A 115343-nucleotide genomic window follows, 5' to 3' on the forward strand; every position below is an offset into this window, starting at 1 on the left:
GGCGCCTACGTGGACAGCGACACCATGGTGGACACCTGGGCCACGGTGGGCAGCTGCGCGCAGATCGGCAAGGGCGTGCACCTGAGCGGCGGCGTGGGCATCGGAGGCGTGCTGGAGCCCGTACAGGCCGCCCCGGTGATCATCGAGGACGGCTGCTTCATCGGCTCGCGCGCCATCGTGGTGGAAGGGGTGCGCGTGGGGCGCGAGGCCGTGCTCGGCGCCAACGTGGTGCTCACCGCCAGCACCCGCATCATCGACATCACCGGTCCGGAGCCCAGGGAGGTGCGCGGGGTCGTACCGCCCCGCTCCGTGGTGATCCCCGGCACCGTGCCGAAGCGCTTCCCCGCCGGTGAATACGGCGTGCCCTGCGCGCTCATCATCGGCCAGCGCAAGGAGAGCACCGACAGGAAGACCAGCTTGAACGAGGCCCTGCGGGAGCACAACGTGGCCGTGTAGCCCATGGAGCTCCTGGTCATCCTGCTGCTCACCCTGCTCAACGGCTTCTTCTCGCTGAGCGAGATCGCGCTCGTGAGCCTGAAGCCCGCGCGCATCCAGGCGATGGTGGACCAGGGCGACCGGCGCGGGCGCACCATCCAGCGGCTGCTGGCCGACCCCGAGGGCTTCCTCAGCTCCGTGCAGGTGGGCATCACCCTCATCGGCATCATCGCCGGCGCCTACGGCGGGGCGGCCCTCACCGACGACCTGGAGGCCGTGCTGAAGGGCTGGCCCTCCCTGGCGCCCTACGCGCACAACACCGCCTTCGCCGTGGTCATCGGCGGCATCACCTACTTCACCATCGTGGTGGGCGAGCTGGTGCCCAAGTCCATCGCCCTCAGCGCCCCCGAGCCCATCGCCCGCTTCGCCGCGCCCATCATCCGCGTGTTCACCCTGGCCACCTACCCCATCGTGAAGCTGCTTTCGTGGTCCACCACCCTGCTGATGAAGCTGGTGCCCGTGCGCGAGGACCGCTCGGACCAGCTGAGCGAGGAGGAGCTGCGCGCCATCATCCGCACCGCCAACGTGCAGGGCGTGCTGGACCAGGCCGAGAGCGAGGCCCACCAGAACCTCTTCCGCTTCAGTGCCCACCGCGCCCGCACCCTGATGACGCACCGCGGCCAGGTGGAATGGATCGACAGCACACGGCCGCTGCGCGACATCGTGGAACAGGTGCGCCACAGCCTGCGCTCCAAGTTCCCCGTGTGCCGCGGCACGGTGGACGAGATCGAAGGCACCCTCAGCGCCCGCGACCTGCTCGAGCACGAGGACAGCCCCGGCTTCACCCTGCGCCAGGTGGTGGTGCCCCCCATCATCGTGCCCGAGAGCGCCGAGGCCTTCGACATCCTCAAGCGCTTCAAGAAGAGCAAGCAGTACATCGCGCTGGTGGTGGACGAGCACGGCCAGTTCGAGGGCGTGGTGACGCTGCACGACCTCACCGAGGCCATCGTGGGCGACCTGCCCGACGAGGACGAGGAGCACCCCGGACACATGGTGCAGCGCGCCGATGGCAGCTGGCTGGTGGACGGGCAGGTGCTCATCGGCGACCTCAACCAGCGCGTGGGCCGCACCCTGATGGACGAGGAGGAGACCAGCTACGCCACCGTCGCGGGCTTCTTCCTGGGCCGGCTGGAGCGCATCCCCGTGGCCGGCGACCGCATCGAGGCCGGCGAGTTCACCGGCGAGGTGGTGGACATGGACGGCAACCGCATCGACAAGGTGCTCATCCATCCCAAGGCCCGGTGAAGCGCTTCCTCGTCATCCAGACCGCCTTCCTCGGCGATGCCGTGCTGGTGACGAGCCTCCTGGAGAAGCTGCATGCCCACCACCCCGACGCCGCCATCGACCTGGTGGTGCGCTCCGGCAACGAAGGGCTGTTCGACGGGCACCCCTTCCTGCACCGGCTCCACGTGTGGGACAAGCGCACCCACAAGACCAGGAACCTCCTCGCCCTCATCCGCGCGCTGCGGCGGACCAGCTACGACCACATCATCAACGCCCAGCGCTTCCTCAGCACCGGCCTCATCACCGTGCTGGCGCGGGGCAGGGAGACGGTGGGCTACGACAAGAACCCCTTGAGCCGCTTCTTCACCCGCACGGTGAAGCACGTGATCGGCGACGGGCGGCATGAAGTGGACCGCCTGAACGCGCTGATCGAACACCTCACCGACGGCACACGCCCCTTGCCCCGCCTCTACCCCACGCCGAATGCGCGGGAGGAAGCCCGTGCTCACCTGTCCACATGGGCACGACCTGTCCCGCTCCAGCGGGATGGGCACACGAGCACACGGTCACATGAGCACATGAGCACATGGCCACATGAGCACATGAGCACATGGCCACATGAGCACATGGCCTACGTCTGCATCGCGCCCGCCTCGGTGTGGTCCACCAAGCAATGGCCCGAGCACAAGTGGATCGAGCTGGTGCAGGCGATCCCCATGGACCGTCAGGTGTTCATCATCGGAGCGCCGGGTGATACGGCCTTGGCCCAGCGCATCATCGCCGCCAGTGGCCGAGGCGTGGACCTCACCAGGGAACTGGGCCTGCTGCAGAGCGCGGCGCTGATGGAGGGTGCCACCATGAACTACGTGAACGACAGCGCACCGCTGCACATCGCCAGCGCCATGAACGCCCCGGTTACGGCCGTCTTCTGCAGCACGGTACCCGCCTTCGGCTTCGGGCCGCTGCGCGCCAACGGCCGCGCGGTGGAGACGACGGAGGAACTGGATTGCCGTCCCTGCGGCCTGCACGGCCACAGCGCCTGCCCGAAGGGGCATTTCCGGTGCGCGGAGGGGATCGGGGTGGAACGGGTACTGGCCCCGTGAACGAGCGATCCCGTGCGGCGCGTCTGCGCCACCTGGAGACCGACAGCTGCGTCGCTCTCATTTGTTTTACTCAGTTCATTGAGTAATTTTACTCAGCACATTGAGTAAAATGAACTACCAACGTCCCCAGCTCCGCCACCTGACCAAGCGCCTGAGCGGCCCCCGCCGTCACATCCAGGTGGTGAGCGGACCGCGCCAGGTGGGCAAGAGCACCCTGGTGGCCCAGGCCCTGGCCCTGCTGGGCACACCCGCCATCAGCGTGAGCGCGGACGACCCCGAGGCGCAGCACCCCGCCTGGCTGGCGCGGCAGTGGGACCGTGCGCGGGCGCTGACGACGGGCACCCGGCGGCGCGGGGCGCTGCTGGTGCTGGACGAGGTGCAGAAGATCCCACGCTGGAGCGAGCTGGTGAAGGCCCGATGGGACGAGGACACCCGATCGGGCACCCCTGTGAAGGTGGTCCTTTTGGGCTCCTCGCCCCTGTTGATGCAGCAAGGCCTCACCGAGAGCCTCGCCGGCCGTTTCGAGGTGCTGCGGATGCAACAATGGTCCTACTCCGAAATGCGCGAAGCCTTCGGCTGGGACCTCGACCGCTATCTGGTGCACGGCGGGTATCCGGGTGCGGCCACCTTGGTGCGGCAACCCGGGCGATGGCGGATGTACGTGCGCGACGCGCTGATCGAAACCAGCATCGCCCGGGATGTGCTGCAGATGACCCGGGTGGACAAGCCGGCGCTGCTGAGGCGTGTGTTCGAGCTGGGCTCGGCGTACAGCGGCCAGGAGCTGAGCTGGACGAAAATGCTCGGGCAGTTGCAGGACGCCGGTAACACCACCACCCTGGCCTGGTATGGCGAGCTCCTCAGCCAGGCCGGGCTGCTCACTCCGCTGCAGAAGGTGGCCGGCCAGCGCGCGCGGCAACGCGCCAGCAGCCCCAAATGGCTGGTGCACGACACCGCCTTCCTCACCGCCCCGGCCGGCCTCACGCCCGCGCAATACCGCAGCGACCCCGCACGCTGGGGACGCCTGGTGGAGAGCGCCGTGGGTGCGCACGTGCTGCATGGGGCCCTGGACGAAGGCTACGAGGTCCATTATTGGCGGGAGGGTGATCGGGAAGTGGACCTCGTGGTGCGGCGAGGTGGCAGGCTCACGGCCATCGAGGTCAAGAGCGGCCGCCCGCGGGAACGACGCTCCGGACTGAACGCCTTCCACGATGCGTTCCACCCGGCCCGGACCCTCCTCATCGGCCCGGGCGAGCTTGAACTGGAGACCTTCCTCGCCCACCCCGCTTCGGCCGTGCTGGCCTGAGCACATCCACCGGCCACCGGGCCTGCCCGAAGGGGCATTTCCGCTGCGCGGAGGGGACCGGGGTGGAGCAGGTGCTGGACCCGTGACCGGGCCACTGGCCTTCGCCACCCACGGTTTGGAGAAGCGCACCGAACAGCGCTACCTTCAGGCCCTGTTGGGGCCTAGCTCCAGCACAGACGAAGATCCCGGAGCACAAGAGGCGCAACGCCATGAGCATGATCCGCAGCATCTCGATGAACTGGAGGAGGCACCATGACATTGCGCACTATCACCCGCATCGGAACGATATACGCAATAGCACCCTCCTTTCAAGTCCAGAAATTGACGCAATGCGGCAATGATCAGTTGAACGCCATCGCGCCCAAAGCGGCGCGCCAGCGTCCAACGCCGAATGACCACCGCGGATAGGCCGCACGCGCCGTGCACCCGTAGTTTCGCGGTCCGCCGCCGTGCCTGCCCTGCTCACCGTCCACGACCTGCACTTCGCCCACGACGGGCGGGCCATCCTGCATGGGGTGGGGCTGGAGCTGGCCGCGGGCGAGGTGCTGGTGGTGGTGGGGCCCAGCGGTTGCGGCAAGACCACCTTGCTGCGGCTCATCGCCGGGCTGGAGCGTCCCGCCGCCGGCCGCATCACCGTGCAGGGGCGCGTCCTGAGCGGCGGCGTTGCGTGGGTGCCGCCGGAGGAACGGCCGGTGGGTTTCGTCTTCCAGGGGCTGGCCCTCTTCCCCCACCTCACCGTGCGCGGCAATGTGGGCTTCGGCCTGGCCGACCGTCCCCGCGCCGAGCGCGAGCGCCGCGTGCAGGAGGAGCTGGCGGCCGTGGGGCTGGAGGGCCTGGGCGACCGCTACCCGCACCAGCTGAGCGGCGGGCAGCAGCAGCGCGTGGCCATCGCCCGCAGCCTGGTGCGGCGCCCCGCCCTGATGCTGATGGATGAGCCCTTCAGCGACCTGGACCCCGGCACCCGGGCGGCGGTTCGGCAGGAGGTGCTGCGCATCCTGCGCGACCACGGCACCGGCGCGGTGGTGGTGACGCACGACCGCGAGGACGCCTTCCACCTGGCCGACCGCATCGCCGAAATGGACCAGGGCCGCATCGTGCGCATCGGGGCGGCGGCCGAGCTGCGCGCCGCATGGAGCGCCCATCCCTTCGCGCCATGAGCACCGACCGGCTGACGCAGCTGCGCGCCCTGCTGGCCGAGGAGCCGGGCGACCTCTTCCTGCGCTACGCCATCGCCCTGGAGCTGAAGCGGCTGGGCGACACCGGCGGGGCCATCGACGACCTGGAGCAGCTCGTGCGCGATGCGCCGCACCACATCGCCACCTACTACCAGCTGGCCCTGCTGCTGGCCGAGGTGGGCCGTGCGCACGACGCCCTGCACGTGTGCGATGTGGGCCTGCTGCAGTGCACCGTGGCCGGCGACCGCAAGGCCCGCGCCGAGCTGCAGGAGCTGCGCCACGCCATCGCCGACGAGGCATGAGGCGCCGCGCCACCCTTATCCTGCTCACCGCGACCGCGCTGCTGGGCGTGCTGCTCACCGTGGCGCCGTGGCTGGCCCTCACCGCGCCGGTGGGCGCGCCGGCCCTGGTGGTGGAAGGCTGGATCCCGAACGACCGCCTGTCCGATGTGCTCCGGCTGGCGCAGGCCCGCGGGGCGCGCCAGGTCTTCGTCACCGGCGGCGAGCGGCCCCTGGCGCGTTACCTCCACCGCGGTGACACCCTGGTGATCGACGGCGAGCCGCTGGCCGGGCCCTGGCGGATGCAACTTGCCGGGCTGCCCGGCGTGCGCTGGCAGCTGCTGGGCGACACCCTTCCGCTGCGCGAAGGCCGCGCCGATGGCCGCCTGCGCACCGAGGAGGTGACCGTGGGTCCGGGGGTGCGCCAGCTGCGGCTGGTGAGCCGCGCGGCCGTGGCGCCGGGCGACACCACGGCCCTGCTCTTCGTGCAGACCCTCCGGCTCAACGGCGAAGGGCTGGCCGCCACGGGCCACGCGGTGCGGGTGCACGGGCCTCACGGCGCGCGGACGGCCTGCGCACTGACCTGGGCCGAAGAGCGGGCGCTGCGGCTGGTGGCCTTGGGGATGCCGGAGGCGCAGGTGCTGGCGGTGCCGGGGCTGCCCGATGCGCGGGGTCGAACGGTGTCGGCGGCGCAGGCCATGGCGGCGCAGGCGCGGTGGCTGGGGCTGGGCGCCTACGACGTGGTGAGCCTCGGCGTGCACGCCCGCCGCACGCGCCACGCCCATGCCCGGGCCAACGGCGACGCGGTGCTCGTGGGCGTGATCGCGCTGCCCGATCCGCGGGTGCCGCCGCGCACCTGGTGGCTGCGACCGGCGGCCTGGCCGCTGGTGGCCAAGGAAGTGGCCGGGCTGCTGCGCGATGCCGTGGCGGGTACCTTTGGGACGTGACCACCGCCCCCTTCCGCGCCCTCCTCCTCTTCGCCCTGTGGAGCCTGCCCTGCACCGGGCCGGTGCTGGCGCAGACCACCCTGCGGGTGATGAGCTACAACCTGCTGGCCTTCCCCGAACCGGTGCCGGCCGGGCGGCAGGACACCCTGGCCCGCATCGTGGACCATGTGCGGCCCGATCTGCTGCTGGCCCAGGAGATCGAAACGCTCGCCGGGGCCAACCTGGTGCTGAACGACGCGCTGAACACCAACGGCGTCACCCGCTTCAGCCGCGCCGATTGGGTGCCGCAGATCAGCGACCCGGGCAGCACGGTGAAGCTGCAGCAGCTGCTGTACTACGACCACGAGCGCTTCACCCTGGCCGGGCAACAGACCCTGACGACGGCGGTGCGTGACATCAACGTGTACACGCTGTACGTGAACGACGTGGACCTGCCCCAGTCGCAGGACACCACCTGGATCACGGTCTATGTGGCCCACCTGAAGGCCAGCACCGGCGTGGTGAACGAGTTCGCCCGCCAGCAGATGGCGCAGGTGCTGATGGACCACCTGAACAGCCTGCCGCCGGGCCGCAACGTGATCGTGGGCGGCGACATGAACATCTACGCCGCCGACGAAGGGGCCTACACGACCTTCATGACGACAGGGGTGGGCAACCCGCTGGACGACCCCCTTACGCTGCCGATCAGCTGGAACGGCAACTCGGCGATGACCCAGCACCACACGCAGAGCACGCGCACCAACACGCTGTACGGCGAGGGTGCCGGCGGAGGGCTGGACGACCGCTTCGACATGATCCTGCTGAGCCAGACGGCGATGAACGGCGGCGACCGGCTGAGCTACGTCGCCGGCAGCTGCCGTCCGGTGGGCAACTCGGGCACCTGCTTCAACGACAACATCACCGATTGCAGCACGGGCCAGACACCGTTCGCGGTGCTGCGGGCGCTGTACTACATGAGCGACCACCTGCCGGTGATCCTGGACCTGAGCTTCGATGGCGTGGTGGCCGGCGGTCCCGCGCTGGAGGCGCCCTCCCCGGTGGCGCTGCGCCATGCCGCGGACGGCACGCTGCTGCTGGACGCCGAACGTCCGGGCACGGGCGTGCTGGAGCGCTGGGACGCGCAGGGCCGCCTGCTCGAGCGGCGCACGGTCCGCTTCGCCGAAGGCACCACCACCTGGCCTGCCGAACGCCCCGCGCCCGGCCTCCAGGTGGCGGTGCTGCATCTGGAAGGCACGATCATCCGCCACCCCTACATCCTTGCGCCATGAGCACCGAGCGACCCTTGATGGAGGAGATCCCCGCGTTCTACCGCGGCTACGTGCAGGAAGCGCCCGGCGCGGACGTGTGCGAAGCGCTGGTGCACGCCGCCGAGGCCGTGCGGGCCGCCTTCAGCGCGGTCCCGGAAGCGCGCGGCGACCACCGGTACGCGCCCGGCAAGTGGACGGTGAAGGAGGTGCTGCTGCACCTGATCGATGCGGAGCGCGTGTTCGCCTACCGGGCCTTGCGGTTCGCACGCCGCGATGCTACGCCGCTGCCTGGCTTCGACGAGGACGCATGGGTGCCGGCCGCCCGGGCCGACCGTCGCACGCTGGCCGGGCTGCTGGCCGAGCACGGCGCGGTGCATGCGGCCACCCTGGCGCTGTTCCGCAGCTTCGAGCCCGAGGACCTGCTGCAGCGCGGCACCGCGAACGGGAACCCCATCAGCGTGCGGGCCATCGGCTGGGCCACGGCCGGGCACGCGCTGCACCATGTGGCGGTGCTGCGGGAGCGCTACCTTGGTTGACATGCGGAGCATCCACGACTGGTTCGCGGCGTATGGCGAGAGCCATCGCGACCCCACCAACAAGGCGTTGCACTGGGTGTGCATCCCGGTGATCTTCCTGAGCATCGTGGGGCTGCTGTGGAGCATCCCCTCCCCCGTGGCCACGCCGCATGTGTGGGCGTGGACGGCGGTGGCGGCCGTGGCGGTGTTCTATGCGCGGCTCAGCAAGCCGATGATGCTGGCCATGGTGGCCTGGTGCCTGCTGTGCTGCGGGCTGGTGCTGCTGATGGAGCGCTGGCTGCCGCTGCCGCTCTGGGCCACCTGCCTGGGCCTGTTCGCCGGCGGATGGATCGGCCAGTTCATCGGCCACCACATCGAAGGCAAAAAGCCGAGCTTCTTCCAGGACCTGCAGTTCCTGCTGATCGGCCCGGCCTGGCTGATGGGTGACCTGTTCCGGCGGGCGGGCCTGCGCTACTGAGGCAGGCGGCGGAAGTAGGCGGGCCGGTGGTCCGGGAGCTCCCCGGAAACGAACAAGGCCCGCAGGTCGTTCAGCAGCACATCGGGTTCCAGCATGGCCCTTCCGAAGAGGTCGGCCTCGGCGCTGTTGGCCACGAACACGGTACCCGACCGGAAGGCCGGTGTGTTCAGCATGCGGGCATCCACGCCGGGCAGGTCGGCCGCCGTGCGCAGTGCGGGCACCTCGGCCAGCACACCCCAGTGGGTGCAGGTATGCGCATCGGCCATCACCACCTCCAGCGGCAGGTCGATGTTGCCTCCGGCGATGCGGTCCGCGTAGCGGTAGCGCCCGCCGGCGTCGACCACCAGGCGCGCCATGAGGCTGTTGCCCGCCGGCACGCTCCACACCCCACGCCAGGCGCTGCCGATGAAGACGAGCGGCGCGTCGGGGCCGGCCGTGCGCACCGCCCCCCGGTAACGGGCGGCGATGGCGGCATAGAGACTGTCGGCGGTGGCCACGGTGCCGGTGAGCACGCCGAAGAAGCGCAGCCATTCCGCACGGCCGAGCGGATGCGGCTCCAGGTATTCGCAGACGGGTACCGCCACATGCTGTGGCGGCAACCGGTCCACACCGCCGCCGAAGGGGTGGTGAAGCACCAGCGCGGGATCAAGGGCGGTGAGCTGTTCCAGGCGCGTCCCCTCCCCCTCCGCCAGGCCTGCCGCAGCGCCTGCGGCCAGCGCCGCACGCATCGTGCTGTCGCGTTGCCGGTCGGGCCAGGCACAGGCGGACACACGCGGCACGGCGTGCAACGCGGCGATGTAGGCGGTGTGCGTGGTGCTCAGCAGCACCAGGTCCCGGTCGCCGGGCCGCAGGGTCGCCCATGCGCCGCCGCAGGGTCCGGCCGGTGCGGGATCGGCCGTGGTGATCAGCAGGCGGGCCAGGGTGTCGGCGGACGGCCCCAGGACCAGCAGGGCTTCGCCATCCGGGCCATGCCAGCTTCGGAAGTGGGCGGCGGCCTCGTTGGGGCGTTCGGTCCAAGACGCGGCCGGAGCCTGATCGAGGTCGGGCGCGACCGCCGGAGCGCAGGCGACGAGCAGGGCCAGGGCGCCGGTGGCTGCGAGGGGCCTCACTGCAGTTCGATGATCATCTCCATGAGCGCATCGCGCAGCAGGTCGCGGCCGGTGGCCAGGGCGCGGGCGTCCACCGCGAAGGCGTGGTCGGGCAGTTCGCCGCGATCGAGCGGGCCGCGGGGCGTGCCCTCGTACACGTAGCGGATGAGGGGAATGTGGAAGACGAGGCCGGTGTTGGGTGCGCGCAGGCGCAGGACACGACCGCCGCAGCTGCTGAGGCTGTTGGTGCCCACCTCCTCGCCCACGATGCTGGCCCTTCCCGCACGGCGGGCCATCATCACCAGGGCGGCCGCGGCCTCCCGCGTGAGGGCATCGCACACCACGTACACCTTGCCATCGAAGGCGTTGGGGCGCGGTTCCAGGAGCTCCAATCGGGGGTCATCGGGGCGCAGGTGATAGCGGCCGTGGTCGCCGGGCAGGTAATGGGCGCCCACGGTGGCGAAGAACTCCGGCAGGGGTTCGCACAGGCCATAGTGCTTCGGCGGACCGGTGAGGCGCACGGTCATGTCCTGCACCACGCGATAGGGCTTCAAGGCGTACACGGAGTGCGCGAGCTCGGCCAGGGCCAGTTCACCGCCGGCGGCCCCGCGCACATCGATCACCAGCACGCGGGAGCGGTTCCGTTTGAGGTCGCGCCGCAAGTCCTCCACGAAGCGTTCGGGCCGGATGCCCGCGTTCAGCAGGGTGTCCGTGTGGAAGCTGCGGAGGGAGAGCCAGGTGGTGTGGTGGTCGGCGTGGTGGGCCGCGCTCCAGGGCAGCAGAGGGCCGTTCTCCGGTCGTACCGAACGGCGGACCTCCTCGCCCGTGAGGCCCATCACCTGTTCGGTGCGGGCGCGGCCGCTGGGCGGTTCGAAGGTGATGGTGAATGTGGGCGAACGGTCCAGGTGGCGGTACAGCAGGTAGGGCAGGTCGCGCTCCACCTGCCGCACGCGGAAGAGGGAGTCGTTCGCATCGGAGAGGGCCCTGTCGGCCAGCGTGTCCAGGATGCCCGCGGCCGAACGGCCGTTGACGGAGACGATGCGGCTTCCGGAGGGGATGGAGCGGAAGCCCTTGAGCTCCTCCTCCACGAAGAGGCCCGGGCCCACGGCGCGCACGGCGAGGGGCAGCAGCGGCACCTGTTCACGGAGCACGCGCTCGACGGTGGTGGGCAGGTCCACGCGGGTGTGCGCATCGCCGATGAGCTGCAGCACGGGGGTGATCAGGTCGGCCACCTCGGCGGCGGTGAGGGGGACGCGCGCACGAGCGATGGCCTCGTCGATGGCGCGGTCCAGCGCGGCCTTGGTCACGTGCCGGTAGGGATCGGCGTGGGCCTCGTGCAGGGTGCTGCGCCAGAGCTCCAGGTCCGCCGCCACCCGCTCCGGGTAGTGGCGTTCGCCCTCCAGCGGGTCAAGGGCCTGTGCCCGTGCCTCCGGCGGGGCCAGCCCGAGGGTGAGGAAGGACAGCCCGGCGGCCAGCTTGCGGAGGGTCATGCGGAACGGGCTGCGAATTTAGGGCCATGGCCCGCCGGCCGTGAATGACATGGCCCCGGCGCTGGGGCCGGGGCCATGATGCGATCGGTCGTTGTCACCTCAGGCCTTCACCGTGGAGCGGGGCGCGGCGGCGAGCACCTCGGGCTCCACCCCGTCCTTGTACTTGGCGAAATTGTCGTTGAACGCCTTGGCCAGGCGCTCGGCCTGCTGGTCGTAGGCGGCCTTGTCCTTCCAGGTGCTGCGGGGGTCGAGGATGCCATCGGGCACATGCGGGCAGGTGGCCGGGAAGCTCACGCCGAACACGGGATGCTGGTGGTAGTCCACGCCGTCGAGCTCACCACGCAGGGCGGCGGTGATCATGGCGCGGGTGTACTTGAGCTTCATGCGTTCGCCGGTGCCGTAGGCGCCACCGCTCCAGCCGGTGTTCACCAGCCAGATGCGCACGTCGTGCTGGCGCAGCTTCTCGCCCAGCATGGCGGCGTACTTGCCGGGGTGCAGGGCCAGGAAGGGCGCGCCGAAGCAGGCGCTGAAGACGGTCTTGGGCTCGGTGACCCCGGCCTCGGTGCCGGCCACCTTGGCGGTGTAGCCGCTGATGAACCAGTACATGGCCTGCTGCGGCGTGAGGCGGCTGATGGGGGGCAGCACACCGTAGGCATCGCAGGTGAGGAAGAAGATGTTCTTCGGATGGGCGCCCATGCTGGGCACCGCGATGTTGTCGATGTGGTGGATGGGGTAGCTGACGCGCGTGTTCTCGGTCTTGGTGCCGTCGCTGAAGTCCACCTTGGTGGTGCCCTCGTGGAAGACGATGTTCTCCAGCAGGGCACCGAACTTGATGGCGTTCCAGATCTGGGGCTCCTTCTCGGCGCTGAGGTCGATGCACTTGGCGTAGCAGCCGCCCTCGAAGTTGAACACGCCGGAATCGCTCCAGCCATGCTCATCGTCGCCGATCAGGCGGCGGTCCGGGTCGGCGCTGAGCGTCGTCTTGCCCGTGCCGCTGAGGCCGAAGAACACGGCCGTGTCGCCGTCCTTGCCAATGTTGGCGCTGCAATGCATGCTGAGCACACCGCGCTCCTGGGGCAGCACGTAGTTCAGCACGGTGAAGATGCCCTTCTTGATCTCGCCGGTGTAGCCCGTGCCCCCGATGATGATCATCTTCCGGCTGTAGTTGATGATGGCGAAGTTGTGCTGGCGGGTGCCGTCCTTGGCCGGGTCGGCGGTGAAGCCGGGCACGCAGACCACGTGCCACTCGGGGGTGAAGTCCTCGAGCTCGGCGGCCGAGGGGCGGATGAACATGTTGCCGGCGAAGAGGGCGCTCCAGGGATACTCGGCCACCACGCGCACGTTGAGGCGGTATTCGGGGTCGGCGCAGGCGGTGGCGTCCTTGATGTACACATCGCGGTTCATCAGGTAGGCGCACATCTTCTCGTAGAGGGCGTCGAACTTGGCCTCATCGAAGGCGATGTTGACGTCGCCCCACCACACGGTGTCCTGCGTCTTGGCGTCCTTCACGCAGAACTTGTCCTTGGGGCTTCGTCCGGTGAACTCACCGGTATCGATGGCCAGGGCGCCGCTGTCCGCGAACACGCCTTGACCGTTGACGATGGTGTGCTCGATCAGCTCGGCGGGTTCGAGGTTCCAGTAGGCGTCGCCCACAAGGCCCAGGCCGATGGAGGAGAGGTCCGCGTTCTTCGGTCGCTTGCCGAACTCGTTCATGTCCGTTGGGTTGGAATAGGGCGGCAAAGGTAGAGGAAGGCCGGGTGGGCGGGCCAACATCCGTCAGTGTCCGCGACGGGCGCCCACCAGCAGCAGCCCCCACCCGGCGATGAGGCAGAGGCCCCCGAGGGGCGTCACCGGTCCGAGGACCGGTGTAAGGCCTTGGGTGCCAAGCAGGTCGCGGGTGGCCAGCAGGTAGAGGGAGCCGGAGAAGGCCACCACGCCGGCCAGGAGCAGCCCGCCGGCCAGGCGGAGCGGACGCTCGGGGATCCGGCCGTGCAGGGCGGCGAGCAGCAGGAGGCCCAGGCCGTGGTAGAACTGGTATTCCACCCCGGTGCGCCATTGCGCGAGCGCGTCGGGGGACAGCATGCTCTTCAATCCATGGGCGCCGAAGGCGCCGAGGGCCACGGCGATGGCGAGCACGGCGGCCCCGGCGGTCAATAGACGATGCATGGGGCAAAGGTGGGCCGAAAAGCAAAGCCCCCCGGGGTCACCGGGGGGCTCGCGGGATCGATCGGGGGATCAGCGCTCGTTCTTGAGCTTCTCCATCTCCTTGTCGAAGGTCTCCTTGAACTTCTCGTAGTCGTAGTCGATGCGCAGGCGCTCGTCCTGGCTGAGGCGCTCATTGTACTCGCTCAGGAGGTCCTGGGCGCTGAGCTCGATGGCGAGGTAGCTCTTGTAGGTGTTCTGCGGGGTCTTGGTGAGCTTTTCGCAGATGGTGCGGGTGCCGCTGAGGCGCTGGTCGGTGACCTCGCGGGTGAGGCCCTCGAAGCGCTCGGCGATCTCCTCCTTGTTGTTGAGCTCGCGGCTGTTCACGTAGTTGTCGACGACGCGCTTGACGGCGGTGTTGATGTCGGCGGCGAGCTGACCGCGGGCGGCGTTGAGGGCCTTGCTCTTGGCGGTCTGCTGGTCCATGCTCTCCCCCACCGCGTTGGCGCGGAAGAACTCCTTGTTGGTGAAGTACTCGGGGCCGGAGCAGAGCACCACCACCTCCACCTCGTTGGGAGGCGGCTGGGTGTTGTTCTCGGCGATCTTCTTCTTGGGCTTGCAGGAGGCCATGCCGGCGGCCAGCAGGGCGGCCGACAGCACAAGGGTGGCGGGGCGGAGGGTCGGAGTGCTCATGGTCGTCGACGTGGTTCGTGTCGTTGGTGGCGGGTTTGCGAACGGCGTGCCAAACTTCCGGAATGCGCGTGGTTCCTACAAGATCGCCGTGATCAAGGCGGGCACAAGGTCCTTGCGGAGGTCCTGCGCGCCCTTCTTGTAGGCCTCCAGGGCGGCCTTGTCGTAGGCCAGTTGCACACCTTTCATGCCCTGGCGGCCGGTCTGGTGCACCAGTTCACCGGTGCGGCGGTCGGTGCAGGTGAGGGTGAGGTCGAGGAAGGCGGTGTAGAACCCGCTGGTGGTGCCGCCCTCGCGCGTGTCGGCGCTCAGGACGATCACCAGGTCGCTCTCGGCCTCGCGGTCCACGAAGCGGAAGCCGCGGCGGGCAAGCTCCTCGCGCAGGGCGACGGCCACGCCGGCGTTGGCGAGGGGGGAGCCATAGGCGCGTTCATCGGCCTTCAGCAGCACGCGGGGCATCCGCAGGTCGATCGGCACATGCAGTTCGGGCACGCTGAGGCCGGCGGTGAGCGTGCGCACCAGGGCCGGGTCGCCGGCCCCGTTCACCAGGGCGTCCAGGTCGAGGCGGACGAGCAGCTCGGGCGTTGCGGCATCCAGCGACACGCCCTCCACGGTGATGCGGGCGTGGCCGTCGGCATCGGTGCGCTTGTTCACCGTCACCTTGCCGGCGCTTCCGGGATAGGTGGCCGTGAGGGGCACCTGGGCCATGTCGCGCAGTGCGCCGGCGGTCCCGTGGCGCGCCCGGATGAGGAGCTCGCGGCGATGGCCGTTGGCGGGCTCCAGCACGCAGCGCTCCGGAAGGCTGACGAGGGTGAGGCCGGAGGTGAGCTGTTGAAGACCGGCGTACAGTTCGTTGGCCAGCACCACGGACCGCCCCTCGACCTCCACCCGGTCGGCCTCACCCCAGTGATCGCGGAGGGCGATGAGGGCGCGCAGCTCCAGGTCGAAGGCCCCGGGAAGGTCACCGGCGGACAATGCGGACCGGCTGCGGCCGTGCAGGTCGGTGGCCTGGGTCATGGCGGCGCGCTTCTTCTCGGCCTGCAGGCGTGCGTGCTCGGCCTTGCTCAAGCGGTAGTAGGTCCACAGCTCGGTGCCGCTGTCCCAGCTGTCCACCAGCTCGAAGCCCTCCAGCTGCTGGCTGGTGCGGGTGCGCACGGTGCTGGTGTAGCTGTCGGTGAACTGCCCGCGTGTGTCCAGGGTGTACAGCAGGCTGTTGCCCTCCACGGTGACGCTGATCTCGCTGGCCAGGTCGTTGAGGGCGTTCTGCTTGGCCGCCTCCTGGAAGTCGGGGCGGTTCTTGGGGGCGATGCCGATGCCGACATAGTAGGCGCCGGTGACGGGGCGGCTGTCCACCCAGGTCGGGCGCACGACCGGGGCCGGCGGCGGCGGTTCCTGCACCTGTTGGGCGGGCTTGCAGGACGCCACGAGCAGCAGCACGGACCAGCGGAGGGCGCGGCGCATCACGGCAGCTTCTGGGAAAGGTGGCCCACCACCTCGCGGGCGATGCGGTCGCCGGCCTTGCGCATGGCGTCGTTCACCAGGGTGGCCACGGGCTTCACTTCGCGCGGAGCGTTCAGCAGAGTGCGCAGGTCGCGCCGGGCGCGGTCGGTCTGGTCGAGGGCGCCATTGAGGCTGGGCAGCAGGGCCTCGCGGTTGCCGGCATAGCTGGCGTAGTAGGCGTGGTCCTCCTCGTTCACGTCCACCACACTGCTCACCAGCACCTCACCGGTCTCCAGGCTCACCAGACGGAAGCTGAAGGAGGCCACCACCTTGTTCTCCTGGTAGTGCTCCGTGTAGTCCACAGGCTTGTACTTCGTCACCAGCACCGTTTCGCCGGTCTCGGGCACTTTCTGCCGCACCGGATAGGCTTCGTACCCGCGCTTGGTGCTCATCCTGGGCTTGCCCGCCTCCTCCCGATAGCTGATGAGGTCGCCCATCAGCACGGCCTTGGCGCCGATGAGGTTGCCCACCTGCACGGCGGTGGCCTGGTCCACCACGCCGCTCAGGCCCAGCCGCTGCTCCTCAAGGATGCGGTCCATGTTCTCGCGGTCCACCACCTTCAGGAACGGATCGCCCGAACCGGTGATGCCGCTCACGGTCTGCGCCTGCAGGCGGGCGGCGAGGTCCGACCGCTTGCCGCTGCTGGCGAAGGGCAGCACGGCGATCGAGTACTGCCCCTTGAGCAGGGCTTCGTTGTGGAGCGCCGAGGCGTCCTTGTAGGCGGGGTCCTTGGCCAGCACGCGGCTCAGCTCCTCGTGGGCGCGGCGATAGCGCCCGCCCTCCAGGTCGCTCTTGGCGGCGCGGTACAAGGGCTCCAGGTAGGCGATGTTCTGCAGGCTGCTGGCATCCTTGTAGCCGGGCTCCAGCCTGGCGATGCGCGCGAAGGTGGCCTCGGCCGCCTGGAACTCCTGGCGTTCCAGCTGCCCCTGCCCCTTCGTGTAGAGCTCGATGAGGTGCTCGCCCTTCACGCGTTCATACTCGTCCTGATGGTGCTCGGGGATGTCGAGCACCACGCCCAGGCGGTTGGCGCGGTCGGCGTAGGCCTTGGCGTCGAGGTAGGTGTCCACGGCCTTGGCCCGGTCGCCGGTGCCGTTCACCTCGCGGAAGAAGGCGCCGAGCTTGTCGTTCAGCAGGGTCTGCCCGGCCTTCTTGAGGCCGATCTTGGCCTCCACGTTCTTCTGATCGCGTTGCAGGGCCTGCAGGTACATATCGGCCGCTTCCGCATAGAGCCCGGCCTCATCGAGCTTCTCGCCCTTCTTCACATAGCTCTTCGCACCGGAACAGCCCGCCCCAAGGACGGCGGTGGCACAGAGCGCGAGGAACGTTCGACGCGGGGAGGCCATGGTCGGTCCGGTTCAACGTGGGCGGGCTCAGCGGCCGCGGATGTAGGCGTTCAGCTCATCGACCGAGCTCTCGAAGGTGAACGCGTCGTTCAGCTTGAAGTAGTTGCTCAGGTCGAAGGTGTGGTCGTAGGCGAACTTGGCGAAGTCCAGCTTGGTCTCCTCGAAGGTGAACAGCTCCATGATGCCCTTCACCTGGTCGACGGTGAAACAGCGGTCGGTGGCCACCTGTTTGGCGACGCTCATGCGGGTGTCCTCGAAGCTCTTGGAGCCGATGCTCGCCTTCGCATCGGAGAACTCGCTGCTGCTCATCGGCCAGGGGCATCCGACGCGGCCGGTGTAGCCGGGCATGCTGTACACCGCGGGCTCCGCCGGGCGGGTGGCGCTGGTCTCCACGGGCTCGTCGATGTCAGTGGTCATGGTGGTGGTCGTCGTGGTGGTCGTTGTGGTGGTGGTCGTCGCGCTGGTGCCCAGCACGGGGTCGTTCACGTTCACGTTCATGTTCACCCCGAGGCCGTTGAAGCCCACGGTCATGTTCACGTTCTCCCCGGTGCCGGGCGTGGTGGTGGTCTGCTCGGTGACCACGACCGTGGTACCGGTGCTTCCGGGGTTGGTCACACTGGTGGTCACATCGTCCTGGAAGCCCACGGGGCGGGGCTTCTCATCGACCACCAGGGCTCCGGCGGCGGTGCCAAGGGCGGCCTCACCCGTGGGGCGGAAGACCTTCTCGCCCTTCTTGTTGGTGGTCACCATCACGGTGTATTCCTTGCCCAGGGGGAAGTAGCCCTGCTTGCGCACCTCGGGGATCGAGAGATCCTCGAACCGCACAAGCACCACAGGGGTCTCGTTGCGGATGCCGGTGGCCACCACGCGGGCGGTGGGCTTCTCGTTCTTCACGTCGCCGTCGACCACGAGGGTGAATTTGGCGCCGTCATCGGTGAAGAACACCAGGTCGCTGGTCTGTGCATCGGCGAGGGGGGCCAGGAAGAGGGCGGCGACAAGGGGGATCGGGCGTAGCATGGCTTCAAATGGGTTGCGAAGGTAGGTCCACGTCCGCCTTGGCAAGGCCTGTGCCAAAGAACCGAACGGGACGTGGTCCCCATCTTTGCGGACGCCGGTACCAGTCGGCAGCAGTGGCCATGCGCACGATCCTCATCCTGGGAGCGGGACGCTCCGCCTCGGCGCTCATCGCCCAGCTCATCCACGATGCATCGCGCGAGGCGTGGCGCATCACCGTGGTGGACCGCGACCTGGCCCATGCCCAGGCCTTGGTGGCCGGCGGTGCTGAGGTGGCGCGGGCCGAGCAGGGCGACGCCAGCGACCCCGCCGTGCGCGACCGCCTGATCGCGGGGCACGACCTGGTGATCAGCATGCTGCCCGCCTTCATGCACGTGGATGTGGTGAAGGACTGCCTGCGGCTGAAGCGGCACGTGATCACGCCGAGCTACGTGCCCGATGCCCTCTGGCCGCTGGACGCCGACGCGAAGGCGGCGGGGCTCATCTTCCTGAACGAGCTGGGCCTCGACCCCGGCATCGACCACATGAGCGCGATGCGCATCCTGGACCGCATCCGGGCCGAGGGCGGGCGCATGGAAGCGTTCGAGAGCTATTGCGGAGGGCTCATCGCCCCGGAGAGCGACGACAACCCCTGGGGCTACAAGTTCACCTGGAACCCGCGCAACGTGGTGCTGGCCGGGCAGGGCGGCATGGCCCGCTATATCAAGGACGGCAGCTACAAATACCTCCCCTACCACCGGTTGTTCCGGGAAACGGTGCGCGTGTCGGTGCCCGGTTATGGCGCGTTCGATGGCTACGCCAACCGCGATTCGCTGAAGTACCGCAAGCACTACGGGCTGGAGGAGATCCCCACGCTGGTGCGCGGCACCCTGCGCAAGGCGGGTTTCTGCGCGGCGTGGGACACGTTCGTGCAGCTCGGCTGCACCGACGACAGCTTCCCTTTGGAGCTGCGGCCCAACGCCACGTGGGCGGAGTTCGTGGAGTCCTTCCTGCCGCACGATGTGGAGCGGGAGGTGCGCGCGAACCTGGCCCACACGCTCGGCCTCGATCCGAACGGCGAGGTGATGGCGAAGCTGGACTGGCTGGGGCTCTTCGACCGTGAACGGATCGGCGTGCAGGGCCTGAGCCCGGCGGCCACGCTGCAGCACCTGTTGGAAGCGAAGTGGAAGCTGGGGCCGGCGGACAAGGACATGGTGGTGATGTGGCACCGCTTCCGTTACACGGTGGAGGACCTGCACCAGGAGCTCCAGGCCTCGCTGGTGGTGCTGGGCGATGATCCGGTGCGCACCGGCATGGCGAAGACCGTGGGGCTGCCCCTGGCCTTCGCGGCCCGGCTGGTGCTGGGCGGAGCGCTGAAGGGCCGTGGCGTGCTGCTGCCGATCACACCCGAGATCTACGACCCCATCCTCGACGCGCTGGAAGGCATGGGCATCGTGTTCGCCGAGGAAGAGGTGGAAGGCTAGAACTTCAACAGGAACGGCGCCAGCAGCAAGCGGTACGCATCGGTGAACCGGCCCGGGCCGTGCTCCACGAGCAGGTGGTCCTCCAATAGGTTCGCACGCGCCCGGTCCAGCTCCACGAGCACCCGTTTCGGCGGACGGCCTTCGAGGTACTGCAGCACGCAGCGGCGCACCGGATGAAGGCCGTGGTCGGCGGCGATGGCGCAGAGCTCGGCCTCGCGGTTCAGGGGGATGATGCAGGCGAACCGGCCTCGCTCCGCCAGCAGGCGGTCCACCACGTCCAGCAACTCGGCGAACCGCAGCCCGCCCCCGTGCTTGGCGACACCGGTGCGCGCATCCGGCGACCCCATCTCGCCGGCGTAGAACGGCGGGTTGCAGAGGATGCGGTCGAACGCTTCGTCGGCGCGCATGCGGCGCACGTCCATCCGGTGCACGCGGACCCGGTGGGCCCACGGGCTGGCAGCCGCGTTCTCCGCCGCCTGTCCGGCCGAGGCGTCGTCGATCTCCACGGCATCGATGCGGGCGGCGGGGTTGCGCTGGGCGGCCATCAGGGCCAGCACGCCGGTGCCGGTGCCGATGTCCAGGATGCGCGCGCCGTCCACATCGGCCCAGGCCCCCAGCACCACGGCATCGGTGCCCACCTTCAGCGCGCAGCGGTCCTGGCGGAGGGTGAACTGCTTGAAGCGGAAGTCGGACATCGCGGGGACGAAGGTGGTAAGGTCGGACTTGGGATCCGACAATGACCTCATCTCCACGTCCCGCTGAGGCGAGACAGGTCGTGCCCATCCCGCTGGGGCGGGACAAGTCGTGATCAGGTGACCATGATACCAAATGCCAGGAGCCGCCCCGCGATCGCGAAGCGGCCCCTGACCCATCTTGTGCACAAGCCTATAGCCCCACCTTCACCGCCTTCTTCACCACGAAGCTGTCGTTGAGGTACAGCGTCACATGGTAGGTGCCGGGCGCCAGATCCGTGGTGGTCCAGTCGTGGGTGTAGGCACCGGCTTCACGCACGGCCTCCTCCAGCACCTCCAACCGCTTGCCACTGGCATCGCTCACCTCCAGCCGCGTGCGGCCCGGCGTGGCCACCGTGTACCGCAGCTGCGTGTGATCCGCCACCGGGTTGGGCACGATGAACAGGTCGGTGCGCAGGGCCTCTCCTGCGCCCGCCCCAGGGCTCATGCTGCGCCCATCCGTGCTGCCGTGGGCCGCGCAGCAGGTGGCGAGGTCTTGTTGCATGGCGGCGAGTTGGTCCTGCAGGGTGTTGATGGTGGTCTGTTGCTCCTGCAACCCTGCGATCAACCAAGCGGTCAACCCCTCATAGTTCACCGCCTTGAAGTCGACGGCTGGAAAGACCTCGTTACCCAGCGAGTCCACTACGGCCGGTTGCCCCGATTGCTGCACGAGCGCCGGTAACACGTTCTCAAGGTCCTGTGCGATCAACCCGTAGTGCGCCCGATCGTCCAACGCCATGGTCGGGAAGTCCGCTGACCGATAGGTGTAGGACATCGGTTGCAGTTGACCGATCACATCCATGGCGTTCGTGAGGGGTTCCACGTTCTGCTTCAAGGTCGCATCCGATGGTGACCAAACCCCCAGCGAGCAGTAGGCATAGCCATCGAACCAGCCCCCGTATCCCCATCCACCGGACTGTGGATTCAATCCGATGCCCCATACGCCCCGGATGTTGTTCGTTTGCTGCTGAAAGTTACCATCCGCAAAACCACGCACGCCAACAACGCGCACACCGGTCCACGCGAACGTATTCACCATGCTGTTCGTGGCCGCATTGCCATCAAGCCCCCAGCTACGCCCAGCGTTCATGGCACTGCCGCGCCATCCCAGATTCTGACCACCGGTCGTGGAGTATGCATCGGCATTGCCGCCGAAGTTGTTCACCGACGTGGTGCCCATGCGGACGTTCACCCCGATATCCGTTGCGCCACCGCCGTTCACCACCTTCAGCACATCCAGCTTGGCACCAGGGCTCGATGTACCGATACCCACGTTGTTCGACTCGTCCGGGCAGCCTGTCAATGGCCCGGGTAAGTGCGCGGTGACCACATGGTCGGCCGTGGTCACCTCCCAGTCACAGCCTGGAATGGAGCCGAGGTCCCTCCAGTAAAGCCGGCCATCGTCCGGGTCCACCACCACCGCGCGGGTCAGCGCGGCATTCTCGTAGGAGGTGGTCAGGTAGTTGGGCAGCGGGTCCATGAAGTTGCGCAACCGGATGGTGCGATCGGCCAGGTCCACCCGTTCATCCGGCAGCAGGGCGATGGTGGTCCAATCCCCTGCTCCGAAGTAGCCCTCGTTCAAGGATGGGTCAGGTTGCAGGCGCGCCAGCTCCAAGCCGCTCGCACTGCTCGCCATGGTGCTTGTTCCATCATGCCCGGTGTAGATGAACTGGAAGGGTGCTGTCGGAGCGTTCTGACCGGTCACCGTTGACCAGACCACGCCGCTCGTGAGGCCATCCAACAGGCCCGTGTAGAACAAGGACTCACCGCGCGTAGCCAGAAAGCCCTCGCCGATCACGGGCCGATAGCCAAGCTCCAGGGTGGCGTTGTTCTCGGCATGCACACGAGCGGCTGGGAAGCGGTAAACTCCGGGGCTGTTGGCGAAGTCGCCGACCCCCAGGAACCCGGTCAGGTCCAAGTTCGGGTATGTGTTGATGGTCTGGCCGGTCAAGATCGGCGAGAGCCGCATCCGCTCGTCCATCGCTGTATGGAACTCTATCGGTTGGTTCAGATCATGTCGGACCATCAGCGGGAAATTGTTGGTGCCGGTATTGTCCCAACCCAGAAAATCGGTGCTAAAACCAGCCACATTACCGGGCGTAGTCGATTGCCCCAGTACCTTGCCGGTAGTCAGCAACATCGCACCCAGGATCAGGTGCTTCAAGAAGATCTTCGTTCTCATGTCCTTTCGTGTTTGTTGTTCACTGAAAAGGACCGGAACGATGCGTTCACTCGGTCAATACGAACTTGTGCGACTCCAACCTGCCGCGATGCGCAATGCGCAACACATAGGTACTGCGTGCCCATGAACCCACTTCCAGCACCCAGCGATCATTCGGGATCCGGCCCTGCCAAAGCACGCGCCCCACAGCATCCAGCACCAGTGCCTCGGCCCCGGACCTTTGGCCAACGACCATTTGGTCTAGCGCTGGATTGGGGAATAGCACAGGACCTATTGCCTGTTCTTCGCCAACCCCTTGGCCCAGATCACAACCCTCCAAGCTTGGCGAAACGCAGACCGCATCCACCAAGGTGTATGCGCGAGGCAACCAGTACCAAGGAATGCCCTCTGGAGAAAATTGAAGCGTATCCGTCAGGGCATTGCTGAAGAACTGCCCGATCATCACGTACTGGTAGGCACTGTCGGCCACGAAGCTGCCGCTCACCAAGGTCCAGCCCACCGTATCCGAGAGGATCTGCGGGTACATGATGTGTGCGTGGTTTGGAGGCACCGGGAAAGGGTCGCCGACGCTCCAAGGAGGCACGGCCGTGGTGGTGAAGCGCATGCCCACTTTGTCGTTGGCCAGCCAGTGCTGGGGATAGGTGTGATTGCCCCCGAATGCCGCATTCGCCCGAAAACTGCAGTAATAGGTCTGCCCCACCTCCAGCGGTTGCAGCAAAGGCGCCATGATCCATTCACGACCCTCGATTGATCCACTTTGGAAGTACGTGTACATTCCAGCACATGAGGCACCCTCGAACGGCTCCTGGTAGGTGAAGAAATTCATGGGCAGCCCTCGGAAATCGCCGTATGGCAAACAGCTTCGGAGATGGTCCGGGCTACCGTTGATACTGTACCAGTCATGGATGCCTACAAAGGGTGGGAGCTGATCGGAGCAACTATCCGCTTCTTCGAACCCCGGGTTGGGCACTAGGTTCTGGGCCTGCGCGGTGGAGATGATGGAGCGCAGCACCATTGCCACAGCCATGGCGAGCACCATGCTACGCGTGGGGTAAGGAGTGTTGGCAGAGTTCATCATCGTCAAGTTCGTATCGGCCAGGAACATCGTCCGGCCCGCCTCCTGGTTGTTCGGGTTGTCCGCGGCCATGGCGCCTTCCGCGTGCCCGCCCAAAAAGATCGCTTGGGTGGCGGAGGGCCTGCCCGAGATCCGCTCGGTGCAGCGCCCTGGTTGGTGCAAGATACCCCGGCCCTCAGCAAACCGCTCCGGGCCGGGGCCGTCGCAAGCGGTGCTTTCGGCGGCGCCCTTGCACAACGGCAACCGGGAACCGTTCAAGCCGCCAGCGCACCATGGCCTGGATCGCTGGGAACAAGATCGCGTTGAAGCGCGAAGGCGCACCTATGTTGAATATCTTGGCGAGTTGAAGAATCAGATGCCAAGCGGCCAAGCGGCCAAGCGGCTTCCAGCCTCCAGCCGCCCGCTTGCGACCCACGCCGACATCGGCGTTCCGTGCGGTCCGCATGCATGGGTGATGCTGTTCACGGCAGGCATGGCAGATCGAAACGAGTCGACCGTGGACGGGTTGGTGCTTTCGGTTGAAACTTCACATGGGCTTCACACGGTGGGGGCGGTGGAGTTCCCGTCCGGTCGCGGGAGACTGCCACGGCGCTCTTCGCACCACCCGCCACACAGGCGCCTCGCAGTGACGGTTCGGATGTGCTCTGTGCCCTCCGCTTCAATGAGGCGAGCCGGCCCCGGATCCGATCCGCCCTTTCGCCTCAGCCGCCACCAGTGTTCCTGTACAGATCGACCAAGCCCTCCGGCGTTCGGATGGTCATCGTGCGCTCCTCCATGTCGAGGTCCACGATCATCTCCTCGGCCAGGGGCACCATCACCTCCTGCTCGCCGTGGAGGATCACCAGCACGGGGTTGCGGTCGGTGCCTTCGATGGCGGTGACCTCGCCGAGGTCGCCATGCACTTCGTCGCGCACAACCAGGCCGATGAACTCATCGGGGTCCCAGCTCTCATCGCTGCCGTCGCTCAGCAGCCCCGGCGGAGCGTACAGGTCGCGCCCCACGAGGATGGCCGCGCTCTGCGGGTCGTGGAAGTCATCGAACTTCACCAGCACATCGCGCCCCTTCTCGCGCAGGTCGGTGAAGAAGAAAGGCACCTTCTGGCCCTCGATGTCCACGAAGAGCGAGCCGGCGTGGACCAGGTCGTCCGGGTCGCAGCCCTCGAGGTGCACGGTGAGGTCGCCCTGGTGGCCCCAGGGTTTGCCCAGTTTGCCAATGCGGTGCAGGCTCTCGAGGTCCATGCCCGAAGGTAGGGGCTGAAAAGGAACGGCCCGCGAGGTGGGTCGCGGGCCGTGCTCCAGAGCGTGGTCGGTTATTCGGCGGGTGCTTCGGCGGGCGCCTCGCCTTCGGCAGCTGCATCAGCAGCGGGAGCTTCCGCAGGGGCCTCGGCCGGTGCGGCGGCGAGCTTGGCGCTCAGCTTGGCGGCCATCTCGTCGGCCTTGCGCTTCTCGGCATCGAGGCGGGCCTTCATGGCCTGTTCGGCACCGGTGGCCAGCTTGCTGCGCTTGCCTTCGATCTTGGCGTTCTTCTCGTTCAGCCAGATGTCGAAGCGGCGGTCGGCCTCCTCCTGTGCGAAGGCACCCTTCTTGACGCCGTTCTGCAGGTGGTTGCGGTACACCACGCCGGTGTAGCTCAGAATGGCCCGGCAGGTGTCGGTGGGCTGGGCGCCCTTCTGCATCCAGTCGAGCGCCTTGGTGCGGTCGATCTCGATGAACGCGGGGTTCTGGTTGGGGTCGTAGGCACCGATCCTCTCGATGTACTTCCCATCGCGCGGTGCGCGTTGATCAGCCACCACGATGTGGTAGTACGGCTGGCCTTTCTTGCCTTTCCTCTGAAGGCGGATGCGGGTCGGCATGTCGCTGGTTGTTTATCCCCTTGCTCGAAGGGGCCGCGAAGATAGGCAGATCCCCGCCACGGCCAACGCCTCAGCGGAAATTGAGCCAGCTGCCCCCGTTCTCCACGTTGGTGAGGCCCTGGGCGCGGAGCCACGCGGTGGCCTGCCCGCTGCGGTTGCCCGAGGCGCACACCAGCACGATGGGCCCGCTGATGGCCTGAAAGCGCGGCAGCTCGCGCTGCACGGTGTCCAAGGGGATGTTCACCGAACCGGCCACATGACCGCTGGCGAACTCGGCCGGAGTGCGGACATCGATGACGGTGGCCCCATCCGGCAGGGCGGGGCGTGCGGTGGAACCGAAGATCTGGCCGAAGATGCTCATGGGCGGGATGTATTTCGGTCGCAAAGGTGGGGGCCGGATGGCGGCGGCGGACGGTGACCCGGATCACCGGCCCCGCCGATCGGCCATCTTTGCGGCACGACCGAACACCATGCGCACCCTTCTGCTCCTCGCCGCCCTGATGGCCGCGCCGCTGCTGCACGCCCAGAACGTGATCCACGCCATGGCCATCGGCAACTGGCGCAACGGACCGGTGGTGTACCTCACCCCGGTGTTCGCCACCACCGAGGCCGCCACCACCCCGCAGCTGATCGACCGGGTGAAGCGGGAGCACCCTGAGCTGGCCGCGGCGGCCGACATCGATGTGATGCGCTTCGCCACCGTGGAGGAAGGAGAAGCCCACCGCGCCTCGCTGAAGGCCAAGTATGGCGTGCGCAAGCTGGAGGTGGTGCTGCTGGAGGCCCCTGCGGCCGCCCCAGCGACCAAGCCATGAGGGTGCGCACGCTGCTGCCCGTGGTCCTGCTGCTGGCAGGGACCCCGATGCGGGCTCAACAGCCCCCCGACCTCATCCCCGCCCCGGTGGACCTGCAGCTCGACGGCGGCAGCCTTGACCTGCGCTGCCCGTGGGTGGTGAACGCCGATGCCCCGCTCCGGGCGGTGGTGGAGGCCGGGATCCTGGCGCTGCACCCGGCTTCTGACCTGGCCTGCTTCGCCCCCACCCCCATCAGCTTCCAGCGGGTCGCGTTCGACACGCTGATGCCCCCGGAATGGCATCAGGTGCAGATCACAGGGGGCGGCATCACCGTCACCGCGCCCTCCGATGAAGGCCTGTATCGCGGCAGCCGCACCCTGATCCAGCTGCTGGAACAGGGCCGGGAGACCGGGTCCCTCCCCTGCCTCACCGTCACCGACCACCCGCGCTTCCCGTGGCGCGGCATGCACCTCGACGCCTGCCGCCACTTCTGGAGCGTGGAGTTCACCAAGACCTACATCGACCTGCTGGCGCGCTACAAGATGAACCGCTTCCACTGGCACCTGACGGATGACCAGGGCTGGCGGATCGAGATCAGGAAGTACCCGAAGCTCACGGAGGTGGGTGCGTGGCGCCGCGGCAGCCAGGTGGGGCCGTACAGCCGGCGCGCGTACGACAGCATCCCATACGGAGGCTTCTACACGCAGGAGCAGATCCGCGAGGTGGTGGCCTACGCGGCGGCAAGGCACATCACCGTGGTGCCCGAGATCGAGATGCCGGGACATGCCATGGCCGCCCTGGCCGCGTATCCGCGCTTGGGCTGCACAGGTGGACCGTATGAAGTGCAACGCGGCTGGGGCGTGTTCGACGATGTGTTCTGTGCGGGCAACGACAGCGTCTTCACGGTGATGCAGGACGTGCTTACGGAAGTGATGGACCTCTTCTCCGGCACCACCATCCACATCGGGGGTGACGAGTGCCCGAAGGAGCGGTGGAAGACCTGTGTCAAGTGTCAGGCGCGGATGAAGACGGAAGGACTGAAGGACGAGCACGAACTGCAGAGCTACTTCATCCAGCGCATCGAGAAGTTCGTGAACAGCAAGGGCCGCACGATCATCGGCTGGGACGAGATCCTGGAAGGCGGCTTGGCGCCCAACGCGGCCGTGATGAGCTGGCGGGGCACCGAGGGCGGCGTAGCTGCGGCGAAGAGCGGGCACTTCGCGGTGATGAGCCCCGGCAGCCACTGCTACTTCGACCACTACCAGGGCGACCCGGCGAACGAACCGCTGGCCATCGGCGGCCACACCACCGTGCAGAAGGTGTACAGCTATGAGCCCATCCCCGCCGAGCTGAACGCGGAGGAAGCGAAGTACATCCTGGGTGCGCAGGGCAATGTTTGGACGGAGTACATCCTTACGCCGGAGCATGTGGAGTACATGGCCGTGCCGCGCATGCTGGCGCTGGCCGAAGTGCTGTGGACACCCAAGGAGAACAGGGATGAGGCCGACTTCCTCGCCCGGCTGGAGCGGGAATTCCCGAAGCTGGAAGCGATGGGGGTGAATGCGAGCAAGAGCTTATTCGACGTTGGATTCAAGCTGAGTCCCGGTCGTGCCGGAGAGGTGAAGGTTGTGCTGAAGTGTCCAAGCCCAGGCGCTCCCGTGGTCCTTGATAATGGTACGGCGGCGGGAAGCCTTTATACCGAACCAGTCATCGTGACCGCCGATCGAACAGTGGTAGCGATATGTCGCAATGAGAACGGCCTGGTTCGTGGCCGGCCCGCACAACGAACGCTTTCCTTCAACCTCGCCACCGCCCGCCCCATCACCCTCAGCTCCCCACCCAACGAGCGCTACAACGAAGGCGGGGCCTTCACCTTGGTGGATGGCATCACCGCGCAGGAGAAGCGCGTGAACACGGAATGGCTGGGCTGGCGCGAGGGCGTCACCATCACGGTGGATCTGGGCAGCGAGCAGGATTTGCGCGAAGTGGGCATCGGCGCGTTGAACGAGACCTACAGCTGGATCCACCTGCCGGAGCGCGTGGAGATCAGCGTAAGCACCGATGGGAAGACCTTCACACCCTTCGGCTCCGCGGAAGTGAAGGCGGGCGTCGGTCGCACTTCATTCTCCGTGGAGAGGTCAGAAAAGGCCCGTTACGTGCGCCTCGCGGTGAAGCACCGCGGCCAGATCCCCGAGGGCTTCCCCGGCGCGGGCAACCCGGCATGGATGTTCCTGGACGAGATCGAGGTGCGGTGATGGAACGTGTCGCACCAGGAACGGTCGGCCGCGACCAACGCCGGGCCATCTTCGGGGTGATGCGCAACCGAATCCTCCTCTTCACCCTCCTTTCCCTTCCACCCACGCACGCCCAGGTGCTGGACGGCGCGGCCGCCGCGTTCACCCGCGCCGACACGCTGCGCGGCAGCATCGGTCCGGAGCGCGCGTGGTGGAACGCGACCTTCTATGACGTGAGCGTCACGCCCGACCTCGACCGCCGCAGCATCACCGGCATCACGGCCATCGCCTTCACGGCCGTGGCCGAGGGGCGGCGGATGCAGATCGACCTGCAGCAGCCGCTGGTGGTGGACAGCGTGACCGTGGAGGCGCAGGCCTACCGCGACAGCGCCATCGCCATCGTGGACCGCTCCGTGGTGTTCACGCGTGACGCGGACGTGCTGTGGGTGGACCTGCCGGAACCCCTGCGGATCGGGGAGGCCACCACGGTGCGCGTGCACTACCACGGCGTCCCGCGGGCCGCGAAGAACCCGCCGTGGGACGGAGGCTGGATCTGGCGGCGCGACGGGTCCGGCGCGCCTTGGGCCAGCGTGGCCTGCCAGGGCCTGGGTGCGAGTGTGTGGTATCCCTGCAAGGACCATCAGAGCGACGAACCCGATGACGGCGCCGCGCTGCACATCACCGTGCCCGACAGCCTGCAGGCCGTGGGGAACGGCCGTTGGCGCGGCACCACATCCAACGGCGATGGCACCAGCACCTGGCACTGGCGGGTGAACAACCCCATCAACACCTACAACTTGGTGCCCTCGATCGGGCGGTATGTTCACTTCAGCGAGGTGTACCAAGGACGTGAGGGTCCGCTTGATTGCGACTATTGGGTGCTGGCCGCGAACGAGGCCCGGGCGCGGGAGCAGTTCAAGCAGGTGGCGCCCATGCTGGCCTGCTTCGAGCAGCGCTTCGGCCCCTACCCCTTCCGCGAGGATGGGTACAAGCTGGTGGAGGCACCGCACCTGGGCATGGAGCACCAGAGCGCCGTGGCCTATGGCAACGGCTACCAGAACGGTTACCTGGGCCGTGACCTCAGCGGTACGGGCGTGGGCCTGGCGTGGGACTTCATCATCATCCACGAGAGCGGCCACGAGTGGTTCGGCAACAGCATCACCACGGCCGACATCGCCGACATGTGGGTGCACGAGGGCTTCACGCACTACAGCGAAACCATCTACACCGAATGCCAGCAGGGTCCGGAGGCCGCCGAGCGCTATGTGATCGGCTGCCGGAAGAACATCGCCAACGACAGGCCTGTCATCGGTCCGTACGGCGTGAACGAGGAGGGCAGCGGCGACATGTACTACAAGGGCGCGGCGCTGATCCACATGGTGCGGCACATCGTGGGCGACAGCACCTTCTTCGCCATGCTGCTGGAGATGGACCGTCGGTTCCGGCACCGCATCGTCACCAGTGCGGAGATCGAGGCCTTCATGATCGGTTTCAACGCGCGGAGCCGCGATCGGCTGGATCAGCGCCTGTTCGACCAGTACCTGCGGACCGTGCAGGTGCCCGTTCTGGAATGGGGCCTCCGGAAGCGGCAGCTCGTCGCGCGGTGGACCAACTGCCTTCCGGGCTTCACCATGGCGACGCTGCTCGACCTGAACGGCAGGCCGCTCCTGCAGAAGATCGGCACCGAGTGGACCATCCTGGACACCGAAGCGGGCAAAGGGACCGACCTTCGTGTGGATGCGAACTGGTACGTCTCGGCCGAGCGGGTGTCGAAGCATGCGCTGAAACACATCATGCCCAAGCCGGCCAACTCACAAGGCCCCCGATCCAACTGACCATGTCGATCACGCACCTCGCCCTCCTCACCTCCGGCGGTGATGCGCCCGGCATGAACGCCGCCATCCGCGCGGTGGTGCGGGCGGCGCACCACTATGGCCTGATGGTCACCGGTGTGCTGGACGGCTTCGACGGTCTGGTGGAGGGCCGGTATCGCACGCTGGGCCCGCGCGACGTGAGCAACATCATCCAGCGCGGGGGAACGATCCTGCGCAGCGCGCGGAGCGAAGCCTTCCGGACCTCCGAGGGACGCGCAAAGGCCATCGACCGGCTGCGTTCGGCCGGCATCGACACCGTGGTGGTGATCGGCGGCAACGGCTCGCAGACCGGGGCCATGATCCTGCATCAGGAGAGCGGTCTTCCGGTGATCGGCATCGCGAGCACGATCGACAACGACCTGGCGGGCACCGACCGCACGATCGGCTTCGACACGGCCTGCAACACGGCGATGGAGGCGATCGACCGGCTGCGCGACACGGCCTCCTCGCACGAGCGCTTGTTCTTCGTGGAGGTGATGGGACGCGATGCGGGCTTCATCGCGTTGCGCACGGCCGTCGCCGGAGGGGCCGAATACGCCATGGTGCCGGAGGCGCGGCAGGACATCGACGAAGTGGTGCGCGTGCTCACGCAAGGCGCGGCCGGCAAGGGCAGCAGCATCGTGGTGGTGGCCGAGGGCGACGAACAGGGCGGGGCCTTCGCGATCGCCCAGCGGGTGAAGGAGCGTGCGCCGCAGTTCGACATCCGGGTGAGCGTGCTTGGCCACCTGCAGCGCGGTGGCAGCCCCACCGTGGCGGACCGCGTGCTGGCCAGCCGCCTAGGCGTGGGCGCCGTGGAGCAGCTGCGCGAAGGGCGCTGGGGCGGCGTGCTCGGCATCGTGCACGGCCAGCTCGTGCTGACGCCGTTCGCCGAGGCCATCGCCGGTCGCAAGCCCGCAGAGAGCGACCTGCTTCGCATCCTGCCCATCCTGGCCGTGTAGGTCCGTTACCTTCGGGGCATGCGCCTCCGCTTCCTTCTTGCCTCTGTGCTGCTGGCCGTACCGTGGTGCATCCGGGCCGCCAACCTGGTCGTGACGCACATCGGCACACCACCGGCCGCGCAGGCCGCCATCGACCATGCCGCCGGCATCTGGGGGGGCATCCTGGAGAGCGCGGTGGACATCAAGGTGCGCGTGCTGTGGTTCCCGCTGGGCGGCACCACGCTGGGGATCACCTTCCCCAACGGCCGTCGCGACTTCATCGGGGCCCCGCTGCCACAGACCTGGTACGCCAGCGCGCTCGCCAACAGCATCGCCGGCGCGGAGCTCAACCCGGGCGAGAGCGACATGGACGTCTACCTCAACAGTGGAACCACCTGGTACCTGGGCACCGATGGACAACCCGCGGCGGGCCAGCACGACCTGGTGACGGTGGCCCTGCACGAGATGGGGCATGGCCTGGGCTTCGTGGGCCTTTCCAAGAAGGTGGGAGGCACCGGCTCCCTCGGTCTGCTGCAGATGGCCGACTTCGCCCCGCTCACCACCAGCTTCCCGTGGCCCCAGCTGGACACCCTGCCCGGTGTGTTCGATGTGTTCCTGAGCGACCTGCAGGACGGCCCGCTGGCGATGATGCCGAACCCCGGCACCCAGCTGGGCGGGGCGATGACCGGAAACCAGCTCTACTTCAACGGTCCGCTTGTGCTGAACGCGAACGGCGGCACCGGAGCCCGCATGTACGCACCCGGCACCTTCGCCTTGGGCAGCAGCTGCGTGCACTTCAACGAGTCCACCTATCCGGCGGGCAACGCCAACGAACTGATGACCCCGTTCAGTTCGACGGGCGATGCGAACCACTGGCCCGGTCCGTTGTGTCTGGCGGTGATGCAGGACATCGGCTGGGTGCTGGCACCGGACGTGAGCGTGGCCGAGCACCCGAACGCTTCACCGCTCAGGGTATGGCCCAACCCGGTCACGGACCTTCTCCACATCGGTCCGGCATCAGGTGGTCCATTCACCCTCACGGTCCGGAACGTGGATGGACGCTTGATGATGCAGAGCACGAACGGGCAGGAGCTCTTCATCGCGGGCCTGCAGGCGGGGGTCTACCTCCTGCAGCGGGAGGGCATGGGTACGGTGCAGCGAGCGATGTTCATCAAGCGCTAGCATCTTCCTTGGCCATGTGCCGGAGGAGCGAGGCCGCGGCCACGCCGCGCACTTTGTCCCGCACCGCCGGCGTCCATCCCAGCAGGGAGCCCTTCCACCCCAACGCCTGCCGGCTCCAGCGCCAGAAGGAGAAGGAATCCCGCTGGGTGAGGATCAGCCCGTCACGGAACGTGAACCGTGAATCGATGGTATTGTGGACCTTCCGTCCGGTGCGCGAGAAGGTGTAGAAAGCCTCCCAGCGCACATGCCCCTTTCGGTGATCCTCGTGCAGCACCGTGAACGTGATGCAGAGGTCGCTGCCTTGCGCGATGAGCATCCGCCACATGGCTCGGACGTGCAGGGCGTCCAGATCCGGAAAGACCGGGTCGCTGAACCGGGCATCGGGGTGATAGAGGGCGCCCATCACCGCCGCATCCCGCTGAGCGAACGCGGTATAGAACGCATGAAGCACGGACATGCTGTGAAGGTAGCGTTCGCGACCTTCGCCCACATGGCCGCCACGCATCACTACGCCCTGGAGCTCGAATGGACCGGCAACACCGGCCATGGCACCAGCACCTACGAAGGCTATTCACGGGAGCATGTGGTGCGCATCGCTGGCAAGTCCGATCTGGTGGGCACTGCCGATCCGATGTTTCGGGGCGACCCCGCGCTGCACAACCCCGAGGACCTGCTGCTGGCGGCCTTGAGCCAATGCCACCTCCTCACCTACCTGGCGCTCTGTGCCCGGGCACGCATCAACGTGCTGAGCTATCGGGACCGCGCGGAAGGAACGCTGCTGCTCACCAAGGACGGCGGTGGACACTTCACCGAGGTGGTGCTGCGGCCGGAGGTGGTGGTGGCCGATGCGGGCATGCTGGCCAAGGCGCGGCACTTCCATGGCGAGGTGCACAAGTACTGCTTCATTGCGCGCAGCGTGAATTTTCCGGTGCGGTGTGAGGCGGTGGTGCGTGCGCTGTAAGCCTACCTGTCCTGACCGGCAGTGGGACGGATCGTACCGGTGATCGTGGATAACTGATCCCGTCCCTCCCACCCCCTCCCCGGTAACTTCGTGGCCTCTCCACCATCGTTCAGCCAGCTCCAAGACCACTGCCGATCCAGGGCTCGTCCCACATCCGAAGTCATCTCATGCAGTTCTCCCATCTGCACGTCCACACGCAGTTCAGCCTCCTCGACGGCGCCGCCAGCATCCCCTCGCTCTTCAAGAAGGCCCTGAAGGACGGCCAGCCCGCGCTCGCCATCACCGACCATGGGAACATGTTCGGTGCCTTCAAGTTCGTGGCCGAGGCCGGCAAGCACAAGAACGAGGATGGCAGCCCGAAGGTGAAGCCCATCGTGGGCTGCGAGTTCTACGTGGTGAACGACCGTCACAAAAAGACCTTCACCCGCGACGACAAGGACAAGCGCTTCCACCAGCTGATGCTGGCCAAGAACGCCACCGGCTACAAGAACCTGAGCAAGCTCTGTTCGCTGGGCTTCATCGAAGGATTCTACAGCAAGTACCCGCGCATTGACAAGGAGCTGATCCTGCAATACCATGAAGGGCTCATCGCCACCACCTGCTGCCTGGGCGCCAGTGTGCCACAGGCCATTCTCCGCGCCGGCGATGGCGACCTCAGCGCGGCCGAGGCGGAGTTCAAGTGGTGGCTGGACCTCTTCGGCGAGGACTACTACATCGAACTGCAGCGCCACGGCATCCCCGAGCAGGACAAGGTGAACGCCGTGCTGGTGCAATGGGCCCGCAAGTACAACGTGCCCATCATCGCCAGCAACGACAGCCACTACACGGATCAAGAGGACAGCAACGCGCACGACATCCTGCTGTGCGTGAACACCGGCGAGAAGCAGAGCACGCCCATCGCCACGGACGAGGACATCAACACCAAGGACAAGCGCTTCGGCTTCCCCAACGACCAGTTCTTTTTCAAGACCCAGGGGCAGATGGCCCAGACCTTCAGCGACCTGCCGGAAGCGCTGGACAACACGGGCCTCATCGTGGACAAGGTGGAGACCCTGAAGCTGAAGAAGGACATCCTGCTGCCCAACTACCAGCTGCCGGAGGGCTTCACCGACCAGGACGAATACCTCCAGCACCTCACCTACCAGGGCGCCATCAAGCGCTACCTCAACGATGGCGTGTCGGGCATCGATTCGCTGGACCCGAAGATCAAGGAGCGGCTGGACTTCGAGCTCTTCACCATCCGCACGATGGGCTTCGCGGGCTACTTCCTCATCGTGCAGGACTTCATCAACCACGGCCGCGAGATCGGTGTGTTGATCGGTCCGGGCCGTGGCAGTGCGGCGGGCAGCGCAGTGGCCTACTGCATCGGCATCACCAACATCGACCCCATCAAGTACGACCTGCTGTTCGAGCGCTTCCTGAACCCGGACCGCAAGAGCATGCCCGATATCGATACCGACTTCGACGATGAAGGGCGGCAGAAGGTGATCGACTACGTGGTGGAGAAGTACGGCCAGACCCAGGTGGCGCAGATCGTCACCTACGGCAGCATGGCGGCCAAGAGCAGCATCCGCGACGTGGCGCGCGTGATGGACCTGCCGCTGGCCGAAGCGGACCGTTTGGCGAAGCTCATCCCGGAGCGTCCGGGCATCGAACTGGGCCGCATCCTGCGGGCGCCGATAGAGGGCGAGGGCAGCCTCAAGACCAAGGAGAACCTCAGCAGTGAGGAACTCGCGCTGGTGAAACAGTTGCGCGAGATCCTGGAGAGCGGTGAGCTCACCAGCGACGTGCTTAACGCGGCCGAAAAGCTGGAGGGGTCGGTGCGCGGCACGGGTGTGCATGCGGCCGGCATCATCATCGCCCCCGCCGACCTTACGGAGATCATCCCTGTGTGCACCTCGAAGGAATCCACCCTGCTCCTCACGCAGTACGATGGCAAGGTGATCGAGGATGCGGGTGTCATCAAGATGGACTTCCTGGGGCTGAAGACGCTCACCATCATCCGCGATGCCCTGCGCATGATCGACGCGAACCACGGGGTGCAGATCGACATCGACGGCATCCCGCTGGACGACCCGAAGACCTTCGCCCTCTACCAGCGCGCCGAGACCAACGGCACCTTCCAGTTCGAAAGCGCGGGCATGCAGAAGTACCTGCGCGAACTGAAGCCCGACCAGTTCGCCGACCTCATCGCCATGAACGCCCTGTACCGCCCGGGGCCGCTGGAATACATCCCCACCTTCATCAAGCGCAAGCACGGTCTGGAGAAGATCGTGTACGACCTGCCCGAGATGGAGGAGCTGCTGCACGAGACCTACGGGGTGACGGTGTACCAGGAGCAGGTGATGCTCCTGAGCCAGAAGCTGGCCGGCTTCACCAAGGGCGATGCCGACGTGCTTCGCAAGGCGATGGGCAAGAAGGACCGCGCCACGCTGGACAAGATGAAGGGCAAGTTCCTGGAGGGAACGGCCCAGCGCGGCTTCGACGCCAAGGTGTGCGAGAAGGTGTGGACCGATTGGGAGGCCTTCGCGCAGTATGCCTTCAACAAGTCGCACAGCACCTGCTACGCCTTCGTGGCCTACCAGACGGCGTGGCTCAAGGCGAACTACCCGAGCGAGTACATGGCCAGTGTGCTCACGCACTCGCAGGGCAGCATCGACAAGATCACCTTCTTCATGGAGGAGTGCCGGCGCATGGGCATCTCCGTGCTGGGGCCCGATGTGAACGAAAGCCAGCTGCAGTTCAGCGTGAACAAGCAGGGTCAGATCCGCTTCGGGCTGGGTGCGGTGAAGGGCGTGGGCGAAGCCGCCGTGGAGGCCATCGTGACCGAACGGCAGGCCAACGGCCCCTACAAGGACATCTACGACCTGATGCGCCGGGTGAACCTGCGCGCCGCCAACCGCAAGGCCTTGGAAAGCCTGGCCTATGCGGGCGCCTTCGATGGCTTCCCCAAGAGCCACCGCGCCCACTACTTCCACAGCCCCGGTGAGGGCAAGCCCACCTTCCTGGAGACCTTGGTGCGCTACGGCCAGCAGAGCCAGGACGGCGCCGACAGCGCCCAGGTGAACATGTTCGGGGAGCTCGATGAAGCAGCGGGGATCCCGGAGCCCGCCCTGCCCGCCATCGACCCGTGGAGCGCACTGGAGCAGCTCCACTACGAGAAGGACGTGATCGGCTTCTACCTGAGCGGCCATCCCTTGGACGACCACCGCCTGGAGATCAAGCACCTGTGCAACACCACGCTGCCCGAGCTGAAGGAACTGGACAAGCTCAATGGGCGCGACCTCGCCTTCGCCGGCATCGTCACCAAGGCCGAGCACCGCATCGCCAAGAGCGGCAAGCCCTTCGGCTCGTTCAGCCTGGAGGACCACCATGGCACGCACGACTTCATGCTCTTCAGCGAGGACTATCTGAAGTTCAAGCTCTACCTGCAGACCGGAGCATTGCTGTTCGTCAAGGGACGTGCCAGCGCCCGCACATGGGGCCGTGATGAGGGACAGATGGAGTTCAAGATCGGCACCATCGACCTGCTGAGCGACGTGCGCGAGAAGTACTTCACCAAGCTGAACCTGAAGCTGGAGGCTGAGCGGGTGAACGACCTTCTGGCCCGCGAGCTGGGCGAGCTGTTGAAGCGCAGCCCGGGCAAGTGCCGAGTGAACTTCCAGATCGTGAGCCACCAGGAGAACCTGGCGATCGAGGCGCCGAGCAAGGGCTTGAGCGTGGCCGTGAGCGAGGACCTGATCCGGGCGCTGGACGGGCTCGGGGATGTGATCTATACCCTGAACTGAAGGCCGGCCCAACAGGCAGGCCACCGCCATAAAGCGCGGCCCGGACAGAACGGGCCATTTCGTGGACCGGAGCCCCTGAGGGATCCCGGACCAGGCGCACAAACCTTGGGATCCTGCCTTTCTGTCCGGTTAGTTTCCATGGCAAGGAAAATGCTGAGGGGGGTTACCTTTGCACGACCGTTGGTGGACGGCAGGCTTCCGAACGAAGGGGACCTGGACCAGAACTTCCCCACCTTGCGGCCGCGCGAAGAACTCATAGCAACCAAACCCGGACGCCCGGCGTCCACAGCGAACGACCATGGCACTTGAACTGACCGACAACAACTTTGAGGAACTCGTCCTGAAGAGCGACAAGCCTGTGATGGTGGACTTCTGGGCCGAATGGTGCGGCCCCTGCCGCATGGTGGGCCCCGTGGTGGAGGAGCTGGGCAAGGAGTACGACGGCAAGGCCGTGGTGGGCAAGCTCAACGTGGACCACAACCCCGGCATCAGCATGAAGTACGGCATCCGCAGCATCCCCACGATCCTGTTCTTCAAGAACGGACAGGTGGTGGACCGCAGCGTGGGCGCGGTGCCCAAGCCCCAGTTGGCGCAGAAGCTCGAGGGCCAGCTGGCCTGACCGGCGGCAAAGAAGCAGGCCGGGTGAGGGTTGCGAAGAGCCCTCCCATCCAAAGCGACCGAAAGCCCGGGACCGTCCCGGGCTTTCCCCTTTCACACCAGGACCACCACCCTCACGGTTCCAGCCCGATCTTTACACCGCCCAATGCCCATCGAACAACAGCACATCCAGGCCCTGAGCGCCCTTGAGTTCAAGGCGCGGCAGGTGGTGGAGGGCTTCCTGGCCGGCCTGCACAAGAGCCCCTTTCACGGGTTCAGTGTGGAGTTCGCCGAACATCGCGCCTACAACAGCGGGGAGAGCACGCGGCACCTGGACTGGAAGCTGTATGCCCGCACCGACAAGCTCTTCGTGAAGCGGTATGAGGAGGAGACCAACCTGCGGTGCCACCTGGTGCTGGACGCCTCCTCATCGATGTACTTCCCCGCCCGAGGCGAAGCCGGCGCGTTCAACAAGGTGGAGTTCGCAGTGCATGCGGCCGCTGCGTTCATCCAACTGCTGCGGAAACAGCGCGATGCCGTGGGTCTCACGGTGTTCCGCGAGGCGGTCGCCCTCACCGAGGAGGCCCGGAGCAACGCCGTTCACCTGCGCCACCTGACCCAGCACCTGGAGCGGCTCCTGACCACCGATGCACCGGCCCGCGGCCACCGCACCGGCCTCGTGGAGGCGCTGCACGACATCGCCCGGCGCGCCCATCGCCGCAGCCTGGTGGTGGTGCTGAGCGATATGCTGGACGACGCCGGACGGGAGGAGGAGGTCTTCGATGCCCTGCAGCACCTGCGGTTCAACAAGCACGACATCATCGTGTTCCATGTGGTGGACCGCAAGCGCGAGCTCGACCTGGCGCTGGAGGACCGGCCCTACACCTTCGTGGATGTGGAGACCGGGGCCCAGGTGAAGGCGCATGCCGCGGAGGTGCGCGAGGGCTACCGCCAGGCCGTGGCCGAGCGCTGGCACCGGCTGAAGCTCAAATGCGGCCAGTACCGGATCGACCTGGTGGAGGCCGATATCAACGCCGGCTTCGGCCCCGTCCTGCTGGAGTTCCTGACCAAACGGGCCCGGCTGTACTGATGTGGCCGCCGATCGCTTGCAAAGTCGGCGAGGGGAACTACATTTGCACCCGCTTCACCGCAAGGCGAAGCCAACGGACCGGTAGTTCAGCTGGTTAGAATGCCGCCCTGTCACGGCGGAGGTCGCGGGTTCGAGTCCCGTCCGGTCCGCAGCAAGGAGCCATCTTCGGATGGCTCTTTCGCTTTCCAGGCCATGCGCGCCCTTCTTCCCCTCCTGACGGCCCTGTGCGTCATGCCGGGAGCGTCCGCGCAGGACCCCACGCTGGTGCATGGCCTTCACGCCGAGCTGAAGGCCGCCCCCAACGACACCGCCCGCGCCGATGCCCTGGCCCGCCTCTGCTTCAACCTGATCCGGACGGACCCGGACAGTGCACGCCTGTGCGGCGAGCAGGCCCTGGTGCTGGCCACGCGGATCGGCAACCAGCGCGCCATCGGCGACGCGCACAACAACCTCGGCTGGCTGGAGGCCGAACAGGGTCGCCTGGACAGTGCGGACGCACACCTGGACCGGGCGCTGGCCGTATTCCGCCGCTCCGGCAGGCCCGAACACATCGCGGTGACCTTGAGCAACAAGGGCTGGGTGGCCGAGAAACGTGGGGATCAGGTGGGCGCACTGAACCTCTTCCTCGACGCCTTGAAGCACAGCGAGCAGGCCCGCGACAGCGCGAGCACGTCCATTCTGCTCTATTCCATCGGTGTCGCCTACCGGAAGACCGGCGACCGCGCGCAGGCACTCGACTTCCTGGAACGCTCGGCCGCCATGGAGCGGGCGCTCGGCCGCACAAGCAAGCAGGCGCATTGCGCCGTGGCCATCGGCAACACCCACCGCGAGGGCGGCGACACCCTGCAGGCCTTGAAGCAGATGGAGGAGGCCGCCGCCCTCTACGCCACCCTCGGCGACCAACAGGGCCTGGGCATCGCGGCCGAGAACACCGGCGACCTGCTGGCCCCGCGGGACCCGGCCACGGCACTGGAAGCCTACGAGCGCGCACGAGCCCATTACGACACGTTGCACAGCACGACGGACCTGGCCTACGTGCTGCGCAGCTTGGGTGCACTGCACCTGCGCATGGGGCAGGTGCGCGAGGCGGAGGAGGCCCTGCTGGAGGGAGAGGCCCTCGCGCAAGGCACGGGTGATGCCGAACTGCGCATGAACTACGCCTTGAGCCTGGCCGAACTGGCGCGGGAGCAGGGGGATGCTGGGGCCGTCCTCGCCCACATGCAGCACTACCTGGCCCTGAAGGACAGCCTGCAGGGGGCGGACACCCAGCGCGAGCTCGCCCGGCTGCGCACGGCATTCGACAGCGAACGCAAGGAGAAGGACAACGCCCTGCTGCGCGCCCAGAACAGCGAGCAGGCCGAGCGCATCCGCCGCACCCAGCAGCGCCTCATCGGCATCGCACTGATCGCCGTGCTGGCCCTTACCGCCGCCCTGCTCTTCTTCCGCAACTACAGCCAGAAACGGCGCCATGCCGTCCTGCTGGAACAGCTGAACCGCGAACTGGCCGCCAGCAACCGGGAGATCGGCGAGATCAACGGCCTGTTGGAGATGAAGCTGTTGCGCAGCCAGATGAACCCCCACTTCATCTACAACGGCCTGAACAGTGCCGCCCGCATGACCCAGGCCGGACAACAGGTGGAGGCCCTCGCCTACCTGCAGGGCTTCGCCCGGCTGCTGCGCATGGTGCTGGACCACAGCGTGAACGACCGCGTGACGGTCCAGGAGGAGATGGACTTCCTGCGCCAGTACCTCAAGCTCGAATCCGTTCGGCTCGGCGACCTCTCCTACGCGGTGGAAGCCTCACCGGACCTGCTGGAGGAGGAGGTGGAGATCCCCGCGTTGATCGTGCAGCCCTTCGTGGAGAACGCGGTCTGGCATGGACTGGCCGACAAGCAAGGGGACAGGCGCGTGGAGGTGCGTTTCGCGGCCGTCGGCGACGATGTCGAGTGCACCATCCAGGACAACGGCATCGGCCGCGCCCTGGCCGCGGTCACTGGGAAACGCTCCAAAGGCCACGCCTCCCTGGGCATGCAGCTCACCGACGAACGCTTGAAGCTGCTGGGGCGCAGGTTGAGCGACCAGGAGGCGATCCGCGTCGAGGACCTCCACGACGCGCAGGGCCGTCCTTCCGGAACCCGGGTCACGGTAAGGCTGACCTGAGCCGCCCCCTATGCCCCGCCCGCCGGCTCAAGCGCAGCTGCGGGAACCGGGAGACATGCCCCCTTCGGCCCATGGTGCTTCAGCGCGACCTGCGGCTCTGGTGCGCAGATACCGGGTGCATGGGGCCTTCTATCTTGCGGGCACCAACACCGGCGGGATGATCGGCGCCTTGATCGTGGACGATGACGTCGCCAATCGCGACTATCTGCGTTCATTGCTGACGGCGCATCCCGAGGTGCAAGTGGTCGGCGAAGCCCAGGACATCGCACAGGCCGCCGAGCGCATCAGCGATCGGAAGCCGGACGTGCTCTTCCTGGACGTGGAGATGCCCGGGGGAACGGGCTTCGACCTCCTCCAGCGACTGGGCAGCTGGCCCTTCGAGGTCATCTTCTGCACCGGTTTCCAGCGCTACGCCATCCAGGCCATCCGCTTCAGCGCGCTGGACTACCTGCTGAAACCCGTGCAGCCCGATGAGCTCGCCGAGGCCCTGAGGCGCTACCGGAGCAAACACCCGGATGGCGACCGCGCCACCCTGCAGCGGCAGTTCCTGGAGAACATCCGTCAGCGCGACGAACAGCACCTCAAGCTCACGCTCACCACCGGCGACCGCACCTATTTCGTGGCCCCCGCCGAGCTGAGCCACTGCACCGCGGACGACAATTACACCCAGCTGCACACCGTGGACGGACGGCGCTATGTGAGCGCGCGGACCTTGAAGGACTATGAGGACATGCTGGCCCCCTTGGGGTTCCTGCGCGTGCACCGAAGCGCGTTGGTCAACAAGGCGCAGATCGATCATGTGGACGCCGGCCATGTGGTCTTGAGGAGCGATGTGCGCGTGGAGGTCAGCCGCAGGAAGAAGGAGGAGGTGATGAAGGCGCTGGCCGGTTGAGCCGCTCGCTCAGGGCGACGACCGCTCCCTCGGAGGCGCTTTCCTGCGGATGCCGGCGGCCGTTAGTTCGGGGCACGAACCTCGAACCATGCGCCTCTTCACGATCTCCCTCGCCACCCTCCTTGCCGTCGGTCTCCACGCCCAATGGCCCACGGACCCCAACGCCCCGTTGGTGGTCTGCGATGATGCCAGCAACCAGACCGACCTGCGGTTGGTGGCCGACGGCGTGGGCGGCTGGTACGTGCTCTGGCGCGACAACCGGCTGGCCAACGACCGGTACGCCGTCTTCGGACAGCGGCTCGATGCGCAGGGCAACCTGCTGTGGGAGCCCGAAGGCCGCCTCATTCAGGAGGTGACCGGCCGCAGCATCAACATGATCGGGGTGAACCGCATGAGCGACAACAAGCTCTTCCTGGCCTACATCAGCGGGGCCGGTACCAGTGGTGCCGACACCGTGCGTGCCATGGCGTACGACAGCGAGGCGGTGCCGGCCTGGTCCCAGCCCACCCTGCTCGCCTATCCGGGCCCCTTGCCCGGCGGCGGCACCTCCGGCGGCAACTACTACCCGCGGGTGGTGCCTGTGCTCAATGGCGTCTTCGTGGGCTGGGGGGCGAACCCCATCGGCGCCGCGGATTATGTGCATATCGCCCGGATCCTGAACGACGGCACCAATGTGATGCCGGAGCAGGGCGTGGAGGTGGCCAGCTTGAACAACTCCATTGTGACCGGGCCGTGGACCATGCGGCATGACCTTGCCGGCGGGCTGTTGTTGGAGGAACGCTGGGGGAACGGAGCGGGAGCGCCGCTTCGCGCCATGCGCGTGGACAGCATGGGCGTGGAGCTATGGCCCGCGCTGCTGGAGGTCAGCGCCAACAGCCCCGGATTGGGCTATGAATGGAGCACAGCCGTGGCCCCCAATGCGCGCGTCAACTCCGTGTGGGGATATGGGGCCGACCTGCGCATGGGCATCTATGATACCACCGGCGTGCTCTTCAACACCGCGGCGTCGATCCCGGTGTGCCTGCAGGCCGACGTGCAGGAGAACCCCTTTGTGGTGCAGTCGGCCACAGGGACCACGGTGTTCTGGGCGGACAACCGCAGTTCGGCGGGCACCGGCCGGCAGGTGTTCATGCAGCGCTTCGATGCCACCGGCACCCCGTTGCTGGCCACCGATGGCGTGCTGGCCATGCAGTGCGACGGCAACCTGAACGGCTTCCCCCGTGCGATCGCCGCGGAGGACAGCACCCACATCGTGGCCCTCTTCACCTCGGCGAACCTCCAGGGAGGAACGGCCGGGTTCCGGGTGGGGCGGATAACGGCCGGCGGCACCAACCTGTGGAGCGACACCACGCGCTTCTGCACGCCGGCGCTCGGCCCCAACGGCGGCACCGACTTCGGCATGACGAGCGACGGCGACGGCGGGGTGATGGCCGTGTGGTTCAACGGGGCCAACGATGCCATCTATGCGGCGCGTCTGGACCGCAACGGGCGCATGGGCGACTTCACGAGCGTGCCGGAGCTGGACCGCGACGAGCTGCGCGTGCATCCCAACCCGGCCACCGATCGCATCACCTTCACCAAGGACCCGTCCGATCGGCCTGCTGAGCTGCGGCTTTTCGACACCCAGGGTCGGCTCGCGCGAACGGCCATCTCCCCGGACGGCTCCCTGGACATCCATGACCTGGACAGTGGGCCCTACCTGCTGCAGGTCCGCACCAAGGACGGTGTGCGCACCGCCAGGTTCATCAAAAACCAACTGCCCTGACCATGCGCAGCTCCATTCCCGCCCTGTCGATCATGCTCTTCATCAGCGCCTGCCAGAAGGACGACCCTTCACCGGGCGGCTCCACTGGTGGCGGAACTGGCGGCCCGGGCACGGGTGCCGGGCTCATCAGCAGCTGGTCGCCGCAAAAGCCCTACGTGGATGAGGCCATCACGTTCGTCGGCGGCCCCTTCCCCACCGCACCGAACGCGATCACGATCACCTCCAATGGGCTGCCCTTGGAGATCATCGGCAATACCGGAACGGAGCTGGTGGTGCAGGCACCCGCAGGCACCGAGGACGACATGGTGGTCTGGTATTCCACGGTCCTGATCGCTACGGCCACCGATACGGCGGAGATCTACCCCTTCTTCTGGAAGAAGCGCATGGACGTCACCTTCTTCGCGGACAACCTGGACGAGACCTTGAACGGACAGCCGGCGCGTGCAGGAGATTCGTTGCGCTTCAACGGATCCGGGTTCACGACCTCGGGCATGACCGTATCGATCAACGGCCAGCCCATCACCACGCCGGTCGGCGTCGACTCCTCCTTCTGGTGCAACTTGCGGTTCAGGGTGCCGCTCAGCCTGGCCTCGGGCAACGATGAATCCGTGGTGACCCCGGCCTTGCTTACCGCCACCAATGCGGATGGCCGCACGGATACACTGACGTTCACCTTCGCACCCACACCGCGGATGGACCTGTACGAGATCATCCTTTTGGGCGGTGGGTACACCTTCGATATCTCGGACATGAGCAGCGGCGCCCAGGTGCTCAACTTCGAGGTGCGCGGCCGCCATCTCCGATCCGATGTGAACTGGAGCCTGCAGGGGCCAAGTCCGGCGAGCGGCACGCTGGGCGTAGGCGGCTATCCGAGCACGGCAGCGCTCACCGTGGATCCGGCGTCCATGGCGCCCGGAACCTACACGCTCTCCGTGGGCGGGTTCTTCGGCGTCCACATCGGATTCGCGCTGGTCCCTTGATCGGTTCGCCGATCTCCTCAAGGGCAGCCGTCCGCCCGGACCATCGGGATGGTGACGGCGGCCGGACCGGGCCTGGTCGGCCGTCCTGGACCGGTGCACCCGGGCCGAAGCGGCATCGGCCCATGCATGCTCCGGCAGAGTCCCGCTAGCGGTTCTTCCCCTCGGTAAGCCCCGGGTCGATGGTGAAGTCCACGGTACCGATGGTGAGCGGCTTGGGCGTCACCTCGCGGAAGGCATCGTTCCACACCAGCTTCATGTTGGCGAACTGCATGTCCACGATCTTGCCCGGGATCTCGCCCCACACGGTGAAGGCATCGTCCTCGCCCTTCTGCAGGATCACCTCCTTGCTCTTGCTGCTGGCGTTGGCGAACTCCTGTCCCGACTCGATGCGGAGCGCCGTACGGCTGGGATCCACCAGGGCGACCTTGTCGCCGCGGTACACCACCTTGAACTTGGCGGCGGTCTTGGCGGTCTCCTTGTCCAGGTTCACCAAGTTCACCTCGAAGTTGCCCACCGTGAAGGCGTTCTTGCTGGGCGGGATGTCGAAGTCGGGCACGCTGACCTTGCCCTCGGAGCGCGACACGCGGCTGGCACCGCCGAACTTCACGCTGAAGGCGTCGTGGTGCATGTTGCCGCCGGTGACCTCCAGGGTGCGATTGATGTGGTCGTTGGGCCGGATCACGAAGTCGCGGTCCTTGGGCGTGTAGGTGGCACCGCCCACGGTGAACACGATCTCGGACGCCTTGATCATCAGGATGTCCGAGGTCTTGTTGGTGAACTCCACCCGCACCTTGCACACGGCGAGCTGGGCCACGGGGTCCTTGAACTCGATGCGGATCGCCTCGTTCTCGATGGGCTCGGGGATGCGGTAGAAGTTCGTGTGCTTCGGATCGGCCTTCTGGGCGAGGAGGGAGAGGGCGGCCATCGAGGCGGCGGCGGCGAGGGAGGTGCGGATCATGGCGGGATGGGTTCGTGCCCGGCGAAAATAGGCCGGTGCGGGCGGATGGCAACCGGTGTGCCAAAGGCGGGAAGCCAACCGCTCCTCCCCGCCCGTGCCGCTCGTGTAGGTGCCCCCGGTGCCGGTGGCCGTTCCGGTACTTTCGGGGCATGATCGTCCTGAAGGACATCCGCAAGGCGTACCGCACCGGGGCCAACATCCTGCAGGTGTTGAAGGGCATCGACCTGGAGATCCGCAGCGGCGAACTGGTGAGCATCATGGGCAGCTCCGGCTCCGGCAAGAGCACCATGCTGAACATCATCGGCATCCTGGACAATTACGACCACGGCGAGTACCTCCTGGACGGCCTGTTGATCAAGGGCCAGAGCGAGACGGAGAACGCCATCCTGCGCAGCAAGTACATCGGCTTCGTCTTCCAGAGCTTCAACCTGATCACCTTCAAGAACGCCATGGAGAACGTGGCGCTGCCCCTGTATTACCAGGGTGTGCCGCGCCGCCGGCGCAACGAGCTGGCCCTGGAGATGCTGGGGCGCGTGGGCCTGCGCGAATGGGCGCACCACATGCCCAATGAACTGAGCGGCGGACAGAAGCAGCGGGTGGCCATCGCCCGGGCGTTGATCAGCGACCCCAAGATCATCCTGGCCGACGAGCCCACGGGTGCGCTGGACAGCAGGACCAGCGAGGAGGTGATGGCCCTGCTCACCGAGGTGAACCGCGACCTGGGCAAGACGGTGGTGATCGTGACGCACGAGCGGGACGTGGCCGCGGCCACCCAGCGTGTGATCTACCTCCGCGACGGGCTCATCGAGAACGCCCACCTGGACCCCCGCAGCCTGAGCACCAGCATGGACGGTGTGATCGCCGCACGCAAACCCGCCGGCGATGTTCGATAGGGAGAAGTGGGCCGAGGTGCTGGACAGCATCGGCAAGAACAAGCTCCGCGCGGTGCTCACGGGTTTCGCGGTGTTCTGGGGGATCTTCATGCTGATCATCCTGCTGGGTGCCGGTGCCGGATTGCGCAACGGCTTCAGCTACAACTTCCGCAACACGGCCACCAACAGCATCCGCATCTGGGGCAACGAGACCAGCAAGCCGTGGAAAGGCCTGCCGCCGAACAGGACCATCGAGCTGGAGGACACCGATATCGAGGCCCTGCGGAACGCGATCCCGGGCATCCAGCACATCAGCGGGCAGTACAGCGTGTGGCGCGGGCAGAGCAAGCTGCAGTACGGCATGAACTCGGGCAGCTACAGCATACGCGGCATCCAGCCCGCCCATCAGCATCTTCAGCACCAGCGGATCATCGCCGGGCGCTTCATCAACGAGGTGGACGAGGTGCAGGACCGGAAGGTGATCGTGATCGCGGAGGACTGCCGCACCGAGCTGTTCAAGAAGGAGGACCCGCTGCACAAATGGGTGAACGTGAACGGCATCCCCTTCGAGGTGGTGGGGCTGTACGCCTACGAGACCGGCGGCCCGGAGCGGGGACAGCGCAGTCCGGTCTACATCCCGCTGAGCGCGGCGCAGAAGGTGTTCAACGCCAAGGGCATCGTGGACGACATCACCTTCAGCTTCGCGGACGCCAGCATCACGGGGGCGAAGCGCGCGGAGCAGCGGGCGATCCACACCCTGGCGCGCCGGCACGACTTCGACCCCACGGATGAACGGGCCCTGTGGGTGAACAACAACGTGGAGAACGTGGGCACGATGAGCTCCATCTTCAACGGCATCACCGCCTTCCTGTGGTTCGTGGGCATCGGCTCGCTCATCGCGGGCATCGTGGGGGTCAGCAACATCATGCTCATCGTGGTGAAGGAGCGCACGCGCGAGATCGGCATCCGCAAGGCCCTGGGCGCCACGCCGGCCAATGTGGTGGGCCAGGTGCTGCTGGAGTCCGTCTTCATCACCGGCATGGCGGGCTGGCTGGGCCTGGTGCTCGGCATCTTCCTCATGGAGGGCATCGCCAGCGTGGTGCCGGGCAGCGAGTTCTTCCGCGATCCCACCATCCGCATCGACGTGGCGGTCACCGCCCTCATCGCGCTGATCATCGCCGGTGCCCTGGCGGGTTTCATCCCCGCCCGCCGGGCCGCGGCCATCCGTCCCATCGAAGCCCTGCGAGACGAATAAGCCATGTTCGACAACGACCGCTGGGGCGAGATCTGGAACACGCTGAGCAGGAACAAGCTCCGCAGCTTCCTCACCATGTTCGGTGTGGGCTGGGGCATCTTCATGCTCGTGGTGATGCTGGGCATGGGCAACGGCCTGAAGAACGCCGTGCTCGGCGGCTTCGAGGGCTTCGCCACCAACAGCGCCTTCCTGTGGACCATGCCCACGACCAAGCCGTACGCCGGCTTCCAGAAGGGCCGTTCGTTCACCTTCGACAACGAGGACATCAGCATCATCCGCAACAACGTGCCGGGCATCGCGGTATGCTCGCCCCAGCTGCAGCTGGGCGGCTGGCGCAGCGGCAACAACGTGAGCTACGGCGGCAAGGTGGGCGCCTTCAGCGTGTACGGCAGCGAGCCCGAGGTGATCCAGGTGGAGGCCATCCGCCTGCCGCAGGGCCGCTTCCTCAACCATGCCGACCTGGGCGAGGAGCGAAAGGTGGCGGTGATCGGTCAGGACGTGGTGGACCAGCTCTTCAAGCCCGAGGACCCCATCGGCAAGCACATCAAGATCAACGGCGTGTACTTCCAGGTGGTGGGCGTGAGCAAAAAGAAGAGCAGCGCGGAGATGGGCGACAACCCCGACGCCAAGATCTACGTGCCCTTCACCACCTTCCAGAAGGCCTTCAACGCCCTCAACCAGGTGCACTGGTTCACGCTCGTGGCCGAGCCCGGGGTGGACGTGGGCGAGGTGGAGAAACAGGTGCGGCAGCTGATGGCGCGCAAGCACCGCGTGGACCCCACGGATGAGAGCGCCTTCGGCAGCTGGAACATGCAGGAGTTCTATGGCAAGATGAACGGCCTCTTCATCGGCATCGGCGGGCTCAGCTGGTTCGTGGGCATCTGCACGCTGCTGGCGGGGGCCATCGGCATCGGCAACATCATGCTGGTGAGCATCCAGGAGCGCACCAAGGAGATCGGCATCCGCCGCAGCCTCGGGGCCACACCGCGCAACATCACGGGGCAGATCGTGCAGGAGGCCCTCACCCTCACCTTCATCGCCGGCTACTTCGGCCTGCTCGCCGGGGTGGGCGTGCTGGAGGCCATCCGTACGGTGGCCGGTGATGCCGACTTCTTCAAGAACCCGGGCGTCGATCTCTTCGTCGCCCTTGTCGCCTTCGCCGTGCTCATCGCCAGTGGCCTGCTCGCCGGTCTTCTGCCCGCCCGCCGCGCCCTGGCCATCAAGGCGGTGGACGCATTGAGAGCCGAGTAAGCGCACGAACACCCTCGCCCCGACCGATCACCGACCATGAGAACGATCCTCAAGTACCTCCTCTTCATCGGACTGGCCGTCCTCTTCGTCTGGACGCTCTACTTCCTTTATCAGAAAAGCGCCAGCCGCCCGGACGAGTTCAAGGTGGAGAAGCTCACGCGCAACAACGTGGTGAAGAAGACCGTGGCCAACGGCAAGATCGTGCCGCGCAAGGAGATCCTGATCAAGCCCGTGGTGAGCGGCATCATCGCGGAGCTCTACGTGGAGGCCGGGGATGAGGTGAAGCGCGACCAGCCGCTGGCCAAGATCAAGATCGTCCCCGACATGCTGAGCCTGAGCAACGCCGAGAACCGCGTGCGCAACGCCGAGATCGCCCAGCAGAACGCCCGCCTCAACTACGACCGCAACAAACCCCTCGCCGACAAGGGCGTGATCAGCGCGGCCGAGATGCAGAGCTTCGACGTCGCCCTGAAGAACGCCGACCAGGAGGTGGCCGCGGCGAAGGAAGCGCTGCAGGTGGTGCGCGACGGCATCAGCCGCAGCAGCGCCGGCAACACCATCGTGCGCAGCACCATCGACGGCATGGTGCTCGACGTGCCCGTGAAGGAGGGCAACAGCGTGATCGAGCGCAACAACTTCAACGAGGGCACCACCATCGCCGCCATCGCCGACATGGGCGACCTGATCTTCCAGGGCAAGGTGGACGAGAGCGAAGTGGGCAAAGTGAAGTTGGGCATGCCCGTGGTGCTCACCGTGGGCGCCATCGAGAACGCCCGGTGGGACGCCGACCTGGAGTACATCGCCCCCAAGGGCGTGGAGGAGAACGGTGCCATCCAGTTCGAGATCCGCGCGGCCGTGAAGCTCAAGGACGGGCAGACCCTGCGCAGCGGGTACAGCGCGAACGCCGACATCGTTCTCGAGCAGCGGGACAGCGTGTACACCGTGCCGGAGAGCATCGTGGAGTTCAACGACAAGGGCGACAGCGCCTTCGTGCAGGTCAGGAGCGGAGAGGAATGGAAGAAGACCTACATCCGCACCGGCCTCAGCGACGGCATCAACCTCGAGGTCCTGGAGGGCGTGGGCCCCGACACCGAGCTGAAAGGCGCCAAGGTCGAGGACGCGGAGGGCGTGTCGGTCTCCGTGAACTGAGCGTTCACGGCTGGGGCAGCGCCTTCACGTGGGCGCGGAACGCCACGCCGTTCACCGTGCCTTCCGTGTCGTCCGCGTTCAGCTTCACCCCCTTCACGTCGTAGAAAAGACCGTGGGGAGAGATGGCCTTCACGCCCATCTCCCGCCCGTCCGGGGCCAGCGCCTTGATGTCGAACACGTTGCCGAGGCGGCGCACGGCCATCACCGCCAGACGTGTGCCATCAGCGGACACGGCCTTCACATCCAGAAGGGTGCCATCGGGCAGCACGGCCTTCACCGGCATCGGTGACTCCTGCGTGGCCAGCACCTTCACCGGCACCTCCCTGCCGTTCACCAGCGCGCGGATGTCGAGCACGGTGGCGTCCCCATTGGCCAGCAGGGCCTTCACGTCGTGGAGCGTACCGGCCGCATCGATGGCCTTGATGCCGAGCAGGTGCCCATCCGGTTGCACGCACTTCACGTTCCACACGGGATCGTTGTCGTGATCGGTGGGGTGCGGCAGGGCCTTGACATGCGCCTCGATGGCCACACCGTTCGCGCGCTCCTCCTCATCGGAAAGCTCCAGACCCTTCACGTCGCGCATGCGGCCGTCCGGTGCGATGGCTTTCACCGCGAAGAGCGCACGGTCCTCGCCGATGGCCTTGATGTGGACCAGGTGCCCTGCTCGCGCCACGCCTTTCACATCCAGGCGGCGACCGTCGGGCCCGATGGCCTTCACGTCCAGCACGTCGCCCTTCGCAGTGATCGCCTTCACGGGCCGCATCGCCTCATCGCCCGCAATGACCTTCACCGGTAGGAACGCGCCGTTGTCCATCGCCTTCACGTCCATCACATGCGTATCGTCCTCTTCGAGGGCCTTCACGTCCAACACGCGACCCGATCGGTCGAAGGCCTTCACATCCAACGTGGTCCCGTTGGGCAGCACGGCCTTGATGTTCCAAATGACCGGGCCGGTCTGCGCGGTGGCCCAGAGGGGCAGCACGAGCGCCCAGGCGGCGAACACATGGAGGATGCGCATGGGATGGCTTTTCCCGAAGGTAGGTGAACGCCGCGGACCCGTGCACCGGCGGCCCCGCTGGGGGTGGTTGGAACGGCCGGAAGCCATAGACTTGTGCGATGCACCGAGCACCGACCCGCCGCGCCCTGGTGGCCGCCTTCACCCTGGGCACCGTACTGGCCAGCGCCCAACCCGACCTCGCCGCGTTGGACGCCTACCTCGCCGATGCCGTGAAGCGGTTCGACCAGCCCGGTCTGGCCGTGGGCGTGGTGAAGGACGGTGAGCTGGTGTGGAGCAAGGGCTACGGCAAGCTCGACCTGGCCAAGGCCGATCCGGTGACGCCCAACAGCATCTTCTACCTGGCCAGCATCAGCAAGGCCTTCACCGCCTGCGCCGTGGGCCTGCTGGTGGACGAGGGCAAGGTGGACTGGAATGACCCGGTGGTGAAGCACCTGCCCTGGTTCCGCACGCCGGACGCCTATGTGACCGAGCACATGCTGGTGAAGGACCTGCTGTGCCATCGCAGTGGATGGATCACCTTCGATGGCGACCTGCTGTGGTACGGCACCGATTACGACCAGCGCCAGATCCTGGAGCGCCATGCGCACGAGCCCTTCACGCACCCCTTCCGCGATGCGTTCGGTTACAGCAACCTGATGTTCATCGCGGCGGCGCAGCTCATCGAGTCGGTGAGCGGCATGACCTGGGACGCGTTCCTGACCACGCGGATCATCGGGCCGCTGGGCATGACGCGGACCGTGGTGGAGACGGCCGATCTCGCCCGCTTCACGGACGTGGCGCTGCCGCACGTGCGCAAGGGACAGGACCCCGCCGCCCCGCAGAAGAGCATGCCCTACCAGCCGCTTCGCGGGGCCGACGGTGCCTGTGGGGTGAACAGCTGTGTGGCGGACCTCGCGAAGTGGGACGCCATGTGGGCCGATGAGGGCAAGGTGAACGGGAAACCGTTCCTGAGCGAGGCCAGCTACCGCACCATCACCAGCAGCCACCTGCCCATGGGCACGGAAGGTGCCGGGCTGGGCTGGTTCCTGGAGGAGTTCAACGGCCATGCGGTGATCACGCACAGCGGCGGCATGCCCGGCTTCATCCTGAACCACGCGGTGGTGCCCGACCAGGACCTGGCGGTGATCGCCCTGGGCAACGGGGAGAGCTACAGCGTGTTCGCCGCCACGCAGAAGCTGCTCGACGCCTGGCTGGGCGAGGGCAAGGCGGACCCGGTGGGCGACATGCTGCCGCGGATCGCCAAACGGAAGGAGCGCGAAAGCAAGCGCGTCGCCGATCGGATGGCCGCGCGTGTGGCCAAGACCAAGCCCTCGCTCCCGCTCAGCGGCTTCGTGGGTACGTACACGGACAAGATCTACGGAGAGGCCACCATCACCGAGGTGACCGGCGCACTGCAGCTCACCTTCCAGCCGGCGAAGGACCTGTTGACCGGAGCGCTGGCGCACTGGCACTACGACACCTTCCAATGGCAGCACGCGGATCCGTTCCTGGAGCCGGGGTACATCACCTTCACCTTCGACGCGGACCACAAGGTGAGCGGCTTCAAGGTGGACCTGCACAGCCCCGACTTCCACTTTTACAAGTTGGACTTCCGCCGGAAATGAACGGAGGCGGCCGCAGCCGCCTCCATCCAGGTGCCAGATGCGGTCCGATCAGCGCTCGGCCTTCACCGGAGCCGTGCCATGCTCGATGGCCTCGAGCCGCGCCTCGGCGCGCTCCAGGGCACCAAGCATACGGGCCTGTTGATCGCGGAGGGCCTCCACTTCGGCGCGCAGGCCGGCGTTCTCCGCCTTCAGTTCGCGCAGGGCCTCCACGGTCAGCGCCTCGAAGCCGCGGATGGTGAGCCGCTTGTAGCCGTCCACCTCCTCCACCCAGTCCGGCAGCACCTGCTCCACCTCCTGGGCGATGAAGCCGATGCGGGTACCGGGCAGCTCTTGGATGGCGGCGGGGTCCTTGTACTCGAAGGTGACGCCGCGCAGGCCCAACAGGGTGTTGAGCGAACCGGTGAGCGGCGCCACGTTCTTCTTGAGCCGGAGGTCCGAGCTGGTGGACCAGCTGCCACCGCCCGGTTTGGCCGCGCTGCCGTTCACCAGCAGAAGGAAGGCCCCCGGCGAGGTGGTGCCGATGCCCACGTTGCCCTGAACGAGGAGCCCGTTCGCAGGTGCCGTGTTGGTGCCCGAATACGCCGCACCGATCACCGCCGATCCTTCCACATCGAGCTTGTTCACGGGGTTGTCCACCCCGACACCGAAGCGATAGTCAGGATGCACGTACACGTCGTTGAACAGGTCGACCACCAAGGCGCTGTCCATCATCGTTCTGGAATAGCGCGAGATGATGGAATAGGGAGTTGCGCTGATCGTGGAGGGCGGAAGGGCGGTGAAGCTCGTTCCTCCCGAAAGGTCGATCTGCACCTCCAACCGGTGCGGGCAGTTGCTGAACCACTCGTACCCCTCGAACGTACCCACCTCAGGAGCGCCCTGGCCCACGCGGAGGTTCACCATCCCGATGTCATCAGTGGTCACCAGATGGGTCTCCCAGTACGTCACCGCACCGATGCACGGCCCCAGACCGAGGCGCAGATTGACAAGCTGGTTGGGGAGGGCGTTGCCGAACGCATCGCGCACCACGGCCTGATAGCTGAACGAACCGTACGGGGTGAAGGGCTGCGCCGAAAGAGCGCCCATCACGGCGACCGCGAAGGCGAGCAAGGTTGAACGGAGGTTCATGATCGTGTGGGGTGTAGGAAGGGTTGGGTGATCAGGGGACGAACGTGGTGCGCGTGGCGGTGGGCACGGTACCACCAACGGTGGTGAGGATCGCATCGCGGTCATTGGCCGACCCGGCATACTTGGTCACGCCGTTGAGGTTCACATCGGTGCCGGCGTACCCGGAGACCGTGGCCGTGGGCACCGCTCCGCCAATGGCCACCAAGATGGGGTCGCGATCATTGGAGCCACCGGCGTACTTCACCTGACCGTTGCCGGTGACATCCCCGGCCCACATCGCACGCACGCCGCCATTGAGCCGTTGCGCGGCCGTGCCGCCAAAGGTGGCCACCGATCCGTTGGTGAAGTTCACCGGCACCGCCAGCGGGCCGAGGCTGATGGTGTTGGCCGACATGATCGCGAGGTGGTTGCGATGGCGCACCACGAGGTAGTAGAAGTCAGGCACCGCCACGAACGAGATCGGGGTCACTCCGTCCGGCGCCACCACATCCCCATCGCGCTGCACCAGGCCCACGGCCGTGGCCTTCACCACCGTGTTGTCGCCGGCCGCGCGCAGCTCCAGGAAGACCCAGTCGACGATGGCGTTGTTGCCGGTGATGCCCAGCACGTTCGGGCTCACGGTCTCGAAGCCCGAACCGATGTGCGTGTAGCCCAGGCCCGTGTACGGCTCCGTCAGCGGGAAGCCCGGCAGGGTGCGCAGGTTGTCGTTCATCAGCCCGGACACGAGCGGGCCGTCGAGGAAGACCTTGGGCAGGACGCCCACCCGTTCCGGGTCAGGCTGGTGAAAGCCCTGGGTGAGCACCGTGTTCGGCCAGCCCGCAGGTCCGATCACGGGTTGAGCAAAGGTGGACTTCAGCGTGCCGCCGTTGGGAAGCGCGTTGGTGGCCCCGCCGCCTGCGATCACCTGGGGCCTGACGGATTGCGCGCTGAGGCCGACCACAAGAAGACATCCGGATAGGCTGAGGAGGAGACCACGCATGGCGTTCGATTGGGTGTGGAAAGCTAGGAATTCCGACGAGATGGGCAAGTCGCCGGGCGAAGAGGCTGCCCACCCTTTCGCATCTTGCGCATCCTTCCCGTCCCCAGTGCGCCCGCTCCCCTTCCTGCTCCTCATGCTGCTGCTGTGCTGCTGGCACCTGGACCGGGGGCCCAACGACAACACGATGAGCCGCGCCGCCATGGTGGCCGCCCTGGTGGAGCACCACAGCCTGTGCATCGACCCCTACCACACGCACACCCAGGACAAGTCACTGATCGACGGGCGTCACTACAGCGACAAGGCGCCGCTGCCGGCCCTGCTGGTGACGCCGGTCTATGCTGCGGTGGTGGCGGCGGGCCTTGTGTCGCCCGGACCGGACGGGCTGCTGACGCCACAGCTGCTGATGCTCGGCGGGCTGCTCTGCGGCAGCCTTCCGCTGGCGCTGATCATCACCCTGTGCTGGATGCGGCTCCGGCGCCAGGCAACAGCGCCCTCCCCCGCCCTGCTGGCCACCCTGCCCTTCCTCGGCTCCTTCCTGTTCGTGTACAGCGGCAGCTTCAACGCCCACCTGCTCGGCACGCTCTTCGCTTTGCTGGCGCTGATGGCGGTGGAGGACGGTCGTCCGCTGCAGGCCGGCCTGTGGACCGGGTGCGCGGTGCTGTGCGAATACCCGCTGGCGGTGCTGGCCGTGTGGTGGGTGCTGCGTCCCCTGTGGGGCGATGGCCCGTGGCCCGCACGGTTCCGCTCCAGCCTGCGCTTCATCGCCGGTGGGCTGCCCGCGGTGGCGCTGCTGCTGCTCTACAACACCTTCCTCACCGGCTCCCCGTTCAGCATCGGCTACGAGCACGAGGCGCACTACACGTTCATGCACGACAGCTATGGACTGGCCCTGCCCTCGCTGACCGCGCTGTGGGGGCTCACCTTCAGCGGGTACCGCGGCCTCTTCGTGTACATGCCGGTGCTGCTGGTGGGGCTCTTGGCGTGGGCCCTCAGCGTGCGGCGCGACCGCTCCTGGCGGTACGACCCGGTGCTCCCCGCCCTGCTCGCCCTGCTGCTGGTGATCGCCAGCTACCGCATGTGGTGGGGCGGCTGGGCCCTGGGACCGCGGCATCTCAGCGCGGCGGCCGTGCTGCTCGCCTGGCGCTGGATGCCGCTGGTGGCCGAGCACCGCTGGCTGCGCGGGCCGGTGGCCCTCACCGGTGCGTTCGGCCTGCTCGTCGCCGTGGCCGCCAAGTGCACCGTGTGGTACTCCTTCCCCACCGAGGTGAAGCACCCGCTGCGCGATCGGCTGTGGCCCGCGCTGCAGGAAGGCGCGTGGACGGACATGCAGGTCCCCGTGTCCTTCGGTCTGTCCCCCGCCGGCTCGTCCGCGCTGTTCGGGGTGACGCTCATCACCGCGCTGGCCTTCCTTTGGTGGCGCGAACGCACCCGCCCCCACCTGCCCTGATGCACCGCTTCCACTGCACCGGCCTTCACGCCGCCGAGGTCGCCCTGCCCGAGGAGGAGGCCGCGCATGCGTTGCGCGTGCTGCGCCTGCGCGACGGCGATGCCGTGGAGCTGGTGGATGGCGCCGGACTGGAGGCGGACGGGATCCTACGCCTCATCGGGCGACAAGAGGTTCACGTGCGCATCGGCGATCGACGCACACATCCTCCGCCGCCCACCACGCTCCACTTGGCCGTGGCCCCCACCAAGCAGGCTGAGCGCTTCGAGTGGTTCGTGGAGAAGGCCGTGGAGGTGGGCGTGGAGCGCATCACACCGCTGGCCACCGCGCGCACCGAACGCGGGCACCTGCGCATGGACCGGCTGCGGCGCGTGGCGGTGAGCGCCATGAAGCAGAGCCGCCGCGCGTGGCTGCCGCGCATCGACGACCTGACGACGCTGGACGCATTGCTTCAGCAGGCACCGCAGGGCCAACGCTTCGTGGCCCACGCCTTCGGCGACCCCGCCCCCCTGATGAACGTCTTCGCACCGGCGGAGGACGCGCTGGTGCTGGTAGGCCCGGAGGGTGACTGGACCGAGGCGGAGCTGCGGATGCTGCTGGACGCCGGGTTACGGACGGTGGGCTTGGGCGCCGCCCGCCTGCGCACCGAAACGGCCGCCCTGGCCGCCTGCACCTGGATGAGCCTGGCGCGTCAGCGGCGGTAACTTGCGCCCATGATCCTGCGGTCGGTCCTGCTGGTGTTGCTGATGGCGGTCCTTTCCGGGGCGAGGGCCCAGAGCACCTACTCCATCGCCTTGCTGAAGTACAACGGCGGCGGCGACTGGTACGCCAACCCCACCAGCCTGCCCAACCTGGTGCGCTTCTGCAACGCCAACCTCGGCACACGCATGAACCCCGACGTGCCCACCGTGGAGGTGGGGTCCAGCGACCTGTTCAACCATCCGCTGGTGCACATGACCGGGCACGGCAACGTGGTGTTCAGCCCCGCCGAGGCGGAGAACCTGCGCAACTACCTCATTGGCGGCGGCTTCCTGCACATCAGCGACAATTACGGCATGGACCCCTTCATCCGCCCCATGATGAAGCGCGTGTTCCCGGAGCTCGAGTTCGTGGCCCTGCCCTTCGCCCACCCCATCTATCACCAGCGCTACGACTTCGCCGCGGGCCTGCCCAAGGTGCACGAGCACGACGACAAGCCGCCGGTGGGCCTCGGCCTCATCTGGGATGGGCGGCTGGTCTGCTTCTACGACCTGGAATGCGACCTGGGCGACGGCTGGGAGGACCCCGATGTGCACGGCGACAGCGAGGCGATGCGCACGAAGGCGCTGCAGATGGGGGCCAACATCGTGCAGTACGTGTTCGCGGGAGCGCAGTAGCGCCGCCTATGTTCATGAAGGTCGAGATCGAGCTGTGTGTCGTGCGATCCGATTACCTTCACAGAAGGATCAACCCCTATTCTGCCATGACACACCTCCCCCCCCCCCCGGCGGTAAGAAATTCGGTCCGAACGGCGCTTCTCTTGGTCCACGTGGCGTGCGCAGCGCTCCTCACCCGATCAGGCTCCGCGCAGACGTCCTACTCCATCAGCTTCAGCAACCTCACTGGTTGTGACATCAAGATCTGCGCCTACGTCGACCAGACCGCGGACAACTGCACTTCCCCCTACAACCTGCCTTGCACCCTTGCCACTGCAGGGAACTCGGTCACCTATTCCTTCACCGTACCGGCCGGTCATCTGTTCTGCTACTACACCTTCAAGGAGGATACAAGCGATCCCACTGCGCTGATCATTTACTCTGGATCAGACCCTTGTAGTTGGAACTTTTCTAATCAAGATCTATGCAATACAGGAACACCGATAAATGGAAAAGGAAATTGTAAAAGTGCTCGTTTCAGTGAATAATTCAGCCAACTCATTCTCATGAAACACATAATGATCGGCCTGCTTGCCAGTATTTCACTGTTCAGCACGGCGCAGAACCAGAACGCAACTTGGTTATTCAATATCAACACGGGCCTGGACTTCATGACGGCCCCGCCCACGGTGCTGCAAGGCAGTACGTCGATTGGTCGGGACGTTGCGGTGATCAGTTCGGAGTCGGGGGAGCTTGTGTTCTATTCGGATGACCAACGTATCCGGAATGCTCAGCACCAAATGCTGGTGAACGGCGATGGCCTGTATAAAAGCCCGTTCACAAGCAAACCTCAGTCCAACATGATCCTGCCCTGGCCCGGCCACCCCGGACAGTACTACTTGATCCAACCCTATCCCTGGAATCCGAACGATACGATCACCGCGACGTACTACCATCGGATCGATATGAATGCGTTCGGCGGGAGTGGCGCGGTGGTGGAGAAGAACATGGTGCTGGCTGACAGCACCGGGGCATACATCACAGCTGTTCTTGATTCCGCTGGAACAGGCATTTGGGTGATCCTGCACCACCTGAATGCTCCGCTGTTCTTAGCCTATCATCTCGATACCGATGGGCTTTCCACCGTGCCTGTGGTCAGTGAAGCGGGCTCTGCCATACCGCCATCCTTCTATCAGCCAATGGGCATGCTCCGACCCTCACCCAGCGGTGAGCGGTTGTATCTGGTCAAGCCCTACTCGAACTGGACGAGCGATTGTTCGCTGCATCAAATGGACTTCAACCGCTCCACCGGTGAGATAACGGCGTTCAAAACGATCGGTGGCCCGGGATATGGCGGTTTGGAGATCTCCCCGTCCGGGCAATTCCTTTATACCAGCACCTACGTGTGCGATGCCACCGTCGCATCACGGCTGTGGCAGTATGACGTATCTTCCGGTGATTCGGCCACCATTCAGGCGTCCAGAACGTTGGTGTACGAAGCACCCAGACCGCCAGGACCCTGTCTCGGCGTGCAGGGCAATCTCGCGTTGGGCATCGACGGTCGGATCTATTGCGCTGTTTCCTATGCCCAGCACCTGGGCGTAATCAACGCGCCGGACCTGCCCGCCCCGGCATGCAACTACGTGCATCACGGCTTCTATCTCGACGGGGACACCACCTGGCTGGGCCTCCCCAACCAGATGCGCGCCTATCCGATCACGTCCACCGGAATGGCATCGACCACAGCCGAGGTGCCACGCTTGCTCATCGTCCCTCATCCGGCCACGGCCGGCTGCCGGATCGTGCTGGGCACTGAACGCGCGCATCGACTGGACCTGCTGGACGCCAGAGGCCACCGTGTCCGTGCACTTCGCTGCGCCCCGGGCCAACGCGAACTGCAGCTCGACCGGGAGGGCCTGGCCAACGGACTCTACCTCGTGGTGGCCCGTCAGGCGGACGGTAAAGTGGCGGCCGTTGGGCGGGTGGTCTTCGAGTAGGACCGGTCCGGTCGAGGCTACAACGTCCCACGCGCTCGCGGACCGTGAAGGTGCTGGTTCCGAGATCGTTCAGTACGTGCTCGCGGGGGCGCAGTAGCGCGGTGAGTGGCGAGTGCCTGCGCACAAGGCTGACACCCCGAGTGGTGAGTGGCGAGTGATCTGCGGGGATGCCCGCTCGTCACTCACCACTCAGCACTCGCCACTCACCACTCGCTACTCGCCACTCCTCGTCATCGATTGAGCTTCACCACCCGCTTCCGGTACCGCATGTTGAGCAGTTCCACGATGAAGCTGAAGGCCATGGCCGCGTAGGCGTAGCCCTTGGGGATCTCGCTGTGGTGCACCGGCTCCAGGCCCTCGAAGAAGAGCATGAAGCCCACCAACACCAGGAAGGAGAGCGCCAGCATCTTCAGCGACGGATGCTTCTCGATGAAGCCGCTGATGCCGTTGGCGAAGAAGAACATCACGATCATCGCGATCACCACGGCGGCGATCATGATCTCCACATGCTGGGCCAGGCCGATGGCGGTGACGATGCTGTCGAAGGAGAACACGGCGTCCACCAGCAGGATCTGCGCCATCAGGGCGCCGAACGAAGCGGGCTTCGCCCTGGCCGCAGCGTCCACATCCTCCCCTTCCAGCTTGTGGTGGATCTCCTTCACCGCCTTGTAGAGCAGGAAGAGCCCGCCGAAGAACATGATGCAGTTGCGCAGGTTGAACGGATAGCCCAGCACGGAGAAGAGCGTCCGTTCGCCGTTGTGCACCAGCCAGCCGATACCGAGCAGCAGGACCGACCGCAGCAGGATGCCGCCCACCATCCAGATGCGGCGGCCAGTGAGCCGCTTCCCTTGGGGCATGCGCCCTAGGATGATGCTGACGAAGATGACGTTGTCGATGCCCAGCACCACCTCCAGCACGGTGAGGGTGATCAGGCTGACGAGCGCGCCGACGGTGAAGAGGTCCTCCATGGGACGAAGATGCGAAGGGCAACCTGAACCGGCCTGTTCCGTCCTATCGGCAAACCTGTCCCATGAAGGCGCTCTTCACGGCCATGGCCCAGTTCTGCTGCCTGCTCGGCTTCGGCCAGGTGCTGAACGGGGACTTCGAGGCGCAGCTTCAGCACTGGACCAGCACCTGCCCCTCATCCACGGCGGTGAGCACGGATGTTCCGCCCGGAGGTGGGCAGTACAGCGTGCAGATGCCCATGCTCACGCCGACTGAGACCTGCTACGTGCTGAACAGCGTTGAGCCGTACATCCACCAGGAGCTTCCATCGGTCGTCAATGGCGATGATCTGTTCCTGAGCTACTGGCACCAAGGCAGCCCCATCGACCCCAATGAGGCCGCGCTGATGTCGAGCCTGCACCTGTTCGGTTGGTTCGACGCGTTCGGCGTGTTCAACCCGCTGCCCAACCAGGGTGGAGGGGTCAACGCCGGCCCTTGGGCGCTCCGCACGGCGAACTTCACGGTGACGGGATTACCTGCAGGCGAGCCCTTGGTGCTGGCCCTTGCCGGACATGCCTTGGGCAACAGCGTGGGCGGTACCGTCCGGTTCGACAACGTCGGGCTGACGGTCAATGGCACGGTCGCGGTGCAGGATCTGGACAAGGCCGGGGTTTCCGCCCATCCGATCCCCGCTCAGGAAACGCTCACGATCACGGCGCGTAGCCCCATTGTGGCGGTGCAGCTTCGGGATCCGGCAGGTCAGCTGCTGCGGTCGGATGTGCGCATGATCGGCCCGCACGCCTGCGCGCTCGAGCTGAACGGGCTCCCGGCCGGGATGTTCCTGGTGACGATCCGGACCATCGACGGATCATCCGTCGTCCGTTTCCCCAAGCAGTGAACGGCCCGTCGGACCGGGTCGGTGTGTGATCCACGGCAGGGTCGGGATCGATCCGTGGCGCACCAAGGCCGGCCGGACCCGTATATCGATCGAACGGATCGGCGGATCCGCGTGTACGGGGAGCTGAACGCGGACCGTTCCCCGCACAAACCCCTGCGCCATGTGGACCCTGCTGCTCCTCGCCTTCATTGCCGTCCTTGCCCTGCTGCTCCACGCCGACGGATGGAGCGATGTGCTCTCCCCCGCCCGCAACGACCTGGTCTTCGCCGGACGGCATCAAGCCTACGGCGCCTACCAGCTGCGCCGTGACCATCAGCGCGTGATGGCCATCGCCCTGCTCACCACGATCGCCATCGTCGGACTTATCCTGGGGCTGCCGCGCCTCTTCGCTCCGTCCAGCCTTGGCGTGGCTGCCCCCCGGCAGACCGGCATCATCGTGGAACTGGACAAGTTCACGGCGCAGGCCACCAAGCCCACAGCTCCTCAGCCCCAGGCACAACGCCGCAGCGCCAAAGCCCCGCGCAGCCAGGGCCAGGGCTTCGTGCCGATCGCCGTGGACAGCAGCGCCGCCGCGCCCATGGACACCAGCACCACGTCATCCACGGGCGCGGGCACCACGGGGTCGATCACGGACAGCACCTCGCTGGCCGGCCCCACCGGCGGCGATGGGGGCAGCGGAACGGATGGCGGCACCGCCACCACCGGGCCGATGGGCATGATGGCCGTGGAGGAGGTGCCGGAGTACCCCGGCGGCATGGACGCCTTGTACCGCGACCTGGGCCGGTGGGTGGACTATCCGGAGATCGACCGCACGGCCGGGCGTGAAGGGCGTGTGCTGGTGGGCTTTGTGGTGGACGAGGAGGGCCGCGTGGGCGAGGTGCGCGTGATCAGCGGGGTGAGCCGGTCGCTCGATGCCGAGGCCGTGCGGGTGGTGAAGCGCATGCCCAAGTGGAAGCCCGGGCGGCACGGAGGCAAGGTCGTTTCCGTCTTCTATGTGCTGCCGATCAATTTCAAGCTGGGCCGGAACTGAGCGCCTCACCGGCCAGCGCGCGTTGCACCAGGGCCGAGATCGTGGGCGCCAGGGTGTGCACCATCAGGTGCCCGCCGCCCTTCACCACCACCGCATCGCGGATGGGCCCCAACGGCATCAGGTGGTCCCGGTCGCCGTGCAGATGCACCAGGCCCGGCACCGGCCGCGGAGGACCGTTCCACCGGAGCACCGCGTCCACCTGCACGTGCAACTGCGCCACGGTGTGCACCTCCAGCAACGCATCCAGCAGCGCGACATCCTCCGGCGTATCGGCGCCCATCTGCCAGCGCAGGAAGGGTTTCGTGCGCTGAATGAAGGCCCGGGAGAGCAGCTTCTCGGGATGCGTGCCGCGCAGCGCCTTGATCGGCGCGGGCATCTCGTGCGGCCCTTTCCAGCTGGAGATGATCACCACGCGACCAGGGCTCGTCAACGCCGCCAGCTCCTGGGCCACCATGCCCCCCATGCTCACGCCCACCAGGGCATGTGGGCGTCCCGCGTCGACCCGGGCCGCCAGCGCCGACGCGAAATCCGCCAGGGTGCTGGCCTTCGGCATCACCGGCCAGTCGTGGGCGATCAGGTGGTGGCCCGGAAGCCGAAGCTTCGCGAACAGCCGATGGTCCGCACCGAGGCCCGGGATGAGGTGGACGTCCATCACCCCAGGTCACACGTCCGAACAAAGGCCAGCGCAGCCTCCATGTGGTCGTGCATCACGCCGTCCACCTTCAGGAAGGGCACCTGCCCGCGGAAGTCGGCCACGAAGGACTCCACCACCTCGGAACTGCGGGCCGGCCGGCGGAACTCCAGCGCCTGCGCGGCGGCGAACAGCTCGATGGCGAGGATGCGTTCCACGTCCTGCACCACGGCCCACGTCTTCACGGCCGCGGCGGCGCCCATGCTCACATGGTCCTCCTGCCCGTTGCTGCTGTCGATGGTGTCCACGCTGTTGGGCATGCACCGCTGCTTGTTGGCGCTCACCAGCGAGGCGGCGGTGTACTGCGCGATCATGAAGCCGCTGTTAAGGCCCGGCCGGGCCACCAAAAAGGCCGGCAACCCGCGCTGGCCGCTGATGAGCTTGTACAGCCGCCGCTCACTGATGCTGCCCAGCTCCGCTGCGGCGATGGCCAGGAAGTCGAGCGCGAGGGCCAGCGGCTGGCCGTGGAAGTTGCCCGCGCTGATCACCAGGTCATCGTCATCGAACACCGTGGGATTGTCGGTGACGGCCTCGAGCTCGCGCTCCACCACGCGCTCCACGTAGGCGAGGGCATCACGGCTGGCGCCGTGCACCTGCGGGATGCAGCGGAAGGAGTACGGGTCCTGCACATGGGCCTTGCGGCGCAGGATCAGCTGGCTGCCTTCCAGCAGACGGCGCATGCGGGCGGCCACCACGGCCTGCCCGGGATGGGGGCGCACGGCGTGCACCGAGGCGTGGAAGGGCTCGACGCGGCCGTCGAAGGCGTCGAGGCTCACGGCGGCGATCAGGTCGGCGAGGTCGGCCAGCCGCGCCATGCGCAGGGACAGCAGCGCGGCATAGCTGTTCATGAACTGCGTGCCGTTCAGCAGGGCGAGGCCTTCCTTGGGACCCAGCTCCAGCGGCTTCCACCCGAGCGCCTTCAAGGCCTTGGAAGCGGGCATGCGCTTGCCCTTCCACAGCACCTCGCCGAGGCCGAGCAGCGGCAGGCTGAGGTGCGCCAGCGGGGCCAGGTCGCCCGAGGCGCCGAGCGAGCCGCGTTCATACACCACCGGCAACACGTCGGCGTTGTGCATGTCGACCAGCCGCTGCACGGTGGCGAGCGCCACGGCGCTGTGGCCGAAGGCCATGTTCTGCACCTTGAGCACCAGCATGGCCCGCACGATCTCGGCGGGCACGGGCTCGCCGCTGCCGCAGGCGTGGCTCATCACCAGGTTCCTCTGGAGCTGCACCAGGTCCTTCTTCGCAATGGACCTGTCGTACAGCGAGCCGAATCCGGTGTTGACGCCATAGATCGGTGCGTCGCTCTTCTTCAGACGGTCCAGGAGGTAGGCGTGGCTGCGCTTCACCGCCGCCACCGCGTCCCTGGTGAGCGCGATGGGCCGGCGCTCGGATACGATCACGTCGAGCTCGTCGAGCTTGAGGCCGAGGGTGCCGATGGCGTGCATGCCGGAGGGGGCTTTACGCGTGTTGGATGGCATGGACGAGGTCGTTCTGGTTCACGGCCTTCTGCTCGCCGCTCTTCATGTCCTTCACGGTGATGAGGCCCTGCTTCAACTCGTTCTCGCCGAGGATGGCCACATACGGGATGCCCTTGTCGTCGGCGTACTTGAACTGCTTCGCCATCTTGGCCTTGTCCGGGTAGAGCTCGGCGGCGATGCCCGCATCGCGCACCGCGCGCAGCAGCTTCAGGCAGTGCAGGCCCTCGGCCTCGCCGAAGTTGGCGAAGAGCAATCTCGTGCTGCCCCCGAGCTCCGCGGGGAACTTGTTCGTTTCGAGCAGCACGTCGTAGATGCGGTCGGCGCCGAAGCTGATGCCGACGCCGCTCATGCCCTTCAGGCCGAACACGCCGGTGAGGTCGTCGTAGCGGCCGCCGCCGGAGATGCTGCTCTGGAGCGTGCCTTCGTTGGCCTTCACCTCGAAGATGGCGCCGGTGTAGTAGTCGAGGCCGCGGGCCAGCGTGGGATCGAACTCGAACGCCGCGCTCTTTAAGGCACCCACGGTGTCGAACACGAACGAGAGCTCCTTCAAGCCCTCCTGTGCGACCGCGCTTGCGGACAGCCATTGCTCCAGCTGCGGACGTTGCTCCTTCCAGGTGCCCTTCAGCTCGAACAGCGGCGCAATGCGTGCGATCGCATCGTCCTTGATCCCGTGCTCTCGCATTTCCTGCTCCACCTTCTCGCGCCCGATCTTGTCGAGCTTGTCGATGGCGGTCACCATGTCCACCACGTAGTCCGGCTGGCCGCTCACCTCGGCGAGGCCGCTGAGCACCTTGCGGTTGTTCAGCTTGATCGTCACCTGCAGGCCGAGCGCGGTGAACGCCTCGTCCAGCAGCATCACCAGTTCCACCTCGTTCAGCAAACTGGTGCTGCCGATCATGTCCGCATCACACTGGTAGAACTCGCGGTAGCGGCCCTTCTGCGGGCGGTCCGCCCGCCACACGGGTTGGATCTGGTAGCGCTTGAAGGGGAAGCTGAGCTCGTTCTGGTGTTGCACCACGTAGCGCGCGAAGGGCACGGTGAGGTCGTAGCGGAGCGCTTCATCCGCGAAGCCCTTGCTCGGATCCGCCAGCGCGCGCTCCAGCTCGGCGCCGCGCTTCAGCACCTTGAAGATCAACCGATCCCCTTCCTCGCCGTACTTGCCGGTCAACGTCTCCAGATGCTCCATCGCCGGCGTCTCCAGCGGCAGGAAGCCGTACTTCTGGAAGACCCGTTCGATGGTGCTGAAGATGTATTTGCGGCGCAGCATCTCCTGCGGACCGAAGTCGCGGGTGCCCTTGGGGATGGACGGCTTGGTGGCCATGGCGGCCGCGAAAGTACGGGGCGGACGACGAGGCGCCGGGGCCTACTCCTTCACGAAGCGCACCGGGGTCAGCCCACTGCCGGGCCGATGGATCAGGTAGAGCCCGGGGTGCAGTTCGATCGTCGGCAGGGTCGTCACGGCTCCTGCGCTCACGGCCAGCCGCACCAAGGCCCGTTGTGGCGAACGACGAGCACAGGCTGCCCCGGGGACAGCGTCAACGGTCCGGCCGGTGGTGAGCACAAGCCCTTTGGTGATCGAAAACGCCATGGTCCATGGACTGGCGGGTTGGATCGAGGCGATCGCACGGACCCGTTCCCGACCGCATCCTCACCGTGTATCCGCGTGTGGTTGGCCCACCAGCGCCTTGAGCACTTCCAGTTCCGCTTGCAAGGCCTGGATCAGCGCGTGCTGTTCCTGTATGGCCTTCACGAGCGGGGGAACGAACTCGGCATAGCGCAGACCGTAGTGCGCACCGGCATGCTGCGGCCTGTCGACACCATGGAACTCAAAGCCGATGGAGCGGGCGGCCTGCTCCACCTCCTGCGCCACGAAGCCCACCTGCAGCTCTGCCGCCTTCAACGCCTCGGCCTCGGGCAGCCGCAGCTCCTGCGGTGTGCCCTGGAACCCGGCCAGCGCTTCCATGTCCAGATGGTAGGTCACAGGGCGCAGTTTCAGCACGAAGTCCAGCCCGGCCACGTTCTCCCGCACATCGGACTTGAAGCGGCCATCGCTCAGGTTGCTCCAGTTCGCGTAGCCACCGATCACCGACACGGTGGGGTTGCCGAGCTGCACCTTGTTGCTCGCATTGGGCTCCGAATCGTAGCCCACGCCGGTGCTGTTGGTGAAGTTGCCCGCATTGGAATTGGCGCTGTAGCCCAGGCCGGTGTTGTTGCTCGCCGTGGTATTGTCCTCGAGGGCGAAAGCGCCCACAGCGGTATTGCTGCCACCGGTGGTGTTGGCGTCCAGGGTGCTATGGCCCAGCGCGGCGTTGCGCAGGCCATTGGTATTATTGGCCAGCGCGCCGTAGCCGACGGCGGAGTTGAAGTTCCCGGTGGTGTTGTCCAAGAGCGCGTTGCTCCCAGCGGCCGTATTCTGTATGCCGCTCGAGTTCGTGCGCAACGAGGAGCGTCCCAGCGCCACATTGTCAACACCAGCATTGCTGTAAAGGCTCTCGTAACCCAGCGCGGTGCTGAAGGAGCCGCCGTTGCTCGCGAACATGGCGTACGCGCCCACGGCCGTGCACTGGCCCACGCTGGCGTTGCCCTCCATGGCACGGCCGCCCACGGCCACGTTGTTCCCACCGCCCGTGTTCTCTTTCAAGGCGGAGACACCGAGGGCGCAGTTCTGGGAACCGGTCGTATTGAAGCGCATCGCGTTGGCACCGAGCGCGGAATTGTTCCCCCCGGTGGAATTCGCCCCAAGCGCGGAGAATCCTGCCGCCAGGTTGCTGGCACCGGTGGTGTTCGCCCGCAGGGCCTGGAAGCCAAGGGCCGCGTTGCCATCCGCATTGGTGTTGTTGGCAAGCGCCTCACATCCGAGGCCGGTGTTGTACTTACCGGTCGTGTTGGCTTCCAGCGCATTGGCGCCTACGGCCGTGTTCTGCGCCCCTGTGGTGTTGAGGATCAGGGCATGGAACCCGACGCCGAGATTGAGATAGCCCGAGCTGTTGTTGACCATGGCCGCGGAACCGACAGCCGTGTTGCTATGCCCGGTGTTGCTGCGCAGGCTCGCCTGACCCACGGCGGTATTGTCCTGCCCGCCGCTGCCCAGCTCCATGGCGCGCATGCCGATGGCCGTGTTGAAGCTTCCGGTCGTGGATGCCAGCAGGGAGTTGTAGCCCAAGGCCGTGTTGTTCGCCCCGGTGGTAAGGGCGGCGCCGCTGCTTTCGCCAATGAGCGTGTTGAAATTGTTGCTCAGGTCGTCATTGGCGCCGGCACCGTTGCCCATGAAGACCGAGCCGCCCGTGTTCGCCACCTCCAATCTGCCTGCGCGCATGCGGAAGCGCTCCGTGCCGGCCACATCGAAGCGGATGATGTCCTCATCCGGGCTCTCCTCCACCTGGACCTTGGTGTCGTTGTCCGCATCCGCAAGGCTCAACGCCTTGTCGGTGGTGCGCGCATGCAGGCTGTAGGGCACGGAGTTGAGCCGTGTGGTACCCAGGTCCACGTAACCGGTCCCGGCATCCACCTCCACTTGCAGGTACTGATCGGACGCGCTCCAGGTGACCGCCGCGTAGGACCCAACGACCGGCGAGCCCTCACCGATACCGGCCGTGATCAGGCCGAACGCATTGGTGGTGAGGGCGTGCGTCTCGCGATACGCGATGGTACCACCGATCGAGCCGGTGCGGACGGTGAAGCGCACGGTGACCGCAGTGGAGGCCAACGGCTCCCCGAGGGCGTCACGCACCACCGCCTGGTAGTTCGTGCTGAAGGGGGCCTGGGCGCACACCGGTGCAACAAGGGCGATGGCCAGCGCCGGTCCGGCCAAACGGATGAGGATCGATCCAAGAGGTGACATGGTCAGGGGAGTTGTGCGGTGCGCGTGCTGGTGGCCACGGCCCCGCCGATGTTCAAGAGGATCCGATCGCGGTCGTTGCCCGAACCGGTGTACTTGGTGACGCCGTCCATGTCCAGGTCGGTCGCGAGGTAGCCGTTCGTGGTGGCCGTGGGCACCGTGCCGCCGATCTCCAGCAGGATGAGGTCCCTGTCATTCCCGGAACCGGCGTACTTCACCACGCCATCCGCGTTCGCATCCCCCGCCCACAGGCACATGACGCCCCCCACAGCGACCATGGCCTCCGCTCCGTGGACCGGCAGGTTCGGCGACGTGAACGCGAGGGCGGCGGGCGGTGTCTGGGATCCGATCTCCACCGGGAACGCCGTCATCACCCCCAGATGGTGGCGATGCCGAACGGCGACATGGTACCAGCCCGGCAGGGCATCCATGGCGAAGGGGGTCGTCCCATCGAACTGCACGACCAGCCCATCGCGGCGTAAGAGCCCCACCCGCGAGGCGAGGACCGATCCGGGGGACTGCGGGTCCCGGAGCTCCACGAGCACATGATCCACAATGGCAGCGGAGCCGCCGACCTGCAGGACGGCCGGGTCCATCTGGGCACCCGGGTTCTCCGTGACCGTGAAGCCCATCTGGGAGTATGGCTCCCAGGCAGGGAGCCATCCGCCGAGCCGCAACCCATCGTCCATCAGCCCGGTGAAGGCATCCATCGGCCCTTGCAGGCCCATGACCACGGGTAGGGATACACCGCCCACCACACTGCCACACACGCAATCCGGGCCGAGCACATCAGGTGCGCCGCCGGGACCCGTGCAGGGCGCACCAACGAACTTGAGCGGATCGGTATCATCGCAGTCGCGGTCGTTGCGCACATGGCCCGGTGGTGGATCACATGCGAAGACCGACACGGATGGCGACCCGAAGCCATCGCCATCCGCATCGGCGTACCACCAGGCACCGCCACTCGGGTGGACCTTCACGATCCACAGGTCGAAGTCGCCTCCGCGGCTGTCGTGCGTCTTGTCCCAGCCTGCGTCAGCGCCGCTGATGCCCGCGAGCAGGTAACCGCCATCGGGGGTGATGAGCACCTTGCGCACTTCGTCCCACTGGTCGGTGCCGCAGCGGAACTCGTCCACCACCGCGTTGTTCACGGTCTGGATCGAGAGCCAGTAGTCGTAGTGGCCGCGCGGAATACCGGTGATGGTGCCGCTCACCGGCGAGTTGGTCACACCGGCGATGGCGATATCCGAGATGAAGCTGGCCGGGTCGATCGCCGCGATGCTTCGGGCATCGTCGACATCGCTCCCTCCGGCACGCGTCTCGAAGTTGAGCACGCCGCTGCCTCCGGAGATCCAAAGACCGAACGCATCGCCAACCCCGAGGCTCGGCCAGAAGAGGTCGTGACCCGCCGCGCCGAAGGCATATCCTGCGATGAAATGATCGCCGCCAACGTTCAGGATACCGGCGTTCGGAATGGTCTGGGTACTGCCGCCGAGCCGTTTCTCCCAGAGCTTGTTGCCTGTGGCATCGAACCGGAGCGACCACACATCGTTCGTCCCGCGTCGCACCTCGGCGATATCCCCGGATGGGCCGGAATACGAGGTGCCCGTGATCGCTGCGCCTCCGGAAGCCGCGCTGGCCATGCCATGAAGGCGCTCGCTCAATGACCCACCGAACCCGGCATCCCAGAGCTTCGTACCGGCACCGTCGATGGCGACGACCCAGTAATCGTATCCCCCACGCGGCGCGGCGGTCTTGTTGCCGCTCACCGGGGACTCGGAGTTCCCGGCGAGCAGGAAGCTGCCGTCCGTGCGTGCGATCACCGCCACCCCTTCATCGACGAGCGTTCCACCGAAGCGGCGGTCCCAAAGGACATTGCCCAAGGCGTCGGTCCGCACGGCCCAGAGATCATCGACGCCGAAGGAAGGCTGGCTTACCAGGCCCGACATGGGGCTGGCCGTGAACCCGCAGAAGAGGAAGCCCCCGTCATCGGTAAGCGCCACGTCCATGAACGCGTCCCGCCACGATCCGCCATAGCGGCGCTCCCAGAGAAGGGTTCCATCCGATGCCAGGTGGACCGCCCAGCCATCGCTCAGCCCATAGCCCGCTTCCGATACCTCGCCACTCAGCGGCGAACTGGTGGAGCCGACCAGGAGGTAGCTGCCGTCCGGAAGGACGATCCCGCTTTCGACCAGATCCACATCGCTGCCACCGATGGTCACATCCCATTCGATCGTGAGGCAGGGTTGCGCATCGACCGGGAAGGGAAGCCAGATGGGCCCAAGGAATGCGAGCCACGGGAGCACAGCACAGGTGAAGGACCGGAAGGTTCGGGCGATGGGCAGGTGCATCGTCATGGCAATTGGGCGTTGCGGATACCGGTGGGCAGGACTCCTCCGATGTTCTGGAGGATGGGGTCCCTGTCGTTCTCCGCACCCGCGTATTTGATGATCCCGTCCAGGTTCACATCGGTCGACAGGTAGCCGGTGGTCGTCGCCGTGGGGACGGCCCCACCGATGGCCACCAGGATGGGATCGCGATCGTTCCCCGCGCCGGCGTACTTGATCACACCATCGCCGGTCACATCACCGCTCCAGAGCATGCGCACACCGGCCAGCACACGCTGGGCATCCATCCCGTAGGTGGCCGTGCTGCCGTTCGTCAGATCCACGGCCACGGGCGAAGCACTGAGCGCGATGGCCGACAGGGTGAGCACCGCGAGGTGGTTGCGATGATGCACCGCGATGAAGTACTCATCCGCCGGCATGGGAAAGGACACGGGCGAACTGCCGTCGGTGTCCACGATGTCGCCGTCGGCCTGCAGGAGCGCTGAGCGGCTATGGAGCACCGTGGTGTGATCCGCCTTGTCCCGGAGCTCCAGGAAGACCCAGTCGATGATGGCATCGGGTCCAGGGGTGGCCAGCACGGCGGGTACGATCGCCTCGCCCCCACCTCCGATCGGTGCATAGCCCAGGCCGGTATAGGGCTCGATCAGCGGCACCCATCCGTTCACCCGCAGGCCATCGTTCATCCTGCCGGTCCCGGTGTTGTAGGGTCCCTGGAGGAAGGCCCGCATGCCGAGGCGCAGCCGCACCAGCCCGGGCTGGTGGAATCCCTGGGTGAGGATCATGGTCCCCGCCTGGCCTATGGTGACGGCGGGCTCACCCACGGTCCACGCCACCTGAACGGGGCCTGCGACCACCGAAGCGCCCGCAGTGGCCACCACCCTCGGGGCCAGGCTTTGTGCGCCGGTCGCAAGGGGCGCCGCCAGAAGGGCGGCCAGAAGGGTTCCGGAACGTGGTCCCATGGTCGATCGGCAGGTGGGCGCAAGCTGCTTCACGCCCGCTGGCATTCCCAATGCGATCGAGCCGCTGCATCGCCCGATCGAGGCACTGACCGCGGATCACGGACCCGTCGGCGGTCGTGGCCCGCAATGGACCCGGCGCTTCCCTGGTCCGCTGCCGTCCGAACAACACCTGTGGACCGGGATGGGAGCTTCCGGCAGGAGGCCACCGACCGGCCTCCTCGCGCATCCACTAGCGTGCGCCAAGCACCTGGAGCAGCTCCTCCTTCCTGGAGCGGGAAACGGGAAGTTCCTCGCCGCCGGCGAGGACGACGTATCCACCGGCACCCCGCACGTAACGCACCACCCGATCGATGGCGACCACATGCGAGAGATGGATGCGCACAAAGCGGTCCGCCGGAAGGTCGCGCTCCACATCCTTCAGAGTGCGCGACACCAGCACGCGTGCGCCATCGGTGAGATGCAGCACGGTGTAGTTGTCGTCGGCCGTGGCGTAGGCGATGCGGTCCAGCGCCAGCATCTCCAGCCCCTCCCGCGTGGGGATCGCAATGCGGGCGGCCCGCTGCGGGGCCATCTGCCGGAGCAGCTCGCCGAGCCGGTCCTGCGCGCCCCCCTTGCCTGCGGCATGCTCCACCTTGGCCACCGCGCTGATCAGCTCGCCCTTCTCCACCGGCTTCAGCAGATAGTCGAGCGCGTTGTGCTTGATGGCCTTCATGGCGAACTCATCGTAGGCCGTGGTGAAGATCACATGACAGGCATGATCGCCCAGGCCCTGGAGCAGGTCGAACGCGTTCATCACCGGCATCTGGATGTCGAGGAAGAGCAGGTCGGTGCCGTGCTCCTTGAGGTGCTTCAGCGCCTCCGTGGGTTCGTTGAAGACGGCCTCGACGCGGACCTTCGGGCAGTACTTCTCCAGCATCCATCGGAGAGTGACGGTGCAGTGCTCCTCATCATCGACGAGGACGGCGCGGATCGGGTGGTCGCTCATTTCTTCCTTTGGCTTAGCCGGATGACGACGCGTGTGCCTTCCGGCCGTTGATGAAGGTCATAGAGGTCGGTGATGCGCACATCCGCATCCATGTCGTGAAGGCCCCGCACAAGGTCCAGTCGTTCGCGCGTGATGCGCATGCCCATGGAGCGATGCCCCGTGGCCGACCGGCTCTTCATCGCCTCGGCCGCCTTGCGCCCCACGCCGTTGTCCTCGATCAGCACTTCCATCGCCTCATCGGCGCGACGCACGGTGATGGACAGGTGACCGCCCGGCACCCGACGATGCATGAGCCCGTGCCAGATGGCGTTCTCCACATATGGTTGCAGCAGCATCGGCGGGATCATCACCCGGGAAATATCCTCATCGATCTCGACGTGCGCCGCATACGTGAACGCGTGCTTGAAGCGCAGGGATTCCATCTCGATGTAGAGACGCAGGGCGTCGAGCTCATCCTTCAACGGCACGAGCTGCTCCTTGCTGTTCGCCAGCACGCTGCGCATCAACCGCGCGAACTTGGTGAGGTATTCCGATGCCTTTTCGGGCTCGTTCTCCACGATGTAGCGGTTGATGGAGTTGAGGCTGTTGAACAGGAAATGCGGGTTCATCTGCGACCGCAGGGCCTGCATCTCCATGCCGGCGAGGCGTCGTTGCAGGTCGGCGCGCAGCCGCTCCCGGTCACGGATCACCCCCGTACGCCATCGCCACAAGACGACGAGCAGGCCGACCACTGCAAGTACCGTCGCCAGCTTGAACCACCAGGTCTGCCAGGGGTGCGGTCGCACGTGGATGGTGAGCTCGCGCAGGGGACCCCGGTGGTCCGCCGGGCGACCGGCATCGGTGATGAGCAAGCGATGCGCGCCGGGAGGAAGGCTCGTGTACACGGCACGACCGTCCGCTCCCGTGACGACCGGGGCCGGGTCGATACCGACGAGCTGATGAGCGAGCCTGATCCTCGTCCGGCGGGAGAAGGCGATGGCGCCGTAACCCAGTTCGATGAAGTTCTGGTCAGGCCCAAGTTCGATGCGCTGGATGCGGTCGAGGGCCGTATCCGTTCGCCATCCATGGCCATGGATGAGAAGGTCGCGAACGGTGACGCCGAAAGGGCCGGGGTCCGAATCGAGCTTTTCCGGATCGACGATGATGAGCTCGCCGCGGTGGGCGGCGATGGTGATGCGACCACTGGGGTGTTGACGGATGTCGGCATGATGGAAGTCCGTACCGCGCAGCCCATCGGAGCGATCGAAGCGTTTCGCCTCCAGCGATCCGGGATCGATGCGATACAGCCCGGAAGGGCCACCGGCCCAAATGAGGCCATCCCGGTCCGTGAACAGGGTGGAGACCATCGCCGGCACGCCCGAGGTGCCTCCCATCAGCTGGATCGTGCCCGGCCCACCCGGGTCATTGGCCGGTGTGATGACGATGCCCCGACCGTTGGTGCCCAGCCACAACCGGTCGTGATGATCAACGACAAGGTCCCAGATGCGTGCGGTGCGCAGCCATGGATGCTCGCTGGCGCGGAAGTGCTCCACGGTGCGCCGATCGGTACTGATGCGGTCGACCCCTACTTCGTACGCGCTCACCCAGATGCGGCCCGCACGGTCTTCCGCAAGCCCCTGGCACCACACGCTCGAGGAGAGCCGGCGTTCGACCGGGCCGTCCTCCGTGAACCGCTGCATTGTGCCATGCACGGGATCAACCACCGTGACCCCGGTGCGCTGGTACCCGAACCACCACTGACCTTCATGGTCCTCCAGATGGGACAACGGCCCCGCCGTCGACGGCGGAAGCGTGACCGGTAATGCCCGCAATTCCGCTCCTCCCCTTCCCACGGCATGGAGCCCGGCGCTCGTGGTGGCGATGACCGTTCCTGAACGCATCCGCATCAGACCGGTGATCTGCACGGCCCCAAAGCCCTCCGGTGCCAGATGTGGATGGGGATGCGCAGAATGCAGGCCGTCGTCCTGCCCGCTGAGCAGACCGTCCCCATTGCTCGTCCCGACCACCAGGAGGCCATCGAGCTCGGCCACCCCGGTAATGCGTGGAACGGGCATGGAGCGCTCGATGCGGTTCATGATGCGCCGGGTGGCGAAGACGTCCTGAGCGGGGTCCCATTCGGAGAGCCCATGTGCGCGGGCGATCCAGACGATGCCGGCGTCATCCACAAGCAGGTCCCTGATCCCGTCCTCGGGCAGCGCGTGGGGGTCCGTGGGATCCGCCTGGAACGGCCTGAACCGTCCGGTGCCTGGATCGAAGCGCATCAGTCCACGCTCGGTGCCCACCAGCATGCCCAGCGGCGTACCGGGCAGCACATCACTGATGATGTTCTTCGCCCGCGTGAGCGGTGGTGTCTGATCCGGCAGATGCCGCACGCATTCGCCGCTTCGTGGATCGCAGGCCAGGAGTCCGTCACCCCAGGTGCACACCCAGATCTGGTCGGGGCCGACGGGTTCGATCGCGGTCATGATCACCTGTCGAGGTGCACACCCGGGAATGCGGAGTTCAAAAGGCCGGGTGCGCACGGTGCGTAGTTCCAGCACCAGCGCCCGGTCGCCCAACAGCACAAGGAGCTCGTTGGGATGACCGGGCCACGGTACGATGGAGATCGCCGTGCCCTCCGGGCCGTCGGTCACGCATGGGATCCGTGTGCAGGAACCCTCGCTCGGCCGATAGAGCCGGATCCCTTCCCCGAAGACACCGACGAAGATGGAATCGGAGCCGTGGCAATGCACGGCACGCGTGGGCAGCCCGGCGCCGGGGTCCGCCCGCCCGGTCAGCTGCCGCCAGGTGAGGAAGCGGTCGCGCACCGGATCGTACATCGTGAGACCTCCATTGCCCGAGGTGATCCAGATGCGTCCGTCGGCTCCCTCCGCGATGCGCTCCACATGGTCATGCGGCAGGCTGGAGCTGTCGGCGGGGTCGTAGTGGTACGCCTTGAACCGTCCGCCATCATAGCGGTACAGGCCCTGCTGGGTGCCCAGCCAGAGGTGACCCGTACGGTCCTTCAACACGCAGGTGACACCCGGATCGAGCAGGCCGTCGGACGGACCGTAGTTGGTGAAGAACTGCGCGGTCCCCGCCTGTCCGTGCATCGCCAAGGCCGCGATCAGGAGGGATCTGCGCATGTCCGAAGATCGTGGATCGCCGTCCTATGGTACGCGGCAATGCGTGGGATGCACACCTGATCGCGTCACCGGTCATCCGTGCGCGACAAGCAGAGCGACCGGTCGTCCACAACGGCAGTGGACCGCCCAGGCTGTGCCCAAGGACGGTCCACCCACCAGAATGCCCCCCGGAGGGGACGCTTCGCACCACAAGGGTAGGTGTAGGGGACGGGCGCGGCGCGCCGGGATCACGGCCAGATATACCGGTCAGACGGCTTTGTCGGCGGGCCGGTCATCACCGGCAAGCGCACCGGGAAAGGCCCGGCCCAGGGTGCAAGGGATAAGCCCGAAGCACGCCCTCGGAACGATGGAAGGCGCATCGCGCAGCGATCCGTCCAGGCAGCTCCGCCCCACCGATATCATTCATCCCAATGACGTCCGCCTCGATGGGCCCGGATACGTTTGCCCATGACCTACGAACAATTAAAACGCAACGCATGAGAAACTCAATACTCCTCCTTTTTGCCTTGGTCATATCCACGTTCAGCACCCGGGCCTGGGGCCAGTGCAGCGGGAACATCCAGTATGGACACGTGGGCTTCTATGACGATGGAAGCGGTGGCAACAACTACAACAACAACCAGTACTGTGAGTGGCGCTTCGAATCCCGCATCGGCGGTGCCGTGCGGCTCGGATTCTACGACTTCAACACGGAGGCCGGGTATGACGTTGTGCGCATCTATGATGGCCCCGATGCCAATTCACCGCTCGTCGGGGAGTACTCCGGCAACGCCGTTCCGCCGATCGTGTTCACCACGGGCATCTATGCCTTCGTGACATGGACCACGGACGGTTCGGTGACGGCCCCCGGGTTCAGCGCCTGGTGGGACTCCTACAATGCCGTACGGACCAGCTGCCAGGAGGGATTGACCGATGGCAATGGCGATTACGACAACAACATCACGTACACCTGGCTGCTCCAACCCCCGAATGCGGAATCGATCCGGTTGGACCTCTACTCCATCGATATGGAATCCTGCTGCGACTTCATCCGGGTGTACGATGGCCCCAACAACAATGCGCCGCTGATCGGCACCTACACGGGGACCACGGCCCCCAACGGGATCCTATCCACTGGAGGCAGCATGTTCGTTGAGATGAGCACGGACGGCTCCGTGGTCGGTGCAGGTTTCACCGGTCAGTACTACTGCTCATACTGCTCCGGGACCACCCAGCTGACGGACCCGGCCGGGAGCATCGCTGATGGCAGTGACGGTTCCACGCACGGGAACTACGCGGACTGCTCGTGGCTCATCTCTCCGCCGGGTGCCAATCGCATCACCGTGGACTTCACCTACATGGACCTGGAGTCCTGCTGTGACCAGGTGACCGTCCATGATGGAGCTGATGACAACGCACCGGTGCTCGCCACCCTCACCGGGTCCAACGCCCAACAGAACATCATGACGACCGCGGGCTACGCGTTCGTGAAGTTCACCACGGACGGCTCGGTCACCTACCAGGGTTGGTCCCTGGACTACGCGGCGAACATCCCCTGTGCAGGACCCACCACCCTGACCGATTGCCCGGGCACGCTGACCGATGGGAGCTCCACGGCGAACTATGGCGACCAGGCCTCCTGCTCGTGGCTGATCGCACCGTCGAACGCGCTGTCGTTGGAGCTGACCTTCAACAGCTTCGGTACCGAGTCCGGATATGACCTCCTCCGCATCCATGATGGGGCGGATGCCAACGCCCCGGTGGTCCTCGAGCACAGTGGGTCGACCCTGCCGCCCATGGTCACCTGCGCATCGGGGACGGCCTACGTGGAGTTCATGACGGACGGCAGCGTGAACGACGAGGGATGGTCGCTGGAGTATACCTGTGGCTACGTCGGGATCGGCGAAGAGCGGCCCGTGGGGACCGTCCAGGCCTACCCGAACCCGACGGGAGCGACCACCACGCTCGATCTCCGGAACATGGTCCCCGGCAGCTACCTCATGGAGGTCAGGGACACGCAAGGACGGCTGCTGGACGGCATTCGTTTCGCCGCCGGGCGCGACCATCTGCAGGTCGTGGACCTCTCCGGGTACGTGCCGGGACAGTACCTCATCCGGCTTGAGGGTCCGGATGGCGCCATCATGCATGTCCCCGTGGTCAAGCGCTGACCGTTCCTGAACGTGCAAGGGGGATGATCGCGATGCGGTCGTCCCCCTTGCACATTCATACGCGCATGGCGCGTGGGCTCATCCCCGCACCAGCTTCCGGTACTTGATCCGGTGCGGCACGATATCGCCGCCGAGGCGCTTCCTGCGGTTCTCCTCGTAATCGGTGAAGCCGCCTTCGAACCAGTACACCTGGCTGTCGCCCTCGAAGGCGAGGATGTGCGTGCACACGCGGTCCATGAACCAGCGGTCGTGGCTGATGATCACGGCGCAGCCGCTGTAGTCCTGGATGGCCTCCTCCAGCGCGCGCAGCGTGTTCACGTCCAGGTCGTTGGTGGGTTCGTCCAGCAGCAGCACGTTGCTGCTCTGCTTCACGGTCATGGCCAGGTGCAGGCGGTTGCGTTCGCCCCCGGAGAGCACGCCCACCTTCTTGTTCTGGTCGGTGCCGCTGAAGTTGAAGCGGCTGAGGTAGGCGCGGGTGTTCATCACCACGTTGCCGAAGGTGATGTTCTCCAGGCCGCCACTGATCACCTCGTACACGGTCTTCTCAGCCACGAGGTCCTTGTGGCTCTGGTCCACGTAGGCGATCTGTACGGTCTCCCCGATGGTGATGGTGCCGCTGTCCGGCTTCTCCGCGCCCATCACCATGCGGAACAGGGTGGTCTTACCGGCGCCGTTGGGGCCGATGATGCCCACGATACCGGCGGGCGGCAGGGCGAAGCTGAGGTTGTCGATGAGCAGCCGGTCGCCGAAGCCCTTGCTCACGTTCTTGAACTCGATCACCTTGTCGCCCAGACGCGGTCCGTTGGGGATGAAGATCTCCAGCTTGGCCTCCTTCTCCTTGACGCTCTCGCTCTGCATCTTCTCGTAGTTCTGCAGACGGGCCTTGCTCTTGGTGCGGCGGGCGCTGGCGTTGCTGCGCACCCACTCGAGCTCCTGCTTCAACACGCGCTGGCGCTTGCTCTCCTGCTTCTCCTCCTGGGCCATGCGGGCGGTCTTCTGCTCCAGCCAGTTGGTGTAATTGCCCTTGAAGGGGATGCCCTCGCCGCGGTCCAGCTCCAGGATCCAGCCGGCCACGTTGTCCAGGAAGTAGCGGTCGTGGGTGATGGCGATCACGGTGCCCTTGTACTGCTGCAGGTGCAGCTCGAGCCAGGCCACGCTCTCGGCATCGAGGTGGTTGGTGGGTTCGTCCAGCAGCAGGATGTCCGGCTGTTGCAGCAGCAGGCGGCACAGGGCCACGCGGCGGCGTTCCCCACCGCTCAGCACCTTGATCGTCGTGTCGCCGTCCGGGCAACGCAGGGCGTCCATGGCCACCTCCAGCTTTTGGTCGATGTTCCAGGCATCGCTCACCTCGATCTTGTCCTGCAGGGCGGCCTGCCGGGCGATGAGCTTGTCCATCTTGTCCGGGTCGTTCAGCACCTCCTCGTCGGCGAACTTTTTGTTCACCTCCTCGTACTCGGCGAGCAGGTCCATGATGGGCTTCACCCCCTCGCGCACGATCTCGATCACGGTCTTGCTCTCATCCAGCTCGGGCTCCTGTTCCAGGTGGCCGATGGAGTAGCCGGGGCTCAGGTGCACATCGCCCTCGAAGCTCTTCTCCTTGCCGGCGATGATGCGCATGAGGGTCGACTTGCCCGAGCCGTTGAGGCCGAGCACGCCGATCTTGGCCCCGTAGTAGAAGCCGAGGTAGATGTCGTTGAGGATCTTCTTGCCGGAAGGGAGCGTCTTGCCCACCTTCACCATGTTGAAGATGATCTGGCGGCCTTCTTCTGCCATCGTCGTCGGGGATCTGCGGTTGGTGTGAGGCGTTGCCGGGGGCAACGGGGCCGCAAAGGTCGCGCTTCGGAGCGAACTTCCGGCGGAGGCGTCGTCACCGCACCGTGGCGCGCCAGACCTCCAGCCGCTTCCAGTCCTTCACCCGGTCGGGCGTGGTCAACTGGTCGGGGCGGTGGTCGTGGTGCAGCAGCACCCCTTCCAGGGTCTGTTCCCGCGCCGGGCTCACCAGGACGTAGAGCGTGGCGCCCGGGGTCGTGGGCCGGTAGAGCGCCTCGACGGGGATGCGGCGTTCCCTGAAGTGGAACTCCACCGGCGCCTCCCAGGGGAACTCGGTCATCACCCGGTCGGCGGGCTTGAGGGCGCCCCGGAAGTACTCGGCCGTCCAGGCCGCCTCCGGAAAGCGTTCGATGCGGTCCTGGATGCCCCGCATGCCGGTCCATGACAAGCCGGCGAGCACCACGAGGGCGGTGACGCTGGTGCGCACGCGTTTGCTGAGCGTGGTCAGCAGGGTCTCCTGCACCAGCTTCAGCAGGTAGAACAGGGCGATGGCCGAGCTGAGGTGCAGCACGAACAGGGTGTAGATCCAGACCCGCGGCGGGGCCACCAGCCGCTGGGCGATCACGATGGGGATGGCACCCAGCGCGGTGGCGACCAGCAGCAGCCGGAACTTGGAGCTGATGTACGCCGCATAGACCACAGCGGCCAGGCCCAGCAAACTGATCCAGGTGGCGGCCGTGTCGTTGAGATAGGCGTAGAGGTCGAAGGTGCGGTCCTGGTGGGTGGCGGAGAACACCTCCCAGCTGTTGTCGCCCATGGTGGGATGGTGGAAGAGCTGGCCCAGGCCGTGCACCACGATCACCGGCATGTAGAGCGCGCCGGTGAGCACCAGGAACAGCCCGAAGGACAGGGCCAGCCGCTGTGTCCGTTTGGCGAGGGTGCTGTCGTAGGCGGTCATCAGGTGGAGCAGCAGCCACAGGTAGCAGGCCGCGGCGATGTAGAGCATGGTGGTCACCGTCCACATGCCGAGCGCATTGATCACCGCCAGGGCGATGGCACTGCCGAGGGCGTTGGTCTTGGCGAAGTGTCGGCCGGCCAGCCAGCCCAGCAGCAGCAGGCACCAGGTGAGGCTGTAGCCGCGGCCCAGGGCACTGTACTCGATCAGCGCGCCGCTGGAGGCCACGAAGGCGAGCATCAGCAGGGCGATGTAGCGGTTGAAATGCGCGCGGGCGAAGAGGTAGGCCAGCGGCATGGCCAGGATGCCCGCCAGGAGCGCCGGAAGCCGCAGGCTCCACAGGTGCACGCCGAAGAGCGCCGTGCTCAGCTTCACCAGCAGGGTGTGCAGGATCTGGTTGTTGGGGTAGCTGTAGTCGGAGATGATCACCGGCAGCGGTCGCACGGCGTAGTACACGTAGGTGAAGGCCTCGTCATAGATGATCGGTGCCTGCATCTGCACGATGCGGAGCACGGCCCCGGCGGCGATGAGCCCGGCCACGAAGAGCTTGTGCGTGCGGGAGGTGCGCTTGTTCAGCTTGACGAGCGCGCGCCGCAGGTCGGTCCACAGGGTGCCGCGCTGCGTCTCACCACGCGGGAGCGAGCGGGCCAGCAGCCTGCCTCCGGCCACCAGCAGGCCCGCCGCGGCACCCGCTGCGGCGGCCAGCATCCGCAGGTTGCCCCGCACCCGGTCGTGGAACCCTGGCGTGTAGGTCTCCACGTCGCCATCAGGCGCCAACCCGTCCACATACCCCTTCACCGGGGCGAAGCCCAGCCGGGACAGCCACCAGGCCAGGGTGGCCAGCAGCAGAAGGAGAAGAGCGGTGAGGATGACCATGCGCTGCGGACGGGGCACGGCCAAAAGTAGCCGACGGCGCGTGGCCGGGTGGCCCACCGCCCATCCCGTGGGACACGCCGCTGGTCACAAAAAGGTACTTTGTCTTGCATAGTACCAACCCAAGCACATATGTTTGCATCGTCAAGTACCAGACACAGCCCAGATGAACGTTGAGAACACCAAGGCGCAGATGCGGAAAGGCGTGCTGGAGTACTGCATCCTGTCGGTGCTGTCGCAGGAGGAGCTGTATCCTCCGGACATCATCACCAAGCTGAAGGACGCGAAGCTGATCGTGGTGGAGGGCACCCTCTACCCCCTGCTCACGCGCCTGAAGGATGCCGGATTCCTGACCTACCGCTGGGAGGAGAGCCGCAGCGGCCCTCCGCGCAAGTACTACAAGCTGACCCCCGTGGGCCAGAAGTTCCTGAACGAACTGGATGAGACCTGGGACGACCTGGCCCAGGCCGTGAAAAAGATGACCCGACGCAACGCACGATGAAAAAGACCCTCACAGCCAACATCAGCGGTACGGTGTTCCATATCGAGGAGGACGCCTACGACAAGCTGCACCGCTACCTCGGCACCATCCGCGCGCGCTTCAGCGGCAGCGAGGGCCGGGACGAGATCATGGCCGACATCGAGGCCCGCATTGCCGAGCTGTTCCAGGAGCGGCTGCAGGGCCGCCAGGTGGTGGGCATCGCCGACGTGGACCATGTGATCACCGTCATGGGTCAGCCGGAGGACTATGCGGACGGTGCGGAAAGCGCGGGGTCCGCCCCCCCGCCGGCCGATGGGCGCCGGCGCCTGTTCCGCGACCCGGAGGACAGCTGGGTGGGCGGCGTGTTCGGTGGTCTGGCCGCCTACATCGGCACCGACCCCTTGTGGATGCGCATCGCCTTCATCCTGCTGATCATCTTCGGCGTGGGCTCGCCCATCCTCATCTACATCATCCTGTGGATCCTCATCCCGCAGGCCTCCACCGCGGCCGAGCGGCTGATGATGCAAGGCGAGCCGGTGACCGTGGACAACCTGAAGCGCAGCTTCGAGGAAGGCGCAGAGCGCGTGAAGCAGGGTGCTGAGCGCGTGGCCCGCGAAGCCGATGAGCTGGGACGTCGCTGGAGCAACGGACCGGCCCGCACCTACGGCCGCCAGGCCAGGCAGGGCGTGGGCGAGTTCGCTCGCGGCGCGGCCAACGTGGCCGCCAAGATCGTCGGCGTGTTCACCCTGGTGCTCGGCGCCATCCTCACCCTGGCCCTGGTGGGCGCGCTGGTCGGTGGCGGCACCATCACGCTCGACCACTTCAGCGGCCTGGAAGGCACCGGCCTCTTCGACCTCAGCGCGGTGGTGTTCGACAGTGCGGCCCATGCCTTCTGGGGCGTGCTGTGCGCCGTGCTCCTGCTGCTGATCCCGGCCATCGGCCTTTTCATCGGCGGCCTGCGCCTGCTCACCGGCCTGCGTGCGCCGCAATGGCTGGGATGGACCTTGAGCACCGCCTGGTTCGTGGCCCTGATGGTGGTGCTGGTGGTGGGCCTGCGCCTGGGCAACGACTTCAAGCGCGAGCAGAAGCTGCGCGAAGAGGTGGCCATCGCGCAACCCGACGGACAGACCCTCTTCCTGGGCGTGCACGACGTGCGCGGGCTGGGCAAGGACTGGCGCGTGGCCTATGACGATGGCCGCGTGGACTGGGACATGGAGGGCCTGATGACCACCACCGACAGCATCCACGGGGCCTGGGCCACGCTGGACGTGGTGCCGAGCCCGGACAGCCTGTTCCACCTGGTGGTGGAGCGCCGCGCGAACGGCCGCACCGAGAAAATGGCCCTGGCCCGCGCGAGCCACACCGGCTTCACCCGCGACCAGAGCGACTCCCTGCTCCTGCTCTCCCCCTGGGTGGACATGCCCCGGGAGGACAAACTGCGGGCCCAGCGCGTGCGCTTCGAGGTGCAGGTGCCCGTGGGGCGTGCCGTCCACTTCAACAGCGGCATCGGCTTCATGCTGGACGATGTGGACAATGTGACCAACACCTGGGATGACGAGATGGTGGGCCGCACCTGGACCATGACCTCCGGCGGACTGAGCAGCAGTGTGACGCCGGAGCAGGTGCCCGATGACCTGCCCTCCCCGGCCGCACCGGCCACGCCTGCTCCCGCCGCCACGCCGGAGCCTGCCGAGGCCCCGAACGCGACCAGCGCCCTGCGCACCTACAGTGCGCCCGACCTGCTCACGGCGGTCTTCCGCCGCACCTGAACCCCGATCACCGGCGGCAACGAGGGGAAGCCATCCGGCCGGGGACCGCCCCGTTCTCCAAGTGAGGACGGGGCGGACCTTTTCACGGGCGATACGGTGCGGGTGCAGGGGCCGGTCTACCTTGCGTCCGCGATGGTGCGCTGGCGCAACTGGCTCTTCTACGTGCTCACCATCGGCGCCTGCGTGGCGCTCATGTACGGCATCGTGGGCGCCGGTGGCGGGCTCGAGGTCGGTAGCGCGATGGGCGGCGACCCTCAGGAGGCGAAAGGTCACTGGCAGCAGTTCAAGGACACCTACCACCACAACCTCACGCACCCGCTCGCCATCCTGCTGCTGCAGATCCTCTGCATCATCGTCACGGCCCGGGTCTTCGGCTTCCTCTGCCAGAAGGTGGGCCTGCCCACGGTGATCGGCGAGATCGCCGCCGGCATCTTCCTGGGGCCCTCCTTCCTGGGCCAGCAGTTCCCGGCCTACTCGGAGTTCCTGTTCCCCGCGGCCTCGCTGGGCAACCTGCAGTTCCTCAGCCAGATCGGCCTCATCCTGTTCATGTTCGTCATCGGCATGGAGCTCAACCTCACGGTGATGAAGGACCGCGTGCAGGACGCCGTGGTGGTGAGCCATGCCGGCATCGTGTTCCCCTACACCCTCGGTGTGGGCCTCTCCTATTTCCTCTACGGACCCTTTGCCCCCAAGGGCGTCCATTTCCTGTCGTTCGCGCTCTTCATGGGCATCGCCATGAGCATCGCCGCCTTCCCGGTGATGGCGCGCATCGTCCAGGAGCGCGGCCTGCACCGCACGGCCTTCGGCAGCACCGTGATCACGTTCGCCGCCGCCGACGACATCACGGCATGGTGCCTGCTGGCCGTGGTGATCGCCGTGGTGAAGGCGGGCAGCATCGTCAGCAGCCTGTACACCGTGCTGATGGTCCTGGCCTACATGCTGCTGATGCTGCGCGTGGTGCGGCCCTTCCTCAACCGCCTGGGCGAGGTGTACGCCGACCGGGAGAGCCTCAGCAAACCCATCGTGGCCGTCTTCATCCTGGTGCTGCTGCTCTCGGCCTACGCCACGGAGGTCATCGGTGTACACGCCCTCTACGGGGCCTTCGTCGCCGGCGTGATCATGCCGTCCGACCAGCGCTTCCGGAGCCTCTTCATCGGCAAGGTGGAGGACCTGGCCGTGGTGCTCCTGCTGCCGCTCTTCTTCGTGTTCACCGGTCTGCGCACGGAGATCGGCCTGCTGAACAACCTGGGCCTGTGGAAATGGTGCGCCGTCATCATTGTCGTGGCCGTGGTGGGCAAGTTCACCGGAAGCGCGGTGGCGGCGCGCATCGTGGGGCTGCCGCTGAAGGAGAGCCTGATGGTGGGCGCGCTGATGAACACCCGGGGACTGATGGAGCTGGTGGTGCTGAACATCGGTTACGAGCTCGGGGTGATGAGCCCGGAGATCTTCACCATGATGGTGATCATGGCCCTGGTCACCACGATGATGACCGGCCCTGCGCTGACGCTGATCGAGCGCCTCCTCCCCACCGCCGAGCGCCCCGCGCGGGTGGTGGCCGAGGAGGCCAGGCGGTTCCGCATCCTGGTGCCCTTCGGCGACCCGGGCCGCGGCCGCAACATGGTGCGGGTGGCCCACGCCTTCCTGAAACGCAACAACAACGCGGGCCTCGTGGCCCTGCATCTCACCCCCAGCGGTGACGTCTACTCCTTCGACCTGGGCGAGCGCGAGCGCGAGATCTTCAAACCCATCCTGAAGGAGAAGCGGCAGCAAGGCATGGCCCTGGAGACGCTCTTCAAGCCGAGCACCGACATCGAGAAGGAGCTGATCACCATCGCCAACACGGGCACGTTCGACCTGGCCATCGTCGGCATCGGCCGCAGCATCTACGAGGGCACCTTCCTGGGCCGCCTGGTGGGGCTCACCAGCCGCATCATCGACCCGGAGCGCCTGCTGGACACCCTCACGGGCAAGGAGGGGCTCTTCGAAACGGCCGAGCTGGACGACCGGGTGCGACGCATCGTGCGCGAGGTGCGCATCCCGCTGGGCATCTACGTGGACAAGGACCTGCAACGCATCGAGCGCGTGGTGGTGCCCCTCTTCGGGCTGGCGGACAGTGCGCTGCTCACCTACGCGCAGAAGCTGCAGGTGAACAGCGGCGCGCACATCACCCTGCTCGACCTGGCGGATGTGTTCACCCAGAACCCCGAGCTGCGCGCCCTGGTGGACGGTATGCAGCGCGCGGCCCACGGCTCGGTGGAGCTGTCCACCACCGCGATCGACGGCGGCGGGCCGCTCATCGGGCAGGACCTGATGCTGATCGGCCTCGACAGCTGGAAGCGGGCCGTGGAGAAACAGGCGCCCTGGCTGGCGCAGGCCCCCAGCATGCTGATCCTTCGTCCCTGAGGGGAGCCGCACGATCACCGATCTTCGTCCCGCCGAGGGCATCCATGCCCGAGCCCCCTTCCCATGAGCAAAGCCGCCAAGATCCGCGCGTTCGACCCCAACAGCCCCGGCGACGCCAACGCCCAGATGTACGGGCTGCCGTTCACCTGCGAGGAAGCGGACATCGTGCTGGTGCCCGTGCCCTGGGAGGTGACCACCAGCTACGGCGGTGGCACGGCCCACGGCCCGCAGGCCATCTACGACGCCAGCTTCCAGGTGGACCTCTTCCACCCCGAATTCCCCGACCTGTGGAAGCGCGGCGTGGCCATGGACGAGATGCCCAAGGCGCTGCTGCAGCAGAGCAAGGCGCTGAAGAAGGAGGCGCACAAGGTAATCACCATGCTCACCGAAGGCGGGTCGAAGAAGGACCTCGCCCAGGCCAAGAAGGCGCTGGAGCTGGTGAACGCCGAATGCGCCGTGATGAACGAATGGGTGGAGGCCCGCACGGGTGAATGGCTCGACGCCGGCAAGCTCGTGGGCCTCGTGGGCGGCGACCACAGCACACCGCTGGGCTTCCACCGCGCCCTGGCCCGCCGCCACAAGCGCTATGGCATCCTGCACATCGACGCGCACATGGACCTGCGGAACGCGTACGAGGGCTTCACGTTCAGCCACGCCAGCATCATGCACAACACCTTGGAGCTGCCGCAGGTGAGCACGCTGGTGCAGGTGGGCATCCGCGACTTCTGCGCCGAGGAGAACAAGGCCTTCCTGGACCAGAAGGGCCGCGTGAGGGTGGTGCGCTCGGCGGACATCCGCCGGCAGCAGTACGAGGGCATCACTTGGCGCGAGCAATGCGATGCCATCATCGCGGCGCTGCCGGAGAAGGTGCACGTGAGCTTCGACATCGACGGGCTGGACCCGGTGCTGTGCCCGCACACCGGCACGCCCGTGCCCGGTGGCCTGGCCTTCGAGGAGGCCACCTACCTGCTGAGCCGCCTGGCGGCGAGCGGCCGCACCCTCATCGGCTTCGACCTGGTGGAGGTGGCCCCCGGGCGCCACGACGAGTGGGACGCCAACGTGGGCGCGCGCCTGCTGTGGCACCTCTGCGGCGTGCTCGCCAAGTCGTAAGGCATGACCTCCACACCGCTGCCGGACCACCTGCTGTTGTTCGACGGGGTGTGCAACCTGTGCACCGGCGCCGTGCGCTTCGTGGTGCCGCGGGATCGCCGGGGCCGCATCCGCTTCGCCGCCCTGCAAGGTCCCACCGGTCGCCGTCTGCTCGCCGAACAGCAGCTGGACACCGAGGTCCTCAGCACCTTGATCTACGTGCGGCAGGGCCGCACGCACAGACGCAGCAGCGCTGCGCTCTGGCTCGCACGCGACCTGGACGGCGCCTGGCCCCTGCTCTTCGCGTTCATGGTCGTGCCCCGTGCGCTGCGCGATGCCGTGTACACCGCCGTGGCTCGCCGGCGCTACCGCTGGTTCGGCCGCACCGAGGCCTGCATGGTCCCGAGCCCCGAGCTGGCCCCGCGCTTCGTGGACTGAACGCTGTCGATCAGGGCAGCAGCTCCACCAGCACCGACGAGGGCACGGTGCCACCGATGTTGTTCAGGATGAGGTCGCGGTCGTTGGAGCTGCCGGTGTAGCGCACCACCCCGTCCAGGTTGAGGTCCTCCTTGTGGTAGCCGTTCACCGTGTTGGTGGGTACCAGGCCGCCGACCTTCTGCAGGATCGGATCGCGGTCGTTCTCGCTCCCACTGTACTTCACGTGGCCGCTCGCGTTCGCATCACCGGCATAGAGGCAGCGCACCCCGTTCACCGACTTGGTGGCGGAGGTGCCGCCGTACAACGCCGTGGCCGACACCGTCAGGTCCTTCAGCGTGGCCGTGGTGCTGAGCGCCTGCGGGGTGGCCAGCATGGCGCCGAGGTGGTTGCGGTGCCGCACGGCGATGTAGTAGTTGTCCGCCGCCACGGGGAAGGCCACATCGCTCGTACCGTCCACGTCCACCACCGTGCCGTTCCGCAGCAGCAGGGCGTGGCGCACGGTCACCAACGACCCGCTGTTCGCCTTGTTGCGCAGCTCCACACGCACCCAGTCCACCACTGACGCGTTGCCGCTCACGGCCAGCACGGCGCTGCTGGTGGTCTCGCCACCGCTGCCGTTCACCACATCGAAGCCGAGGGCGGTGTAGGGTTCGGTGAGCGGGACCTGCCCGTTGCTGCGCAGCGTGCCGCGCATCAGGCCGTTCGAGGTCACGTAGGCCCCTTCGAGCATCACCTTCAGCTTCACACGTACCGGTTGTGCCGGCACCGCACCGGGATCGTAGCCGTTGAGCACGGTGGTGGTGTTCGCGGGATCCAGCCAGTCGCGCAGGCGGTTGCTGGCCGCAGTGCCTTCGAAGCTGCTGGTGAGCTTCACCGCAGCACTGGAGGTGGTGGCCGCGTTGGTGCAGGTCTGGGCGCCGCTCACCACGTGGCCCACCAGGCGCTTGTGCTGATCGTACAGCGGCGAGCCGCTCGACCCGCTTTGAATGATCCCGCTGTCCCAGTACATCCGCCAGAAGTTGGTGCCGTTGCTGCTGTAGCTCGTCGGCGCCTGGTCGTCGAAGGCGATCTTCTTCACGTCGTAGAGCGGATGCTCGATGGTGACGGTGCGTGTGGGCGTGGTGCCGCTGCGATCCCAGCCCGCGTAGTACGGCTGGTAGCTGGCCGGTGGGGCGCTGCTCAACTGCACCAGCGCGAAGTCGTCGGTGTAATCGCTGGCCTTCAAGGTGCATCCGGTGATCGTCTGGCTCGTGGACCCGCTGCTGCCCGTGCAGCCGGTGGACTCGTAGTTGAAGTAGAAGACCCAGCCGCTGGTGTTCGGCTGGTAGCAGTGGTTGGCCAGCAGGAAGTACGGGGTCCCGTTGTTGGCGGTGTTGTTCACCAGGGTGCCGGTGCATCCGTTGCCGTCGGGGCGGAGGAACATGGCCGTGGCCCGCTTCACCGTCTGCCAGTCGCTGGCGGCCGGGCAGGCCACGTTCGTGTGGCAGGCCGCGCTCTGGTAGCCCGGATCGTAGTCCTTGGGCGTGCCGGCCGCGGTGCTGCTGAAGGGATCGTGGAAGGCATGGGTGACGCTGCCCACAATGACGGCACAGTCGGCGCGGCGTTCGGCCGGCACCTGCAGTTCCAGCACCACGGCATCACCGGGCAGCAGGGCCGTGGCGAAGGTGCCGTCGGGCAGTTCGTTGGCCTCGCCGAAGCCGCCGAGGTATTGCCTCTGTGCGGCATCGACCACGAAGAGCAAGGCGCCATCCGGCAGGTCGAAGCGTTCGAACTGCACCGCGAGCATGGCGGCACCCGGGCTCGATAGCCGGAGACGTCCGCGCAGCAGTCCGCCGGGCAGGCTGTCCCACAGGCCCTCGGTGACCAGGTCGGCCTGAAGCCAGCGCTGCGTGCCGTAGCGGAAGGCGAGTCCGGTGGGCTCCGCGTGGCGCGCCTCCTCCAGCGGACCGTTGGGTGCGAAGGTGGGCAGATCGTTCGCCCGGGCACGCTGCCCCCAGTGGTACGGCGCACCGCCTTGCGGCACCTGACCGTGGACGACCGAGGACAGGAGCGAGAGGAGCAGCAGGGATCGGCGCATGTTCGGCAGCGTTGGGGCCGCCAAGGTTCCATGCACAACGGGCTCCTGCTCCCACGATCCGACCGGAGGAGTGATCCGCCCGCCGGGATGGGAAGATGGTTCGATCAGTGGGATCGGTCGCGTGGGCGTGCGTACCTGCGCGAGGTGCTCACGGCCGTTGCTCCATTCGCACCGCCGTGGGCTGCACCCCGCCGATGGTCTGCAGGATCAGGTCCCGATCGTTGTCCGCACCGGCGTACTTCGCCACCCCGTCCAGGTTCACATCGGCCCGCAGGTAGCCCGTGCTGCTCGCCGTGGGCGGTGTGCCGCCGATGGCCACCAGCACCGCATCGCGGTCGTTGCCCGCTCCCGCGTAGCGCACCAGCCCGTCGCCGGTGGCATCGCCCGGCCACAGCATGTGCACGCCATGCGACTCCTGCTGCGCCTGCACCCCGAAGGTGGCCGTGGCCGGGTCCGTCAGGTCCACCGCTACCACGCTGTCGCTCAAGGCCAGCGGCACGCTCAACGTCACGCCCAGGTGGTTGCGGTGCCGCACGCGCAGGAAGTAGCTGCCCGCCCCCGCACTGAAGTCGATCGGGTCGTGGTTGATCGGGCTGGTGACCCGGCCGTTGCGCCGCACCAGACCGACCCGCGTGGCCAGCACCGTCGCGGTGTCGGCCGCGCTGAGCAGGTCCAGCCAGACCCAATCCACCGCAGCCTCCGGCCCGCTCTCGTCCAGCACGCTCGCGGAGGTCATCCCCGCCCCCACACCGTTCGCGGGGGTGAAGACAGGGGCCGGATAGGGCTGCGCAAGCGGGATCAGGCCCTGCACGCGCAGGCTGTCGTGCATCAGCACGGTGTTCGGGTCCCAGCACCCGCCCAGGAAGAGCCGCAGATCCAGCTTGGCGCGCGGGTCGGGGATGTTGTGGTAGCGGGCGAGCGCAAATGTTCTACTAGTGTTATATGCCGATCCTCCAACGATGAGCTTACCATCAAATTGCACTTTGGCGACCTCTGCTTGGGCATAAAGAAATGAAGGGAAGGACGTACTCGTTCCACCATTCGCGCACCACGATGTGTCGATCTCGATCGAGCCTGGAAGAGTCCGTTTGACCCCCCACACACCTGGCCATGACGGCGACCATGGCCAGAACACCGCACCTGAGGCATCCTGATCCATGCGGCCTCCGTACGGATCAAGGGCAGGGAACGCAGCCGGGCAATCCCAACCAGGATCCTGATCCGGATCCACCGTGGCCATGCCATCAAGGCCAACGACGACCACATGAGCGCCAGACCCAAGCCTGGTATACCCCAGGAATGTTCTTCCGTCCATCGATCCAAGCAATTGCGCCAGATCGATGTTTAGGCCGAGGACCATCACTTGATGGTAGATGGTATCCACGAATGCGCCTAACGGATCGCGCTCAACGACGCCGATGCGGAATACAGGGGAGCCTGGTGCACATTGCCAAGTGCGTTGGTTGAAACCCTCCAGGATGGAACCATCCGCGCGAAACCTGCACCTTCTCCCCTCATACCTCCAAGTACACGGTGCACCAACGCGATCCACATAACCGCCCGATCCAAAAGTTGGGACCACCTCCCCTTCAGATCCAAGCCTGGTCAGCCTTGATCCCAACGTGCCTGTATTACCGATCACCAAGAACTGATCGGTTGCGGATATATCCGCGTCCTTGATGATCGATATCCCAAGCGAATCCGCGAGCACCACACCGTTGGTGCCGAACGTACTATCGACCGCGCCTGTCTGGAGATATCTGCATAGTCCTTTGGACGTGATCGCCACAATGCGCTGTTGGGAATCGACGAGGATCCGAACCGGGCTCGCTGTACCACCCGCCATGACACTGACCACCCCAAAGGCCGTATTGCTGCTCCCATCCTCGTTCAAGGCGACCACCACGGTTCCGGTGGAGAAATCCCCTGCAAGGGCATAGATCCTACCATCATCGTTAAACGCGAGGTCAACCACACCCTTGTACCCCACCTGGACGAGCAATCCATCCCCCGCGAAACTGCTGTCCAAGGTCCCCGGCGGCTGGGCCGCGCAGCTCATCGCCCATCCCATCCCGATGCACAGCAACGAACGCGCGACGATGTTCATGGCGGGGGAGTTGCATTCAAATCTAGAAGACTTTGGGTTTCGTCGCAGAAAAGTTCCCGCTCATCGATCAACACACCCCGGTGGGCGGAGGAGCGGAACGGACGCCCCCCCCGCCCGCCCACACGCCTCAAGGCCTACCTTCGCGCGGAAGACCGCGACCGATGGCCCGCAAGACCGACCTGACCGAAGAGCTGACCCTGGAGGAGGTGAAGCAGGAGATCCTGCGCGACTATGAACTCTGCGTAACGAGCCGTGAGGCCAGCCTGATCGGCCGCAAGGAAGTGCTGGGCGGCAAGGCCAAGTTCGGCATCTTCGGCGATGGCAAGGAGCTGGCGCAGGTGTGCATGGCCAAGCAGTTCCGCAACGGCGACTGGCGCAGCGGCTACTACCGCGACATGACCTTCATGTTCGCCATCGGCGAGCTCACCGTGCAGCAGTGGTTCGCCCAGCTCTACGCCCACGCCGATGTGAACGCGGACCCCAGCAGCGCCGGCCGCAGCATGAACGGCCACTTCGCCACGCGCAGCCTCGACGACCACGGCGCGTGGAAGGACCTGATGGCGCAGCCCAACTCATCGCCCGACATCTCCCCCACCGCCGGACAGATGCCGCGCCTGCTGGGCCTGGCGCAGGCCAGCAAGGTGTTCCGCCACGACCCCGCCTTGCACGCCCTCACCCACCTCACCGACCAGGGCAACGAGGTGGCCTTCGGCACCATTGGCGACGCCAGCACCAGCGAGGGCCACTTCTGGGAGACGATGAACGCCGCCTGCGTGCTGCAGGTCCCCCTGGCCATGAGCGTGTGGGACGATGGCTGGGGCATCAGCGTCAGCAAGGCGCACCAGACCACCAAGGGCAGCATCAGCAGGGCCCTGACCGGGTTCGAGAAGGAGGAGGACGGCAACGGCCTGCGCATCTACCGCACCAAGGGCTGGGACTATGCCCACCTGAACAGGACCTACGAGAAGGCCATCGCGCTGTGCCGCTCGGAGCACGTGCCCTGCCTGATCCACGTGGAGGAGGTGACGCAGCCGCAGGGTCACAGCACCAGCGGCAGCCACGAGCGCTACAAGAGCGGCGTGAGCGACTGGATCCGCGACAAGGACGGCACGCCGCTGCAGGAGGTGCCGCTGCTCGATTGGTACAAGGTGTACGACTGCAACGTGAAGTTCCGCGAGTGGATCCTGGGCTTCCGCCCCGGCGGCGAGGTGCTGGCCACTGCGGATGAGCTGGACGCCATCGAGGTGCGCGCCAAGGCCGAGGCCCGCGCGGCGCAGAAGGCGGCGTGGAAGGCCTTCCAGGAGGAGATCCTGGCCGAGCGCGATGCCGTGCTGCCGCTGATCGAAGCCGTGGACCCCGCCCTGGCCCAGGGCCTGCGCAGCGAGATGAACCCCGGCCGCAAGGAAGTGCTCAGCGCCGCCCGCCGCGCCCTGCTGGTCGGGCAGGCATCCCTGCCTGAACACGACCAGCTCCGCCGCTGGGTGGACCGCGCCCTCGACGACAACGCAGCGCGCTACGGCAGCCACCTCTACCAGGAGGGCGCCGGCAGCTGCCTGAACGTGGCGGAGGTGCCCGCGACGTTCGCACCCGACGCGCCGGAGGTGGACGGCCGCGTCATCATCCGGGACAACTTCGCCGCGCTCTTCGAGCGTGAACCGCGCCTGCTCACCTTCGGGGAGGACACCGGCAAGATCGGCGACGTCAACCAGGGCATGGAGGGCATGCAGGCGCGCTTCGGCGAGCAGCGCGTGGCGGACACCGGCATCCGCGAAGCCACCATCCTGGGCCAGGGCATCGGCATGGCGCTGCGCGGGCTGCGCCCCGTGGCGGAGATCCAGTACCTGGACTACCTGCTCTACTGCCTGCAGGGCATGAGCGACGACCTGGCCACGGTGCACTGGCGCACCAAGGGCGGCCAGAAGTGCCCGCTGATCATCCGCACGCGCGGCCACCGGCTGGAGGGCGTGTGGCACAGCGGCAGTCCCATGGGCATGATCCTGCACAGCGTGCGCGGCATCGTGGTGTGCACCCCGCGCACCATGCAGCAGGCCGCCGGTATGTATAACACGCTGCTGCAGGCCGACGACCCCGCGCTGGTGATCGAGTGCCTCAACGGCTACCGCAGCAAGGAGCGGATGCCCGCCAACCTCGGCGCCTTCACCGTGCCCATCGGCATCGCCGAGGTGGTGCGCGAAGGCCGCGATCTCACCCTGCTGAGCTACGGCAGCACCTTCACCCTGTGCGCCAAGGCCTGCGACACGCTCGCGGAGCTGGGCATCCACGTGGAGCTCATCGATGCGCGCACCCTGCTCCCTTTCGACCGTACGGGGCTGTGCGTGGAGAGCCTGCGCAAGACCAACCGCCTGTTGGTGGTGGACGAGGACGTGCCCGGCGGCGCCAGCGCCACCCTGCTGCGCGAGGTCCTGGAGGTGCAGGGCGGCTACCGCTGGCTCGATGCCGCACCCGCCACGCTCACCGCCAAGGCCCACCGCCCCGCCTACGGCAGCGATGGCGACTACTTCAGCAAGCCCAGCATCGAGGACATCGTGGAGAAGGTGGTGGGGATGGTGAGGGAGTGAAGGAAGCCGCCCCGCCGAATGAGCCCGCGTGCGATCAAGGACATTGAGGGCTTCCGGTTCTTCTTCAGCAAGGAGTAATGATGAACCGCCCCACATCCACGTGGAGCGAGGTGAAGGATCGGCCAAATGGTGGCTCACCCCGGAACCGAGGTTGGTATATTCGCTGGGCTTCAAGGTCGGTGAGCAACGGAAGATCGAACGGCTCGTCAACATCCATCAACCTGAGCTCCTCCAAGCGTGGACGCACTACTTCGGCCATTAGGCCAGGCAGCGGCATGGACCCGATCGAGCGCATGATCCTGCGTGAAGGCCTACGCATCGCCGATGTGCATCCGTACAAGAAGCTCGACCTGCTCGCCATCGTCCTCAACAGCGGGGATGTGCTGCAGGCACGGCTCTCCGACCTCGGGACGCTGCACAAGGCCACCGAGACCCAGTTGCGCCAATGGCGCCTCATCGGCGGGGGCATCGGTATCCATTGGGAGGCCTTGGATGAGGACCTCAGCCTGCGGGGGTTCATCCGCGACAGTGCCCAACAGGAGGCCCTGCGGCGACTTTCGGTCCAGCACCGACCGCGCTCGAAGAGGACCACTGCATGAACACGCTCAACTTCAAACCCCACCGCCCCGCATCCGGCAGCGATGGCGACCACACCCGCAAGCCCAGCCTCGAGGACATCGTGGAGAAGGTGGTGGGGATGGTGAGGGAGTGAGCCAATCACTGACGATGAACGCTCGTTTTAATGCAACTGAACATATCGGATTGTATGAAGTCGGCCTGATTTTTCTCCGTGACATAGGTTGGATATATCGCCAACAGCCATCAGCAGATGTAGGTATGGACGCCCTAGTCGAGGAGGCAGTTGGCTCTAACCCAACGGGTCGCTTCTTGATGGTACAAGTGAAAAGTGGCGAAGGAAATGTTCGCGTAACGAAGAATGAGTTCGTCTACTCAATGAGTGGTGTACACTATGAATACTATCTACAAGTGGAGATGCCAGTTATTCTTGTTCTTTACTCACCCAGCAAAAAAATCGCCTGGTGGAACGTGGTCAACCGGACTACCGTGGTTCGAGCTGGTGCAGGATGGAAGCTCCGAATCAATAAGTTGCGCCAACTCAATTCAACATCACTTGATGAGCTAACAACCATCCTTGAAGAGTTTGCTACAGGGAGACGAACTGCTCGAACTACAGATTATCCAGAGCGTAGCGTTGAAGAGCTTTCGGCTGATGCTGGTCAGATTGGAGAGTGTACTGAGCCCCTCAGTGAGATTGTCAATGCTCAAAGAGAGTTCAGTCAATCGATTAGAATAATCACAAGTAATTTTGCGCTTTATAACAATAGAAGACTTAATATTAATTCGCCCGAGATTCGAAATGCTCTTTCCAAAACGAATAGACAGCTGCTCAAATTCGCCAATCGAATTACAAAGAACTCCAGAAACTTTTCTACCCACTTCACAAAGTCGGTTTCAGCAGTCGAGGTCATAATATTACTCTTCGGAGATAGGCCTGAAATATGGACACAATATCCCATCCTTCTTCCAGCAATGAAGAGGCTAAGGGATTCGCTCGACAAGTCTATACCTGAGGCTGAGGGTCTTTTGCACGCTTTGGAAGCCCTTGATACAAAGTTTAACCAATTGCTCACCGGAAGATTACGGTCGATTGCTGCAATCGACGCCCTAATTTCTGACCTTCGTGACTCAAGATCACTCATCATGAAGTCGGTGCTCTTGGTAGAGTCTAAACTTATAGTGCCTACTGGGTATTTGCCTCATGACCCTGAGGTTTAACCCCCCTCTGGTGCGAGCGTCCTCGCTCGTACCAAGTGCCGCATGAGTGGCACGAGCGTGGACGCTCGCGCGAGTACAAGAAAGTCGATCGACTACGCCACCTCTTTCGCCCACGTTCGTCACGCGGGCGCTCTCACCGAACCAGCGCATCTATAGAAACCCACCGTGATGCGGGTGCGCGTTGCGAACACGCGCGAGTGCCACGGAGCAGACCCGCCTGGGCCGACACCAGCATGAGTGACCTTGCTCGATGCGGCTTGCCTTGCTCACGGCGGTGCCCGGCCTGCAGCCGCGACGCTGCTCCTGCTCGCCGCTCCCCAGCGGGCCTGCTACATCGTGGTTCCACGTGTTTGTGTTCTTTTACGGGCATGGCCGGGAGTTCCTGTCCCCCTCCATCCTCGATCAGGTTCCTGTGGCTCGTTGTCCTGCTGTCGGCGGTCCGCGGCGTGTCCGCGCAAGAGGCGGTCCTGAGCGGCGGTGGCGATGGGGATCAAGGGGGCGGCTCCATCGCCTTCAGCATCGGGCAGCCGGTGGTCGAACCGGTGGAGGACCCTTCGGGGACCTGCGCGCCCGGTGTTCAACAGCCCGTTCTCGACCCGTCCACCGGAGCGGCGGAGCAGGCCGGGGCCGGTGCGGTCCACCTGGCCCCGAACCCGGCGGGTGATGAAGCGCTGCTGACCCTTCCACCGGAGCGTGTCGATGGATCCACCGTCCATCTGTTCGATGCCACCGGCAGGGAGCTGCGGGTGCTTCGGATCGCGTCGACGCGCACCGTGATCGATCTGCGTGGCCTTGCCACCGGCCCGCTCGTGCTTGAGCTCCGGCAAACCGGCAGGCACGGCCACACCCTGAACCTCCTCCATCTCGAGCCACGATGAAACGAAGCCACCTCCTGCTGCTGTCCGCCCTCTCGATCGCATCCGCCATGGCCCAGGCCCCCGAACGGATGAGCTACCAGGCCGTGATCCGCGATGCGGGTCAGGCGTTGGTGGCCGGCTCCGCCGTGGGGCTGCAGCTCAGCATCCTGCAAGGCTCCGCACAGGGCCCGGCGGTGTATGTGGAAGCGCATCAGCCGGTGACCAACGCCAATGGGCTGGCCACGCTGGAGATCGGTGGCGGTGCGGTGATCTCGGGGGCGGTGAGCGCCATCGACTGGACCCAGGGGCCCTACTTCCTGAAGACCGAAGTGGACCCCGCAGGCGGCACGAACTACACGGTGACCGGCACCAGTGAGCTGCTGAGCGTGCCGTATGCGCTGCACGCGGCCAACAGCCAGCCCGGCCCCCAAGGCCCTCCGGGTCCCCAGGGGCTGCCTGGTGTCGGCGGCTGCGACCCGAACGTGCGCGACAGCCTGATCGTGTTGTACAACGCGGCGATGGCCTATGGATTCCACCAGGATGCGAACGGCACCGGCAGCTGGGTGGTCCATCCGCTCGGCAACACGAACCACTCCAACAGCTCATCCAAGCGGGCGGTGGTGGTCTTCAACACGGCCATGGCCCATGCGTTCCACCTGGACAACTCGGGGCAGGGCCACTGGGTGACGCAGCCGCTGGGCAACACCAACCACACGGCGGTGAGCTCGGACCGCGCGGTGGTCCTGTACAACAACGCGACGGCCTATGCCTTCCACGTGGATGCCTCAGGGACGGGGGTCTGGACCTCCCAGGCGCTCGGCAACTCGGGGCACAGCCACATCGGGCATGGCGGCAAGGTCGTGGTCTGGAACTTCAATACGGCCTATGCCTTTTCCGTGGACGACAACGGGAATGGCGCGTGGACGACCCAACCCATCGGAGGCACCGTACACACGGTGGCCACCACGCGCTGAACAGGCTGAACGGGGCGATGGCCCCTTGCGCGCACCCTATCGCGCGGCGGAGGACGGCACCGCCTCCACGCCCAGGCCGCTGATCCGGGCATCGCTGGGCCGCAGGTGCATCATGACCCGCCACCGGCCCTGGTCACGTGCGCTGACCAGCACCACGGCGTACTCCTCCGGGCTGAGCTGCTCCACGGCATCGATGCGGTTGGCCCCGATGTCGGCGCGCAGGCGGTTGAACACCGACAGGTGCTCGTCCATCGGGATGTCGTTCAGGAAACCGGGGCCGAAATTCACAGCGAACCAGGCCGTGAGCTCATCCTCCCCGCCGGTGGATCCGATGATGGCGGACAGCGCCTTCATCCGCTCACCGACCGGACCCTCGGGCACACCGTCCAGGACCTTCGCGGGCTCGGGCAGGGGCGGCACGTAGCTGCTGTCGAACACCATGCGGCCCAGGTCCCAGGCGATGTCCTGCATGCCGCGCTGGTTGGCATTGCTCATCAGCACGACGGTGACGCCCTCATCGGCGTACCAGAGCACGTCGGCGAACTGCACGCCGTTGCCCCCGTTGTGCGTGATGAGGCGCGTTCCTCGCGGCGTGCGGAAGATGGCCCAGCCGTATCCGTAGTGCGACCCTGCGCCCTCCCCTTCCTCCACATGCGGGGTGAACATGGCCTTGGTACTAGCCTCGGAGAGGACGGTGTGGGTGCGCAGCGCCTCCACCCAGGCCGCCATGTCGTGCGTGCTGCTGAGCAGGCCACCATTGGCGCGCAGGTGCCAGCCCGGTGCACCGTTCACGGTGGGATGATCCAGCATTGTGCCCCACCGTGTGCCGTCCTTGCGGTAGCCGATGGCCAGGGGCTCCTTCGACCAGTCCGGGATGCGGTAGCCCGTCCGCTTCAACCCGGCGGGTGCGAGCAGTTCATCGTGCAGGAACTGTTCATAGGGCTTGCCGCTGACGCGCTCCACGATGAGGCCCAGCAGGCTGTAGCCCACGTTGGAGTAGCCGTAGCCGGTCCCCGGCGTGAACTCCAGCGGTGTGGCCATGGCCAGCCGCGCGAATTCGCCGCCGTCGATGGCCTCATTGTCGTCGCCGATGGCCCCGGGGAAGCCCGCGCTGTGCGTGAGCAAGTGGTGTAACGTGATGCCCGACTTGTCGGCCGGCACCTCGGGCAGGTACGCGCTCAAGAGGTCGGTCACCTTCAATCGGCCCTGTTCCTGCAGCTTCAGGATGCAGGCCGCCGTGAACTGCTTGGTGATGGAGCCGATGGCGTGCACGGTGCCGGGCCCGTTGGGCAGTTCTCGCTCGCGATCGCGGATGCCGTAGCCTTTGTCCAACAACGCCTGCCCGTTACGCAACACCAGCACGGACCCATCGAAGCCGGCATCGTGCATCTTCAGCAGAAAGCTGTCCATGCGCGCCGTGGCGTCAGGCGCCGGAGGTGGTGGAGCGGGCGCGGGGCCTCCGCAGGTGGCGACCAGGAGCGGGATGAAGAGGAGGGTTCGCATGGGCGGCTGGTCGCGAAGCTGGACCACGTGGAACAGCGGGCGTGTTAAGGGATGCAAAAAGGGACGGGCCGTGAACGCGGGCCATGGGGCGTGCCGACTACCCACAAAGGGTGAAAATCGGACCCCGGGATCCGCACCGGGATGACAGCGATCGGACGCACCATTTACCTTGCCCGCGATGGACCAACCCGGGGCTGAGCTCTACATCCTCTCTCGGCTGCGCCATGGACTGCCCAAGGCGCGTACCTACCACAACTTCAGCCACACGCTGGACGTGTACCGGTCGGTGGTGGCCAATGCGGCGCATGCCGACGTGCAAGGCGAGGACCTCGACCTTCTACGGACGGCAGCCTTGTACCATGACTCCGGCTTTCTGGTGCAGGACCACGAGCATGAGGCGGCGGGCTGTGTGCTGGCGCGCGAAGCGCTACCTCAGTACGGGTACAGCCGCGGGCAGATCGAGCGCGTGTGCGCCATGGTGATGGCCACCAAGATCCCCCAGCAACCCCAGGACGAACTGGGCATGCTGCTCTGCGATGCGGACCTGGACTACCTCGGACGATCGGATTTCTTCCGGATCGGCACCACCCTGTTCTGGGAGCTGCGCAACTACGGGGTGTTGAGCACCGAGCGGCAGTGGAACGAACTGCAGGTGCGCTTCCTGGAGGCGCACACGTACTTCACCGAACAGAGCCGGCGTGAGCGTGAGCCGGTGAAGCAGCATCACCTGGCGGAGGTGAAACGCTGGCTGGAGGAGAACCCGTGATCAGGCCCGGGGTCGGGACCACCAGGCCCACGCATACAGCAAGGCCACCACGAACAGGGGACCGCTGATCGCGAACACCCAATCGGGACGGTCGGACGCCCACAGCGCGTAGATGCCGGCGAGGATGCTGAAGGCCAGCGCTCCGATCCACGCCCTGCGCCAGGCCACCACCACGATCAGCAGGCAGGCGATGGCCGGCAGGAGGTGCAGCAGCGCATCCCGAAGGCGCTCAACGCCATCGCCGGTCCCGGTGAAGGTATCCGCGGCGAAAAGCCCGAGAAAGCCCACGAGCAGGAAGGCGGCACCGCGGGAGACCCAACGGAGCAGGACAGCAGGAACGGGCATGACCGGCGGGAAAGGACCGCAACCTACGGGAAGAAGGACGGAAGGGCCAAGATCCCTCTCAAGGTCGGCGACAGGACCGGAGGAACGGCGCGGGGGAGGTCAGGCCACACGGGCGAACAGGCTCCTGCGATACGGCCCGTCCACCAGGACGACGAACCCACCGATGAGCACAAGGCCGAGGATGCCGGCGAGGCCGGCGATGGACCCCAGGAGCGGGTGCCCCTGGGCCGCAAAGAGCGCGTAGGAACCGGCGCTTCCATTGATGATGCCATGGAGCAACGCGCTGGTCCACACGTGTCCCGACCGCCAGCGGACGTGGTCGAAGAGAAGCGCCAGCGCCAGGCACAGCAGGACCATCATGCCGACGCCGGCCACGGGATGGCCCGGGTAATTATGGCCGATGGCGATGAGCGGGGCGTGCCACAGTCCCCAGACCACGCCGGCGAAGCCGATGCGTCGGGCCCCGGGCCAGTGCGCGATGCGTCCCCACAGGTAGCCGCGCCAGCCCAGCTCCTCGCCCAGCATGAAGGGCAGGTTCACCGTACAGGCGGCCACCACCGCACCAACCAGGGCCCCCAGGAGGATGAGACCCGGAGGGAAGCTCCGCAGCGGACCGAGCTTCTCCTCCTCCATGGGTGGAGCACCGAGCTCGGCCGCCAGGACCTTCACCTGGTCAACAAGCCCATCGCTGGTGAAGACCACACGTCCGAAGCCGGCCTCCGGAAAACGCGCGGCGAGCAGGGCCGTACCGGCCAGGATCACCGGGACGATGGCGACACCGATCAGCGCGGTCGCGAGGAAGGGCTTCACGCGGAACGGACGGAGGCCCACACCCAATGCGGACCAACCGGTCCGGTCGAACCGATGTGCGCAGAGCAGGGCCGCAAGCGCCGGTCCGAACATGGCCGCTCCGGCCACCACCGTGTATCCGGGTGCGGTCGCGCTGCGCACGCCGAACGCCATGCCCAGCGCGGCGATGGACCAGCTGATGCCGAACGCGATCGCCAGGAAGCGCAGCACCCGTGCGTCCATGCGGGCAAGGTAACGGGCGGGAGGATGCGGTGCTCACATGGCCTTGTCCCGCACCACCACGTAGTTCAGTTTCAACTGGGTGCTGCCCACGAGGGATGCGTCCAAGTGCAGGACACCGGCCTGCCGGTCGGTCCGCTCGTCCTTCTCCCCCACGTTCAGCAGGCTGTGGCAGCGCTGCACGGTGAGACGCGGTGCGCTCAGGTGTGTCACGATGCGGAAACTCTCATGCCACCATCCGATGTCCTGCAGGTTGAGCTGTCCCATCATGTACCGGATCACCGGCGCCTTCTGCGGACCGTTCCAGTAGACATTGCCGAGCGATACACTGGCCTTGCTGGGCATGTTGACGTGGATGGAGGCGATCCGCGCGGCGTGCTCCACATGGAAATTGGCCAGGGTGAAGGACTTCACCACTGTGTTGCCGGCGAAGGAGGCCTCGTCCCCGTCGGTGACGGCGGAGAGGAACAGGTCATGGTCGCAGGGTGCCCCTTCGCTCACGCAGTCGGTCATCCGCACCCCGCCGCTGTTGAGCACGGCGAACGCGTCGGTGGTGGCCGTGGCGCAATAGACCCGGCATTGCTCCAGCACGGTGCTGTTGCTCTGGCTGTTGAAGGCGGTGGCCCCGGGCCAGTCGCCGTGCCGCACCACGATGCCGCGGCCCGTCGGATTGGTGACGAACACATGCTCCAAGCGGGCCATCAGGCAGAACCGCAGGTCCACCGCAGCTTCGGTCTGGCGCACGCATTTGATGTTGCGCACCTCACTCCCCAGCGTGGCCTGCAGGTCGACCGCCTTCCGGCCGCCCATGATCACGGCGAAGTCGCGGATGATGTAACGGGAGGTGAGGCGCGCCACGGCGGCCTTGTGGTCGTCGACCGCACAGGTGAACCCGCGGGAATCGGGGCCAAGTTGAAGGGTCGCCCCGGCCCCATCGATGATCAGGAGCGGTCGAGGAGGCAGAACGATGTCGGAGGAACAGGAATACGCGGCGGCGCCGTCGAAGCGGACGAGGGTGGCGTCCTCCGGCAGGTTGGCGAAGAAGGCGGCAGTGTTCTCGGGCGGAACGGAATAGGTGACCGCCTCCACCGGGGCGGTGGTCATGACCAGGAAGACGGCGAGGAGGATGCGATGCATGATCCAAAGGTGGTGATGCGTGGGCGGGATGGCGGCGCCTCCTGAAGTATGTATGGCCATACATACTTCAGGAAGACCTCTTCGGACAGGGTGTCCGGCCGATGAACAGTGAATCGGCCAGCGCCAGGAAAGGGCTGTGGCGTTCCGGTCCAACTGTCTCGAGCGTAAGCACGGAAAGGAAGGCGTTCCGATCCAGCTGTCCCTCAGACGTCCCAGGAAGTAGCCACCGGATGGCGGGATCTTCAGGAACGACGGGACTTGGCGATACTCAACCCCGATCGGGCATCGCGCTCAGGACATATGTATGGCCATACATACGTTCCGGGCCACTTACCCCCAAGCCTACCTTCACCCCATGCGCCCCACCCTCCTCCTTGCACACGGCTTCCCGCTCGATTCCGCCCTCTGGGCCGGGGCCCGCGCGGCCTTGCAGGACGTGGCGGATGTGATCACACCGGACCTGCGCGGGTTCGGGGCGGATCACCGCGAGGTGCCGAACGTCCTGAGCATGGAGCTGCTCGCGCAGGACCTGGCCCACCTGTTGGACGAGCGCGGGGTGCATCGGGTGGTGATCGGGGGCTCGAGCATGGGTGGTTATGTCGCGTTGGCCTTCGCCGAGCGATGGCCCGATCGGGTGCAGGCCCTGGTGCTGTGTAACACACGGTCCACCGCGGACACTCCCGAAGGTCGACAGGCCAGGCTGGCCACGGCCGATGCCGCGGTAGCCAAGGGCACCTCCGTGATCGCCCGGGGGATGGCTCCCAAGCTCCTCGCAGCAGGCACGCGGCGCGATCGTCCGGACCTGGTCGCGGAGGTATTGGCCATGATGGAGCGCCAGCGCCCCGAAGCCGTCGCGGCCGCATCCTTGGGCATGGCCGCCCGTCCCGACCGCACCGCGGTGCTGTCCCGGCTGAAGGTCCCTGTGCTCATCATCACAGGCGACAGCGACGAACTGATGCCGCTGCCGACCAGTGCGGCCATGAAGGCGGCAGCCACGAACGCACGGCTCGTCGTCCTTCCGGCTGCGGGTCACCTCAGCCATCTCGAACAGCCGGAGGCCTTTCACAGCGCGGTGCGCGACCTCCTGGTCGGGCTGTCCCCATAGGCCGATGCCGCGTGGGCACTGTATGTCCCGGTGGCCTCAAGAGGCATGCTCGGCAACGAGCAGGATCCACCGTGTGCTGCATGTGGTTCCTTTGTAGCGCGATGCTCACGGCCGACCTCAGCACACCGGTGGAACTTCGGACCGAACGCCTGCTCCTCCGTCCGTTCATCTCGTCGGACGCAGCGGCGTTGCATGGCCTCCGGTCGGACGAGCGGGTGATGGGCATGATCGGTCGGCCGCGGACGCATACGAGGGCGGACGCGGAGGCCTTGATCGAGCGCACCCGGAACGACCAGCTGGAATCCAAGGCCGTCTCCTGGGCGGTCCAACTGCACGGTGAGCACGAGCTGTGCGGCACCATCGGGCTCTACCGGCCGCAATGGGAGCATCACCGCACGGAGGTGGGGTATCTGCTCCACCCGGACCATTGGGGAAGGGGGCTGATGGGTGAAGCACTACGTGCCGTGATGGAGCTGGCGTTCGAACGGTATGGATTCCACAGCCTTGAGGCCATCACCGACCCGGCGAACACGGCATCGCGACGTCTGCTGGAGAAGAACGGGTTCGTTCTGGAGGGCTTGTTCAAGGAGAACTACCACTGGAACGGCACCTTCCTGGATTCGGCCGTCTACAGCAAACTGCGCCCGGCCGGTCCCTGATCCGACGCAGCTTCCTCTCTTTCACGGACCGATGCGTACCCATCCCCCTGCGACAGCCTTCATCGGTGGCCATTGGCGACCTTCGCAGAGCGGTCGTTCATTCACGGTGATCGACCCCGGCGACGGCACCCAGGTAGGCACCTGTGCCGATTGCACCCCTGTCGATGCCGAACAGGCCATTGCATCGGCGCTGGAAGCGCTTCCGGCGTGGAGATCGAGATCGGCCCGTGAGCGCGCCGCGGTCCTCATGCGCTGGTATCAGGCCGTGATGGACGACCACCGGCAGCTGGCGGAGCGCATGACCCGGGAGAGCGGCAAACCGCTGTCCGAGGCGCTGGACGAAGTGCGCTACGGCGCCTCCATGATCCAATGGTGTGCCGAGGAGGCCCCGCGGACCTTGGGTGAGGTGATCCCATCGGACCGACCGGACCGACGGCTGCTCGTGCTTCGGGAACCCGTGGGGGTGGTGGCCGCCATCACCCCGTGGAACTTCCCCCTGAGCATGATCACCCGGAAGGTCGCCCCAGCGCTTGCGGCAGGCTGTACGGTGGTGCTCAAGCCCAGCGAGCTCACCCCCACCACCGCCCTGGCGCTGGCGCAGCTGGGCGAGCATGCCGGCCTTCCTCCCGGCACCTTGAACGTGGTGACGACGTGTGACGCGGCCGGTGTCGGCGGTGTGCTCAGCAGCGACCCACGGGTGCGGATGCTGTCCTTCACCGGGAGCACGAGGGTGGGCCGACTGCTGATGGCACGGGCGGCCACCACCGTGAAACGGGTGAGCCTGGAGCTGGGTGGGAACGCGCCCGTGCTCGTGTTCGACGACGCTGACGCGGAGCAGGCGGCCGAGGCGGTGGTCGCAAGCCGCTTCCGGAACGCAGGCCAGACCTGCGTCTGTGCCAACCGCGTCCTGGTCCAACGCGGCATCGCGGAACCGTTCATCCAGGCGCTGGTGCAGCGCGTGTCCGCCCTGCGTGTGGGCCATGGACTGGAGCCCGGGACCCAGGTGGGCCCGCTGATCGACGATCGCGCCATGGCGAAGGTGCTCGGGATGCTGAAGGACGCCGTGGCGCAGGGGGCGCGGCCGCTCACCGGAGGCACCCGGGACCCGAGGGGCGGACACTACCTCACGCCCACCGTGCTTGTGGATGCGACCCCGGCCATGGCCTGCATGCGGGAGGAGATCTTCGGCCCGGTGCTGCCCGTGATGCGGTTCGACCATGAACCGGAGGCCCTGGCCGTGGCCAACAGCACCACGTACGGCCTGGCGGCCTACCTCTTCACGAACGACCTGGCGCGAAGCTGGCGCGTCAGCGAAGCCTTGGAGGCGGGCATGGTCGGTGTCAACACCGCCCTCATCAGCACCGCCGTGGCACCCTTCGGCGGGGTGAAGGAGAGCGGCCTCGGACGTGAAGGCGGGCCCCACGCCCTCGAGGCGTTCCTCGAACGGAAGTACATTGCGGTGGCCGTTCCGGGTCAGAACTGATCGAACTTTCCACGGCCACCGATGTCCAACCTCCGAATCCCAACGAACATGATCCGCAACCTCATCATCCCCATCGCCGCGCTGGCGCTCACCGCGGCTTCGTTGCATGCCCAGGAGCGCACCGCCACGCGGCAGCGCACGCCGGAGGATGCCGCCACACGGGCCGCACGTCGCACCGAGCACATGCGCAGCACGCTGCAGTTGACCGAGGATCAGGTGGCCCGCGTCCAGGCCATCAACCTCAAGCACGCCGAGGCCGTGGAAGCCGCCCGTGAGGCCGACAAGGCCAAGCGCGATCAGGAGCGGCAGGAACTGAAGGCCTCCTACGACGCCGAGCTGAAGGCCGTGCTGACCCCCGAACAGTACGAGCGCCTGCTCGAACAGCGGCGCAAGCAGACCGAGAAGCGGGAGCCCCCCCCCGCACAACAGCGGCCGGCCCATCAGGAGTGACCCACACCAGCTTGGTCCCGGCGGGGCGCCCACGGGCGCCCCGCATCTTTTCACGCCGACTTGCGTAGAGGGGCGCGCATCGAACAAGGTCGGGCCCTGCGGTTGTTACCTTAGCGCCCGCGAAAACCAGAACAGTTGATCCCACCGAGCACCGGCACGACATGAGCGAGACAGCGAAGATCATCCTGGGGGACAAGACCTACGAACTGCCGGTGGTGGTCGGTTCCGAAGGCGAGAAGGCCATCGATATCAGCAAGCTCCGCGAAGAGAGCGGCTACATCACCCTCGACCTCGGCTACAAGAACACCGGGGCCACCACCAGCGCCATCACCTTTCTGGACGGCGAGGAGGGCATCCTGCACTATCGCGGGTATCCCATCGAGCAACTGGCCGAAAAGAGCAGTTTCCTCGAGGTGGCCTACCTGCTCCTTAATGGTGACCTGCCCACCAAGCGGCAGATGGAGGAGTTCGAGGGCAACATCAGGTACCACTCGCTGGTGCATGAGGACATGAAGCGGTTCTTCGAGTTCTTCCCGAACAACGCGCACCCCATGGGGATCCTCAGCGCGATGGTGAACTCCCTCAGCACGTTCTACCCCAAGAGCCAGGACCCGCATCGGCCGATGAAGGACCGTGAGCGCACCATCTTCCGGCTCATCGCCAAGATGCCCACACTCGCCGCGATCAGCTACAAGAACAACCTGGGCCATCCGTACATGTACCCGAGCAACAAGCTGGGCTACGTGGACAACTTCCTGTACATGATGTTCGGCCTGCCCACCGAGGAGTACAGGGTGGACCCGGTGGTGAGCAACGCCTTGAACAAGCTGCTCATCCTGCATGCGGACCACGAGCAGAACTGCAGCGCGAGCACGGTGCGCATGGTGGGCAGCAGCCAGGCCAACCTCTACAGCGCGGTCAGCGCTGGCATCGCGGCCCTGTGGGGCCCCCTCCATGGCGGGGCCAACCAGGAGGTGATCGAGATGCTGGAGACCATCCGCAACGACGGCGGCGACATCCAGAAATGGGTGAACAAGGCCAAGGACAAGAACGACCCCTTCCGGCTCTTCGGGTTCGGCCACCGGGTCTACAAGAACTTCGACCCGCGGGCCCGGATCATCAAGAAGGCCTGCGACGACGTGCTCGGCAAGCTCGGCATCTCCGACCCGGTGCTCGACATCGCCAAGCAGCTGGAGGAGATCGCGCTGAAGGATGACTACTTCGTGAGCCGAAAGCTGTACCCGAACGTCGACTTCTACAGCGGCATCATCTACCGCGCCATCGGCATCCCCACCCGCATGTTCACGGTGATGTTCGCCCTGGGCCGCCTGCCGGGCTGGATCGCGCAATGGAAGGAGATGGTCGAGAACAAGGAGCCCATCGGGCGCCCCCGGCAGATCTACACCGGCGCCACCAAGCGCGAGTACGTGGCCATGAAGGACCGCACGTAGGCCCCATGCACTGACGATCCTCAGCCCCGGCCCAGTCGCCGGGGCTTTGTTTTACGGTCCACGGGTACGAACTTCAACCCATCCAAGCACCCCGACCATGACCACGGCGACCAAAGCACAGACCCACAAACACATCGGCGACCTGCACTTCGAGCATCAGGTGTGGCTGAACCGGCTCCGCTTCTACAAGGACGAGATCGGCATCTTCGAGAAGCGGCTCGAAGAGGTCGTCACCCGGAACACCACCTCCGAGGTGCTGGCCCAGGTGGAGCACTTCCAGAACCAGTACATCCGGGAGCGGGAGGTCATCGACGAACTGCGTCACGACATCAAGGAGCACGAGAACTTCCTGGAGAAGGAGAGCGTGGAGCGCCCGGTGGCCATCGAGCACCGCCTTTACAAGGACCACGCCGGGCTGCGCGACCGCATGGAGACCTTCGAGAAGCTCTACCGCGAACTGAAGGACGAGTTCCAGCACTGGCTGATGAAGTGGATGTGACCCCGCCCGGAGGCAGGCATGAACGCGAACAGGCGGCCCGCAGGCCGCCTGTTCCCTTTGGTGCGCGCGCACCGGTCTATTTGCCGAAGACGTTCTTGTCGAGGTATTTGCGAAGCTCCTTGCCCAGCTTGGCATACGACTCGGCCAGGCGGGTGCCCGTGTCGAAGTCGTATCCGCCGAACTGCGAACCCGGGACCCCCACCACCAGCATGGCACCGAGCTCTGTCCCGCTGGCCTTCTCGACCAGTTTGATGGTGGCGTTGATGCTCGCCGGCATCTTGCTCACCCCGATGTTGTAGCCCGGTTCGGTGAAGTCCGTGTTCACCACGAAGGTGTATTTCGCCTCGGCATTGTCGCGCGAGCCGCTCAATGCACCTCCATCATTGAACAGCTCCTCGAACTTCGGCTCGAAGCGGGCCACGCGGTCGGCCACCCAGCTCTTGGCGAAGTTGTCGCCCTTCCCCGCCTCCTTCTCATTGTACTCCTTCGTCTTCTTGGCCAGATAGTCAGCCTCCGTGTACTTGCCGACCATCATGTTCTCATAGGTGAAGCGCAGGTCCACGGTCTTCTCCCCCTTCAGGGCGTCGAAGGAACCTGAGCGCATCTTCATCTTCTGGGCGGCGACCGGGAGGACCAGGCCGGCCACCAGCAACAGGGCAAGGGATCGTTTCATGTGTCGTGGTTGTTTGGCGCCGCAAGATGCGAAGAACGTGCCGTTCCCCACCGGATGGACCATGGACTGACCGTTGTCATGCACCCGGCCTGTCGCACCCGGTAGGTTCGCGAACGAGATCCGTCCGTTCGATGCTCATGCAACCCGGCGCCCGTACTCTGCACGGCCTGATCGCCCTATTGCGCAGGGCACGTTCGCGTGCGGCCTACGAACGCGTGCTGCGCGCAGCGGACCTCTCCTCCGAGGAGCTTGCCGCCGCGGCCACCTGGAACGGCCGGCACTACACGAGGAACTGCCTCCTGCGCACGGAGAGCTTCGAACTGATGTTGATCTGTTTCGAACCCGGGCAGAGCACCAGCATCCACGACTATGGGGGCGAGGAGGGCTGGGTGAAGCCCGTGCAGGGCGAGCTGATCGAGGAACGCTTCAAGGTGAACCCGGATGACACGCTGGTGTGCACGGAGGAGCGGCGGATCACCGGGGATGAGGTGAGCCACCTGCCGAAGGGCGCCAGCATCCACCGCTTCACGAATCCGCTGCCCATGCGCGTGATGAGCCTGAACCTCTACGCCCGTCCGCTTCGCAGTTGGAACGTGTATGACAAGCGGAAGGGGCACGGGCGGCAACGGATCCTGAACCCGGCCGGGCGACGGTGACATGGTACCGGTCCCGGGACTACATTTCGGCGGTCAACAGCTGCCCATGCACCCGGCGATCGCCAAGCATGATGTGTCGCACATCTGCGAGCTCCTCTTCAGCTCCGCGGCCGAAGGGCTCGTGGTGGTCGACCACCAGGGGACCATGCTGCTGACGAACCCCCGCATGGAGGAGCTCTTCGGGTATGCGCCCGGCGAGCTGATCGGCCAACCCATCGAACTGCTTGTTCCGGCCGCCGGTCGCATGGCCCATGCCGCCCACCGGGAGCAGTACATCGCCCATCCCACCAAGCGCCCCATGGGCATCGGGCTCGACCTGCAGGGCCAGCGCAAGGACGGGTCCACCTTCGCCGTGGAGGTGAGCCTCAACCACTTCGAGCTCCATGGCGAACGCTTCATCATGGGGCTGTTGACGGACATCACCAAGCGGCGCGCCGCGGAGACCGAGCTTCAGCGGGTGAACGCGGAACTGGAGCAACGGGTGGAACAGCGCACGGCGGAGGTCAAGGCCGCTGAACACAACCTGCGCGAGGCCCTGGAGAAAGAGAAGGAGCTCAACGCCTTGAAATCCCGCTTCGTGAGCATGGCCAGCCATGAGTTCCGCACCCCGCTCAGCACCATCCTGAGCTCGGTGGACCTCATAGGCCGCTACAACGACGGCCCCCACAAGGCGAACGTCGAGCGCCATGTGGTCAAGGTCCGCAGCAAGGTGCGCGAGTTGACCGCGATGCTCAACGACCTGTTGAGCCTGGAGAAGCTCGAACAGGGACAGGTCCAGTGCATCCCGGAGGATCTCGACCTGGTGGACCTGTGCATTGAACTGCTGGAGGAACTGCGCGATCTGGCCAAGCCGGGACAGGAGATCCGCTTCGACCATCATGGTGCGGAGCGACGCCTGTACCAGGACCCTCGGATGCTGGCCAATGTGCTGCGCAACCTGCTCACCAACGCGATGAAGTACTCCCCGGAGGACAGGCCGATCGTCCTGCGGACCTCGATCGAAGGGGACCAGGCCGTCGTGCAGGTGATCGATCAGGGCATCGGCATCCCGGCCGAGGACCAGCCGCACCTGTTCCAGCGGTTCTTCCGCGCCGGCAATGCGGTCACCATCCAAGGCACCGGGCTCGGCCTGAACATCGTGCGTCGTTACGTGGACCTCATGGGTGGCACCATCGGCTTCGAGAGCCGCCTGAACGAGGGCACCACCTTCACCATCCATATGCCCACCCGGGTCAGCCCATGAAGACCATCCTGTTGATCGAGGACGATGCCGACGTGCGGGAGAACACCGCAGAGATCCTGGAACTGGCCCACTACCGCGTGCTGAAGGCCGAGAACGGTCGGCGCGGGGTGGAAATGGCCCGGAAGGAACACCCCGACCTCGTGCTGTGCGACATCATGATGCCGGAGCTCGACGGCTACGGTGTGCTCCATCTGCTGGGCCGCGATCCGGCCACCGCCGAGGTGCCGTTCATCTTCCTCACGGCCAAGGCCGAGCGGTCGGAAGTGCGCAAGGGCATGGAGCTCGGCGCGGATGACTACCTCACCAAGCCCTTCGACGAGAGCGAGCTCCTCAATGCCATCGAAGGCCGGCTGAAGCGCAGCGACCTGTTCCGCAAGGGCTTCGACCACAGCCTCGAAGGCCTCGACCGGTTCATGGACCAGGCCCGGGGGGTCGACGCCCTGAAGGACATCAGCCGCGACCGCAAACTGCGGTCGGTGCCCCGCAAGGAAGTGCTCTTCTACGAGGGTGATGAGCTCCGCGCCGTGCACTTCGTGCACAAGGGCAAGCTGCGCACCTTCCGCATGAACAAGGACGGCAAGGAACTGGTGACCGGCCTGTACGGGCCCGGTGACTTCATCGGGTACATGGGCGTGCTCGAGGGGGGACGCACGGCGGAGACCGCGGAAGCACTGGAGGACTCCGAAGTGGCGGTGATCCCCCGGGAGGACCTGCTGGCCCTGCTGTACCGCGACCGGGACGTGAGCATCCGGTTCATCAGGCTGCTCACCCGGGACGTGAAGGACAAGGAGGCGCGCCTTCTGGAGATGGCCTACGCGTCGGTGCGGCAACGGGTGGCCCAGGCGCTGCTCAGGCTTCATGAGCGGTTCGGGCAGGAGAAGGATGCCGGCCTGGGCGTGCGGATCAGTCGGGAGGACCTGGCCTCGATCGTGGGGACGGCCACCGAATCGCTGATCCGCACCCTCACCGACATGAGGCACGACGGCCTGATCGAAAGCACCGGTCGCGACATCCTCCTGCGCGACATCAAGGCGCTGGAGCGCCTCGCCCACGGGTGAGGAAGGACCCTCGGCGGGAAGCCGTTACTTTGCCCTGACCATCCCCATCGCATGAACACCAAGAAACTCCTCGGTCTCCTCTGCTGGCTGCTGGCCTTCGCCATTCCGTTCCGTCCCTCCATCCTCAACACCGACGGGGTGGGCAACACGCTGGGATTGATCAGCTTCGTCGCCATGCTCGCGCTGGTCTTCATCGGCTACTGGCTGGTCGACTCCTCGGGCTCCAAGGCCACCGAAGGTCACGGTCACTGAGCTGTCCATGGCCAGGCTGCTGTTGCCCACGGACCTCAGCGACAACGCGCTGAACGCCGCCGTGTACGGCATCCGCCTGATGGGCGTCGAACAGGGCCACTTCACCCTGCTGCACACCTTCCTCGTCCCTGCCTTCGATCCGGCCGTGGACCTGTCCGTCGATATGGCCATCGTGGACGCCGCACAGGAGGGCCTGGCGCGCTTCGCGACACGCCTTCGTGACTTGGTCCATCTGGGCGGCGCCGTCCTGGACCACCGCGTGGAGCACGGCGAACTGCCGAACGTGGTGGACCGCCTGGTCCGCGAGCTCGGCATCGAGCTGGTCGTCATGGGGACCCAGGGCGCCTCAGGCCTGGAGGAAACCCTGCTGGGCACCAACGCCGCCGACGTCATCCGGCGGTCCAAAGCCCCGGTGCTCGCCGTGCCGGCCCATGCGGACTATCGGGATCCGCGGCGGATCGTGGTGGCCGATGATGGCGGCACGCTCGAACCGTCCACCGTCCACCCATTGCTCAACATCGCCCGCTGGCATCGGGCGGAGCTCACCATCGTGCGCGGGGTGCCCGAGGGCGTCGATGCCTCCACCCTGCCCCCCTCGCCGCTGGACGACCTGCTGGGCGCCGTGCCCCGTTCCATGCACTACCTCTCGGAGGACAACCTGGTGACCGCGCTGAATGATCTGGTGGACCAGCTCGAGGCCGACCTGCTCGTGCTGACGCACCGGCATCGCACGGTGTGGAGCGACCTCTTTCACCGAAGCACCACCGCCCACATGGCCATGCACACCCAGGTGCCCATGCTGGTGCTCGAACAAGACCTCCGGCCCTGATGGCCCGCCCCTCCCTGGGCGGTTCACTGCGCGTTCTGCGCTTCAAGGGGATCGGTGTGCATGTGCACTGGACCTTCCTCCTGTTGCTGGGCTATGTGGCCGTGTCCACCGCGGCGTCCGGCGGCGACCTGCGGGGGGTGTTCCTGCAACTGGCCTACGTCGGCCTGGTGTTCGTGTGCGTGGTCCTGCACGAATACGGCCACGCGCTCACGGCCCTGCACTACGGCGTGCGCACCCGCGACATCACCCTGCTGCCCATCGGCGGCGTGGCCAGCCTGGAGCGCATGCCCGAGGAGCCCATGCAGGAGTTCTGGATCACGCTCGCCGGTCCGCTCGTGAACCTGGTGATCGTGGTGCTGGCCGGTGCGCTGCAATGGTCGCTGTTCGGCGGCCTGCATCTGGCTGATCCGCGTGAAGGGGGCGCCCTGCTGCCCGGCCTGCTCTCCTTCCTCCTCACCGCCAACCTGGGGCTCTTCCTGTTCAACCTGCTTCCGGCCTTCCCCATGGACGGCGGACGCATCCTGCGGGCCCTGCTCGGTCTGCGCCTGCCACGGGTGCAGGCCACCCGCATCGCCGCGGCCATCGGACGCGCCCTGGCGGCCATCCTCGGCATCGGGGGGCTCTTCTTCGGTGAACCGATGCTCGCCCTCATCGGCGTGTTCATCTGGTTCGCCGCCGGGGCCGAGGCCCGGATGGTGATGCAGCAGGCCGCCCTGCGCGGAATCACCGTGGGCGAGGTGATGCGCACCCGCTTCTGGGCCCTCTCCGCCGAGGCCACGGTCGGCAGGGCCGTGGACGAACTGCTCGCCGGGGGCGATCAGGACCTGGTGGTGCTGCGCGATGGCACGCTCGCCGGTGTGGTGACCCGACGCCAGTTGATCGAGGCGTTGCGCGCCCGGCGTGAGGATGCGCGCCTGGAGGAGCTCCCCCCGCGTGCGGTGGAGCCGGTCTCTCCACAGCAGGGGGCTCAACAGGCCCTGGAGCAGCTCGCGCTTCAGGGGCTGCCGCTGGTGCCCGTGGTCGCGAACGGGTCCGTGGTGGGCGTGCTGGAGCCGGACAACCTCACGGAGTTCCTCATGGTGCAGGGGGCCCGAGGCCAGGCACCGCGCTGACCTCAGACCTTTTTGGGCTTCGGCCGGTAGAGGGTGAACACCCGGCTGATGTTGAACCCGAAGTGGATGTCACCGTCAAGCCAGTCGCCGGTGGTCTCCGTGATCACGCCACGCTCGAACATCGCCGTGGAGTTGGTGAAGTGCAGCTGGAACACGTGGCCCCCCGTCTCGATGTCGAAGCCGATGGACAGCGAGTTCTTGAAGCCCGGGTTCGGGTCGTCCAGGCGGTCGGCCTCCACCACGGACGCGCGCGTTTGGCCGGGGAGCACGTAGAAGTACTCCGCGTTCAGGGCCAGGCGTTTGGTGAGCTTCACGCGGCCGGCCGCACCCATGTTCAGCACATCGTGGGCCTGTTCGGCGGTGGTCACCAGGTTGCGGTGCACCAGGCCGGGCATCAGCTGCAGGCTCAGGGCCTCGCTGAACTTGCGGCCCACGATCAGCTGAAAGGCGTAGCCAAGGCGGTGCGTGAAATAGTCCTCCTGACCGGGAGCGTACCATTCGGTCTTCTCCTTCTCCAGCATGTTGGCGCTCATGCCGGCGAACACCGAAAGGGTGATGGGCATGCCGCATCCGCTCTGGCACTGGCGGAGGATCTTGTACTTGGCGTAGCCGTCCAGCGTCTTCTGATAGCTGCTGCGGCCGAAGCCGATCATCAGCCGGTCGGTGACCCCGTACTCCATGCCGATGCGCACGGTGGCCTGGTCCAGGCCGAAGAGCTCGCTGATGCCCAGGTTCAGGAAGCCGAAGCGATGGCTGATCTTGACGTCCATCACCCCGTGCGCCGTGTTCTCAAGGCTCTGCGCGTTGATCACCCGGGTGGTCTTGAAGCTCGCCGAGGTGAACTCCTTCTCGGGCTCCTCCTCGCCCAACAGGCCCAACAGGTCGTCCTGGGCATGGAGCGGTGCGA

The 115343-nt window shown here is 66.3% G+C and carries 99 protein-coding genes and 1 tRNA gene (2 of these 100 cut by a window edge); 61 read left to right on the top strand and 39 right to left on the bottom strand.

The features are described from left to right. The 10 genes from IPM49_05015 to IPM49_05060 all read left to right on the top strand — a co-directional run. A protein-coding gene (locus IPM49_05015; GenBank protein ID MBK9273887.1) for a 2,3,4,5-tetrahydropyridine-2,6-dicarboxylate N-succinyltransferase crosses the window boundary here: on the top strand, positions 1-456 show its 3' portion. It extends 360 nt beyond the left edge of the window; only the last 456 of its 816 coding nucleotides appear in the window; its start codon lies beyond the left edge, outside the window; its stop codon occupies positions 454-456. 3 nt (positions 457-459) lie between these two features. Further along, on the top strand, positions 460-1740 hold the full coding sequence (locus tag IPM49_05020) for an HlyC/CorC family transporter (protein ID MBK9273888.1): 1281 nt from the start codon (positions 460-462) through the stop codon (positions 1738-1740). Between the two features lie 68 nt (positions 1741-1808). Then, a complete protein-coding gene (locus IPM49_05025; protein ID MBK9273889.1) occupies positions 1809-2822 on the top strand; it encodes a glycosyltransferase family 9 protein in 1014 nt (337 codons plus the stop codon). A 109-nt stretch (positions 2823-2931) separates the two neighbouring features. Beyond that, positions 2932-4125 (top strand): ATP-binding protein, encoded by a 1194-nt coding sequence (locus tag IPM49_05030; protein MBK9273890.1) that lies wholly within the window; start codon positions 2932-2934, stop codon positions 4123-4125. Positions 4126-4574: 449 nt separating this feature from the next. Further along, positions 4575-5282 (top strand): ABC transporter ATP-binding protein, encoded by a 708-nt coding sequence (locus tag IPM49_05035; protein ID MBK9273891.1) that lies wholly within the window; start codon positions 4575-4577, stop codon positions 5280-5282. Continuing rightward, positions 5279-5602, top strand: a complete 324-nt coding sequence (locus IPM49_05040) for a tetratricopeptide repeat protein (GenBank protein ID MBK9273892.1) — start codon at positions 5279-5281, stop codon at positions 5600-5602. The genes IPM49_05035 and IPM49_05040 overlap by 4 nt, the downstream gene beginning before the upstream one ends. After that, positions 5599-6525, top strand: coding sequence for a hypothetical protein (locus tag IPM49_05045; GenBank protein MBK9273893.1), 927 nt, complete (start codon positions 5599-5601; stop codon positions 6523-6525). Before IPM49_05040 ends, IPM49_05045 begins: the two co-directional genes overlap by 4 nt. Further along, positions 6522-7793 carry an endonuclease/exonuclease/phosphatase family protein gene (locus IPM49_05050; protein ID MBK9273894.1) on the top strand — a complete coding sequence of 424 codons (1272 nt, stop codon included), beginning with the start codon at positions 6522-6524 and terminating at the stop codon, positions 7791-7793. Before IPM49_05045 ends, IPM49_05050 begins: the two co-directional genes overlap by 4 nt. Continuing rightward, entirely contained in the window at positions 7790-8308 is a 519-nt protein-coding gene (locus tag IPM49_05055; protein ID MBK9273895.1) for a DinB family protein, read from the top strand. Before IPM49_05050 ends, IPM49_05055 begins: the two co-directional genes overlap by 4 nt. A 1-nt stretch (position 8309) precedes the next feature. Continuing rightward, a complete protein-coding gene (locus tag IPM49_05060) occupies positions 8310-8765 on the top strand; it encodes a DUF962 domain-containing protein (protein MBK9273896.1) in 456 nt (151 codons plus the stop codon). Here IPM49_05060 and IPM49_05065 read toward each other — a convergent pair. The 8 genes from IPM49_05065 to IPM49_05100 all read right to left on the bottom strand — a co-directional run bounded on the left by IPM49_05065 (position 8759) and on the right by IPM49_05100 (position 18035). Further along, positions 8759-9874 carry a hypothetical protein gene (locus IPM49_05065; protein ID MBK9273897.1) on the bottom strand — a complete coding sequence of 372 codons (1116 nt, stop codon included), beginning with the start codon at positions 9872-9874 and terminating at the stop codon, positions 8759-8761. The two genes, IPM49_05060 and IPM49_05065, sit on opposite strands and share 7 nt — an antisense overlap. Continuing rightward, positions 9871-11343 carry a hypothetical protein gene (locus tag IPM49_05070; GenBank protein MBK9273898.1) on the bottom strand — a complete coding sequence of 491 codons (1473 nt, stop codon included), beginning with the start codon at positions 11341-11343 and terminating at the stop codon, positions 9871-9873. The genes IPM49_05065 and IPM49_05070 overlap by 4 nt, the downstream gene beginning before the upstream one ends. Positions 11344-11442: 99 nt before the next feature. Next, positions 11443-13056 (bottom strand): phosphoenolpyruvate carboxykinase (ATP), encoded by a 1614-nt coding sequence (gene pckA, locus IPM49_05075; protein MBK9273899.1) that lies wholly within the window; start codon positions 13054-13056, stop codon positions 11443-11445. Between the two features lie 63 nt (positions 13057-13119). Further along, positions 13120-13509, bottom strand: coding sequence for a DUF423 domain-containing protein (locus tag IPM49_05080; protein ID MBK9273900.1), 390 nt, complete (start codon positions 13507-13509; stop codon positions 13120-13122). A gap of 69 nt (positions 13510-13578) precedes the next feature. Then, positions 13579-14178 (bottom strand): hypothetical protein, encoded by a 600-nt coding sequence (locus IPM49_05085; protein ID MBK9273901.1) that lies wholly within the window; start codon positions 14176-14178, stop codon positions 13579-13581. A 75-nt stretch (positions 14179-14253) separates the two neighbouring features. Then, entirely contained in the window at positions 14254-15636 is a 1383-nt protein-coding gene (locus IPM49_05090) for an LPP20 family lipoprotein (GenBank protein ID MBK9273902.1), read from the bottom strand. Then, a complete protein-coding gene (locus tag IPM49_05095) occupies positions 15636-17018 on the bottom strand; it encodes a hypothetical protein (GenBank protein ID MBK9273903.1) in 1383 nt (460 codons plus the stop codon). The genes IPM49_05090 and IPM49_05095 overlap by 1 nt, the downstream gene beginning before the upstream one ends. Positions 17019-17045: 27 nt before the next feature. After that, the gene (locus IPM49_05100) at positions 17046-18035 is read right to left on the bottom strand and encodes a DUF4476 domain-containing protein (protein ID MBK9273904.1); all 990 of its coding nucleotides are present in this window, start codon (positions 18033-18035) and stop codon (positions 17046-17048) included. 119 nt (positions 18036-18154) lie between these two features. On the opposite strand from IPM49_05100, the gene IPM49_05105 reads away from it, so the two are divergent. Continuing rightward, positions 18155-19495 (top strand): saccharopine dehydrogenase NADP-binding domain-containing protein, encoded by a 1341-nt coding sequence (locus IPM49_05105; GenBank protein ID MBK9273905.1) that lies wholly within the window; start codon positions 18155-18157, stop codon positions 19493-19495. On the opposite strand, the gene IPM49_05110 is transcribed toward IPM49_05105, so the two are convergent. From IPM49_05110 to IPM49_05135, 6 genes are all read right to left on the bottom strand, one after another. Beyond that, positions 19492-20190, bottom strand: a complete 699-nt coding sequence (locus IPM49_05110; protein MBK9273906.1) for a methyltransferase — start codon at positions 20188-20190, stop codon at positions 19492-19494. The two genes, IPM49_05105 and IPM49_05110, sit on opposite strands and share 4 nt — an antisense overlap. A gap of 190 nt (positions 20191-20380) precedes the next feature. Further along, complete coding sequence (locus IPM49_05115) at positions 20381-22207, bottom strand: tail fiber domain-containing protein (GenBank protein MBK9273907.1); 1827 nt, start codon at positions 22205-22207, stop codon at positions 20381-20383. A gap of 247 nt (positions 22208-22454) precedes the next feature. Then, positions 22455-23741: a hypothetical protein gene (locus IPM49_05120; GenBank protein ID MBK9273908.1), complete on the bottom strand. Its 1287-nt coding sequence runs from the start codon at positions 23739-23741 to the stop codon at positions 22455-22457. Positions 23742-24184: 443 nt separating this feature from the next. Beyond that, on the bottom strand, positions 24185-24721 hold the full coding sequence (gene rimM / locus IPM49_05125; protein MBK9273909.1) for a 16S rRNA processing protein RimM: 537 nt from the start codon (positions 24719-24721) through the stop codon (positions 24185-24187). 71 nt (positions 24722-24792) lie between these two features. Beyond that, positions 24793-25335 carry a 30S ribosomal protein S16 gene (locus IPM49_05130; GenBank protein ID MBK9273910.1) on the bottom strand — a complete coding sequence of 181 codons (543 nt, stop codon included), beginning with the start codon at positions 25333-25335 and terminating at the stop codon, positions 24793-24795. Positions 25336-25405: 70 nt separating this feature from the next. Then, a complete protein-coding gene (locus IPM49_05135) occupies positions 25406-25696 on the bottom strand; it encodes a rhodanese-like domain-containing protein (GenBank protein MBK9273911.1) in 291 nt (96 codons plus the stop codon). A 109-nt stretch (positions 25697-25805) separates the two neighbouring features. On the opposite strand from IPM49_05135, the gene IPM49_05140 reads away from it, so the two are divergent. Genes IPM49_05140 through IPM49_05160 form a run of 5 tightly spaced genes read left to right on the top strand, consistent with a single transcriptional unit; the run spans position 25806 to position 32333 of the window. After that, positions 25806-26147: a hypothetical protein gene (locus IPM49_05140; GenBank protein MBK9273912.1), complete on the top strand. Its 342-nt coding sequence runs from the start codon at positions 25806-25808 to the stop codon at positions 26145-26147. Next, positions 26144-28381: a family 20 glycosylhydrolase gene (locus IPM49_05145; GenBank protein ID MBK9273913.1), complete on the top strand. Its 2238-nt coding sequence runs from the start codon at positions 26144-26146 to the stop codon at positions 28379-28381. Before IPM49_05140 ends, IPM49_05145 begins: the two co-directional genes overlap by 4 nt. A gap of 59 nt (positions 28382-28440) precedes the next feature. Next, a complete protein-coding gene (locus IPM49_05150) occupies positions 28441-30195 on the top strand; it encodes a M1 family metallopeptidase (protein ID MBK9273914.1) in 1755 nt (584 codons plus the stop codon). Between the two features lie 8 nt (positions 30196-30203). Next, entirely contained in the window at positions 30204-31172 is a 969-nt protein-coding gene (gene pfkA / locus IPM49_05155) for a 6-phosphofructokinase (GenBank protein MBK9273915.1), read from the top strand. Between the two features lie 18 nt (positions 31173-31190). Beyond that, on the top strand, positions 31191-32333 hold the full coding sequence (locus IPM49_05160) for a T9SS type A sorting domain-containing protein (protein ID MBK9273916.1): 1143 nt from the start codon (positions 31191-31193) through the stop codon (positions 32331-32333). Here the strand turns inward: IPM49_05160 and IPM49_05165 are convergent. Continuing rightward, entirely contained in the window at positions 32323-32790 is a 468-nt protein-coding gene (locus tag IPM49_05165) for a nuclear transport factor 2 family protein (GenBank protein MBK9273917.1), read from the bottom strand. The two genes, IPM49_05160 and IPM49_05165, sit on opposite strands and share 11 nt — an antisense overlap. Before the next feature lie 33 nt (positions 32791-32823). Here IPM49_05165 and IPM49_05170 point away from each other — a divergent pair, with 33 nt between their 5' ends. The 9 genes from IPM49_05170 to IPM49_05210 all read left to right on the top strand — a co-directional run bounded on the left by IPM49_05170 (position 32824) and on the right by IPM49_05210 (position 44566). Continuing rightward, positions 32824-33294, top strand: coding sequence for an OsmC family protein (locus IPM49_05170; protein ID MBK9273918.1), 471 nt, complete (start codon positions 32824-32826; stop codon positions 33292-33294). 167 nt (positions 33295-33461) lie between these two features. Continuing rightward, the gene (gene dnaE, locus IPM49_05175) at positions 33462-37082 is read left to right on the top strand and encodes a DNA polymerase III subunit alpha (GenBank protein MBK9273919.1); all 3621 of its coding nucleotides are present in this window, start codon (positions 33462-33464) and stop codon (positions 37080-37082) included. A 298-nt stretch (positions 37083-37380) separates the two neighbouring features. After that, complete coding sequence (gene trxA / locus IPM49_05180; protein ID MBK9273920.1) at positions 37381-37701, top strand: thioredoxin; 321 nt, start codon at positions 37381-37383, stop codon at positions 37699-37701. Positions 37702-37845: 144 nt separating this feature from the next. Continuing rightward, a complete protein-coding gene (locus IPM49_05185) occupies positions 37846-38769 on the top strand; it encodes a DUF58 domain-containing protein (protein ID MBK9273921.1) in 924 nt (307 codons plus the stop codon). Between the two features lie 75 nt (positions 38770-38844). After that, positions 38845-38918 (top strand) — tRNA-Asp (locus IPM49_05190). Positions 38919-38961: 43 nt separating this feature from the next. After that, positions 38962-40929 (top strand): tetratricopeptide repeat protein, encoded by a 1968-nt coding sequence (locus IPM49_05195; protein MBK9273922.1) that lies wholly within the window; start codon positions 38962-38964, stop codon positions 40927-40929. Between the two features lie 100 nt (positions 40930-41029). Beyond that, positions 41030-41821 carry a response regulator transcription factor gene (locus IPM49_05200; GenBank protein MBK9273923.1) on the top strand — a complete coding sequence of 264 codons (792 nt, stop codon included), beginning with the start codon at positions 41030-41032 and terminating at the stop codon, positions 41819-41821. Between the two features lie 88 nt (positions 41822-41909). Further along, positions 41910-43586: a T9SS type A sorting domain-containing protein gene (locus IPM49_05205; GenBank protein MBK9273924.1), complete on the top strand. Its 1677-nt coding sequence runs from the start codon at positions 41910-41912 to the stop codon at positions 43584-43586. A gap of 2 nt (positions 43587-43588) precedes the next feature. Further along, positions 43589-44566 (top strand): hypothetical protein, encoded by a 978-nt coding sequence (locus tag IPM49_05210; GenBank protein MBK9273925.1) that lies wholly within the window; start codon positions 43589-43591, stop codon positions 44564-44566. 145 nt (positions 44567-44711) lie between these two features. On the opposite strand, the gene IPM49_05215 is transcribed toward IPM49_05210, so the two are convergent. Further along, positions 44712-45524 carry a hypothetical protein gene (locus IPM49_05215; GenBank protein ID MBK9273926.1) on the bottom strand — a complete coding sequence of 271 codons (813 nt, stop codon included), beginning with the start codon at positions 45522-45524 and terminating at the stop codon, positions 44712-44714. Between the two features lie 149 nt (positions 45525-45673). On the opposite strand from IPM49_05215, the gene IPM49_05220 reads away from it, so the two are divergent. From IPM49_05220 to IPM49_05235, 4 genes are read left to right on the top strand one after another with little or no spacing between them, the layout of a single operon-like run. Continuing rightward, on the top strand, positions 45674-46417 hold the full coding sequence (locus IPM49_05220) for an ABC transporter ATP-binding protein (GenBank protein MBK9273927.1): 744 nt from the start codon (positions 45674-45676) through the stop codon (positions 46415-46417). Then, positions 46407-47651: an ABC transporter permease gene (locus IPM49_05225; protein MBK9273928.1), complete on the top strand. Its 1245-nt coding sequence runs from the start codon at positions 46407-46409 to the stop codon at positions 47649-47651. The genes IPM49_05220 and IPM49_05225 overlap by 11 nt, the downstream gene beginning before the upstream one ends. Positions 47652-47654: 3 nt before the next feature. Beyond that, positions 47655-48902: an ABC transporter permease gene (locus IPM49_05230; protein ID MBK9273929.1), complete on the top strand. Its 1248-nt coding sequence runs from the start codon at positions 47655-47657 to the stop codon at positions 48900-48902. A gap of 36 nt (positions 48903-48938) precedes the next feature. Beyond that, on the top strand, positions 48939-50051 hold the full coding sequence (locus tag IPM49_05235; protein MBK9273930.1) for an efflux RND transporter periplasmic adaptor subunit: 1113 nt from the start codon (positions 48939-48941) through the stop codon (positions 50049-50051). Positions 50052-50055: 4 nt separating this feature from the next. Here the strand turns inward: IPM49_05235 and IPM49_05240 are convergent, their stop codons facing one another. Then, a complete protein-coding gene (locus tag IPM49_05240) occupies positions 50056-51069 on the bottom strand; it encodes a hypothetical protein (GenBank protein MBK9273931.1) in 1014 nt (337 codons plus the stop codon). A gap of 98 nt (positions 51070-51167) precedes the next feature. On the opposite strand from IPM49_05240, the gene IPM49_05245 reads away from it, so the two are divergent. Then, positions 51168-52673 carry a serine hydrolase gene (locus IPM49_05245; protein MBK9273932.1) on the top strand — a complete coding sequence of 502 codons (1506 nt, stop codon included), beginning with the start codon at positions 51168-51170 and terminating at the stop codon, positions 52671-52673. A gap of 48 nt (positions 52674-52721) precedes the next feature. Here IPM49_05245 and IPM49_05250 read toward each other — a convergent pair whose 3' ends face one another. Both IPM49_05250 and IPM49_05255 read right to left on the bottom strand, forming a co-directional pair. Further along, positions 52722-53798, bottom strand: coding sequence for a tail fiber domain-containing protein (locus tag IPM49_05250; GenBank protein ID MBK9273933.1), 1077 nt, complete (start codon positions 53796-53798; stop codon positions 52722-52724). A 31-nt stretch (positions 53799-53829) separates the two neighbouring features. Next, positions 53830-54777: a hypothetical protein gene (locus tag IPM49_05255; GenBank protein ID MBK9273934.1), complete on the bottom strand. Its 948-nt coding sequence runs from the start codon at positions 54775-54777 to the stop codon at positions 53830-53832. Between the two features lie 106 nt (positions 54778-54883). Between IPM49_05255 and IPM49_05260 the strand changes: the two genes are divergently transcribed. From IPM49_05260 to IPM49_05275, 4 genes are all read left to right on the top strand, one after another. Further along, entirely contained in the window at positions 54884-56224 is a 1341-nt protein-coding gene (locus tag IPM49_05260) for a hypothetical protein (protein ID MBK9273935.1), read from the top strand. Beyond that, positions 56224-56925, top strand: coding sequence for a 16S rRNA (uracil(1498)-N(3))-methyltransferase (locus IPM49_05265; protein ID MBK9273936.1), 702 nt, complete (start codon positions 56224-56226; stop codon positions 56923-56925). Before IPM49_05260 ends, IPM49_05265 begins: the two co-directional genes overlap by 1 nt. A gap of 9 nt (positions 56926-56934) precedes the next feature. After that, complete coding sequence (locus IPM49_05270; protein MBK9273937.1) at positions 56935-57597, top strand: DUF4159 domain-containing protein; 663 nt, start codon at positions 56935-56937, stop codon at positions 57595-57597. A gap of 557 nt (positions 57598-58154) precedes the next feature. After that, entirely contained in the window at positions 58155-59573 is a 1419-nt protein-coding gene (locus IPM49_05275; GenBank protein MBK9273938.1) for a hypothetical protein, read from the top strand. A gap of 230 nt (positions 59574-59803) precedes the next feature. Here the strand turns inward: IPM49_05275 and IPM49_05280 are convergent, their stop codons facing one another. After that, entirely contained in the window at positions 59804-60541 is a 738-nt protein-coding gene (locus IPM49_05280) for a TerC family protein (protein MBK9273939.1), read from the bottom strand. 62 nt (positions 60542-60603) lie between these two features. On the opposite strand from IPM49_05280, the gene IPM49_05285 reads away from it, so the two are divergent. Both IPM49_05285 and IPM49_05290 read left to right on the top strand, forming a co-directional pair. Continuing rightward, the gene (locus tag IPM49_05285) at positions 60604-61416 is read left to right on the top strand and encodes a hypothetical protein (protein MBK9273940.1); all 813 of its coding nucleotides are present in this window, start codon (positions 60604-60606) and stop codon (positions 61414-61416) included. Positions 61417-61576: 160 nt separating this feature from the next. After that, on the top strand, positions 61577-62446 hold the full coding sequence (locus IPM49_05290) for an energy transducer TonB (protein ID MBK9273941.1): 870 nt from the start codon (positions 61577-61579) through the stop codon (positions 62444-62446). Here IPM49_05290 and IPM49_05295 read toward each other — a convergent pair. The 9 genes from IPM49_05295 to IPM49_05335 all read right to left on the bottom strand — a co-directional run bounded on the left by IPM49_05295 (position 62427) and on the right by IPM49_05335 (position 75870). Beyond that, on the bottom strand, positions 62427-63098 hold the full coding sequence (locus tag IPM49_05295) for an alpha/beta hydrolase (GenBank protein MBK9273942.1): 672 nt from the start codon (positions 63096-63098) through the stop codon (positions 62427-62429). The two genes, IPM49_05290 and IPM49_05295, sit on opposite strands and share 20 nt — an antisense overlap. Beyond that, entirely contained in the window at positions 63098-64582 is a 1485-nt protein-coding gene (gene hutH / locus IPM49_05300; protein ID MBK9273943.1) for a histidine ammonia-lyase, read from the bottom strand. The genes IPM49_05295 and hutH overlap by 1 nt, the downstream gene beginning before the upstream one ends. A gap of 13 nt (positions 64583-64595) precedes the next feature. After that, positions 64596-65936, bottom strand: a complete 1341-nt coding sequence (locus IPM49_05305; protein MBK9273944.1) for a histidine--tRNA ligase — start codon at positions 65934-65936, stop codon at positions 64596-64598. Positions 65937-65978: 42 nt separating this feature from the next. Continuing rightward, complete coding sequence (locus IPM49_05310) at positions 65979-66203, bottom strand: hypothetical protein (GenBank protein MBK9273945.1); 225 nt, start codon at positions 66201-66203, stop codon at positions 65979-65981. A 60-nt stretch (positions 66204-66263) separates the two neighbouring features. Beyond that, positions 66264-68456 (bottom strand): tail fiber domain-containing protein, encoded by a 2193-nt coding sequence (locus tag IPM49_05315; protein ID MBK9273946.1) that lies wholly within the window; start codon positions 68454-68456, stop codon positions 66264-66266. A 2-nt stretch (positions 68457-68458) separates the two neighbouring features. Continuing rightward, a complete protein-coding gene (locus tag IPM49_05320; protein ID MBK9273947.1) occupies positions 68459-70810 on the bottom strand; it encodes a hypothetical protein in 2352 nt (783 codons plus the stop codon). Next, entirely contained in the window at positions 70807-71760 is a 954-nt protein-coding gene (locus IPM49_05325; GenBank protein MBK9273948.1) for a hypothetical protein, read from the bottom strand. Before IPM49_05325 ends, IPM49_05320 begins: the two co-directional genes overlap by 4 nt. A gap of 229 nt (positions 71761-71989) precedes the next feature. Beyond that, positions 71990-72745 (bottom strand): response regulator transcription factor, encoded by a 756-nt coding sequence (locus IPM49_05330; GenBank protein MBK9273949.1) that lies wholly within the window; start codon positions 72743-72745, stop codon positions 71990-71992. Next, the gene (locus tag IPM49_05335) at positions 72742-75870 is read right to left on the bottom strand and encodes a histidine kinase (GenBank protein MBK9273950.1); all 3129 of its coding nucleotides are present in this window, start codon (positions 75868-75870) and stop codon (positions 72742-72744) included. Before IPM49_05335 ends, IPM49_05330 begins: the two co-directional genes overlap by 4 nt. Before the next feature lie 506 nt (positions 75871-76376). Here IPM49_05335 and IPM49_05340 point away from each other — a divergent pair. Further along, complete coding sequence (locus tag IPM49_05340; protein MBK9273951.1) at positions 76377-78017, top strand: T9SS type A sorting domain-containing protein; 1641 nt, start codon at positions 76377-76379, stop codon at positions 78015-78017. A gap of 78 nt (positions 78018-78095) precedes the next feature. Here the strand turns inward: IPM49_05340 and ettA are convergent, their stop codons facing one another. Both ettA and IPM49_05350 read right to left on the bottom strand, forming a co-directional pair. Continuing rightward, positions 78096-79790: an energy-dependent translational throttle protein EttA gene (gene ettA / locus IPM49_05345; GenBank protein ID MBK9273952.1), complete on the bottom strand. Its 1695-nt coding sequence runs from the start codon at positions 79788-79790 to the stop codon at positions 78096-78098. A 94-nt stretch (positions 79791-79884) separates the two neighbouring features. Beyond that, positions 79885-81636, bottom strand: coding sequence for a glycosyltransferase family 39 protein (locus tag IPM49_05350; GenBank protein ID MBK9273953.1), 1752 nt, complete (start codon positions 81634-81636; stop codon positions 79885-79887). A gap of 145 nt (positions 81637-81781) precedes the next feature. Between IPM49_05350 and IPM49_05355 the strand changes: the two genes are divergently transcribed. The 5 genes from IPM49_05355 (at position 81782) to IPM49_05375 (ending at position 87795) form a co-directional block, all read left to right on the top strand. Then, complete coding sequence (locus tag IPM49_05355; GenBank protein MBK9273954.1) at positions 81782-82117, top strand: PadR family transcriptional regulator; 336 nt, start codon at positions 81782-81784, stop codon at positions 82115-82117. Continuing rightward, positions 82114-83865, top strand: coding sequence for a PspC domain-containing protein (locus tag IPM49_05360; protein MBK9273955.1), 1752 nt, complete (start codon positions 82114-82116; stop codon positions 83863-83865). The genes IPM49_05355 and IPM49_05360 overlap by 4 nt, the downstream gene beginning before the upstream one ends. 132 nt (positions 83866-83997) lie before the next feature. Beyond that, positions 83998-86268 carry a cation:proton antiporter gene (locus tag IPM49_05365; GenBank protein MBK9273956.1) on the top strand — a complete coding sequence of 757 codons (2271 nt, stop codon included), beginning with the start codon at positions 83998-84000 and terminating at the stop codon, positions 86266-86268. Between the two features lie 63 nt (positions 86269-86331). Continuing rightward, positions 86332-87378 (top strand): agmatinase family protein, encoded by a 1047-nt coding sequence (locus IPM49_05370; protein MBK9273957.1) that lies wholly within the window; start codon positions 86332-86334, stop codon positions 87376-87378. A 3-nt stretch (positions 87379-87381) separates the two neighbouring features. Beyond that, on the top strand, positions 87382-87795 hold the full coding sequence (locus tag IPM49_05375) for a DUF393 domain-containing protein (GenBank protein MBK9273958.1): 414 nt from the start codon (positions 87382-87384) through the stop codon (positions 87793-87795). A gap of 10 nt (positions 87796-87805) precedes the next feature. On the opposite strand, the gene IPM49_05380 is transcribed toward IPM49_05375, so the two are convergent. Together IPM49_05380 and IPM49_05385 are read right to left on the bottom strand one after the other, a co-directional pair. Further along, entirely contained in the window at positions 87806-89872 is a 2067-nt protein-coding gene (locus tag IPM49_05380; protein ID MBK9273959.1) for a hypothetical protein, read from the bottom strand. Between the two features lie 148 nt (positions 89873-90020). After that, positions 90021-90854: a hypothetical protein gene (locus IPM49_05385; GenBank protein ID MBK9273960.1), complete on the bottom strand. Its 834-nt coding sequence runs from the start codon at positions 90852-90854 to the stop codon at positions 90021-90023. 1286 nt (positions 90855-92140) lie between these two features. Between IPM49_05385 and IPM49_05390 the strand changes: the two genes are divergently transcribed. The 6 genes from IPM49_05390 (at position 92141) to IPM49_05415 (ending at position 98186) form a co-directional block, all read left to right on the top strand. Continuing rightward, positions 92141-94558, top strand: coding sequence for a transketolase (locus IPM49_05390; GenBank protein ID MBK9273961.1), 2418 nt, complete (start codon positions 92141-92143; stop codon positions 94556-94558). 28 nt (positions 94559-94586) lie between these two features. Beyond that, entirely contained in the window at positions 94587-94820 is a 234-nt protein-coding gene (locus tag IPM49_05395; protein ID MBK9273962.1) for a DUF4160 domain-containing protein, read from the top strand. A gap of 13 nt (positions 94821-94833) precedes the next feature. Beyond that, entirely contained in the window at positions 94834-95157 is a 324-nt protein-coding gene (locus tag IPM49_05400; GenBank protein MBK9273963.1) for a DUF2442 domain-containing protein, read from the top strand. A 109-nt stretch (positions 95158-95266) separates the two neighbouring features. Then, the gene (locus tag IPM49_05405; GenBank protein MBK9273964.1) at positions 95267-96355 is read left to right on the top strand and encodes a DUF4365 domain-containing protein; all 1089 of its coding nucleotides are present in this window, start codon (positions 95267-95269) and stop codon (positions 96353-96355) included. Positions 96356-96723: 368 nt separating this feature from the next. After that, positions 96724-97233 (top strand): T9SS type A sorting domain-containing protein, encoded by a 510-nt coding sequence (locus IPM49_05410; GenBank protein MBK9273965.1) that lies wholly within the window; start codon positions 96724-96726, stop codon positions 97231-97233. Further along, positions 97230-98186 carry a hypothetical protein gene (locus IPM49_05415; GenBank protein ID MBK9273966.1) on the top strand — a complete coding sequence of 319 codons (957 nt, stop codon included), beginning with the start codon at positions 97230-97232 and terminating at the stop codon, positions 98184-98186. The genes IPM49_05410 and IPM49_05415 overlap by 4 nt, the downstream gene beginning before the upstream one ends. Before the next feature lie 36 nt (positions 98187-98222). On the opposite strand, the gene IPM49_05420 is transcribed toward IPM49_05415, so the two are convergent. Further along, entirely contained in the window at positions 98223-99689 is a 1467-nt protein-coding gene (locus IPM49_05420) for a beta-lactamase family protein (GenBank protein MBK9273967.1), read from the bottom strand. 178 nt (positions 99690-99867) lie between these two features. On the opposite strand from IPM49_05420, the gene IPM49_05425 reads away from it, so the two are divergent. Then, on the top strand, positions 99868-100455 hold the full coding sequence (locus IPM49_05425) for an HD domain-containing protein (protein ID MBK9273968.1): 588 nt from the start codon (positions 99868-99870) through the stop codon (positions 100453-100455). On the opposite strand, the gene IPM49_05430 is transcribed toward IPM49_05425, so the two are convergent. The 3 genes from IPM49_05430 to IPM49_05440 all read right to left on the bottom strand — a co-directional run bounded on the left by IPM49_05430 (position 100456) and on the right by IPM49_05440 (position 102966). Continuing rightward, positions 100456-100800 (bottom strand): hypothetical protein, encoded by a 345-nt coding sequence (locus tag IPM49_05430; protein ID MBK9273969.1) that lies wholly within the window; start codon positions 100798-100800, stop codon positions 100456-100458. It abuts the gene before it with no gap. A gap of 99 nt (positions 100801-100899) precedes the next feature. Then, positions 100900-101832, bottom strand: coding sequence for a CPBP family intramembrane metalloprotease (locus tag IPM49_05435; GenBank protein ID MBK9273970.1), 933 nt, complete (start codon positions 101830-101832; stop codon positions 100900-100902). 33 nt (positions 101833-101865) lie between these two features. After that, positions 101866-102966 (bottom strand): hypothetical protein, encoded by a 1101-nt coding sequence (locus IPM49_05440; GenBank protein ID MBK9273971.1) that lies wholly within the window; start codon positions 102964-102966, stop codon positions 101866-101868. 355 nt (positions 102967-103321) lie between these two features. Between IPM49_05440 and IPM49_05445 the strand changes: the two genes are divergently transcribed. The 6 genes from IPM49_05445 (at position 103322) to IPM49_05470 (ending at position 108613) form a co-directional block, all read left to right on the top strand. After that, complete coding sequence (locus IPM49_05445) at positions 103322-104071, top strand: alpha/beta fold hydrolase (GenBank protein ID MBK9273972.1); 750 nt, start codon at positions 103322-103324, stop codon at positions 104069-104071. An 80-nt stretch (positions 104072-104151) separates the two neighbouring features. Beyond that, positions 104152-104730 carry a GNAT family N-acetyltransferase gene (locus IPM49_05450; GenBank protein ID MBK9273973.1) on the top strand — a complete coding sequence of 193 codons (579 nt, stop codon included), beginning with the start codon at positions 104152-104154 and terminating at the stop codon, positions 104728-104730. Positions 104731-104761: 31 nt separating this feature from the next. Continuing rightward, positions 104762-106213, top strand: coding sequence for an NAD-dependent succinate-semialdehyde dehydrogenase (locus tag IPM49_05455; GenBank protein ID MBK9273974.1), 1452 nt, complete (start codon positions 104762-104764; stop codon positions 106211-106213). A gap of 21 nt (positions 106214-106234) precedes the next feature. Continuing rightward, positions 106235-106663, top strand: coding sequence for a hypothetical protein (locus tag IPM49_05460; protein MBK9273975.1), 429 nt, complete (start codon positions 106235-106237; stop codon positions 106661-106663). Positions 106664-106824: 161 nt separating this feature from the next. Beyond that, positions 106825-108114, top strand: coding sequence for a citrate synthase (locus IPM49_05465; GenBank protein ID MBK9273976.1), 1290 nt, complete (start codon positions 106825-106827; stop codon positions 108112-108114). Between the two features lie 97 nt (positions 108115-108211). Then, positions 108212-108613 carry a hypothetical protein gene (locus IPM49_05470; protein MBK9273977.1) on the top strand — a complete coding sequence of 134 codons (402 nt, stop codon included), beginning with the start codon at positions 108212-108214 and terminating at the stop codon, positions 108611-108613. Positions 108614-108689: 76 nt separating this feature from the next. On the opposite strand, the gene IPM49_05475 is transcribed toward IPM49_05470, so the two are convergent. Next, positions 108690-109286 (bottom strand): hypothetical protein, encoded by a 597-nt coding sequence (locus IPM49_05475; GenBank protein ID MBK9273978.1) that lies wholly within the window; start codon positions 109284-109286, stop codon positions 108690-108692. Positions 109287-109417: 131 nt separating this feature from the next. On the opposite strand from IPM49_05475, the gene IPM49_05480 reads away from it, so the two are divergent. From IPM49_05480 to IPM49_05505, 6 genes are read left to right on the top strand one after another with little or no spacing between them, the layout of a single operon-like run. After that, positions 109418-109942 (top strand): cysteine dioxygenase family protein, encoded by a 525-nt coding sequence (locus IPM49_05480; GenBank protein MBK9273979.1) that lies wholly within the window; start codon positions 109418-109420, stop codon positions 109940-109942. A 46-nt stretch (positions 109943-109988) separates the two neighbouring features. Further along, positions 109989-111185: a PAS domain S-box protein gene (locus IPM49_05485; GenBank protein ID MBK9273980.1), complete on the top strand. Its 1197-nt coding sequence runs from the start codon at positions 109989-109991 to the stop codon at positions 111183-111185. Next, positions 111182-112243, top strand: a complete 1062-nt coding sequence (locus IPM49_05490) for a response regulator (GenBank protein MBK9273981.1) — start codon at positions 111182-111184, stop codon at positions 112241-112243. The genes IPM49_05485 and IPM49_05490 overlap by 4 nt, the downstream gene beginning before the upstream one ends. A gap of 51 nt (positions 112244-112294) precedes the next feature. Further along, positions 112295-112495, top strand: a complete 201-nt coding sequence (locus IPM49_05495; protein MBK9273982.1) for a hypothetical protein — start codon at positions 112295-112297, stop codon at positions 112493-112495. Positions 112496-112502: 7 nt separating this feature from the next. Then, positions 112503-113324, top strand: coding sequence for a universal stress protein (locus IPM49_05500; GenBank protein MBK9273983.1), 822 nt, complete (start codon positions 112503-112505; stop codon positions 113322-113324). Beyond that, a complete protein-coding gene (locus tag IPM49_05505) occupies positions 113324-114436 on the top strand; it encodes a site-2 protease family protein (GenBank protein ID MBK9273984.1) in 1113 nt (370 codons plus the stop codon). Before IPM49_05500 ends, IPM49_05505 begins: the two co-directional genes overlap by 1 nt. A 2-nt stretch (positions 114437-114438) precedes the next feature. Here the strand turns inward: IPM49_05505 and IPM49_05510 are convergent, their stop codons facing one another. Next, positions 114439-115343, bottom strand: the 3' portion of a protein-coding gene (locus tag IPM49_05510) for a hypothetical protein (GenBank protein ID MBK9273985.1). It continues 40 nt past the right edge of the window; the window shows 905 of its 945 coding nt (coding positions 41-945); its start codon lies beyond the right edge, outside the window; its stop codon occupies positions 114439-114441.

It is taken from the genome of Flavobacteriales bacterium, from assembly GCA_016715895.1.
Lineage (GTDB): Bacteria > Bacteroidota > Bacteroidia > Flavobacteriales_F > PHOS-HE28 > PHOS-HE28.

Coding starts and splice junctions, on each gene's coding strand:
- dnaE (MBK9273919.1), top strand. CDS start 33,462: ATGCAGTTCTCCCATCTGCACGTCCACACGCAGTTCAGCCTCCTCGAC.
- IPM49_05410 (MBK9273965.1), top strand. CDS start 96,724: ATGGCCGGGAGTTCCTGTCCCCCTCCATCCTCGATCAGGTTCCTGTGG.
- IPM49_05440 (MBK9273971.1), bottom strand. CDS start 102,966: ATGCATCGCATCCTCCTCGCCGTCTTCCTGGTCATGACCACCGCCCCG.
- IPM49_05490 (MBK9273981.1), top strand. CDS start 111,182: ATGAAGACCATCCTGTTGATCGAGGACGATGCCGACGTGCGGGAGAAC.
- IPM49_05215 (MBK9273926.1), bottom strand. CDS start 45,524: ATGATCCGCACCTCCCTCGCCGCCGCCGCCTCGATGGCCGCCCTCTCC.
- IPM49_05485 (MBK9273980.1), top strand. CDS start 109,989: ATGCACCCGGCGATCGCCAAGCATGATGTGTCGCACATCTGCGAGCTC.
- IPM49_05330 (MBK9273949.1), bottom strand. CDS start 72,745: ATGAGCGACCACCCGATCCGCGCCGTCCTCGTCGATGATGAGGAGCAC.
- IPM49_05495 (MBK9273982.1), top strand. CDS start 112,295: ATGAACACCAAGAAACTCCTCGGTCTCCTCTGCTGGCTGCTGGCCTTC.
- IPM49_05055 (MBK9273895.1), top strand. CDS start 7,790: ATGAGCACCGAGCGACCCTTGATGGAGGAGATCCCCGCGTTCTACCGC.
- IPM49_05140 (MBK9273912.1), top strand. CDS start 25,806: ATGCGCACCCTTCTGCTCCTCGCCGCCCTGATGGCCGCGCCGCTGCTG.
- IPM49_05445 (MBK9273972.1), top strand. CDS start 103,322: ATGCGCCCCACCCTCCTCCTTGCACACGGCTTCCCGCTCGATTCCGCC.
- IPM49_05115 (MBK9273907.1), bottom strand. CDS start 22,207: ATGGACGAGCGGATGCGGCTCTCGCCGATCTTGACCGGCCAGACCATC.
- IPM49_05060 (MBK9273896.1), top strand. CDS start 8,310: ATGCGGAGCATCCACGACTGGTTCGCGGCGTATGGCGAGAGCCATCGC.
- IPM49_05135 (MBK9273911.1), bottom strand. CDS start 25,696: ATGAGCATCTTCGGCCAGATCTTCGGTTCCACCGCACGCCCCGCCCTG.
- IPM49_05335 (MBK9273950.1), bottom strand. CDS start 75,870: ATGCGCAGATCCCTCCTGATCGCGGCCTTGGCGATGCACGGACAGGCG.
- IPM49_05130 (MBK9273910.1), bottom strand. CDS start 25,335: ATGCCGACCCGCATCCGCCTTCAGAGGAAAGGCAAGAAAGGCCAGCCG.
- IPM49_05355 (MBK9273954.1), top strand. CDS start 81,782: ATGAACGTTGAGAACACCAAGGCGCAGATGCGGAAAGGCGTGCTGGAG.
- IPM49_05465 (MBK9273976.1), top strand. CDS start 106,825: ATGAGCGAGACAGCGAAGATCATCCTGGGGGACAAGACCTACGAACTG.
- IPM49_05040 (MBK9273892.1), top strand. CDS start 5,279: ATGAGCACCGACCGGCTGACGCAGCTGCGCGCCCTGCTGGCCGAGGAG.
- IPM49_05400 (MBK9273963.1), top strand. CDS start 94,834: ATGGACCCGATCGAGCGCATGATCCTGCGTGAAGGCCTACGCATCGCC.
- IPM49_05250 (MBK9273933.1), bottom strand. CDS start 53,798: ATGAACCTCCGTTCAACCTTGCTCGCCTTCGCGGTCGCCGTGATGGGC.
- IPM49_05235 (MBK9273930.1), top strand. CDS start 48,939: ATGAGAACGATCCTCAAGTACCTCCTCTTCATCGGACTGGCCGTCCTC.
- IPM49_05230 (MBK9273929.1), top strand. CDS start 47,655: ATGTTCGACAACGACCGCTGGGGCGAGATCTGGAACACGCTGAGCAGG.
- trxA (MBK9273920.1), top strand. CDS start 37,381: ATGGCACTTGAACTGACCGACAACAACTTTGAGGAACTCGTCCTGAAG.
- IPM49_05195 (MBK9273922.1), top strand. CDS start 38,962: ATGCGCGCCCTTCTTCCCCTCCTGACGGCCCTGTGCGTCATGCCGGGA.
- IPM49_05435 (MBK9273970.1), bottom strand. CDS start 101,832: ATGGACGCACGGGTGCTGCGCTTCCTGGCGATCGCGTTCGGCATCAGC.
- IPM49_05415 (MBK9273966.1), top strand. CDS start 97,230: ATGAAACGAAGCCACCTCCTGCTGCTGTCCGCCCTCTCGATCGCATCC.
- pckA (MBK9273899.1), bottom strand. CDS start 13,056: ATGAACGAGTTCGGCAAGCGACCGAAGAACGCGGACCTCTCCTCCATC.
- IPM49_05285 (MBK9273940.1), top strand. CDS start 60,604: ATGAAGGCGCTCTTCACGGCCATGGCCCAGTTCTGCTGCCTGCTCGGC.
- IPM49_05280 (MBK9273939.1), bottom strand. CDS start 60,541: ATGGAGGACCTCTTCACCGTCGGCGCGCTCGTCAGCCTGATCACCCTC.
- IPM49_05320 (MBK9273947.1), bottom strand. CDS start 70,810: ATGACGATGCACCTGCCCATCGCCCGAACCTTCCGGTCCTTCACCTGT.
- IPM49_05160 (MBK9273916.1), top strand. CDS start 31,191: ATGCGCCTCCGCTTCCTTCTTGCCTCTGTGCTGCTGGCCGTACCGTGG.
- IPM49_05205 (MBK9273924.1), top strand. CDS start 41,910: ATGCGCCTCTTCACGATCTCCCTCGCCACCCTCCTTGCCGTCGGTCTC.
- IPM49_05420 (MBK9273967.1), bottom strand. CDS start 99,689: ATGCGAACCCTCCTCTTCATCCCGCTCCTGGTCGCCACCTGCGGAGGC.
- IPM49_05460 (MBK9273975.1), top strand. CDS start 106,235: ATGTCCAACCTCCGAATCCCAACGAACATGATCCGCAACCTCATCATC.
- IPM49_05085 (MBK9273901.1), bottom strand. CDS start 14,178: ATGAGCACTCCGACCCTCCGCCCCGCCACCCTTGTGCTGTCGGCCGCC.
- IPM49_05325 (MBK9273948.1), bottom strand. CDS start 71,760: ATGGGACCACGTTCCGGAACCCTTCTGGCCGCCCTTCTGGCGGCGCCC.
- IPM49_05095 (MBK9273903.1), bottom strand. CDS start 17,018: ATGGCCTCCCCGCGTCGAACGTTCCTCGCGCTCTGTGCCACCGCCGTC.
- IPM49_05375 (MBK9273958.1), top strand. CDS start 87,382: ATGACCTCCACACCGCTGCCGGACCACCTGCTGTTGTTCGACGGGGTG.
- IPM49_05245 (MBK9273932.1), top strand. CDS start 51,168: ATGCACCGAGCACCGACCCGCCGCGCCCTGGTGGCCGCCTTCACCCTG.
- IPM49_05145 (MBK9273913.1), top strand. CDS start 26,144: ATGAGGGTGCGCACGCTGCTGCCCGTGGTCCTGCTGCTGGCAGGGACC.
- IPM49_05315 (MBK9273946.1), bottom strand. CDS start 68,456: ATGTCACCTCTTGGATCGATCCTCATCCGTTTGGCCGGACCGGCGCTG.
- IPM49_05080 (MBK9273900.1), bottom strand. CDS start 13,509: ATGCATCGTCTATTGACCGCCGGGGCCGCCGTGCTCGCCATCGCCGTG.
- IPM49_05100 (MBK9273904.1), bottom strand. CDS start 18,035: ATGCTACGCCCGATCCCCCTTGTCGCCGCCCTCTTCCTGGCCCCCCTC.
- IPM49_05500 (MBK9273983.1), top strand. CDS start 112,503: ATGGCCAGGCTGCTGTTGCCCACGGACCTCAGCGACAACGCGCTGAAC.
- IPM49_05020 (MBK9273888.1), top strand. CDS start 460: ATGGAGCTCCTGGTCATCCTGCTGCTCACCCTGCTCAACGGCTTCTTC.
- IPM49_05210 (MBK9273925.1), top strand. CDS start 43,589: ATGCGCAGCTCCATTCCCGCCCTGTCGATCATGCTCTTCATCAGCGCC.
- IPM49_05070 (MBK9273898.1), bottom strand. CDS start 11,343: ATGACCCTCCGCAAGCTGGCCGCCGGGCTGTCCTTCCTCACCCTCGGG.
- IPM49_05310 (MBK9273945.1), bottom strand. CDS start 66,203: ATGGCGTTTTCGATCACCAAAGGGCTTGTGCTCACCACCGGCCGGACC.
- IPM49_05305 (MBK9273944.1), bottom strand. CDS start 65,936: ATGGCCACCAAGCCGTCCATCCCCAAGGGCACCCGCGACTTCGGTCCG.
- IPM49_05265 (MBK9273936.1), top strand. CDS start 56,224: ATGCACCGCTTCCACTGCACCGGCCTTCACGCCGCCGAGGTCGCCCTG.
- IPM49_05505 (MBK9273984.1), top strand. CDS start 113,324: ATGGCCCGCCCCTCCCTGGGCGGTTCACTGCGCGTTCTGCGCTTCAAG.
- IPM49_05455 (MBK9273974.1), top strand. CDS start 104,762: ATGCGTACCCATCCCCCTGCGACAGCCTTCATCGGTGGCCATTGGCGA.
- IPM49_05170 (MBK9273918.1), top strand. CDS start 32,824: ATGGCCGCCACGCATCACTACGCCCTGGAGCTCGAATGGACCGGCAAC.
- IPM49_05150 (MBK9273914.1), top strand. CDS start 28,441: ATGCGCAACCGAATCCTCCTCTTCACCCTCCTTTCCCTTCCACCCACG.
- IPM49_05475 (MBK9273978.1), bottom strand. CDS start 109,286: ATGAAACGATCCCTTGCCCTGTTGCTGGTGGCCGGCCTGGTCCTCCCG.
- IPM49_05105 (MBK9273905.1), top strand. CDS start 18,155: ATGCGCACGATCCTCATCCTGGGAGCGGGACGCTCCGCCTCGGCGCTC.
- hutH (MBK9273943.1), bottom strand. CDS start 64,582: ATGCACGCCATCGGCACCCTCGGCCTCAAGCTCGACGAGCTCGACGTG.
- IPM49_05430 (MBK9273969.1), bottom strand. CDS start 100,800: ATGCCCGTTCCTGCTGTCCTGCTCCGTTGGGTCTCCCGCGGTGCCGCC.
- IPM49_05045 (MBK9273893.1), top strand. CDS start 5,599: ATGAGGCGCCGCGCCACCCTTATCCTGCTCACCGCGACCGCGCTGCTG.
- IPM49_05225 (MBK9273928.1), top strand. CDS start 46,407: ATGTTCGATAGGGAGAAGTGGGCCGAGGTGCTGGACAGCATCGGCAAG.
- IPM49_05380 (MBK9273959.1), bottom strand. CDS start 89,872: ATGCGCCGATCCCTGCTGCTCCTCTCGCTCCTGTCCTCGGTCGTCCAC.
- IPM49_05390 (MBK9273961.1), top strand. CDS start 92,141: ATGGCCCGCAAGACCGACCTGACCGAAGAGCTGACCCTGGAGGAGGTG.
- IPM49_05470 (MBK9273977.1), top strand. CDS start 108,212: ATGACCACGGCGACCAAAGCACAGACCCACAAACACATCGGCGACCTG.
- IPM49_05480 (MBK9273979.1), top strand. CDS start 109,418: ATGCTCATGCAACCCGGCGCCCGTACTCTGCACGGCCTGATCGCCCTA.
- IPM49_05370 (MBK9273957.1), top strand. CDS start 86,332: ATGAGCAAAGCCGCCAAGATCCGCGCGTTCGACCCCAACAGCCCCGGC.
- IPM49_05450 (MBK9273973.1), top strand. CDS start 104,152: ATGTGGTTCCTTTGTAGCGCGATGCTCACGGCCGACCTCAGCACACCG.
- IPM49_05240 (MBK9273931.1), bottom strand. CDS start 51,069: ATGCGCATCCTCCATGTGTTCGCCGCCTGGGCGCTCGTGCTGCCCCTC.
- IPM49_05290 (MBK9273941.1), top strand. CDS start 61,577: ATGTGGACCCTGCTGCTCCTCGCCTTCATTGCCGTCCTTGCCCTGCTG.
- IPM49_05220 (MBK9273927.1), top strand. CDS start 45,674: ATGATCGTCCTGAAGGACATCCGCAAGGCGTACCGCACCGGGGCCAAC.
- IPM49_05030 (MBK9273890.1), top strand. CDS start 2,932: ATGAACTACCAACGTCCCCAGCTCCGCCACCTGACCAAGCGCCTGAGC.
- IPM49_05110 (MBK9273906.1), bottom strand. CDS start 20,190: ATGTCCGACTTCCGCTTCAAGCAGTTCACCCTCCGCCAGGACCGCTGC.
- rimM (MBK9273909.1), bottom strand. CDS start 24,721: ATGGACCTCGAGAGCCTGCACCGCATTGGCAAACTGGGCAAACCCTGG.
- ettA (MBK9273952.1), bottom strand. CDS start 79,790: ATGGCAGAAGAAGGCCGCCAGATCATCTTCAACATGGTGAAGGTGGGC.
- IPM49_05255 (MBK9273934.1), bottom strand. CDS start 54,777: ATGCGTGGTCTCCTCCTCAGCCTATCCGGATGTCTTCTTGTGGTCGGC.
- IPM49_05090 (MBK9273902.1), bottom strand. CDS start 15,636: ATGCGCCGCGCCCTCCGCTGGTCCGTGCTGCTGCTCGTGGCGTCCTGC.
- IPM49_05295 (MBK9273942.1), bottom strand. CDS start 63,098: ATGGACGTCCACCTCATCCCGGGCCTCGGTGCGGACCATCGGCTGTTC.
- IPM49_05270 (MBK9273937.1), top strand. CDS start 56,935: ATGATCCTGCGGTCGGTCCTGCTGGTGTTGCTGATGGCGGTCCTTTCC.
- IPM49_05425 (MBK9273968.1), top strand. CDS start 99,868: ATGGACCAACCCGGGGCTGAGCTCTACATCCTCTCTCGGCTGCGCCAT.
- IPM49_05275 (MBK9273938.1), top strand. CDS start 58,155: ATGATCGGCCTGCTTGCCAGTATTTCACTGTTCAGCACGGCGCAGAAC.
- IPM49_05185 (MBK9273921.1), top strand. CDS start 37,846: ATGCCCATCGAACAACAGCACATCCAGGCCCTGAGCGCCCTTGAGTTC.
- IPM49_05165 (MBK9273917.1), bottom strand. CDS start 32,790: ATGTCCGTGCTTCATGCGTTCTATACCGCGTTCGCTCAGCGGGATGCG.
- IPM49_05365 (MBK9273956.1), top strand. CDS start 83,998: ATGGTGCGCTGGCGCAACTGGCTCTTCTACGTGCTCACCATCGGCGCC.
- IPM49_05360 (MBK9273955.1), top strand. CDS start 82,114: ATGAAAAAGACCCTCACAGCCAACATCAGCGGTACGGTGTTCCATATC.